Here is a 112,496-nt window from a genome sequence, read left to right on the forward strand (position 1 = left end):
CGTGAACAGGCCCGGCGTGAAGCACAGCGCGACGGCCGCCGCAAAAGCGGACATCACCAGCCGCTGCGCAATAGAGGCGCCTTCACGAAGGCGGATGTCGGTGCTGGTGGTCGCGTCGTCCATCGCGGGCGGCTGATTCCGTTGCGCGCGAAAACTCCACGGACGGGTCCGTGGAGTCAAGCAACAAGGGCGTCACCCGCAGCCGGCCGCGCGATGTCCGTGCGAGCCTAGCTGCTCGCGTTGAGCAGCTTCGCCACGGTGCGGTCGATCTCGTCGTAGCGGCCTTCGCCGGCGTGCTGGAACACGATCTTGCCGGTCTGGTCGATGATGTATTGCGCCGGCCAATACTGGTTGCTGTAGGCGTTCCAGGTCCTGGAATCATTGTCCTGCGCCACCGGATAGGTGATGCCGTGGCGCTTCAGCGCGGCCTGCACGTTGGCGGCCGAGCGCTCGAACGGGAATTCCGGCGTGTGCACGCCGACCACGACGAGGCCCTTGTCCTTGTATTTGGCGTAGAGCTCGGTGACGTGCGGCAGCGTGTTGACGCAGTTGACGCAGCCATAGGTCCAGAAGTCGACCAGCACGACCTTGCCGCGGAGGTCGGCGAGGCTCAGCGGCTTGGAGTTGAACCAAGTGTTGATACCGGTGAAGTCGGGCGCCGACTGCTGGCTTGCGGCGGCGACCTCGATCGGCACTGCGGGGGCGGTGACGACAGGCGTCGCGCGTGCAGCCTCGTCGCAGATGCCGGGGATGACAGCGCCGGTGACGGCCATGCCGATCAGGGCGGTGGAGACGGCGAGCAGTTTGAATGTCACGGTAGCGTCCTCCGGGGAGCTTTGCGGTGATCACAGGCCGATCTGGCCGGTGGGGTAGAAGCCGGTGAGCCACGCCACGATCAGCGTGTCGTATTGGAAATAGGCGGCAACGGCGAAGCCGATCACGACCACGCCAAAGCCCTGCTGCAGCCGCGGCGAGATCCGCGCAATGCTGCGCACGCGCGTGGTCGCGGCCTGTCCGCCATAGGCGATCAGCAGCATCGGGATCGCAGCACCGATCGCGTAGGCGACCAGCAGCGTGCCGGCCCAGGCGGCATTCTTCTGGGTCGCAACCAGCGTCAGGATCGAGCCGAGCACCGGGCCGGCGCAGGGCGTCCAGACCAGGCCCAGCGTGGTGCCGAGCACGAGCCCGCCGAGCGCACCCTCGCGCTGCGTGCCGCCTGCGTTGCCGAGATCGAGCCAGCCATTGAGCCGGATCGACAGCCATTCGAACGGCGCCGGCCACAGCATCAACAGGCCGAAGCCGAGCAGCAGGACCGACGCGGCCTCGCGCAGCACGTTCGGATCGAAGTCGAACAGGCGCGTCAGCGCACCCAGCAGCAGCGCGACCGCCGAGAAGGAAACGACGAAACCGAGCGCGATCATCGCCGGACGCAGATGCCCCGCGCGCCCGATCGATGCGCCGAGCAGGATCGGCAGCATCGGCAGCGTACAGGGCGCGGCGATGGTGAGGATGCCGGCGAGGATAGCGAAGAGAAGGTCGAGCATGGCGCACTCGTGGAGGTCACGAGGGCAGTTCGCGTGTGGCGGGGTGGTCGTTACGCCGCGTCACGCCTTCGTGACGGGCGGCTGTCTGTGAGGCACCGTGTCCGCCGCAGCGGCAGTCCGCTCCCTCCCCCCTTTTGGGGGAGGGCGGGGGAGAGGGGTGGCCCAGCAAATGGTCTACGCGATCGTGTCGCGCGCAAATCGAGAGATTCCCCGTGTGGACCCCCCTCCCTGCCCCTCCCCCACAAGGGGGGAGGGAATGAGAGAGTGTGGCCGCCTCACTCGACGTGGCCACCACACGGCAGGTCGGCAGCTTCGAGCACCCCCAAATACAAAACGACCCGGACGGGGGCATCGTCCGGGTCGCTGGAGGTCTTGGGAGGTTTAACGAAACCGTATGTCAGCTTTATAGGGGGGAAGTTTTTCCGCCTGATGTTGTGGTTTGTTTCAATTGTTTCGTCGGCGGTAACACTTCCGTGTTCCGGGGCAGGGCCCTGTATCAGGCCCTATCCCCTTGAAATCATTGGGTCAGGCGGCGAAACGCTCGACGCCGGCGCCCTTAAGCAACTCGGCCAGCTGCTTGCGGGCGTAGAACATCCGCGTCTTCACGGTGCTCTGGGGGATGCCGATGATCTGCCCGACCTCCTCCACCGACTTCTCGTGATAGTAGACGAGGTTGATGATCTCGCGATGGGCGGGCGACAGCTTCTGCACGCAGGCGCGCAGGATTGCGCTGGTGTCGCTGCGGTCGAGCGAGGTCTCCGGCGTATCGCAATCGTCGGGAATCTGGCGCACGTCCTCCTGGTCGATGTCCTCGAAGCGGCGCTGGCGCATCGCGGTCAGGGCCTTGAAGCGCGCGATCGAGAGCAGCCAGGTCGAGACCTGCGAGCGGCCCTGGAACTGGCCGGCGGTCCGCCAGACGTCCAGAAACACCTGGCTGACGAGGTCTTCGGCCGCGGTGGCGTCACGCACGATGCGCAGGATGAAACGGTACACCCGCACATTGTGCCGGCAATAAAGGATATGCATCGACGTCCGGTTGCCGTCGGCAATGCTTTCGAGAAGCATGTCGTCCGAAGTCGCCTGAGCGGCGATGATGCTCTGGCTGGCCTGGGCGTTGATGGCGATGACGTTCCGCATTGACTTGGCTCCCCGTAGCGCCGCAACCGAGCGGCGTTTCCTTGGACCAAAGTGTTAATGAGCCAACGTTTCGGGACGTCTGCACGAAAAGAGGAAAATGGTTTCGTGCGCCGCCAAATTGTTTCGTCGGAAGGGGCGCGACGAAACATTCGGAGCAAAAAGCTGAGGAATTTCAATGTACGGAAAATACGGGAAGCGCGGTTTGGAGCGCTAGAAGCCGCGGGGAACGTATTGCGGGGGATTGCGTTCGGCCGCGCCAACCCCACCGCCGTCGTCCCGGGGCGCGAAGCGAACCCGGGATCCATAACCACAGGGAGAGGTTTGGCGAAGATTCGGGGTGACCAACTCGGCGCATAACCACTCCCTGTGGTTATGGATCCCGGGCTCGCGCTGTGCGCGCCCCGGGATGACAGCCGTATTTGCCGCCCGCCTACGCCTTGTCGCCCTGCGGCGAGAACAGATAGCCGCCGCCGCGGATGGTGCGGATCACGGCGGGCTTGGCCGGGTCGGGCTCGATCTTGCGCCGGATGCGCATGATGCGCAGATCCACCGCGCGGTCGAAGGCTTCGGCGTCGCGTGCATTGGCCAGCTCGAGCAGGCGCTCGCGCGACAGCACGCGCTTCGGATTGGCCGCGAACACCTTCAAGAGCCCGAACTCGGATGCGGTCAGCGGATGCTCGTTGCCCTCGTCGTCGCGCAAGGCCTGGGCTTCGAGGTCGAGCCACTTGGTGCCGAACCGTACCAACTGCTCCTTGTCCGATTTCGCCGCCGCCGCTTCCGGCGCGGCGGCCTTGGCCGGCACGCTCCGGCGCAGCACCGAGCGGATGCGCGCCATCAGCTCGCGCAGCTCGCAGGGTTTTGCCACGTAATCGTCGGCGCCGAGCTCGAGGCCGACGACGCGATCGATCGGGCTTGCGGTCGCCGTCAGCATGATCACCGGCACGTTGATGCGGCTCTTGAGGTCGCGGATGATCGAGAGGCCGTCTTCCTCGGGCATGTTGAGGTCGAGCACGACGAGATCCGGCATGCCGCCGTCGATCGCCGCGCGCAGCGACTTGCCGCCGTCGCACAGCGTCACGGTGAAGCCGTGCATCTTGAGATAATCGCCGACCATCTCCCGGGCCGGGGCCTCGTCGTCGACGATCATGATGTGCTGGCTTTGGGTCATGGTCTTACATCACGGCATTTCGGTCGCGGGGAGGGTGATGGTGAAGGTCGAGCCCTTGCCGGGCCCGTCGCTGTCGGCGGTCACCTCGCCGCCATGCATGTCGACGATGCGCTTGACGATGGAGAGCCCGAGCCCCGTCGAGCTCTCGCCGGCGGTCGGCTTGGCCGACAGCCGCTGGAAGCGGCCGAACAGGCGGCCGAGATCCTCCGGCGACAGGCCGGCGCCCTCGTCGCTGACGCGGACGATGGTGTCGTTGCCCTCATGGCTGACGGCGACGTCGATCTTGCCGCCGATCGGCGAGTATTTGATGGCGTTGCTGATGAGATTGTCGATCGCCTCGCGGATGCGGTCGGTGTCGCACATGGTGACGATGTTGGGCGGCGCGGTGACGCTGATGGCCTGCTGCTTGTTGACGGCGAGCGGCTGGTTGGCTTCGGCGACCTCCTTGACCAGGGCGGCGACGTCGACCGGCTCGCGGCGGATGGTGATGTCGAAGGCATCGGCCATCGCGTCCGAGATCAGATGGTCGACCATCGTGGTCAGGCGCTTGGTGGCGTCGCGGATGTGGTCGACCTGGGCGACCACGCCGGCTTGCGAGGCGCCGGTCGAGATCAGCTCCTTCAGCATCTCGGTGCGGCCGAGGATGACGCCGAGCGGATTCTTCAGATCGTGCGCGACCGTGCCCAAAATCTCGTTCTTGAAGCCGTTGGCGCGCTGCAGCCGCAGCCATTGCGCGGACAGGCGGCGGTTGGCCTGCATCAGGGCGCGGGTGCGTTGGGCGACACGGTCCTCCAGCTGGGTGTTGGCGTCCTGGAGCTGCTGATAGAGGATGACGTTGTCGAAGGCGATCGAGAGCCGGCTCGAGAAGATCTCGACCAGCGAGCGGTCGGTCTCGGACAGTTCGCGCTCGGCCTGGAGCAGCACCACCACCTCGCGGCCGGATCCGGTGCGCAAGTAGATCACGCTGCGGTGGTCGGCGAACTCGTTCTTGCGGCGCTGGAACGCGGCTTCCACCATCTCGCGCAGTTCGGGGTCGAGCGCCTTCGAGGTCGTGGTGCCGATGAAGCGGCTGTAGCAGCCGCTGCCGGCGAGCACCGAGAGCTCGGGGTCGATCCCGCCATTGTCGCGCAAAACCAGTATACCGGCGCAGTCGACGTTGAGCAGCGAGGCGAGCTGGGTCAGTACGCCCTCGGCGAGCCGCTGCATCGACTTGAAGTCGTACAGCGTGGACGCGGCGTCGATGATGATCTCGAGCCCGCGCCGGGTCTGCACCATGCGCTCGAGCTGCTGATAGGAGCGTAGCGCCGCGGTCAGCGAGGTGAACAGCTTGTCGGCGGTGAGCTCGGTCTTGGCCTTGTAGTCGTTGATGTCGTACTGCACGATCACGCGCCGCTCCGGCGCCTGGCCGGGCTGGCCGGTGCGCAGGATGATGCGCACGGTCTCGTTGCGGATCTCGTTGCGGATGAACTCGACCAGCTCGAGGCCGGCGACGTCGGTCTCCATGATGACGTCGAGCAGCACGGCGGCGATGTCGCCGTGCTCGGCCATCAGCTTGCGGCCTTCCGCCGCGGAATAGGCCGACAGGATCTCCAGGCTCTGGCCGTTGAGGCTGTAGTCGGACAGCGCAAAACGGGTGCCGTCATGCACCGCCGGATCGTCGTCGATGACCGCGATCTTCCATTTCCGGGCGTTGCTATCCTCCGACGCGGTACCGGTATCGTCGATCAGGTGGAGGACATCGTCCTGTTCGGCCATTGAGAAGTCCCGTCACTTTCTGTGCTCTGCGCGCCGCCCTTGGCGACCCGGGGCATGATAATGCGAAAAGTAGTGCCTTGTCCCAGCTTGGATTCCAGCATCATGCGGCCGCCGAGCTGCTGGGAGACGAGGTTATAGACGATATGCAGGCCGAGGCCCGTCCCGCCTTCATTGCGCCGGGTGGTAAAGAAAGGGTCAAAGGCCTGGCGCTGCACGTCGGGGGTCATGCCGGCCCCGTCGTCGGTGAAGATGATCTCGATGTCCTCGGTCCCGCGCGGCCGCGCCGAGATCGTGATGGTGCCGGCCCGCCCGTCGGCGAAGGCGTGGTTGGCGGCGTTGAGGAAGAGATTGGTCAGGATCTGGCCATAGGAGCCCGGATAGCCGTCCAGCAGCAGCCCTTCGGGCACGTCGACCTGCAGCGTGATCGGCGAGCGCTTCAGGACCGGCCTGAGGCTCGCGATGATCTGGTCGGTGGCCTCGCTGAGCGAGAACTGCCGCCGCTCGGCATGGGAGCGGTCGACCGCGACCTGCTTGAACGACTGGATCAGCTCCCCGGCGCGCTGGAGATTGGCGACGAGCTGCTGCGAGGCGTCGCGCGAGGACTGCACGAATTCCTCCAGCTGCGAGCGGCGCAGGCCGCCGTCGCCCTTGAGCTGGGCCTCGAAGATCTCGGTGCGCCGGGCAAAGCTCGAGGCCACCGTCAGGCTGATGCCGATGGGGTTGTTGACCTCGTGGGCGACGCCGGCAACGAGGCCGCCGAGCGCCGCCAGCCGCTCGGCGTCGATCAGATTCTGCTGCGCGGTGTTGAGCTCGAGCAGCGCGCTCTCGGCCTTCTCCTTGGAGGCGCGCAGCTCGTCCTCGGTCTGCCGCTTCGCGATCGCATTCTCGCGGAACACTTCGACCGCGCGCGCCATGGCCCCGACCTCGTCGCGTGCCTTGGTGCCCTGCACCTCGCGGTCGAGATCGCCGAGCGTGATCGCGCGCATCGCGGTCATGATCTGCTGCAGCGGCAGGCGGATCGACAGTGCGATCATCACGCCGGCGGTGAGGATGATGCCGAGGAAGATCACCGCGATCGACAGCACCCGCCGGGAGATGTCCGCCAGCGTGCGGTCGAAGGTCTCCTGCGCCTTCTGCTCGCGCTGGCGCATCTTGGTGGAGAGGTCGTCGATGGCGCCGATCGCCTCGGCCTGGCTGGCGTCGATGGTGTTGCGCAAGAGCTCGGTGCGGCTCGCCAGCTGCTCGGAGAGCTTTGCAAAGCCCTCGCGCAGTGCGGCGGTGCGGGCCCCGAGCCGCTGCAACGCCATGCGCTGGAGGTCGTTGTCGGCGAGATCGATCATGACAGGGATGGTCTTCTCGATCGTCTCGGTGTTGCGGCGGGCGTCGTCGGCCGCGCCCGTCTGCAGCGACAGATAATAGGAATTGGCCGCCACCAGCATCGCGGTGAAGGCCTCGCGGGATTTTCCGAGCGAGGGCCAGATCAGCGCGTCGCGATGGCCGGTGGCGCCCTCGATGATGGAATAGAGGCCGGCCATGTCACGGGCCGGGCCCTGCACCTGGTCCTCATAGGTCTTGGCGATGGTGGCCTGCACGCCGCGCAGCTCGCCGAAACCGTTGAGGAAGCGGTCGGTGGTGCGCTCCAGCTCCTCGACCGAGCCCGCCAGCATCGGGTCCTTGGCGGCGCGGTTGGTCAGCGTGCCCAGCACCGCCTCGCGCAGCAAGAGGATCTCGGCGAACAGGTCCGGGCTCGGCTGGTTGATGTAGCGGTGGATCAGGTTCTGCAGGCGCCCGGTCTCGCTTTCGAGCAGGGCCAGGATCCGGTCGGACTCGCGCACCTGGCGGACGTCGTCCCAGGCCGAGCCCAGCACCTGTGCGCCGTTCCAGATCATGGCGACCAGCACCACCACCACGGCGGAGTTCAGCGCGGCGATGGACAGGATGCGCCAGCGGATCGGCACCGCCCTGAGCAGGCCGACCAGGCGCGCGCGCAGTCGCCCGATCGGGCCGGGCGGCCGGTCCACATGCTCGTGATGTCCAAGTGCAGCCAACGCGGCTCACTCCACCTTGCGAATGCGTTCGATCAGCGCGGCCGCGGCGGGATCGCGCGCGGCCTTGGCGTAGATCGGGACCATCGCATCCTCGAACGGCTTGCGGTCGATCTCCCGGATGATGGTGACGCCGGCTTCCTGCGCCTTGCGCTGCGACTGCTCCTCCAGGTCGCGCCATTTCTCGCGCATGAACCGGCTGGAGCGCTGCGCGGACTCCCGGAAGATCCTCTGGTCGTCCGGCGACAGGCTCTGCCAGGCCTTCAGCGAGATCACCAGCACTTCGGGACTCATCGTGTGCTCGGTGAGCGAGTAGTAGCCGGCATGCTTGTAATGGTCCGTGGTCACGAAGGATGGCCAGTTGTTTTCGGCGCCGTCGATCAAATGGTTGGCGAGCCCGGTGAGCACCTGCCCATAGGGCAGCTCGACCGGCTCGGCCCCGAGCGCGCGGATCATCTGGCTCATCAACTCCGATTGCTGCACCCGGATCCGCAATCCCTTGAGATCCGCGAGGCTCTTCACCGGGCGGACACCGTTGTAGATCGACCGCGCGCCGGAATCGTAGAACGCGAGCCCGACGAAGCCATAGGGCTCGAAACTGTTCAGGATCTCGCCGCCGACGGGCCCGTCCAGCACCTTCTGCATGTGCTCGATGGACCGGAACAGGAACGGCATGGCGAGCACGTTCATCGCCGGAACGAAGTTGCCGATCAGGGCGACATTGGTCCGGTTGATGTCGATCGCGCCGGCCCGGGTCTGCTCGATGGTCTCCTTTTCCTCGCCGAGCTGGCGGGAGTGGAACACCTTGATCTCGTGGCGGCCGCCGCTGCGCTCGGCGATCAGGGCGCCCATGTAGCGCAGCGCCTGGACGGTCGGATAATCCTCGGTCTGGGTGTCGGCGGCGCGAAATTCGCGCGCAACCGCGCCCGTCGCGCGCAAGCTCATCGAGACTGCGGCAAGCAGAAGCGCGACGACAATCACCCCGGTCCGCGAGAGTTCGGCACGGCTTAGCACTGGCACACTCAACCCCTCAGTGGTGGAGTCTATGGCGGGAGCAAAAGGTTCAATGCAATCTAAAGCGTTTTCAAGCGAAGTGGATACCGGTTCGCGTAAAGAAAACGCGTCAGAACAGGAATCGAGAGCCCGTTCCAACCGGAACGGGCTCTAGCAGATGGGTGGGGGAAGGCCATCCCGCTCCGGGCCCGCGGGGTAATTGTGCGGCGCGGCCGGGACTCATTCCGGTTGAAACCGGCAGGGCCGCGCCGTAAGCAGGCGCAGGTCGCCTTTGCCGCGCGAGGTGGGAAGAGCATCGTGACGTCAGCAGTACGCCTTGTGCAAATCGTCGCCGCCGCTCTGGCGGCGCTTTCGTTGGTCGCGCCGGTGCGCGCCGCCACCGACATCGCGTGGTGGCACGCAATGTCCGGCGAACTCGGCAAGCAGCTGGAAAAACTCGCGTCCGATTTCAACGCCTCGCAATCCGATTACCGCATCGTGCCGGCGTACAAGGGCAACTACACCGAGACGGTGACCGCCGCGATCTTCGCCTTCCGCTCGCGCAGCCAGCCTGCGATCGTCCAGGTCAACGAGGTCGCCACCGCCACCATGACCGCGGCCAAGGGCGCGATCTATCCGGTGTTCAGCCTGATGCGGGACCAGGGCGAGCCGTTCTCGCTGGACGACTATTTGCCGGCGATCTCCGGCTATTACACCGATGCGGCCGGCAACCTGCTGTCGTTCCCGTTCAATTCCTCGACGCCGATCCTCTATTACAACAAGACCATGTTCCGCGATGCCGGCCTCGATCCGGAGACGCCGCCGAAGACCTGGCCGGAACTGGGCGCTGCCGCCAAGCGCCTGCGCGACCGCGGTGTTGCGTGCGGTTTCACCACGTCCTGGCCGTCTTGGATCCATGTCGAGAATTTCTCCGCTTTCCATAATCTGCCGCTGGCGACGCGCGGCAACGGCTTTGCCGGGCTGGACGCGGAATTGACCATCAACAATCCGGTCGTGGTCAAGCACATCGCCCAGCTCGCCGAATGGCAAAAGACGAAAACGTTCGACTATGGCGGCCGCGGACAAGCGGCCGAACCGCGCTTCCAGAGCGGCGAATGCGGCATCTTCATCGGCTCCTCGGCGACGCGCGCCGACATCAGGGCGAATTCGAAGTTCGAGATCGGCTACGGCATGATGCCGTATTGGCCCGACGTGAAGGACGCGCCGCAGAACTCGATCATCGGCGGCGCCACACTGTGGGTGCTGCGCGACCGGCCGCGCGAGGAATACAAGGGCGTGGCGCGCTTCTTCGCCTATCTGTCGCAGCCCGGCGTGCAGGCCGCCTGGCACCAGAACACCGGCTATTTGCCGATCACCCGCGCCGCGTCCGAGCTGACGCGCGCGCAAGGTTTTTACGAGCGCAATCCGGGCTCGGCGATCTCGTTCGAGGAGATCACGCTGCATCCGCCGACGGAGAATTCCAAGGGCATCAGGCTCGGCTCCTTCGTGCTGATCCGCGGCGCGATCGAGGACGAGCTGGAGCAGGCCTTCGCCGGCCAGAAGAGCGCGCAGTCCGCGCTGGATTCCGCCGTCGAGCGCGGCAACAAGCTGCTGCGCCAGTTCGAGCGTGCGAGTCCGGACCGGTAGGAGTGATCGGTGCGCACGCCTCGTCCTTCGAGACGCCCGCCTCCGGCGGGCTCCTCAGGATGAGGCTCAGCAGCGCCTGTCAATGCCGCTGCGCAATCAGCTCCTCATCCTGAGGAGCCCGCAAAGCGGGCGTCTCGAAGGATGGCCGCACGGATACTGTTTCAAGAATGTAAGCCGATGACACTGTCAAACTTCACCGACGCCGAAAGCTTCCGCGCCTTCCGTTCCGATCCCGCGCAATGGCTGCCGATCGCGCTCGACATCGCGCGCGGGCACGGCCTCGATACCAGCGCGGCGCAAGTCTTTGCGACCGGCACCAATCTCGTCGTCGGCCTCGGCGACAAGCTGATCCTGAAAATCTTCCCGCCGCTGCTGCGCGCGCAATTCGTCTCCGAGCGCGGCTCGCTGATGCAGCTCAAAGACCATCTCGATCTGCCGATCCCCGAGATCGTCGCCGAGGGCGCGCGCGACGGCTGGCCCTATCTCGTCATCACGCGGCTATCGGGCACGCTCGGCTCGGAAGTGTGGGCGCAATTGCCGGAAGACCAGAAAGAGCGCCTGCTGCGCCAGATCGGCGAGACCATCGCGAGCGTCCAGCGCGTCCCTCTCGGTCCGCTCGCGGAGATCGAGCCGCGCTGGAACGACTTGATGCGTGCCCAGATGCAGGGCTGCAAGGTCCGGCACACGCGTCTCGGCCTCGCGCCGAAATTCCTCAAAGGCCTCGATGAACTCCTGCGCGATGCGGAAAAGCTCATTCCGATGGATGCGCCGCCGGTGTTTCTGGTCGGCGAATACATTCCGGAGAACTTCCTGCTCGCCTGCGAGGACGGCCAGTGGTCGCTCAACGGCCTGTTCGATTTCGGCGACGTGCTGGCGGGATGGCGCGATTACGATCTGCTCGGCCCCGGCGCGTTCATGGCGGCGGGCCGGCCGGGGAGAGTGAGGAGCCTGCTCGAAGGCTTTGGCTACGCGAAGCTCGACTCCACGCTCAAGCGCCGGCTGATGGCCCTGATGCTGCTGCACCGCGCCAGCGACCTCAACGCGCACATCTGCATCGATGGCTGGCAGGACAAGGCAAACGATCTGGTCGAGCTTCAGGAGCTGATCTGGGCGGGGTGAGCGGCGCTCCGCCCCTCTCTGTCATTCCGGGGCGCCGCGGAGCGGCGAGCTTTGGTGCGCAATTGCGCACCTGAGAATCCATTGCCTCGCTTGCCTTGCTACCCGATGGATTCCGGGCTCGATGCTGCGCATCGCCCCGGAATGACGGCGGTGGGCGGGCTGCCGCCCTTCTAATGAGCTTGCGATTTTTATCGCTTAAATATTGAGCATTTTTACGTCTTTGTATGCAAATCAGCAGGCGGTTCCCTCTCGCCGTTCTGCCGTACGGCCTAGAAAATCTTTTTAATACAGTGGCTTAGATCGATCGCAACGCATCATTAAGCCTTGGCACGAACCTTGCGAATCCGGTTCCAACCAAAAACGTTGAGTTGGAGCATTTCGATGAAGCGCCGCGATTTCCTCAAGTCCGTGTCCGGGTTGGCCGCCGGAGCGGCGCTTCCGGCAATGCCGTCCGTGATCTCCACTGCCTATGCCGATGCCCGCTCGGAGACGCTGCTGATCGTCTCCGAGGGCGGCCCCAACAATCTCGACATCCACGGCGTCGGCACCAACGTGCCCGGATATGAAGTGTCGTGGAATTGCTACGACCGCCTGATCAGCCACGAGATGAAGAGCGGCCCGGGCGGGGTGCCTTATTACGACCGCGACAAGTTCAAGGGCGAGCTCGCCGAGGAATTCAAGATCGACGACATGTCGGTCACCTTCAAGCTGCGCAAGAACGCCAAATTCCACGACGGCACGCCGGTGACGGCGAAGGATGTGAAGTGGTCGCTGGACCGCGCCGTCAGCGTCGGCGGCTTCCCGACCTTCCAGATGAGCGCGGGCTCGCTCACCAAGCCCGAGCAGTTCGTCGTGATCGACGACTATACCGTGCGCGTCGACTTCCTGAAAAAGGACAAGCTGACGATCCCCGATCTCGCCGTGATCGTGCCCTGCATCGTCAACTCGGAGCTGGTGAAGAAGAATGCCAGCGAGAAAGATCCCTGGGGTCTGGAATTCACCAAGCAGCAGACCGCGGGCTCCGGCGCCTACAAGGTAGCGAAGTGGACCGCCGGCACCGAAGTCATCATGGAGCGCAACGAGGACTGGGTCTGCGGTCCCTTGCCGAAGATCAAGCGCGTGATCTGGCGCATGGTGCCGCAGGCCGGCAACCGCCGCGCGCTGTTGGAGCGCGGTGACGCCGACATCTCCTACGAGCTGCCGAACAAGGATTTTCAGGAGATGAAGGCCAACGGCAAGCTCAACGTGGTGTCGCTGCCGTTCTCCAACGGCATCCAGTATATCGGCATGAACGTCACCAAGCCGCCCTTCGACAATCCGAAGGTGCGTCAGGCGGTGGCCTATGCGCTGCCCTACCAGAAGATCATGGACGCCGTGATGTTCGGTCTCGCCAACCCGATGTTCGGCGCGCCCAAGGACAAGCCGACCGAAGTCGCCTGGCCGCAGCCGCACAAGTTCAACACCGACATGGACAAGGCGAAAGCGCTGCTGAAGGAAGCCGGCTACGCCGACGGCTTCGAGACCACGATCTCGTTCGACCTGAATTTCGCCGGCGTCAACGAGCCGCTCTGCGTGCTGGTGCAGGAGTCTCTCGCCCAGATCGGCATCAAGACCACCATCAACAAGGTGCCCGGCGCCAACTGGCGCACCGAATTGAACAAGAAGGAGATGCCGCTCTTCACCAACGTGTTCTCGGGCTGGCTCGATTACCCCGAATACTTCTTCTACTGGTGCTATCACGGCAACAATTCCGTCTTCAACACCATGAGCTACAAGTCGGCGGAGATGGACAAGCTGATCGACGGCGCGCGCACCGCAGCCGCGAGTGGCGACAAGGCCGCCTACGACGCCGACGTGAAGGGCTTCGTCGATCTCGCCTTCACCGACATCCCGCGCATCCCGCTGTACCAGCCCTTCGTCAACGTCGCGATGCAGAAGAACATCAGCGGCTATCAATACTGGTTCCACCGCAGGCTCGACTATCGGGCGCTGGTGAAGGGGTGAGGGGACATGGGTGAGGTGAGCACGCTCTTCAGGCTCCCTCCCCCCTTGTGGGGGAGGGTTGGGGAGAGGGGTAGCCACAAGCGCCGACCTCTCCCGGAGCCACCCCCCGCCCTAGCCCTCCCCCACAAGGGGGGAGGGAACGCAGCGAAGTGCACGGTTGGCAGCGTACGCAACAAAATCAGGAGCGTCCCATGCTGACCATGATCGGCAAGCGTCTGATGTTCGCGATCCCCTCGCTGATCGGGGTCGTCATCGTCACTTTTTTGCTGACGCGCGCGCTGCCGGGCGATCCCGCCGCCTACTTCGCAGGTCCCGCCGCGACGAAGGAAGCGGTCGAGCAGATCCGCAAGAAACTCGGCCTCGACAAGCCGCTGATCGAGCAGTTCTTCCGCTACGCGGGCGATCTCGCCCACGGCGATTTCGGCAACTCGCTGACGACAGGTCAGCCGGTCGCTGCCGAAATCCGCAACCGCCTGCCGGCGTCCGCCGAGCTGACATTGCTCGGCCTCGTCGTCTCCGTCGTCATCGCCATCCCGCTCGGCGTGCTCGCGGCAACGCGACCAGGATCATGGATCGACCATTTATGTCGCGTCACGACGACGGCGGGTGTCTCGCTGCCGGTGTTCTTCACGGGCCTCGTGCTGGTCTACCTCTTCTATTTCAGGCTCGGCTGGTCGCCCGCGCCGCTCGGCCGTCTCGACGTGTTCTACAGCGCGCCGCCGACCGTTACCGGCTTCTACCTGATCGACACCCTGATCGCGCGCGATGTCGAGGCGTTCCGCTCGGCGCTGAGCCAGCTGATCCTGCCCGCGACGACGCTTGCGATCTTCTCGCTGGCCCCGATCGCGCGCATCACGCGCGCCTCGATGCTGGCGGTGCTGGCATCCGAATTCGTCCGCACCGCCCGCGCCAGCGGCCTGTCGCCGGCGACCGTGATCGTCACCTACGCGTTTCGCAATGCGATGCTGCCCGTCATCACCACGCTCAGCATGGTGTTCTCCTTCTTGCTCGGCGCCAACGTGCTGGTCGAGAAGGTCTTCGCCTGGCCCGGCATCGGTTCCTATGCGGTGGAAGCGCTGATCTCGTCGGACTTCGCGCCGGTGCAGGGCTTCGTCCTCACCATGGCGGTGATGTACGTGCTTTTGAATCTGGTGATCGACATTCTCTATGGCGTGATCGATCCGCGTGTCAGGTTGGAGGGCTAGATCATGAGCTCCGTTGCGCCTGCTGTTGAGCCCGTCGGTCCTGCTCGCACCTCCGGTCTCGTCGCAATCCTCGAACAGACCCGCTATGTTCTCGGCGAGAACAAGGTCACGGGTTTTGCCTTCGCCCTGCTGATCCTGATCCTGGCCGCTGCGATCTTCGGCCCCTACGTCGTGCCTTATGATCCGCTCGCGTCAGATACTGCTGCTGCGCTGAAGCCGCCGTCGGCGGCGCATTGGTTCGGCACCGACCAGCTCGGCCGCGACATCTTCAGCCGCGTCGTCGTCGCGACACGGCTCGATACCTTCATCGCGATCGCCTCCGTCGTGCTGGTGTTCCTGATGGGCGGCCTCGCCGGCATCGCGGCCGGCTATTTCGGCGGCTGGACCGATCGCATCGTCGGCCGCATCGCCGACACCATCATGGCCTTCCCGCTGTTCGTGCTCGCCATGGGCATCGTCGCCGCGCTCGGCAACACCGTGCAGAACATCATCCTCGCCACCGCCATCGTGAACTTCCCGCTCTACGCTCGCGTCGCCCGTGCCGAGGCCAACGTTCGCCGCAACGCCGGCTTCGTGCAGGCCGCGAGGCTGTCGGGCAACGGCGAATTCCGCATCCTGCTGGTGCACATCCTCCCGAACATCATGCCGATCATGATCGTGCAGATGTCGCTGACCATGGGCTACGCCATCCTCAACGCCGCGGGCCTGTCCTTCATCGGCCTCGGCGTCCGTCCCCCGACGGCGGAATGGGGCATCATGGTCGCCGAAGGCGCGGGCTTCATGGTGTCAGGCGAATGGTGGATCGCGCTGTTTCCCGGCCTTGCCCTGATGATCGCGGTGTTCTGCTTCAACCTCCTCGGCGACGGCCTGCGCGACATCGTCGACCCCCAGCGGAGGACGTGATGATCTTCAGTTTCGGATGTTTGCTGCGCGGATGTGAGGAGGGCGCATCTCTCTCGCTCCCTCCCCCCTTGTGGGGGAGGGTTGGGGAGGGGGGTAGCTCAGGAAACGGTGCTGTTGATGCGCATGTTGTGGCGCTTGTAATTGGAGAGAGTCCCCGTGCGGTACCGCTCTCCCTGCCCCTCCCCCACAAGGGGGGAGGGAATGAGAGGCCGGTGCCCCTCTCACACCCGAATGTCCGTCAAAAATTCCCCAGCGATTCCAATGGCATTCTACTGTGCATGGGGTTGTTTTCGCACTTTTTGAGTGACGGCAGGCCCGCATGACCGCCCAGCCGCTGCTCGACGTCCAGGACCTCACCGTCGAATTCTCCACCCGCCGCGGCATCGTCAAAGCCGTGCAGCACGTCAACATCTCCGTCGCCAAGGGCGAGACGCTCGCCATCGTCGGCGAGTCCGGCTCGGGCAAGTCGGTGACATCCTATGCGGTGATGCGCATCCTCGACCGCGCGGGGCGGATCGCCGAGGGCTCGGTGATGTTCTCCGGCATCGACGTGAAGGCCGCGACTGAAGACCAGATGCGCGATCTGCGCGGCCGCGAAGTCTCGATGATCTTCCAGAACCCGCGCGCGGCACTGAACCCGATCCGGAAAGTCGGCGACCAGATCGAGGACGTCCTGCGCACCCATGTGCAGCAGGCCCAGGTCACGGATCGCGGTGAGAAGGCGATCGAGGCGCTGGAGCAGGTCAAGATCGCCCGCCCGCGCGAGCGCTATCATGCCTATCCGTTCGAGCTCTCGGGCGGCATGTGCCAGCGCGTCGTCATCGCGCTCGCGCTCGCCTGCAATCCGCAGCTCCTGATCGCGGACGAGCCGACCACGGGCCTCGACGTCACCACGCAGAAGGCGGTGATGGACCTGATCGTCGAGCTGACGAAACGCAGGGCGATGTCCACCATCCTGATCACGCATGATCTCGGCCTAGCGGCCGCCTATTGCGATCGCGTCGTGGTGATGGAGAAGGGTCGTGTCGTCGAGACCGCCAAGGCCGCCGACATCTTCGCCAACCCGCAGCACCCCTACACCAGGAAGCTGATGCGCGCGACTCCGCGGCTCGGCGTGTCGTTGCGGGATCTGCTGCCGGAGGAAGAGGCGAGCCCCTCGCCATCCTCTTCCGTCATGGCCGGGCTTGACCCGGCCATCCATCACGCTTCGCAAGATTCATCTCGGTCGTTGGACCCCCGGGTCAAGCCCGGGGGTGACGGGACAAAGCCCCTTCTCCGCATCGAAAAGCTCGTCAAGGAATACCCCCGCCAGGGCGCCACCGCGACGCTCGGAAAGTTGTTCGGCCGCAAGCCGCCGCTGGAGCCGGATGTGTTCCGCGCCGTCGACGGCATCAGCTTCTCGATCGGTCACGGCGAGAGCGTCGGCCTCGTCGGCGAGTCCGGCTGCGGCAAATCGACCACCTCGATGATGGTGATGCGCCTGCTCGACCAGACCTCCGGCCTGATCCAGTTCGACGGCGAGGACATCGGCGGCATCGCGCCCGCCAATTTTGCCCGGCTGCCGCAGCGCAGCCGCATCCAGATGGTGTTCCAGGATCCGACCGACAGCCTCAACCCGCGCTTCACGGCCGCGCGTGCCATCGCCGACCCGATCATGCAATTGGGCGATATCAGGGGCCGCGACGCGCTGCGCGCCCGCTGCGAGGAACTGGCCACCATGGTCGGCCTGCCGCACAATCTGCTGGACCGTTTTCCGCACCAGCTCTCCGGCGGCCAGAAGGCTCGCGTCGGCATCGCCCGCGCCATCGCGCTGCATCCAAAGCTCGTCATCCTGGACGAGCCGACGGCGGCGCTGGACGTCTCGGTGCAGGCCGTGGTCCTCAACCTGCTGCAGGACCTCAAGGCGCGGCTAGGTATGAGCTATCTGTTCGTCTCGCATGATTTGAATGTGGTGCGCTTGCTGTGCGATCGTGTCATTGTGATGCGGACGGGGCGGATCGTCGAGGAAGGCTCTTCCGAGCAGGTCCTCAGCGATCCCAAGGACGACTACACCAAGGAGCTGCTGACGGCGATCCCGCATCCGCCGTTGCCGGTTCACTGAGAGTGCATTGAGATCAGCTTGAGAGAGTGATGGCCGAACCGCTGGACGACTATATCGACGCCGTATCGAAAGCGCTGGCGCTGCCGGTCGAGGAGGCCTGGCGGCCCGCGGTGCGCGCCAATCTCGAGGTCTCGCTGAGGCTCGCCCGCCTCGTCGACGAATTCGCGCTGCCGGACGAGACCGAGCCGGCGCCGATCTTCGCGGCCTGATGCTGCCATGACCAGCAAGCCAGAGATGACGGCCGCCGACATCGCGAGCGCCGTCGCAGGCCGCAGGATGTCCGCGCTCGATGCCACGGAAGCTGCGCTTGCGCGCATCAAGCAGCACGACGGCATCCTCAATTCCTTCACCGACGTCACCGCCGAGCGCGCCCGCGCCAAGGCGCGCGCCGTCGATGCCGACATCGCCGCCGGCAAGGACGTCGGCCCGCTCGCCGGCGTGCCCTTCGCGGTGAAGAACCTGTTCGACGTCGCCGGGCTTCCGACGCGGGCCGGCTCGAAGATCAACCGCGACCTCGCGCCCGCCAAGCGCGACGCAACGCTGATCGAACGCATGGAGGCTGCCGGCGCCGTGCTGGTCGGCGCGCTCAACATGGGCGAATACGCCTATGATTTCACCGGCGAGAACGTCCATGACGGTCCCTCGCGCAATCCGCACGATACCACGCGGATGACCGGCGGCTCCTCGGGCGGCTCGGGCAGCGCCGTCGGCGGCGCGCTGGTGCCGATCGCGCTCGGCTCGGACACCAATGGCTCGATCCGCGTGCCGTCGTCCTTTTGCGGCATCTTCGGCCTGAAGCCGACCTATGGGCGGCTGTCGCGGGCGCGCTCGTTCCCGTTCGTGGTGAGCCTCGATCATCTCGGCCCGTTCGCGCGCTCGGCCACCGATCTCGCGCTCGCCTATGATGTGATGCAGGGCGAGGATGCGGACGATGCGGCCTGCACCACGACGCGCGGCCTCGAGCCGACGCTGCCGCTGCTTGCCAATCCGGTGTCGGATCTGCGCATTGCCATCGCCGGCGGCCACTTCCAGAACAACGTGTTTCCGGAAGCGGTCGAGGCCGTCAGCCGCGTCGCCAAGGCGCTCGGCGCAACGCGCGTGGTCGATGTTCCCGAGGCCGCGCGCGCCCGCGCCGCGGCCTATGTCATCACCACCACCGAAGGCGCCTCGCTGCATCTCGATCGCCTGCGCAAGCGGGCGAACGATTTCGATCCCGCCGTACGCGACCGCCTGATCGCGGGCGCCATGGTGCCGGCTCCCATGGTCGACCGCGCGCAGAAATTCCGCCGCTGGTATCGCGCGCAGCTTGCGGAGATCTTCAGATCGGTCGACGTGCTGCTGGCGCCGGCAACGCCGTGCACCGCGCCAAAGCTCGGCCAGGTCAACTTCAATCTCGACGGCGTCGAGCTGCCGGTGCGCGCCAATATCGGCATCCACACCCAGCCGATCTCGTTCATCGGTCTGCCGGTGGTTGCCGTGCCGGTGCCGCTCGAACCGCTGCCGATCGGCGTGCAGATCATCGCGGCGCCCTGGCGCGAGGACATTGCGCTCCGCGTCGCCTACGCGCTGGAAAAGATGGGCGTGGCCGCCGCGCCCGCCCCGAGAGGACTCTGAAATGGAGATCGATCTCCCCGACGTGATCGCGGAAGTCAAAGCCGCGTTCGATCGCTATGAGCAGGCGCTCGTCAGCAACGATGTCGCCGTGCTCGGCGAACTGTTCCGCAACGATCCCCGCACGCTGCGCTACGGCATCGGCGAGAACCTCTACGGCTACGCGGCGATCTCGGGCTTCCGCGCCGCCCGCTCGCCGGTCGGCCTCAACCGCCGCACCGCCAAGACGGTCATCAGCAGCTATGGCCGCGACACCGCCGTGGCCTCCACCTTGTTCTATCGCGACACGGCGCCCGGCAAGGTCGGCCGGCAGATGCAGACCTGGATCCGCTTTCCCGAGGGCTGGCGCGTCGTCGCCGCCCATGTCAGCATCATCGACGAGCCGAAAGAGGCGTGATCGCATGACGCTCGACGACTTTCCGCAAGGCACGTTGCCGGCCGAGCCGGTGGTGCCGCGCGTCGACCGTCCTACGTCCTCGGTGCAGAAGATCACGCGCGCCGAGGAGCTGCGCCTGCAGCTTGCCGACGAGATCGTGCGCGGCACGCTGGCGCCCGGCTCGCCCCTGGACGAGACCGACATCGCGCGCCGCTTCAACGTCTCGCGGACGCCGGTGCGCGAGGCGCTGCGCCAGCTGGTCGCGAGCGGCCTCGTCGAGGCGCGCGCCCATCGCGGCGCGGTGGTGGCGCAGCCCTCGATCGAGCGTCTGACGAGCATGTTCGAGGCGATGGCGGAGCTGGAAGCGCTGTGCGCCGGCCTTGCCGCCGAGCGCATGTCGGCCGCCGAGCGCCACGGCCTCGAAGCCATCCACGAGGAGCTGCGGGTGCTGAGCTACACCGGCAATCCTGATCGCTTCCACGAGGTCAACGAGCGTTTCCACAACGCGATCTATGCGGGATCGCAGAACGGCTACATCGCCGAGCTCACGCTCGCGACGCGCGTTCGCGTGCAGCCGTTCCGCCGCGCCCAGTTCCGCAATCTCGGTCGTCTCGCCAAGTCGCAAGCCGAGCACGACCGCGTCGTCGTCGCCATCATGCGCGGCGACAAGCAGGGCGCCGCGGCCGCGATGCGCGCGCACATCGAATTGGTGCGCGGCGAATACGAGATCTACGCGGTGTCGGTGTAGGGCGGCATACGCGGTGTCGTAGGGTGGGCAAAGCGAAGCGTGCCCACGATAAGGTAATGGTGGGCACGACGCGCGAAGAGCGCGCCTTTGCCCACCCTACGAGACCTGCTTTGATGCGCCCTCCGCCATGAACTTCCGCCATCCCCCAAACGCGGTGATATCGCGCGCGTCGCCCAGCACCTCGGGCTCGACCAGAAATCCCTTCACGCTGCGGCCATCGGCGAGCCGCAGCGTGCCGATCGCCATTGGCGCGGGAATCGCGTTGACGAACTTGCCGAAGGCGGATGGCGACAGCGACCAGATCTCCAGTTCGATCGAGGTGCCTGTGCCGGCCGCGACGCGCAGCAGGCCCGGCTTCGGCGGCGTGGTCTTGAGGGCATAGAGCTTGTAGTCCGGCGCGGTCTTCGTTGCCTCGATCAGCTTTGCGTCCAGCGCCGTCAACTCGCCGTTCAGCGCCATGCCGGACAGATGCGCGCCGACCACGGCGATCGGGATGTCGTCGCTACCGCTCGCCGGCAGCGGCGCGAGTGGCGCCTGCGCGATGCCCTTTGCGCCGAGGCTCAGCCCGGTGTCCGCATGGAAGACGCGGCCGATGCTCGCCAGCATCGCATCGCGCCCCGCGGGCGCCAGCAGCGTGATGCCGAACGGGATGCCATCTGCGCGCAGCGATGCGGGCAGCGCGAGGCCGCAGAGGTCGAGCAGGTTGACGAAATTGGTGTAGGTGCCGAGCCGGCTGTTGAGCTCGATCGGATTGGCGAGCACCTGCGCGGTGGTGTAGGCGGTCGGCGCCGTCGGCAGCACCAGCGCGTCGATATCGGTAAAGGTGCGCTCCGCGATCTTGCGCAGGCCCTGCAGGCGGTACAGCGCCGAAAAAGTATCGGCGGCCGTCAGCCGCGCGCCGGCCGCGGTGATCTCGCGCGTCACCGGATGAATCGTGTCGGGCGCGGAGGCGAGCAGGTCCTTGATCACGAGATAGCGCTCGGCGACCCAGGGGCCCTCATAGAGCAGCCGCGCCGTCTCGTAGAACGGCTCGAGGTCGAACTCGACCAGCGTTGCGCCAAGTGCAGTCCAGCGCTTCAGCGCGTCGGCGTAGGCGGTCTCCGCTTTCTTGTCGCCGAAGAAGATCAGCTGGCCGTGACGCGGCACGCCCAGGCGCAAGCTTGCGGGAAGCGGCGTGATCGCGCCCAGCGGCCGGTCGCGTGAGAACGGGTCAGTCGGGTCCGGCCCCGCCATCACGGACAGGGCGAGCGCGGCATCATCCACGGTCAAAGCGAACACCGAGATGCAGTCCAGCGTGCGGCAGGCCGGCACCAGGCCCGCATTCGAGATCATGCCGAGGCTCGGCTTCAGCCCGACGATGTTGTTGAGCATCGCCGGCACGCGGCCCGAGCCTGCGGTGTCAGTGCCGAGCGAGAGCGGCACCAGCCCCGCACCTACGGCCACCGCCGAGCCCGAGCTCGAGCCGCCGGGAATGAGATCCTCGCGGACGGAGTTCTTCGGGATGCCGTAGGGCGAGCGCACGCCGACGAGGCCGGTCGCGAACTGGTCGAGATTGGTCTTGCCGATGATGATGGCGCCGGCGGCGCGGAGGCGGGCGACCGCGGTCGAGTCGTGTGCCGGCGTATAGGAAAAGGCCGGGCAGGCCGCCGTGGTCGCAAAGCCCAGCGCGTCGATATTGTCCTTCACCGCAACAGGCACGCCGTAGAGCGGCAGGCTGGCGGCGTCCGCGCGCGCGGCGAGCTTTTCGGCCTCCGCGACTGCATCGGTCTCGTCGCGCAGGCTGATGAAGACGGCGGGATCGTCGTGGTCACGGATGCGCTGATAGGTCCGCGCGATCGTATGTGCCGGCGTCAGCGTGCCCGCGCGATGCGCGGCCACAATCGCGGCGATCGTTTCAGGCTGATCAGCCCCCATTTCAGCCCTCATGGCGACAAAACTCCGGCGAAACTGTCTTGGTCCGGAGTCAAGCAAGCGATGTGCCATTGTGTACAATGACCGGGCAGAACGTATGCTCCGGATGTTATCGTGTAATCAGTGGCTTGGGTGGCATTTTGGCGGGCCAATGGGCGCTGCTGCAAACGCCCTGCGGCGGGCATTTGCCTAAATCCTGAGCAATTCGGATCAGGTGAAGCCAGCGAGGATCCGTATCAGCTGCTCCCGGTTCTCCTTGCCGATCTTCTCCTCGACATGCCGCTCGTGCTCGGCGGCGAGCCGCTTGAACTTTGCCAGCGCCGTCTCGCCTTGTGCGGTGAGATGCAGCGCGTGAGAGCGCCGGTCCGCCTTCGACTTGACCCGCTTCACAAGTTTGCGCTGCTCCAGGCTGTCGAGCAGATGCACCAGCCGGGCACGCTCGATGCCGAGGCGCTTTGCGACCGCCATCTGCGACAGGCCCGGATTGGCGCCGATCACCGTCAGCACCGAATATTGCGTCGGCCGGATGTCGACCGCGCCAAGCGTCCTGATGAAGTCCTGGAAGATCCAGATCTGGAAGCGCCGCACCGCATAGCCGGCGTGCCCGACCAGCGCGTCGAGGCCGATGTCGTCGGCGACGTCGCCGACCGCCGCGCCGTTGCCGGCGCGTTTGCGTGAAGAATCTCCGGTCTCCCGCGCCGTCGTTCTCACCGACATTCTCTCCCTGCAACGGCTGCCTACGCCTCTCCCCGCAAGCGGGGAGATGGCGAAGAGAGTAGCGCTTCGGGAGGCCGAGCGAAAGATTGTTGTTGACGACAACAATTGTCCTGCCCAACATTATGGCCAAGGCGGCCCGCAACGAGGCTGCGGCCGATCCCGGATCCGGGCGGAGGGAGGAAGCAGATGACAGTCGCCCCACGCGACGACGTTGCAGGCCTGTTCGCCAGCCCGCGGACCGTCGCAGAGCATCGCGCCGACGGCAGCATTCTGCTGCGCTCGCCCGAACCGTTAGGCAACAGTGCGCGCTGCGTCGGCGACTGGCTGGAGCATTTTGCGCGGCAGACGCCGGATGCGATCTTCCTTGCGGAGCGGGGCAACATCGATGCGCCCTGGACCACCGTCAGCTATGCGGAGGCGCTGCGGAAAGTGCGTGGCGCAGCGTCCTGGATTCTGGCGCAGGGCCTCAGCGCGGAACGTCCGCTCGCGATCCTCTCCGACAACAGCGTCGATCATGCGCTGCTCGCGCTTGCCGCCCAGCATGTCGGCGTGCCCTCGGCCGCGATCTCGCCGGCCTATTCGCTGATATCGAGGGATTTCGAGAAGCTCAGAAGCATGATCACGCTGCTCGATCCCGGCGCGATCTACGTCTCTGCGACCGGGCCCTTCACGGCCGCGCTGGCGGCCATCGCACCGCTGCACCGGGCGCAGATCATCAGCGGCAAGGAGGACGATGGCGCTGCGCTCCCCTTCCGCGCCGTCGCGGCGACGCCGGAGAGCCCCGAGGTGGCAACGGCGTTCGCGGCGGTGACGCCGGATACGATCGCAAAATTCCTGTTCACGTCGGGCTCGACCGGAACGCCCAAGGCCGTCATCAATACCCAGCGCATGCTGACCTCGAGCCAGCAGGCCAAGGCGCAGACCTGGACTTTCCTGCAGCCGGGACGCGGTGATCTCGTCATCCTCGACTGGCTGCCCTGGAGCCACACGTTTGGCGCCAACCACAATTTCAATCTCGTGCTGCGCAATGGCGGCTCGCTCTATATCGACGGCGGCAAGCCCGCGCCCGGGCTGTTCGCGACCTCGCTCGCCAATCTCAGAAGCGTGATGCCGACGGTCTATTTCAACGTGCCGCGCGGCTTCGACATGCTGATTGCGGCGCTGCGCGGCGACGAGGAGCTCTGCCGCCGCTTCTTCAGCGAGGTGAGGTTCGCCTTCTATGCCGGCGCCGCGCTGCCGCAAAACCTGTGGGATGCCCTCGAAGAGCTGTCGCTCAAAACGGTCGGCCGGGCGCTGCCGATGGTCTCGGCCTGGGGCTCGACCGAAACCTCGCCGCTCGCGACCGATTGCCATTTCCTCGCCGAGCGCTCCGGCAATATCGGCGTGCCGATTCCCGGTACCGAGCTGAAGCTCGTCACCTCGGGCGACAAGCTGGAGGTGCGCGTGCGCGGCCCCAACGTCACGCCGGGCTATTGGAAGGCGCCCGAGTTGACGCGGCAGGCCTTCGACGAGGAGGGCTTCTATCTGATCGGCGATGCCGTGAAGCTTGCCGATAGCGCGCGGCCGGAGCGCGGCCTGTTCTTTGACGGCCGTGTCGCCGAGGATTTCAAGCTCAATTCCGGCACCTGGGTCAGCGTCGGCACGCTGCGGGTCGCCGGCATCGCTGCGCTCGCGCCGCTGGCGCAGGACATCGTCGTCGCCGGCCACGGCGGCGACGAGGTGCGCTTCCTGATATTCCCGAACATCGCGGCTTGCCGCGCCCATGCGGGCCTGCCCGACGCGGCCGATGTGAGCGAGGTGCTCGCACACGACAAGGTCAGGACCGCCATCGCGCAAGGGCTCGCGAGGCTGAAGCAGCAGGGCCCCAATTCCTCCGGCCACGCTACCCGCGCCCTGCTGCTCGCCGAGCCGCCATCGGTCGACGGCGGCGAGATCACCGACAAGGGCTACATCAACCAGCGCGCCGTGCTGACGCGGCGTGCGGATGCGGTGACGCGATTGAACGATGACGCGTCGTCGGAATGGATTGGTCTCTAACTGCAAAATGACCGCACTCGTTGCTCCCGTGCCCCGGACGCAGCGCAGCACGCAGTGATGCGCTGCTGAGCCGGGGCCCATCTCTCGTCGTGCGCGGAGTCGCATGGGTCCCGGCTCTGCGCAGCAGCGTTTTACGCTGCAGCGCGTCCGGTACACGGGAGCGTCGGTCGTCTGGATTGCTTCGCGGAGCCTGTCATCGGGCCGCGCTTTGCGCGGACCCGTTGGCTCGCAATGACGGGGAGAGAGACGAAGTCCCCCAATACGCCAGCCACCCTGCCGCAATATATTTCTGATTCCTTTGTTGCCTAAGCAACTAATTTGTGCGAACCGTTCCGGGAAGCGATGACGGCGGGGAAACCGCCGCGTCCGATCCTGGAGGAAACGATGCTCGGCCCGCGTGGTGCCGCCGGCAAACACCGGCGCATGCCTGGACGTGACGGAGGGGCGCGCTTGGCGCGCGACCCGTCAGGCTTCCGTGCCGCCGGTGACCGCGCCGAGATTCTCGTGCAGCCGGCGCAGCAGGTCGATCAGCACCTCGCGCTCGTTCTTGTCGAGGCACGACAGCAGCCGCCGCTCGCGTTCGAGCGCGGCGACGATCACCTTGTCATGGGTGGCGCGGCCCTTTGCCGTCAGCGAAATCGAATGGGTGCGGCCGTCATTGGGATCGGTGCGGATAGAGACCAGCCCGCGCTTCTCGAGGCCCGCCAGCGTCCGGCTCACCGGCCCCTTGTCGAAGCCGATGACGTGGCAGATGCGCGAGGCCGGAATGCCAGGCTCGATCGCCAGCAGCGACATGATCCGCCATTCCGTGACGTTGACGCCGAACTGCTTCTGATAGAACGCGGTCGCGCTGTTCGAGAGCTTGTTGGCGATGAAGGTGACGAACGCCGGGACGTAACGATCGAGATCGAGCGTCGGTCCCGCCTCGACGGCGGCAGGCTTCTGGCGGGATCGGGTCAAGGACGGCGGCATGGCGGGATTCTGACTCGCGGCGGGCGCAGAGACCTAAGGGCATGCGCCGCCCTTTCACAAGATCAAAATGAGGGAGGTCTCCCATGACCGTATCCGGCACTCCGGCATCGACGGGTCCTGCGTCCGTCCCGCATCTCGATGTCGATCCCTTCGACATGACATTCTTTGCCGATCCCTATCCGACGCATCAGCGGCTGCGCGAGGCGGGGCCGGTGGTCTATCTCGACAAATGGAACGTCTACGGTGTGGCGCGTTACGCCGAGGTCCATGCCGTCCTGAACGATCCCGCCACCTTCTGCTCCAGCCGCGGTGTCGGCCTGTCCGACTTCAAGAAGGAGACGCCGTGGCGGCCGCCGAGCCTGATCCTCGAGGCCGATCCGCCTGCCCACACGCGTACCCGTGCCGTGCTGTCGAAAGTGCTGTCGCCGACCGTGATGAAGCAGGTTCGCGACCGCTTTGCGGCGGCCGCGGAGGAGCGGGTGGACGCGCTGATCGAGAGGCGCAGCTTCGATGCGATCGCCGATCTCGCCGAGGCCTATCCGCTCTCGATCTTCCCCGATGCGCTGGGCCTGAAGGCGGAGGGACGCGAGCATCTCATTCCCTATGCCAGCGTCGTGTTCAACGCGTTCGGTCCGCCGAACGAGCTGCGCCAGCAGGCAATCGCGCGCTCGGCCCCGCACCAGGCCTATGTCGCCGAGCAGTGCCAGCGCGACAACCTTTCGCCCGGCGGTTTCGGCGCCTGCATTCATGCGCAGGCTGACGAGGGCGCCATCACCGCCACCGAGGCACCGCTGCTGGTGCGCTCGCTGCTCTCGGCCGGTCTCGACACGACAGTCAACGGCATCGGTGCCGCCGTCTATTGCCTGGCGCGCTTCCCCGATCAGTGGCAGCGCTTGCGCGACGATCTGACGCTGGCGCGCAACGCCTTCGAGGAGGCCGTGCGCTTCGAAAGCCCGGTGCAGACCTTCTTCCGCACCACCACGCGTGAGGTCGAGCTGTCAGGCGCGACGATCGGCGAGGGCGAGAAGGTGCTGATGTTCCTCGCCGCCGCCAACCGCGATCCGCGGCGCTGGGACCAGCCTGACAGCTACGACATCACCCGGCGGACCTCCGGCCATGTCGGCTTCGGCTCGGGCATCCACATGTGCGTCGGCCAGCTGGTCGCCCGCCTCGAAGGCGAGGTGATGCTGACCGCGCTGGCGCGCCGGATCGCGAAGATCGAGATCACGGGCGAGCCGAAGCGCCGCTTCAACAACACGCTGCGCGGGCTCGACAGCCTGCCCGTGACCATCACCCCGGCCTGACGAGGAGCCTTGATGCCTGCCATCACCTTCATTCATCCCGACGGCAAGTCCGATCGCGTCGAGACTTCTGGCGGCGAGAGCGTCATGCAGGCCGCGACCCGGCACGGCCTCGACGGCATTCTGGCCGAGTGCGGAGGCAACGCCATGTGCGCGACCTGCCACGTCTATGTCGACGAGAGCTGGCTCGCGCGCCTGCCCGCGGTGGCCGGCGACGAGGACGCGCTGCTCGACGGCACCGCTGCGGAGCGGCGGCCGAACAGCCGGCTGTCCTGCCAGATCGCAATCACGCCCGAGCTCGACGGGCTCGTGCTGAAGCTGCCGGAACGGCAGGTCTGAATTTCGATGTGCCGGCACCGACCGGCAACCAACAAACAGGGGAGGGAATCATGAAGCACTTGAAGTGGACGCTGGCGCTGGCTGCGAGCCTGGTCGCCGGCGCGGCGAGCGCGGAGATCTCGGGCAATGTCGTGCGCGTCGGCGTGCTCAACGACATCTCCGGCATCTTCCAGGACACCAACGGCATGGGCTCGGTGGAAGCCGCGCGCATGGCGGCGGAGGATTTCAACGGCGGCGGAAAGGGCATCAAGGTCGAGATCGTCTATGCCGATCACCAGAACAAGGCCGATGTCGGCAACGCCATCGCGCGCAAATGGCTGGATGTCGAGGGCGTCGACGCCATCGTCGACGTGCCGAACTCGGCCGTCGGCCTCTCCATCAACACGCTGCTGCGCGACAGCCGCATGACGTTCCTGGCCTCGTCGACCGCAAGCTCGGATCTCACCGGCAAGGCCTGCTCGCCCAACACGATTCAATGGGTCAACGACACCTGGGCGACCGGCAACACCACGGCGGCGGCCATGGTCTCGCGCGGCGGCAAGGACTGGTACTTCCTCACGGTCGATTTCGCGCTCGGCAAGGGCATCGAGTCGGAGGCGCAGAAATACATCGAGGGACACGGCGGCAAGGTGATCGGCTCCTCCAAGCATCCGCTCGGCACCTCCGACTTCGCGTCCTTCCTGTTGCAGGCGCAGAGCTCGAAGGCACAGGTGATCGGGCTCGCCAATGCCGGCGGCGACACCATCAACGCGGTGAAGCAGGCCGCCGAATTCGGCATCCAGCAGAACGGCCAGAAGCTCGTCGCCTTCCTGCTCTTCATCAACGACGTTCACGGCATGGGCATCAAGGTCGCGCAGGGCCTCCAGCTGATGGAAGCCTTCTACTGGGACATGAACGAGGACACCCGCGCCTTCGCCAAGCGCTTCGCCGCGCGTCCCGGCATGAACGGCAAGATGCCGAGCGGCAACCAGGCCGGCGTCTATGCCTCGACGCTCGCGTATCTCAACGCCGTTGCCGCCACCGGCAGCGACAACGCCAAGGACGCCGTGCCCGAGATGAAGAAGTTCAGGGGTAAGGACAAGCTGTTCGGCGACACCACCATCCGCCAGGACGGCCGCGTCGTGCATCCCATGTATCTGTTCGAAGTGAAGAAGCCGGAGGAGTCGAAGTATCCGTACGACTATTACAAGCTCGTCTCGACGATTCCCGCGGACCAGGCCTTCCGCCCGCTGGCGGAAGGCGGGTGCGAATTGGTGAAGTAGCTCGAGAGAGCGCGGCCTCCTGTCACCCTCCAGGGGAGGGTAAGGGGAGCGCGCGCAGCGCTAGACTAGCCCCCTACACCACCTTGCTGCTTCCCTGCGTGATCAGCCGCGCCGCGCGCTGGTCTCGGGCGTAGATCCAGAGCCAGCTCAGCGCGACGCTGAGGCGGTGGCGCAGGCCGATCAGGAAGTAGATGTGGGCGATGCCCCAGATCCACCACGCGATGGCGCCGCGCAGCTTGAAGCGGCCGAAGTCGATCACCGCAAGCCGCTTGCCGATCTGGGCGAGGCTGCCGGCATGCTTGTAGCGGAACGGGCCGGTCGCAGCGCCGCGCAGCCGCGCTCTGATGGTCTCGGCGACATGACGACCTTGCTGCTTCGCCGCCGGCGCGATGCCGGGCACCGGCTTGCCGTCCCAGGCGTTGATGCTGGTGGTGTCGCCGATCGCAAAGATCTCGGGATGGCCTGGAATGGTGAGGTCGGCTTCCACCTGTACGCGCCCGGCGCGATCGGCGGGTGCACCCAGCCATTCGGCGGCAGGCGAGGCGCGCACGCCGGCGGCCCAGATTCGTGTCTTGGCCTCGAGCAGCTTGCCGCCGAACACCACGCCCTCGCGATTGATTTCGGTGACCGCCTGCCCGAGCACGACCTCGACGCCGATTTTCTCGAGCGAGGCCTGCGCGTAGGCCGACAGATCGTCGGGAAAGCCCGCGAGCACGCGCGGTCCTGCCTCGATCAGCACGACGCGCGCCTTGTGGGTGTCGATGTTGCGGAAGTCGGCGGGCAATGTGTGATGCGCCATCTCGGCGATGGTGCCGGCGAGCTCGACGCCGGTCGGACCGGCGCCGACGATGACGAAGGTCAGCCGCGCCGCGCGCTTGGCCGGATCGGTCTCGCGTTCGGCGCGCTCGAACGCCACCAGGATGTGCCGGCGCAGCGTGGTCGCATCCTCCAGCGTCTTCAGGCCGGGCGCCCATGCCTCCCATTCGTCGTGACCGAAATAGGCGTGGCGTGCGCCGGTCGCGAGCACCAGCGTGTCGTAGGGCACCTCGCTGCCGTCGTCGATCAGCACGCAGCGCCTGTCGGCATCGACGCCGCTCACGGTGGCGAACAGCGTCGTCACCTCGCGGCGGTCGCGCATGAGGTGGCGGATCGGCCAGGCGATCTCGCTGGTGGCGAGCGAGGCGGTCGCGACCTGGTAGAGCAGCGGCTGGAACAGATGATGGTTGCGGCGGTCGATCAGCGTGATCTCGACCGGGGCGCCCGCAAGCCGGTAGGTCGTCTCCAGCCCGCCGAAGCCGGCGCCGACGATGACGACGCGATGGGGATGTGCGGCCATGATACGCCCTCGAATCTCGCTGCTGCTCTTCCCCATTTAAGTGCGGATCGGACGTTGCGGTCCAATAGACGTCATCAATCGCCGCATAGGCATGGTGTATCGATCCGGCGCGAAAAAGCGCCGCAGGCTCGGTCTAAGTAAGTAGAATTATATTTCTTGCCATCCCCGATCAGGGCGAAATATGGTGCAGGGGCAGGCGCTGAGCCATTGGCGGCTCGACAGATTTTGCGTTCAATAGAGAAGGCCCAAGGCGGCGATCACCCCGCTTGCGGGCTCAATCATAAGGAGGGGAGTGATTATGAAAACGGCATTCTGGCTGGCGGGCGCAGCGGCGCTGGTGCTGGCGAGCCCGGCTTTCGCCGGCGACACCATCAAGATCGGCTTCGTTTCGACCTTCAGCGGCCCGACCGCCGTGATCGGCAACGACATGCGCAACTCCTTCGAGCTGGCGCTGGACCACATGGGCCGCAAGATGGACGGCAAGCCGGTCGAGGTGATCTACGAGGACGACGGCCAGAAGCCCGACGTCGGCAAGCAGAAGACCGAGAAGCTGGTGCAGTCCGACAAGGTCGACTTCATCGTCGGCTACATCTGGTCGAACGTGCTGCTGGCTTCGCTGAAAACCGCGGTGGATTCGCAGACCTTCCTGATCTCGGCCAATGCCGGCCCCTCGCAGCTCGCCGGCGAGCTGTGCAGCCCTTACGTGTTCTCGACCTCCTGGCAGAACGACCAGACGCCCGCCGCGATGGGCCTCTACATGAACCAGAAGGGCGTCAAGAGCGTGTTCCTGATCGGCCCGAACTACGCCGCCGGCAAGGACATGCTCGCGGGTGTGAAGAGCACCTTCAAGGGCGAGGTGAAGGGCGAGGAATACACGGTGTGGCCGAGCCAGCTCGACTTCTCCGCCGAGCTCTCCAAGGCGCGCGCCTCGGGCGCGGAATCGATCTTCGTGTTCTATCCGGGTGCAGCCGGCGTGCAGTTCCTCAACCAATATGCGCAAGCGGGCCTCAAGAGCACCATGCCGCTCTACACGGCCTTCACCGTCGACGAGCTGTCGCTGCCGCTGCAGAAGGAGAACGCGCTCGGCGTTCCCGGTGCGCAGGAATGGGTCAACGACCTCCCGAACGAGCAGAACAAGCGCTTCGTCGCCGACTACCGCAAGAAGTACACCGGCCTGCGTCCGACCTATTACGGCGCGCAAGCCTATGACGCCGCGCAGCTCATCAACAGCGCGGTGGTCGCGGTGAAGGGCGACACCAGCAAGAAGGACGCGATGAAGGCCGAGATGGAGAAGGCCAACTTCAAGTCGCTGCGCGGTCCCTTCAAATACGGCAAGAACCACATCCCGGTGCAGAGCTTCTATCTGCAGGACGTGGTCAAGGACGCCGAAGGCCAGCTCTCGCTGAAGACCGTCGCGACCATCGTCGAGAACGACCAGGATCGCTTCCACGACAAGTGCACGATGAAGTGAGCTGATGCTCCTCCCTCTTCCCGCTCGCGGGGAGAGGGCTGGGGTGAGGGGAGCCTCCGCGAGGACGGAGCCAGCGAGTTTTCTCAACCGTCTCCACCGTCATTGCGAGCGCAGCGAAGCAATCCAGAACCCCTCCGCGGAAAGATTCTGGATTGCTTCGTCGCAAGGGCTCCTCGCAATGACGTGTTGAGAGCGTGCTCCCGATTGCGACATGACTCGTGGAGAGGCGAGAGGCGCCTACACCCGCGGCATGCTCGCCGGCCGCACCTCGCGGGACTGTGCTGCGAGCCTGATGCCGGCGTTCGCCGCCCCGAACCCCTGATAGTCCCTGCGCTCGACGATCTCGAAGAAGAACCGCTCGTCGAAGATGTGGGTGTAGACCTGGAAGAACTCGCCGTCGTCCTCGCGGTCGTAGAGGATGTGGTTGGCGCGCAGCTGCGCCATCAGCTCCGGCGCGAGGTCGTATTTGGCTTCGATGTCGTCGTAATAATTGGCGGGGATGTCGAGGAAATCCGCGCCGCGCTGGCGCATCGCCGCGACCGTCGCGAAGATGTCCCGGCACGAGAACGCGACGTGCTGCACGCCCGAGCCGAAAAACTCCGAGATGAAGCGCGCCGGCAGGGTGCGGTTGGCGGAGGAGCCGTTGAGCACGAAGCGCAGGCTCTGGTCGGCATTGACGACGGCCTGGCTCTGGACGAGACCCCGGGGATCGGCGATCTCCATCTGCGGCAGGCGCTTCAGGTCGAGGATGCCGGTGTAGAACAGCAGCCAGGACAGCATCTCGTCATAGGGCATCGACTGCGCGATGTGGTCGACGGCGAGCAGCGCATCCGCGCTCGCATCGCTGGGGACGGGCTCGAAATCGGTGTCCCAGTTCTTGCCGGCCTGATCGAGGAAATAGAGCAGGCTGCCGCCGACGCCATGGATCGCGGGGATCTCCAACTCGCCCGGCCCGACCGGCTGGTAGAAGGTGCGCGCCTTCAGCGTCTCGGCGCGCTGCATGGCCAGGCCGGCATTGTCGACGTCGAGCGCGATGGCGCAGACGCCGGGGCCATGGGTGACGTAGTGGGAATGGGCAAAGCCGTCGGTCTCGCTGTTGATGACGAGCTCGACCTTGCCCTGCGACCAGCGCTCCACCGCCTTGCTGCGATGCGCCCCGGTCTTGCGGAAGCCGAGCTGCGCCAACAGGCGGCCGAGGTCGCCGGCCTTGGTCTCGTTGACGGCGAACTCGACGAAACCGGTGCCGCGGCTCTTCGCCTTCGGCGCCAGCGGTTCGGCGGCAAATCTCGGCCAGTCCGGCGCGAGCTGGTCCTCCAGCAGGATCAGCGAGCGCAATCCGTCGAGCGCGGTCTGTGCGGCCGAGCCGGCGCGGAACTGGTCGTTGAAGATCTCCAGCGACAGCGGTCCGGCATAGCCGGTCGCGGCAATCGCCGCCATGAACGCGCCGACCGGCAGATCGCCCTGGCCGGGGAAGGAGCGGAAGTGCCGGCTCCATGAGAGGATGTCGAGATCGAGCTTCGGCGCGTCCGCAAGCTGCACCAGGAAGATCTTGTCGCCGGGGATCGAGGCCATCGCGCGCACGGGAAAGCCGGGTGCCAGCGCGTGAAAACTGTCGAGGATGATTCCGATCGCCGGATGATCGGCGCGCCGCACGATCTCCCAGGCATCGCGGTAGTCGTTGACGTGGCGGCCCCAGGCCAGCGCCTCGTAGCCGACGCGCAAGGAGCGCTCGGCCGCGCGTTCGCCCAGCTCGCGAAAATCGTCGGCGGCGCGGTCGATGCCGCCGAGCGAGGCGGGCGAGACGTTGGAGCAGATCAGCAAGAGATCGGTGCCGAGCTCCTGCATCAGGTCGAACTTGCGCATCGCGCGGGCAAAATTGCGCGAGCGCTGCGGCTCCGGCATGCCCTCGAAATCGCGGAACGGCTGAAACGCGCAGATCCTGAGGTTAAGGTCTTTGCAGAGCGCCGCGATGTCGCGCGGGCCTGCGCCGAACGACAGCAGATCGTTCTCGAAGATCTCGACCTCGTCGAAGCCGGCGGCGGCGATGGCACGTAGCTTTTCGTCCAGCGTCCCTGAGAGAGAGACGGTCGCGATCGAGCGTTTGCTCATGCTGCATTGTCCTCCATCGCGCCGCCCAGAAACAACTGTCCGATGCGGGGATCATTCAGGATGCGCCTGGCGTCGTCGACCATGCGGGTCTGGCCGAGCTCGAGCACGATGCCGATGTCGGAGATTTCCAGCGCCGAGCGCGCGTTCTGCTCGATCATCAGGATGGTGACGCCGCGATCGCGCAAGGATTTGAGGATGTCGAAGGTCTGCTGCACCATCAGCGGTGACAGGCCGATCGAGGGTTCGTCGATCAGGACGAGCTTCGGCTCGAGCAGCAGCGAGCGCGCGATCTCGAGCTGTTTCTGCTCGCCGCCGGAGAGCGTGGAGGCCTGCTGCGTGGACTTGCGGCGCAGTGCGGGGAACAGGTCCAGCGCGGCCTCGATCCGCTTCGGCAGGTCGAGGCCCTTCCCGGCCGAGACGCCGCCAAGCTCGATGTTGCTGCGGACCGACAGCTCGGGAAAGATGTTGCGGCCCTGCGGCACGTAGCAGATGCCGGCGTTGAGCAAGGCGCGCTGGCTCAAATTGGTGACGTCGCGGCCGGCAAAACCGATCTTGCCCTCGCGCAGCTTCAAGAGGCCGAAGATCGCCTTGAACACGGTGGATTTGCCGGCGCCGTTCGGGCCGATGATGGTGGTGATCGTGGCTGCGGGAACGGCGAAGGTGGTGCCGTTCAAGATCGTCATCTTGCCGTAGCCGCCGACGAGATTGTGAACCGAGAGGATTGGCTCGCTCATGATCGCTTCCTCAATGTCCGAGATAGGCTTCGATCACGGCCGGATTCTTGCGCACCTCATCCGGGCGCCCCATCGCCAGCACCTTGCCTTCCGCCATCACCATCACGCGCGAGCACAGCGACATCACGAACTCCATGTTGTGCTCGATCACGACGAAGGTGGCGTTCTTCTCGCGGTTGATCGCAACCAGCCGGTCCTTGAGGTCCGCCAGCATCGACGGGTTGACGCCGCCGGCGGGTTCGTCGAGCAGCACGAGGCGCGGGCCGCCCATGAAGGCCATGGCGGCGTCGAGCAGCTTCTGCTGGCCATAGGACAATCCACCAGCCGGCTCGTCGGCGAGATGGTCGAGCTTGAAGAAGCCGATCATCTGCTTGGCGGCGTCGGTCAGTCCGGCATCGGAGCGACCGACCAGGCGGGAGGCCATGTTGCCCTGGTGCTCCTGCCCGGCGAGGATCAGGTTCTCGCGCACCGAGAGTTTTGGGAACACCTGCAGCAGCTGGAAGGTGCGGCTGACGCCGAGCTTGTTGAGCTCGGCGGGACGCAGGCCCGTGACGAGCTTGCCGTCGAGCTTCACTTCGCCGCCGGACGGCGTGAGCTGGCCGAGGATGCAGTTGAACAGGGTCGACTTGCCGCAGCCGTTGGGGCCGATTAGCCCGAGGATCTCGCCTTCGCGCACGTCGAACGAGACGCCGTCGACGGCGCTGATGCCGCCAAAGTTCTTCCTGATGCCGGAGACTTCGAGGACCGCGCTCATTGTGCCGTCTCCAGGCGGGATTTTGCGACGGCGCGCAGCGCGGAGGCCGCCTTGGTGCGTCGCGCGGCGAGATAGCGGTCGAGGATCCCCAGAATGCCCGTCGGCGACCAGATCAGAAGCCCCATCACCGCGATCGCGTAGAGCATCAGATAATAGCCTTCGGTGAAGCGGAGCCATTCCGGCAGCAGCACCGCGATCATCGCGCCGAGGAAGGGACCGAAATAGAAGCCGGCGCCGCCGACGATCACCATCATCAGCAGGTCGAGCGAGAGCGAAAGGTTGAAGGGAACGGGGTCGATATATTGCGTCAGCGGCGCATAGAGCGCGCCGGCGACGCCGCCGAGCGCCGAGCCCATCGCGAAGGCCATCAGCGTGTAGCGGCGCGTGTCGATGCCGAGCGATTGCGCGCGCAAGGGGTTCTCGCGCAACGCCATGAAGGCGCGGCCCCAGGGCGAGCGGATCAGCCACCACACCGCGAGCGACACGATCGCGAGCGAGCCGAGGCAGACGTAATAGAACGGCAGCGGCTTGTTGGTCGCGAACCCGAAGACGTTCGGACGCGGGATGTTGGAGATGCCGTAGATGCCGCCCGTGAGCCAGCTCTCGTTGCGGAACACCAGGAAGGCGAGGGTGGAGAAAGCGAGCGTGACGAAGGCGAGGTAATGGTGCTGCACGCGCAACGCGGGATAGCCGAGCACCCAGCCGACCGCGAAGCTCAAGGCGATCGCGACCAGGATCGCCGCCGGCAGCGGCCAGCCATGGGTGGTCATGATCGCCGCCGCATAGGCGCCGATGCCGACGAACGCGCCCTGCGCCAGCGAGACCTGGCCGGCATAGCCGAGCGTGAGGTTGAGGCCCATCGCGGCGATGCTCATCACCGCCCATTGGCTGAGTATGAACAGTCCGTAGCGGTTGAAGTTCATAGGCACGATGATCAGGCCGGCGATGACGGCAAGGCCGAGCGCGATCTTCAGGGGTTTGCCGAAACCGTTCATACCGTGCGCTCCTCGGCGCGGCCGAGCAGGCCTTGCGGCCGCAACAGGATGACGGCGATGAGAAAGATCATCGGCACGGCGGCGCGATACTGCGTCGAGACATAGGCGGCCGCGAGATTGTCGAGCACGCCGATCAGCAGGCCGCCGGCGATCGCGCCGCGCACCTGGTTGAAGCCGCCGACGATCGCCGCGATGAAGGCGGCCTGGCCCAGCACCTCGCCGGAGGAGAATTTTGCGAGATAGATCGGCGTGATCAGCAGCGAGGCGAGGGCGACCAGGAAGGCGTTGATCAGGAAGGTCAGCAGGATCATGCGCTCGACGGGCACGCCGATGATGCGCGCCACCGTCGGGTTCTGCGCGGCGGCCTGCATCTGGTGGCCGAGCGAGGTGCGGTTCAAGAGTGCCGTCAATCCAAGCACGGCCAGAATGGCGACGACGAGCACGCCGATGCTTTGCAGCGAGACGGCATGGCCGAGGATGGAGACGTCGCCGGTCGGCACGATCGAGGGGAAGGGCGAGGCTTCGGCGCTGAAGAACTGCTTGACCGCTTCCTTGATGCCGATCGCGAGCGCCATGGTCGCGATCGCCAGCGGCAGCACGCCGTGCCGCATCATCGGGTCGACCAGCAGCAGCTTGAAGCCGAGTCCGAGCAGGATCATCGACAAGAGGATGCCGAGGATGATCGCGAGCCAGAACGGCGCACCCGCATGCATCGCCGCCAGCATCAGGAAGGCCGGCAGCATCACGAACTCGCCTTGCGCGAAATTGATGGTCTGCGAGGTCTGCCACAGCAGCGTGAAGCCGACCGCGACCAGCGCATAGATCGCGCCCGTGGCGAGCCCTGCGACCAGAAGATCGAATAGGTTGGACATGTTCCCCTCTTTCGGTCCCTCTCCCCGCCCGCGGCAAGCAACCCCATTCGCGACAGCATCCTCGTGACGCATCCTTCGAGACGCCCGCCTTTGGCGGGCATCTCAGGATGAGGGCGGAGTGCGCGGCTGCAGGACCATGCGCTCCGCAGCGAGGTCGGCCTCGTCCTGTGAGACCGCTGCAAGCGGTCGTCTCGAAGGACGAGGGGCTTGCTCCGCTCTATCTCATTGCACCTTCGGCAGCACCTGCTTCACGACCTGCTTGCCCTCGACCACCTCGACCAGAAAGCTCTGGCGGTCGATGTCGCCGGTGTCGCTGAAGGTGACGTCCATCAGGATGCCCGGCTCGTCCGCAGCCTTGATGGTGAGGCCGTGCAGCGTGTCGGCGAACTTCTTCGGGTCGACCTTGCCCATCTTCTCGGTGGTGGCCTTCACCATGTAGACGGCGAGGTAGCCCTTCAGGCCGTTGTGATCAGGCACGTAGTTGTACTTCTTGGAGAACTTTTCGCGGAATTGCTTGACCAGTTCGACCGGCGCGTCGGTGGTGAGGCCGACATGGCCGCGCGCGCCGTTGGCGGCATCGCCGGCGAGCTCGATCACCTTCTGGCCGATCAGCGTGGTCTCGCCCATCAGCGGCGCGTTGACGCCCTGGCGCTTCAGCTCCTTGAGGATGCGCGCGCTCTCCTCTTCGTTCAGGTAGACGAACACGGCGTCGGGATTGGCCGCCTTGATCTTGCCGACGTCGGCGGCGAAGTCCGCCTGGCCGGCTTCGGTCGAGAGATCGGCGACCACCTTGGAGCCGAGCCGTTCGAGCTCCTTGGTCACCATGTCACGTCCGCCGCGGCCGAAATCGTTGTTGACCCAGACCACCGCGACGGTCTTCGCCTTCATCTCGTCGTGAATGTATTTCGCGACCTTCGGCATCGAGGATTGCTGACCGAACGAGGTGCGGAACAGGAACTTGTTGCCTCCTTGCGTCAGCTCGGCGGCTTCGCCGCCCATGATCTGCGCGATGCCGGCTTCGGCGGCGAGCGGCGCCGTCACCTTCACCGAGCCGGAATAGCCAGGTCCGAGCAGCACGTAGGGCTCGGCGTCGAGCGCCTTCTGGACCTGGGCGCGCGCCACGCCCGGATTGGACTGCGAATCGGCATGGGTGACTTCCAGCTTGCGGCCGAGCACCCCGCCCTTGGCGTTGATCTCCTCGATCGCGAGGTCGATGCCGTTCTTCCAATTGGTGCCGACGGTGGCGCCGCCGCCGGACAGTTCGGCGACGTCGGCGAGCTTGATCGCCTGGGCGTGAACGCTGGTTGCAGCTGCGAAGGCAAGCAGGGCGCCTGCCAGAATGGTCGTCTTCATGGTCTCTCCTCCCGTTTTCTCTGATGTGATCCGCGGCCTTGTGTCCGGCCGCTTCGGTTAGGCTGCGTGATCGGCCGAGCTTCGTGCCGCCATCACCTCGTCGAATGCCTCTCCCATGACCTCGGTCGATGGGGCCAGGCCCGTGAACAGTTCGAAAGCGTCGGCCGCCTGGTAGATCGCAAGCTCCCGCCCGGTCATGATCCGCGCGCCCTTGGCCTGCGCCGCCGCCAGCAGCGGCGTGATCAGCGGCGAATAGACGGCATCCGCGACCCAGAGCTCTTCACGGAGCAAGGTGGCGGCAACCGGCATGCCCCGGTTCGGCAGCATGCCGACCGGCGTGCCGTTGATGAGGCCGGTCGCGCCGCTGAGCGCATCCTCGACGCTCGCGGCGATCCTCGCGCCACCCTGCGGCGCCAGCAGGGAGACCAGCGTCGCGGCGCGCGCCGGCTCGCTGTCGAAGATGCGGATGTCGGAAACCTTCAGGCTCGCCAGCGCAAACGCGATCGCCTTGCCGACGCCGCCGGCGCCGATCACGGCCACCGCGTTCCCGGCGGGCGCCAGCAGCGGCGCCACCGCACGGGCAAAGCCGGTCGTGTCGGTGTTGTGGCCGATCAGGCGGTCGTCCCTGACGACGACGGTGTTGACCGCGCCCATCGCAGCCGCGCCGGGCGCCAGCTCGTCGAGCAGCGGGACCACCGCTTCCTTGTAGGGGTAGGTGACATTGACGCCGGCAAAGCCCAGCCGCCGCACGCCTTCCAGCATCAGGCTGAGGCCGGCCGCGTCAGCGCCGGCAACCTCGATGAGCTGATAATGGCCACGCAGGCCGAGCGCCTCGGCGGCGCGCTCATGCATGGCGGGGGAGGCGGAATGCGCGATCGGCGCGCCGATCAGGCCGGTGAGAAGCTTCTTGCTGGCGGCGTATCCGCGCTTGGACATGGTTCGCTATCGTCTCAAAGTGAGCGTTCGGTCCCGGTCATTAGCGGGGAAACCCGCGGAATTCCAAGGGGGGCTTCCAACTCCGACGATAGCCTTTCCCAAGGCTAACACAATTACCCATTTATCCGACAAACCTAACATCATGTTATTTCTTCCGCCCGCGCGCTGGCGCGGCCTTGCCGCTGCCGCCCGGCGCGGCCTTGCCGCTGCCGCGGGACGGCTCCACCGCCCGCATCTCGGTGCGCAGCGCCTCGATATAGGCCTCGGCATGGAGCGACAGCGGCGCGCCGCGCTTGACCGCGATGTAGGTGTCGAACCGGGTCGGCTCGGCGATCTTCAACAGTTCGATTCCGGGATAGCCGCCATGGGCCACGGTGAACTGGTCGATGATGGCGATGCCGAGCCCCGCCTTCACCAGCGCGCAGACCGTGGTGCCGAAGCGGGCGCGGATGGTGATGTTGTAGTCGAGCCGGTGGCGCGCGAAGATCTCGGCCATGATCCGCCCGTAGGGATCGTTGGGATCGATGCCGATCAGCGGATAGCGGGTGATCTCGGCGGCCGAGACCTGCTTGCGCCCGGCGAGCTCGTGGCCCGGCGGCACGATGCAGTACAATTCGCCCGAGGCGAGCGGCATGAAGTCGAGCGCGGAATGCTCCAGCCGGTAGCTCATCGCCACGCATTCGCCGCGGCCGAGCATCAGATAGTCGATGGCTTCCTCGAGTTTCAGGATGTTGATGTCGATGCCCAAATCAGGATAGCGGCGCCGCACCCGCTCGATCGCGCGCGGCACCATCACCTGCGAGATGCTGGGCACCGAGCCGATGCGCAGTTCGGAGAGGCCGCCGCGCCCGATCTTGGAGATGATCTCGGAGAGATCGTCGACCTTCTTGTAGACGCCGTTGATCTGCTCGAAAATGTTCTCGGCTTCCGGCGTCGGGAAGTAGCGGCCGTTCTGGCGCTGGAAGAAGCGGATGCCGAGCGAGCGCTCGGTGTATTTGACGAGCCGGCTGATGCCGGGGGCCGAGACGTTGAGCAGCTTGGCCGCGCCGCCGATCGTGCCCGTCACCATCACGGCGCGGATCACTTCAACCTGGCGCAGCGTCATCATCTCTGGGCGTCCCGAATGTTCTTTCGGGATCATCTCACGGAAGCGGCGCCGCCATCCAGCGACAATATTTCAGGAATGGAAGTGGCCGTATTTCGGAATCAGGATCTGGCAGACGACGCCGGTCGGGCGGAATTCGAGCTTCGTGCCGCCATTGGCGCCGCTGCCAAGGCTGCGCGAGATCAGGGTTTGGCCGAAGCCGGAGGTCGTCGGCGGCGTCACCATAGGGCCGTCGCGCTCTTCCCACTCGATCTGCAGGGCGCCGTCGTCGACCAGGCCGATCCGCCGCACCGACAGCTTGCCGGCACGGGTCGACAGCGCGCCGTATTTCACCGCGTTGGTCGTCAGTTCGTGGAACACCAGCCCGAGGGAGACGGCGGTCTTGGAGTCGACGGAAACATCCAATCCCTCCATCGTGATGCGCCCGCTGGACAAGGTCGCATAGGGCGCCAGCTCGACGCTGAGCACGTCCTTGATCTGCAAATTCTCCCACGAGGCGTTCGACAGCAGCGTGTGGGTGGCGGCCAGGGCCTGGATGCGGCCGGAGAAGGATTTCTGGAAGTCCTCGATCGTGCGCTCGTGGGATGCGGTGCGCGCGGAGATCGCCAGCACCATGGCCAGCGTATTCTTGACGCGGTGATCGAGCTCGCCCATCAACAGCGCCTGGCGACGCTCGGCGGCCTTGCGCTGGGACAGGTTGATCAGCGTCACCACGCAGCCTTGCGTCCGGTCCCCGGACACGACGAGCGGCGCCGCGCTGATCATGACGTCGGTGACGTCGACGGCGGACGTCTTCACGGCCGCTTCGAGACCCTGCACGGGCGTGCCGCCAACGGCCATCGCCACGATATCGCCTCCGGACATGAGCTCGGACGCATCGGCGAAAGTCAGTGCGATCGCCTCCTCGAACCGCTTCCCGATCGGACCCTCGGCACAGATCCTTTCGGCGGCCGCATTGATGTGGGTGACCATGCCGGAGCGGTCGCAGACGATGACGGCCTCGTTGGCGGACGCAAGCACGGACCGCGCCAGCCGCTCGGATTCCCTGGCGGCGGCGGTCTGCTCGCGTTCGCTGATATCGGTGAAGGTAATCGCGACGCCGCTCCCGATGCCGAAATCGATCGGAGCTCCGGTGAGAAGGAAGCTGCGCTCGATGTCGCCGACGCGCACGTGAATTTCGGAGGATTGCCGCTCCTTCAGCGCTTGCGCAAGCAGGCGGCGAAAGGTGGTCTGATTGACGGCGTCGAGCATGCCGTGCAACGCCTGCCCGGAGAGTCCGCCGGCTGGCCGGCCTAGCAAGTTGCACAGGGCCTGGTTGGCATAGAGTAGCTGTCCATCGGCGTCGAACGCGGCGGCGCCGATGTCCATCGCTTCCATGAAGGTGCGGTAGGAGTGGCCGTCGCCTTCGAGGGTGAAGACCTGTTCAGTCGCTCCGCCCTTGATGACGACGGCATCGATCTCGCCCTCGCGAATGGCCCTGAGCGTCTCTTCGGCTTCGTACAGCCGAGCCTCGAGCTCGTCCCGGGTCAACGCAGATGCAAGCGATACCACCGTCATCATTCCTCGACCGACAGATGTACTAGAACCTTCTGGGTGTCGGAAAGGTCCCCGATGATCTTGCGAATCGGGACCGGAAGCTCCTTCACGAGGGTCGGAATGGCGACGATGCCGTGCTCCCGGGCCAGCTGCGGCTGCTTCTTGAGATCGACGACCTCGACCTTGTACTTGCCGGCCAGGTGCTCGGAGCAGATCTTTTCGAGATTGCGGATCGCGGCGAGCGATTTCGGCGTCTCGCCGGCGACATAGAGGACGAGCTTGACGGGCTCTTTGCTGTCTTCGGCCATGGATTAGTCCTGCTTCCTCGTGCCGGTGGAGAGGTTCATTCCCCGTCCGCGCGCCACCGCTGCGGTTTTCTCCCGGCTCTGTTGTTGATAGATTTCCTCGGCTGTGACCAGCCGCCTGAGCTCGGCCTCCTCGGCCTCGATCTCCGCATTGAGAGCTTCGATCTGGGCACGTGCGCGCCGCCGCCGTTGCGTGACCTGGTCCTGGACGCGGGCGACCTCGGCCTGCCGCTCGGTTTCGGCTCGGCGCGCCCGTGCCTCTGCGTTGCGTCGGGCCGAACCCGTCAATGCGCCGTCCTCGCCGAGATAGGGCTCCAGCAGGTGAATGCCACTGTTCGACATGACGAACTCGCGGACCTGGTTGGAATGGGAGATGCCCCGCGCCTTCAGCAGATAGAGCTCTCGGTTGAACTCGCCATTGGCCTCACGGTTGAGCAGAAGAATCCAGCCGTCCATCAGCGACGACAGGCCGGCGTCGGTTTCAGCCTGCTGGACGCTCGCCAAATGGGTAAAAACGGCCGTGATGCCGTTGGACTTGAGGTAATCGACGATGCGCAGCAACATCGTTTGCACCTCGGCGATGTCGGCCGAGCCGGTGAAGGCGGAGATCGGATCGAGCACGACCAGTTGCGGCTTGAACCTGTTGATCTCGCGAAGCATCATCGCAAGGTGCATTTCGAGGGAGTAGAAGGTCGGGCGGGCGGCGATGTAGCGCAACTGTCCCAGCTTCAGCCACTTGGCCAAGTCGGTCCCGATCGATTTCATGTTGCGCACGGTCTGCGCCTCGGACTCCTCGAACGAGAGATAAAGGGCCCGTTCGCCGCGCTTGCAGGCGGCGTCCGCCATCATGCAGGCGAGCGAGCTCTTGCCGGAGCCGGCGACGCCGGTGAGCAGGATGCTGCTGCCGCGGTAGAAGCCGCCGCCGGTCAGCATGGCGTCGAGATCGGGCACACCTGTCGAGATGCGGTCCTCGTACACCTTGTGACCGAGGCCGAGAGAGGAGACCGGCAGCACCGAGAAGCCGTCCTCGTCGATCAGGAACGGATATTCGTTGGTGCCGTGCGCGGTGCCGCGATATTTGACGATGCGCAGGCGCCGCGTCGAGATCTGGTTGTCGACGCGATGGTCGAGCAGGATGACGCAGTCGGAGACGTACTCTTCGAGGCCTTGCCGGGTCAGGCTGCCGTCGCCGCGCTCGCCGGTGATGACCGCGGTCAGGCCCTTTTGCTTGAGCCAGTCGAACAGGCGGCGGATTTCTGCGCGCAGGATCGCGGGATTGGAGAACGCCGAGAACAGGCTCTCGATCGTATCCAGGACAATGCGCTTGGCGCCGATCTGGTCCACCGCGAATTCGAGCCGCAGGAACAGCGCCTCCAGATCGTAGTCGCCGATCTCGGCAACTTCGGACGGATCGATCGCGATGTGCTCGATGTGGATCTGCGACCGGTCGATCAGCCCCTGGAGGTCGAAGCCGAGCGAGTCCACGTTGGCGATGATGTCGACGGGGCGCTCCTCGAAGGTGACGAAGACCCCCGGCTCGTCGTAGAGCTTTGCCCCGTTGAAGAGGAAGGTCGACGCAAACAGCGTCTTGCCGCAGCCGGCCGAACCGCAGACGAGCGTCGGCCGCCCGGTGGGAAGGCCGCCCAACGTCAGATCGTCGAAGCCTTCGATGCCGGTCGCAGATTTGGTGATACCGTCAGTCATGCCCCTGTCCTGGTTCCAGGCAATTTTCTAAGCAAAGATTGGCGGGCCGCCTAGAGGGGGGCTTCTGCAAATTTGTCGCTTCTCCTTCGGAACAAACGCGGGCGATCGTGGTTGGCTCGCCTTTTTTCGAGCCAGCCGCTTGCGACAGTGTTGGCACTATGTGGCCAGCGCTGACAGCTTGCGGACAGTCGATCGCGTCCGCACATGCGTGCTGATCTCTGCCATCGGTATCGTGATCGCGCCTGCGTGCACTTGTGAACATACGATCGTGCCGCGTCTGGGCATAAGCGCAACGACGGGAGCTGCCGCGGGTCGGTGACGAGATGAAAGAGTTCGAAGGCCGCATGCAAACCATACTGGATGCCGCGCTTGATGCGGCCTTCAGTCACGTCAGGCATGGCGGCGATCACGAGAGCAGGAAGTTGATCGCCGCGCGGCTGATGGAAGCCGCGCGCTCCGGGATAACGGCGCTGGATGAATTGACGTCCGTCGGCCGCCGTGCGCTCACCGATCTCGGGGCTGGATCGTCGGGTTGAAATCGGGTCGTCCGCCCATTCGTCCGGTGGACGCGTGCCCGGTGAAGATGACTGACGGCTTCCGTTGAAATCGATGAGCTATGGTCGCCCGGGCGGACATGGCATGCGGAGTGGCTCGCGCTGACGGCACTCACGCATCACGCGACACAAATTAGCTCGCCGGACCTTCGGGCAAGAGGCTGTCAACCAGCTCCGCGCGCTCGCTTTGCAGCACCTGGCGCGCGAACTCGATGATCTTCTGCTTGTTTGCCGTGTCGCGGACGGCGAAAAACACGCGGTTCAATTCCAGGCCGAGCACGCTGTTGAGGGCGATGTCCTCGTCTTGCATTTGGGTTTCCCGCTGCGGACGCGTTCAGGTGTATCGTGACGTCAATTCTGCCACAAGTAGTTTAATTCTTCAGGCCAGAAGATCACCGGGAAACTACGGTCGCAGCGAATTGAGGCAGTCCCCAAATACGTGCTATACGGAACGGCGAGGGTCAGGAAACGCACTGATGTCCGCAGTGGATTATGGCCGGGAAGCGCTCGACTTCATTGAAGGCCTGGGGACCTATCGCAAGGTGCCCGACGCAATGAATGCGCTCGAGACGGTGTTCGGTCGCTTCGGCTTCGAAACCATCATCGTGACGGGATTGCCCAATCCCGACCAGCGGTTTGCGCAGATGGTGCTTGCCAAGCGCTGGCCGGCGGGCTGGTTCAGCCTCTACACCCAGAACAATTACGACCGCTTCGATCCGGTGGTGCGGCTGTGCCGGCAATCGGTCAATCCGTTCGAATGGTCGGAAGCGCCTTATGACGCCGAACACGAGCCGAACGCGGCCGAGGTGATGAACCGCGCCTCCGATTTTCGCATGTCGCGGGGCTTCATCGTGCCGATCCACGGGCTCACCGGCTATGAAGCGGCGGTCTCGCTTGGCGGCGTTCATCTCGACCTCAATCCGCGGAGCAAGCCGGCGCTGCACCTGATGGCGATGTATGGCTTCGACCACATTCGCCGTCTGCTCGAGCCGACGCCTTATCCCCCGGCGCGCCTCACCCCGCGCGAGCGCGAGGTGATCTCCTGGGCTTCGCAGGGCAAGTCGGCCTGGGAGATCGGTGAGATCCTGCACATCACGCAGCGTACCGCGGAAGAGCATCTTGCAACTGCCGCGCGCAAGCTCGGCGCCGTCAACCGCACGCATGCGGTGGCGCTGGCGATTCGGAACAAGATCATCAATCCGTAAGCGCCGTACTGGGAAATTTCCCAATATCGAACCCGGCTCTTTTCGCCGACTCTGCTCCCATTGAGGATGAATGGGGGCTTTCATGATTCACGCTATTTCTGCAGTCAATCGCCACCTTTATGAAGACGTGATCGAGCAGCATTTCCGGTTGCGCCACGACATCTTCGTCGAGGAGCGGCGCTGGGAGACGCTACGCAGGCCGGATTGCCGCGAAATCGATTCCTATGACGACGAGGATACGGTCTATCTGCTTGCGCTGGAGGGGCGACGGGTCATCGGTGGTCACCGGCTCTACCCGACGACCAAGCCCTCGATGATGAGCGAGGTGTTCCCGCATCTGGCGTCGGTACGCGGCTGCCCCGCGGATCCCTTGATCTGGGAATGGTCGCGCTACTTCGTCGTGCGCGATCGCCGCGACGGCGCGCTCAATCTGCAACTGATGGCCGCGGTGCAGGAGTTCTGCCTCGACCAGGGCATCGCACAGGTCAGTGCGATCATGGAAACCTGGTGGTTGCCGCGCTTCCACGAGGCCGGTTTCGTCGTGACCCCGCTCGGTCTGCCGGCGCTGATCGAGAACGCCTGGACCATGGCTGCCACCATCGACATTCGTCGCGAGACGGTCGACGCCTTGCACGATCGTATCGGCATGGCTTCGGTCGTGCGTCAGGACGGCCCGCATCTGGACGCCGTCGCCCGTGCCAACCTTTGCGGCGCCACTGCCGCGCAACGGAAGAGTGCCTGAGATGTCGAACATGATGCGGGACAGCCAGATCATGGCGCAGACCAGGGACGAGAATCTCGGCTACATGTCCGACATGGCGCTCGAGCTGGCGCAGATGGCGGAAGACTCGGGGTTGGCGACGCTCGCCTATCTGTTCCGGATGGCGGCGCTGGAGGCCTCGACGGCCAACAGCGTGCTCACCGAACCGGGCGACCTGCCCGAGCAGATGACGTCGCACTAGTCGTCGCTCTTCGCTCCAACACATTGCGGCACCCTCTCCCCGGCAACGGGGGGAGGGTGATCGTTTGGGTGCGGCAGGTTGCCCCAGCCGGCACGGCAGCCTTCTTGCAAGGGCGTTTCGACCGCATGCACCCGCATGCAACAAAGTGCATGTTTGGTGTCGAATCGCTCTTGCCTCGGAACGATACTGCCATTACCCATTTTTCCGCCTTGAAGAGGCAGGGGGAGCTCTTTCACTGATGGCGACTGTGTCCGAACATCGGCGCGCGTCCGCATGCGCCTGAAAGAGTCTTGATGCTGCTCGTCGTCGAACAGTTCCTGAACGGATTGCAGTTCGGCCTGCTGCTGTTCCTGCTCGCCGCCGGCCTGACGCTGGTGTTCGGGATCATGGATCTCGTCAACCTCGCGCACGGCTCGCTCTACATGATGGGCGCCTATTTCGCAGCGACCTTCGCCGCGTGGACCGGCAGCTTCCTGCTCGGTGCGCTGATGGCGCTCGGGGCGACGCTCGTGCTCGGCATCGTGCTGGAGATGAGTGCGCTGCGGCATCTCTATGGCCGCGACCATCTCGACCACGTGCTCGCGACCTTCGGCCTGATCCTGTTCTTCAACGAGGCCGTGCGGCTGATCTGGGGGCCGGCCGGCCTTGCGCTGCCGCTGCCGGCCTGGCTCACGGTGCCGGTGCCGATCCTGCCCGGCATTCACTATCCCGCCTATCGGCTCGCCATCATCGTGGTGGCGTTGCTGGTGGCGCTGCTGCTCTATCTCGGCGTGATGCGCACCCGGATCGGCATGCTGATCCGCGCCGGCGCCTCCAACCGCGAGATGATCGGCGCGCTCGGCATCAACATCAAGCTGCTCTACACGCTGGTGTTCGGCCTCGGCGCCGCGCTCGCCGGCCTTGCCGGGCTGATGCAGGCGCCGATCCTCACCGTGCAGATCGGCATGGGCGAGAACATTTTGATCCTTGCCTTCGTCATCATCGTGATCGGCGGCATCGGCTCGATCCGCGGCGCCTTCCTCGCCGCGATCTTCGTCGGCATGATCGACACGCTCGGCCGCGCCTTCCTGCCCAATTTGCTCCGGCAGGTGCTGAGCGGCGCCGCTGCCTCCACCGCCGCGCCTGCATTGTCGTCCATGCTGATCTACCTCTTGATGGCGATCGTGCTGGTGGTGCGGCCGGAGGGGCTGTTTCCGGCCAACCGTCGATGAAGAGTTTCACCGTGAGCAAGGCCGTCACGGCCCTGATGCTGGCCGGCCTCGTGCTGCTGCCGCTCTATTCGCAGGTTTCCGGCAACATCTTCATCCTGACGCTGTTCACCCGCATCGTCATCCTGGCGCTGGCGGCGGCGAGCCTGAACCTCATCATGGGGTTTGGCGGCATGATGAGCTTTGGCCACGCCGCCTATCTCGGCATCGGCGGCTACGCCGTCGGCATGCTGGCGCAGGAAGGCGTCGGAAGCGGCTGGATTCAGTTTCCGGTCGCGCTGGCGGCCTCCGCGACTTACGCCCTCGTGATCGGCGCGCTCTCCTTGCGCACGCGCGGCGTCTATTTCATCATGATCACGCTCGCCTTCGCGCAGATGGCCTATTACGTCGCCTCGGGGCTCGCGCGTTACGGCGGCGATGACGGCCTCACCGTCTACAAGCGCAGCGACTTCTCCGGGCTGATCAACCTCGGTAACCGCACGCAGTTCTACTATCTCTGCCTCGCCTGCCTGCTCGGCGTGATCTTCCTGATCTGGCGCATCGTCAATTCGCGCTTCGGTCTCGTGGTGCAGGGCCTGCGCTCCAACGAGCAGCGCATGCAGGCGATCGGCTTTCCCGCCAAGCGCTACCAGCTGGTCTGCTTCGTCATATCCGGCACCATGTGCGGCCTCGCCGGCGCGCTGCTCGCCAACAACACCGACTTCGTCAGCCCGGCCGTGATGTACTGGACCCGCTCCGGCGATCTCATGGTGATGGTCATCCTCGGCGGCATGGGCACGCTGTTCGGCCCGATCATGGGCGCGGTGGTGTTCCTGCTGCTGGAAGAATTCCTGTCGCAGATCACCGAATATTGGGCGCTGATCATGGGGCCGCTGTTGCTGCTGATCGTGCTGTTCGGCCGCGGCGGCATCATGGGCATGCTGGGGAGGGCTGGCCGTGGCTGAACCCCTGCTCCGCGTCGAGAAGCTGGTGCGCCGCTTCGGCGGCATCATCGCAACCGACAACGTCTCGCTCGACGTCGCGGCCGGCGAGCTGCACGCCATCATCGGCCCGAACGGCGCCGGCAAGACCACGCTGATCAGCCAGCTCACCGGGCATCTGGCGCCGCATGCCGGCAGCGTCTCGCTGGCGGGGCGCGACATCACCTATTTGCCGGCCTATCGCCGCTGCGCGCTCGGCCTTGCGCGGTCGTTCCAGATCACCTCGCTGCTGCTCGACTTCACCGCGGCGGACAATGTCGCGCTGGCGGCGCAGGCCCATGCCGGCACCTCGTTCCGTTTCTTCGCCGATGCGCGCAAGGAGAAGGGGCTGCGCGATGCCGCCCACGCCGCACTCGACCGCGTCGGCCTCGCCCATCGCGCCGATGTCCTGGTGTCGAAGCTCAGCCATGGCGAGCGGCGCCAGATCGAGCTGGCGGTCGCGCTCGCCAGCAAGCCGAAGCTGCTGCTGCTCGACGAGCCCATGGCCGGTCTCGGCGTCACCGAATCCCAGGGCATGGTGAAGCTGCTTCAGGAGTTGCGGAAAGAGGTCTCGATCGTGCTGGTCGAGCACGACATGCCCGCGGTGTTCGCGCTCGCCGACCGCATCTCGGTGCTGGTCTATGGCCGCGTCATCGCCTCCGGCGATCCCGCCGCGATCCGCGCCAATGAAGACGTCAAGCGCGCCTATCTCGGCGATCAGCATGTGGTGACGCATCATGGCTGACACGTTGCTCGACGTTGACGGCATCGAGACCTGCTATGGCCTCTCCCAGGTGCTGTTCGGCCTGTCCCTGTCGATCAAGCCCGGCGAGATGGTCTCGCTGATGGGCCGCAACGGCATGGGCAAGACCACGACCATCCGCTCGATCATGGGCCTGACGCCGGCGCGCGCGGGCGCGATCCGGTTTGCGGGCGCCGAGGTCAGGCAGCTTCCGTCCTACCGGATCGCAAAGCTCGGTGTCGGCCTCGTCCCCGAGGGACGCCAGATCTTCCCGAACCTCACCGTGCGCGAAAACCTGGTCGCGGCGGCCGCAGATCGCTTCGGCAGCCCCAATCCCTGGACGCTGGCCGCGATCTACGTGATGTTCCCGCGCCTCGCCGAACGCGCGGCCAACATGGGCAACCAGCTCTCCGGCGGCGAGCAGCAGATGCTCGCGATCGGCCGCGCACTGATGACCAACCCGAAGCTGTTGATCCTGGACGAGGCGACCGAGGGCCTCGCGCCGCTGATCCGCGAAGAGATCTGGCACTGCCTGTCGCTGCTCAAGAGCCGGGGCCAGTCGATCCTCGTCGTCGACAAGAACGTCGATCATCTCGCCCGCATCTGCGACCGCCATTTCATCATCGAGCGCGGCAAGACGGTGTGGAGCGGCACCTCGGACGAACTGATGGCCGAGCCGGACCTGCAGCATAAGTATCTGGGGATTTAGCCCCCGCTCTTACCTCGTCATTGCGAGGAGCGAAGCGACGAAGCAATCCAGACTGTCTCCGCAGAAACAGTCTGGATTGCTTCGCTTCGCTCGCAATGACCGGGAGAAAGCCGCGGATCAGCTCAGAACGCCTCGAAATATTCCCGGTGCTCCCAGTCGGTCACCTCGGACAGGAAGCGGTCGATCTCGGCGTTCTTGATGTGAGTGTAATAGTCCACGAACTCCGCACCCAACTTCTCGCGGAAAAACGGATCGTCCTTCAGCGCGCTCACGGCATCGCGCAGGCTCTTGGGCAGCAGCGGCGCCTTGGTCTCGTAGGGCGTGTCGGCGGACGGGCCGGGATCCAGCTTGCGGTCGACGCCGTCGAGGCCCGAGAGAATCTGCGAGGCCATGTAGAGATAGGGATTGGCGGCGGGCTCGCCGATGCGGTTTTCCAGGCGCGTTGCGGCATCATTGGCGCCGCCGAGCACGCGGATCATCACGCCGCGATTGTCACGGCCCCAGATCGCGCGGTCCGGCGCCAGCGAATACGAACGGTAGCGCTTGTAGCCGTTGATGGTCGGCGTCGTGAACACGGTGGAGGCGCGGGCATGGTCGAGCAGGCCGGCGAGGTAGGACTTGCCGAACGCGCTGAGCGGCCCGCCATTCTCTTTGGTCATGAACTGGTTTTCGCCGGTGGCACGCGAGACGATCGACTGGTGCAGATGCCAGCCGCTGGCGAATACGTTCGGCAGTTTCGGCCGGCACATGAAGGTGGCGTGATAGCCGTGGCGCCGCGCGATCTGCTTCACGGCAGAACGAAACAGCACCATGTTGTCGGCGGGCTCGAGTCCCTTCCTCGGCGCGAAGGTGAACTCGCACTGGCTCGGCCCGAACTCGACCTCGACGGAGCGCAGGGGCAGGCCGAGCGCGACGATGTCGCGGCGCAGGATCTCCAGCACCGGCTCCATCTGGTCGAAACGCTGCTCGGTGAGATATTGATAGCCATGGCTGAGCAGGCTCACCGAGGGCGGCGTGCCCGGCTGTCCCGCGTCCTCGGGCCGCATATGCGCATCGTCGAGCCTGAAGATGTGGAATTCGACCTCGAGGCCCGCGACGAAATCGTGGCCGCGCGCGCCGAGCTCATCAAGCACGCGCTTGTACAGCCCGCGCGTTGCAAACGGCACCGGGCGGCCGTCGCCGAAATAGAGATCGCACAGCACCCAGCCCGTCGCCGGCGCCCAGGGCAGCACGCGGAAGGTGGTGGGATCAGGCACCATCAGCACGTCGGCCGCGCCCTCCATCTCCTTCATGCCGAAGCCGCCGCCTGCGGTGAACACCGGAAACACCGTGCGGTGCGAGGTGTCCTTGGCCAGCATGGTGGTGGTGATGGAGCAGCCGCTCTCCAGCGACGCCATCGCCTCGGAGGCGATGATGGTCTTGCCGCGCAAAATACCGTGCTGGTCGGGGAAGGCGAGGCGGATGACCTCGAGATTCTTTTCCTCGACGATGCGGCGCATGCGCGCCGCGGCGTCCCTCTGCTCATCCGACCACAGCGCATGACGCGCGACGAAAGTCACTTGGCTGCTCCTTGATCAAGCTGTCATCGCCCGCCTTGTGCGCGCTGCGCACTGGGGCGGGCGATCCAGTATTCCAGAGACGGTGATGTGTCCACGAGAGGCTGCGGCGTACTGGATGCCCCGCCTTCGCGGGGCATGACAGTGGAGGCTGTGGAGCCGCCATCCCCACACGCCTGCAAGAACGTCACTCCGCCGCCGTCAGCCGGTGCACGTTGTCGGCGATCTCCTTCGGCACCGGCGGGGCCCAGGGGGCGCCGCGGCGGCGCTTGACGTCGACCTCCATCCAGTAGAGCTCCCAGCCTTGGGTCGGCCCGATGCCGTCCATCGTGGCCGGCCCCTGGATGCTGCGTGCTTTGCTCTCGTCGAGGAACAGCATCGGCTTCTCGCCGCCCTGCACCTTCTCGATCTCCTGCCGCAGCAGGCGGCGATATTGCACGATCGCCTTGTCGCTCGAACCGAGATGCTCCTTGGTGCGGTCCTGGATCGCGCCCATCGATTCCACCGCCCATTGGTCGTGGACGTTGATGTCGTTGCCCATGCCGGTATAGGTCGCGGTCTGCTGCTCGTGCGGGTCGAAGCCGTAATCGTTGGCTCTGTTCTTGCGCGACTTGTAATCCGGCAGCTCATAGAGCTCGAGCCGCTGGTCGCGCATCTTCTGCTTGTCGACCGGGTTCGAATAGCTGGTGAAGATCGCGTACCAGTAGCAGTTCTCGTCGTCGACCGGCACGTGCCACTGCGTGATCGTCATCTCCGTGCTCATGGGAATGACGAAGGCATGCGGGAAGAGCTGGTTGGTGACGCGCACATGGGTGCGCTCCTCGTCGATCTCGCGCAGCGCGATCAGGCGCATGCCGTATTCGGTGTGCTCGACATTGATGATCGGGCGATCGTATTCGCGCAGGATCTTCGTCATCGGCAGGTCGCTTCCCGCCGAGGCGCCGCGAAACTGCTTGCCGTAGGCGGTGGAGGTGTCCTCGTCCTCGAAGAAGCGATGCAGGTAGGAGGCGTGCGCGGGATCGATGCCGACCTCCAGCGCCTGCAGCCAGTTGCAGGCCATGTGGCCCTTGAAGGCGAATGTGTGCGTGCCAGGCGCGACGAAGCAATCGAGCTCCGGAAAGGCCGGCGGCTCGCCTTCGCCGAGATAGGCCCAGAGGATGCCGCTCTTCTCGACCACGGGATAGGAGCGCTGCCGGATGTTCTGGCAGAGTTTTGAATCCTTCGGCTCGGCCGGCGTCTCGATGCACTGGCCGGTGGCGTCGAACAGCCAGCCATGGAAGGCGCAGCGCAATCCGCCATGCTCGAGCCGCCCGAAGGCGAGGTCGGCGCCGCGATGCGCGCAATGGCGATCCATCAGGCCGTAGCGCCCGGTCTCGTCGCGAAACAGCACGAGGTTCTCGCCGAGCAGTCGCACCGGGCGGATCGGCCGCGCGCCCTCCAGCTCGTCCACCAGCGCCGCCGGCTGCCAGTAGCTCCGCATCAGCTTGCCGCAGGGATCCCTGGGCCCGGTGCGGGTGATCAGGTCGTTCTGCTCCTGGCTCATCATGGCGAGTACATCCTTCGTGGAGAGCGTTTGTTCGCCTATTGAACGAATGGGCGAATTATGACATGCCGTGGAAAGGCGGCAAGCACTATTTTGCAGGATTGGCCCGAGGGGATGCCCAAGCTGAAACGGAGCGAGACCGATGAACGCGCGACGGATTTCGTCGAGGCGCTCGATCGTGGCCTGCGGCTGCTGCAGTGCTTCGGCACCAACACCGGGCCGATGACACTGAGCGATCTTGCCCGGGCCGCCGATCTGCCGCGCGCCACCGCGCGGCGCATGCTGTTCACCCTCCAGCGCGGCGGCTACGTCGCCGGCGATGGCAGACTGTTCTCGCTGACGCCGCATGTGCTGACGCTGGCGGCGTCCTACTTGCGCTCCAATCAGCTCGTCGCGGTGCTTCAGCCCGTGCTCGACCGCGTCGCGACCGCGGCCAACGAAATCTCCTCGCTCGCAGTGCTCGACGGCGGCGAGGTCGTGTTCGTCGCACGCAGCAGCCCGGCGCGGATGTTCTCCGGCGGACTCGAGATCGGCTACCGCCTGCCGGCGTTCTGCACCTCGGTCGGCCGCGCCATGCTCGGCCAGCTCGACGATGCCGATCTCGCCGTGCGCCTGAAGGCGATGACGCGCGAGGCGCTGACACCGCAGACGATGACGGATCCCAAGGCGCTGCTCGCCCGCATCGTCGCCGACCGCGCGCAGGGCTATTCACTGGTCGACCGCGAGGCCGAGCCACATTTCCGCTCGATCTCGGTTCCCGTGCGCCGTTACGACAATGTGATCGTCGCCGCCATCAACATGGGCGCGCATGTCGATCGCGTGCCAGCCCGGGAATTGATCGACCGTTTCCTGCCATTGCTGCGTGAAGGCGCGGACTCCGTGCACTCGCAATTGCTGTGAGCGACTGCCCGCGCGCACAGGTCGCGGTGCACACCCGCGCATGCTGTGTCAAAAGGCAAAAATGCCGCATGACACACCTCTCATCGCCACCATCGTCGTTGGACTCGGACTGGCTTTCGTGTTCGGAACCATCGCGCAGCGGTTCCGCATTCCGCCGCTGGTTGGATACCTCCTCGCCGGTGTCGCGGTGGGCCCGTTCACGCCGGGCTTCGTCGCCGACCAGGCGCTCGCCATCGAGCTCTCGGAACTCGGTATCATCCTGCTGATGTTCGGCGTCGGCCTGCATTTCTCGCTGCAGGATCTGCTCAGCGTCCGCAACATCGCCGTGCCCGGCGCCGTCGTGCAGATCGCGGCTGCGACATTGATGGGGCTCGGCCTCGGATGGCTGATGGGTTGGGGTGTCGGCGCCGGCCTCGTGTTCGGCCTTGCATTGTCGGTCGCGAGCACGGTCGTGTTGCTGCGCGCGCTGCAGGAGCGGCGCTTGATGGAGACCGACCGCGGCCGCATCGCCGTTGGCTGGCTGATCGTCGAGGACCTTGCGATGGTGCTCGTGCTGGTGCTGTTTCCGGCCGTTGCCAGCCTTCAGGCTGGCGCCGATGGCAAGCCGGCCTTCGAACCCTTGGCCGCGCAGGCCGGCTTCGGGCTTGCCGGCATCGTGTTGCTGACCTTCGTCAAGATCGCGGTGTTCATCGGCCTGATGCTCGTGGTCGGGCGCCGGGTCATCCCCTGGATCCTGCATTACATTGCCCATACCGGCTCGCGCGAGCTGTTCCGTCTCGCCGTGTTGGCCATCGCGCTCTGCGTCGCCTTCGGGGCGACCAAGCTGTTCGACGTGTCGCTGGCGCTGGGTGCTTTCTTCGCGGGCATGATGCTGCGGGAATCTCCGCTCAGCGCGCGTGCTGCGCAGGAATCGCTGCCGTTGCGCGATGCCTTCGCCGTGCTGTTCTTCGTCTCTGTCGGTATGATGTTCGATCCGATGAGCGTGGTTCGCGAGCCCTGGCCGCTGCTGGCGACGCTCATCATCATCATGATCGGCAAATCTCTCGCGGCGTTCCTGATCGTCGTGCTGTTCCGGCATCCGGTCGCGACCGCGCTGACGATCTCGGCGAGCCTGTCGCAGATCGGCGAGTTCTCCTTCATCCTGGCCGAGCTCGGCGTCGCCTCGCAGATCCTGCCGCGCGAGGGCCGCGACCTGATCATGGCCGGTGCGATCCTCTCCATCATGCTCAACCCGCTGATGTTCGCGGCCGCCACCTGGCTCGCACCGCGCCTCGATCCCCGGCGGGATTCGCCGCAAGCCAAGGCCGCCGTGCCCGAGCCGATCCGCACCACCGATCTCACCGACCATACGATCGTGATCGGCTATGGCCGCGTCGGCGCGCTGGTCGGCGATGCCCTGCAGCAGCGCCAATGGCCGTTCCTCGTCGCCGAGACCGGCGAGAGCGCGCTGGCGAAGCTGAAGCAGGGCGGCATCGAGACCGTTACGGGCAATGCCGCACAGCCCGAGATTCTCGGCGCCACCAATCCGTCGCGGGCGCGGCATCTGGTGATCGCGATCCCGGAAGCGTTCGAGGCGGGGCAGATCGTGCAGCAGGCGCGCGCGGCCAATCCGGATATCCGCATCATCGCGCGGGCGCATGCGGATGCCGAGGTCGATCATTTGAAGGGGCTGGGAGCGGACGTCGTCATCATGGGCGAGCGGGAAATCGCGCGCGGCATGATCGAGGAGCTGGAAAGGAGAGTTCCGGATGCTGCCCAGCAAGATCCCCGCCCCCTCGCGGTCGGTTCGGTCGTTTGAGCTGATCACGCCCGATGGGCGCACCTACCGCTTCCCGCCGCCGTCCCTGTGGCAGCGGCTGCTGCGCTGGGGGCTTCAGCATGCGGAGACGGCGGCGATCTCCGCGGCAATCCTGGTGTTGATCTATGTGGCGGGCTTCGTCGGCGAGGCGTTCGATCGCTCCGTGTTCGACGCGTGCAATGATCGGGTCGGGATGCGCAGGGTGGGTTAGCCCTGCGACTGCGCAAAGCGCAGTTCGCACGGCGTAACTCACCTTACGGCAGCGCGCATGTCGCTACCGCCCCTCCGCCTCGCGCTCCATGTCGCGGCCCGAAAGGTCCTCGCCCTGCATGTTGGCGTAATCGCGCGCCATCTCGCGCATCAGGAATTTTGCGGGGACGTCGTGATAGGTGCCGCGGTCGTTGACATATTGCATGTAGGCGCGGCCCTCGCCGTCGAAGGGATGTAGCAGCGCGTCGCTGTGGCCGTCGAAATCGAGCGGTGCCACGCCGACCTTGGCGCAGAGCGTGTCGTTGAAGGTCGGCGTCGCCTTGCGCCAGGCGCCGTCGACATGCACCTCGGTGAAGCCGTGCCAGGTGAAGATGTCGGTGCCCATGCTGGCGCGCAGCTTCTGCGTGGTGAGATGGTTCTTCACGTCGGCAAAGCCGATCCGCGCGGGAATGTCGTGGACGCGGCAGGCGGCGGCATAGAGCGCGGCCTTGCCGACGCAATAGCCTTGCCCGGCGGCGAGCACGCTCGAAGCGCGAAACGTCTCGGCGACGCGCATGCTGACATAGGGGTTATAGCGGATGCCGTCGCGCACCGCCTTGTAGAGCACGCTCGCCTTCTCCCGCGCGCTCGCATCCGCGCGCACGGCGTTGTTCGCGAATTTCTGCACGGCGGGATGATCGCTGTCGATGTATTCGCCGGGATCGGTGTAGAGGCGGCGGATCGTGTCGGGGAGGATGTCGGTCATATCTAGAGCTTAGCAGGCGATCGCCGCGGAACTCAAATCATGCGATGCGGGTGCGCACCCTCGAATTGCGTCGAGGCGCTGCCGCCAACTCACTGCCGGTTGCGCATCCAGTCGGCGAGCCCCGATATCGCCTTGTCCAGCTCCTGCCGTGCGGCGCTATCTGTGATCGTCTCCTCCATCGCGCCGCGCATGCACAGCATCCACGCGTCGCGCTCGGCATCGCCGATGGCAAAGCCGATATGGCGCTGGCGCAGCCGGGGGTGGCCCTTCTCGGGAGTATAGAGTTTGGGGCCGCCGGTCCATTCGGTGAGATAGCGTTTCAGCACGTCCCTGATCAGTCCGAGGTCGTCGGCATGCATCGCGCGGATCACCTTCGCCTCCGGCAGCGAATCCATGCGGTCGTAGAAGCGGTCGACCAGAAGGTCGATCGTGGCACTGCCGCCGATCCGCTCGAACATGGAGGTGGTGACGTCGGTGGAGGTCATGGGTGGTCCGGATGTGTGTTGCCGGGCTTGCATATAGGATCAGCCGAGCTCGCGCACAAACCTCCGCTGTCGTCCCTGCGCACGCAGGGACCCATAACCACAGGGAGAAGTTTTGCGAAAGCTAGTCGTTCGGGATTGGTCGCGTACATAATCGATGGATCACGCGGTATGGGTCCCTGCGTGCGCAGGGACGACTGCGGGGCGTGAGGTGATAGCGAGGCCCTACAGCGCCACGCTGCGCAGCCCGAAATTGCGGGCTTCGTTCTGCAGCACCGGGCGCACGGCATCGATCAGCCGCGCGGCGGCCGCATCGACCGAAAGGCCTGCCGTATCCACCACCGCCGTCGCGCGCGAATACAGCGGCTCGCGGCTCAGCAGGATGTTGCGCAGCTCGGCCATGGCGGAGCGATCATCCGCCATCGGGCGCAGATCGCCCTGGCGGCGCACGCGCGCCATGTGCTCCTCGGGCTCGGCCTTCAGCCAGATCGTGTAGAACGAGGTCAGGATCTGGTCGAAGGTCAAGGGCTCCGAGACGATGCCGCCGCCGGTCGCGAGCACCATCAGCTCGTTGCGCGCGAGCAGCTGCTGCAGCGCCGCCTGCTCCATGCGGCGAAAACCTTCCTGGCCGTACAGCGCGATGATCTCGGCGACCGAGAGCCCGTTCTGCTGCTCGACCTCCTTGTTGAGCTCGACAAAACTCCAGCCGATTTTTTTCGCCAGCATCCGCCCGAGCGTCGACTTGCCGGCACCGCGCAGGCCAATCAGCGCGATGCCGCAGAACGGGGCGCGCCGCGGCGCATTGGCGCTGCCGCCTGCGAGCAGGTCCTTGGCCTGCGCGATCTGCGCCGGCGTCGCCTTGCGCAGGAGGTCGCGAAACATCTGCCAGTCCGGCGTCGGCTCGGTCGAGGGCAGCAGATCCTCGAGATGCGCGCCCATCGCGTCGGAGACGCGCCGCAGCAGCACGATGGAGACATTGCCCTTGCCGCTTTCGAGCTGCGCGATGTAGCGCTCCGAAATCCCGGAGACCTTGGCGAGCACCTTGCGTGACATGCCGCGCAACGCGCGCATGGTGCGCACGCGTTGGCCGAGCTGTTCGAGGAAGCGGGATTCGGCGTCGGGACTGTCGGTCATGAGCCTTCTTTAAAAGATGTCCTGCGGCGCATTTTAATGAAACATAATGCCTGCTAGCATTGACAGCAAGCCGCCGCAGTGTCTTTCTATGAATTATAATTCTAAATTCGGGGGAGAAGTCCGTGAGCGAGGGATCCTACAACGCGGTGACCTGGCTGCTCGACCGTAACGTCGGGGAGGGCCGGGGCAACAAGCTCGCCTTCGACGACACCGTCTCGCGGCTGACCTATGGCGAACTCCAGCAACAGACCTGCCGCGCCGCCAACATGCTGCGCCGGCTCGGCGTCCGCCGCGAGGAGCGCGTGGCGATGATCATGCTGGATACGATCGACTTCCCGGTCGTGTTCCTGGGCGCGATCCGCGCCGGCATCGTGCCGGTGCCGCTGAACACGCTGCTGACGGCGGATCAATACGCCTACATCCTCGCCGACTGCCGCGCGCGCGTGCTGTTCGTCTCCGAGGCGCTCTATCCCGTCATCAGGGACGTGGTCGGCCGCATGCCGGATCTCGAACACGTCGTGGTCTCCGGGGCCAAGCAGAATGGCCACAAGCAGCTCGGCGAAGAGATCGCCGGCGAGAGCGACCAGTTCACCACCGCCGCGACCCATCCGGACGAGCCGGCGTTCTGGCTGTATTCGTCCGGTTCGACCGGCATGCCCAAGGGCGTGCGCCATATCCATTCGAACTTGCAGGCGACCGCCGACACCTACGCAAAACAGGTGCTCGGCATCCGTGAGAGCGATGTGTGCCTGTCCGCGGCCAAGCTGTTCTTCGCCTATGGGCTCGGCAATGCACTGACCTTCCCGATGTCGGTCGGCGCCAGCGTGATCCTGAACAGCGAACGCCCGACGCCGGCGCGCATGTTCGACCTGATGAACCGCTACAATCCCTCGATCTTCTACGGCGTGCCGACCCTGTTCGCGGCCATGCTCAACGACGAGACCATGAAGAGCGAGCGCGGCGGCAAAGCACTGCGCATCTGCACCTCCGCCGGCGAGGCGCTCCCCGAGTCCGTCGGCAACAGCTGGAAGGCGCGCTTCGGCGTCGACATCCTCGACGGCGTCGGCTCGACCGAGCTGTTGCACATCTTCCTGTCGAACGCGCCCGGCGACATCAAATACGGCTCGTCCGGCAAGCCGGTGCCCGGCTATGCGGTGCGGCTGGTCAACGAGGCCGGCCAGGATGTCGCCGACGGCGAGGTCGGCGAGCTCCTGGTCGATGCACCCTCGGCCGGCGAGGGCTACTGGAATCAGCGTCACAAGAGCCGCCGCACCTTTGAAGGACCGTGGACCCGCACCGGAGACAAATATGTCCGCGACGGCGACGGCCGCTACACCTTCTGCGGCCGCGCCGACGACATGTTCAAGGTCTCAGGCATCTGGGTCTCGCCCTTTGAGGTCGAGAGCGCGCTGATCACCCATCCCGCCGTGCTCGAAGCCGCCGTCGTGCCGGAGGCCGATCCGGAAGGCTTGCTGAAGCCGAAAGCCTTCGTCGTGCTGCGCCCCGGCGCGACCACGACGGAGTTGCAGGAGAGGCTCAAGGAGCACGTCAAGCACAAGATCGGCCCTTGGAAATATCCGCGCTGGATCGACGTGGTGGAGTCCTTGCCGAAGACGGCGACGGGCAAGATCCAGCGGTTCAAGCTGCGGGAAGGGGCGCATTGATTCCTCGTCATTCCGGGGCGATGCGCAGCATCGAACCCGGAATCTCGAGCCGCAAAACAATCTCGAGATTCCGGATCAGCTCGCGCTGCGAGCTGTCCGGAATGACGGAATGAACAGGAACAACCCCATGACCAATCTCACCCCCACCGGCTTCCTCGGCATCGCCGGCGCCAGCCTCGAATACAAATGGCTCGCGCCGCAATCGGCCGATGCGCCCACCATCGTCATGCTGCATGAAGGGCTCGGCTCGGTCGGGCTCTGGGGCGATCTTCCCGAGAAGCTGCAGCAAGCCACCGGCGCCGGCATCTTTGCCTATTCGCGTGCGGGCTACGGCCAATCGAGCCCGGTGAGCTTGCCGCGGCCGCTCGACTACATGCAGCGCGAAGCGCTCGACGTGCTGCCGAAGATCCTCGACGCGATTCCGTTCAAGCGCGGCCTGCTGCTCGGCCATTCCGACGGCGCCTCGATCGCAACCATTTATGCCGGTTCACACCAGGATCACCGTCTGCAGGGCATTGCGCTGATCGCGCCGCATTTCATCGTCGAGGACGTCTCGGTGACATCCATCGCGGAGATCAGGACGGCGTTCGAGACCACCGACCTCAAGGCCAGGCTGGCGCGCTGGCACAAGGACGTCGACAACGCCTTCTACGGCTGGAACGGCGCCTGGCTCGATCCGAAATTCCGCGACTGGGACATCTCCGAATACCTCGCCTATATCCGCGTTCCCGTCCTGATCCTGCAGGGCGAGAATGATCAATATGGGACATTGCGTCAGGTCGAAATTGCCAGGGAAGAGTGCTACTGTCCGGTAGATTTTAAATTCATTTCAGAGGCGGGCCATTCCCCGCATCGTGAAGCGCCGGGGGCGACGCTTGACGCTATCGAGCAATTTGCAAGCGCGGCCCTGCGCGCCGATCAGGGACTCCAGGTGCACGCCGCATGACCATGCGGAGGCACATCCATGAATGTGCCTTCACATCTGACCGGCCCATTGCCGTGGCCGCAATGGGCCTATGTGCCCGGCGAGACCGGCGCGGTGGAAGCCGATTCCGAGACGCTGGACATGGCCAAGGCGCTGGTGCCGTCGGTCTTCCGCGGCCATGTGCCGGCGCGCCATCCGGCGCTGCGCTACGGGCTTGCGCTCAACGACCGCGGCTATTTCTGGGAGTCGCAGGAGGTGCTCGAGGCGGTGTGGGCGGCTGCGCCCCAGGGCGGCCGCGAGCGTGTGCTGCTGCGCGCCTGCATCTACATCGCGAACGCGAATTTGCGGCTGCGCATGCAAAGATCGCATTCGGCCGCGCGCTTGTTCGGCGATGCGCTGACGGAGCTGAGAGCGCTGATCTCGCGCAAGGCGGTGGCGGGCGGCGACGGCTTTGTCGAGAGCTTTCCGGCCCCGGCCCTGGTCGCGCTGCTGCAGGCCAAGCTCGGCCGCCCCGAACTCACCAAGGCCGACTGGATCGCGCTCGGGGCGACCTCACGGTCCTGACGCCTCATGAAACAAAATGCATGTGATGACGGTTAAGGGCTAGACGCGTTCAAAAAGATGCACTATTGTGCATCTAACGCTAAGGCGAAAATGCATAATCAAGCTCAGGGATGACCCATGGCCGGGGAAGATCGGCGCCTCGCAGGCGGCGCGACATTCATCGATTTCCAGACCGAACCGTCCCGCTACAAGCACTGGAAGCTTGCGGTCGACGGCGACGTCGCGACGCTGACCATGGACGTCGACGAGAATGGCGGCCTGTTCGAGGGCTACCTGCTCAAGCTCAACTCCTACGATCTCGGCGTCGACATCGAGCTGGCGGATGCGGTCCAGCGCCTGCGCTTCGAGCATCCCGAGGTCAAGGTCGTGCTGATGCGCTCGGCCAAGAACCGTGTGTTCTGCGCCGGCGCCAACATCCGCATGCTCGCGGGCTCCACCCACGCCCACAAGGTCAATTTCTGCAAGTTCACCAACGAGACCCGCAACGGCATGGAGGACTCCTCGGAGAATTCCGGCCAGCGCTTCATCACCGTGGTGAACGGCTCGGCCGCGGGCGGCGGCTATGAGCTCGCGCTCGCCACCGACCACATCATCCTCGCCGACGACGGATCGTCTGCGGTGGCGCTGCCCGAAGTGCCGCTGCTCGCGGTGCTGCCGGGCACCGGCGGCCTGACCCGCGTCGTCGACAAGCGCAAGGTGCGCCGCGACCATGCCGATTTCTTCTGCACCATCGAGGAGGGCGTGAAGGGCAAGCGCGCCGTGCAGTGGCGCCTCGTCGACGAGATCGCGCCGAACTCCAAGCTCGAGGCCAAGATCGCCGAGCGCGCCAGGGAGTTCGCAGGTCAATCGAAGCGCAAGGGCAGCGGCAAGGGGATCGCGCTGACACCACTGAAGCGCGTGATCGACGAGAACAGCATCCGTTACGGCTTCGTCACCGTCGACATCGACCGCGCCGCCCGCATCGCCACAATCTCGATCAAGGCCCCCGAAGCCGCGCCGCCCGCCGACATCGACGGCATGATGGCGCAGGGCGCCGCGTTCTGGCCGCTGCAGGTCGCGCGCGAGCTCGACGATGCCATCCTGCATCTGCGCATCAACGAGCTCGAGATCGCCATGCTGGTGTTCAAGAGCCATGGCGACCGCGCCCATGTGCTCGCGCATGACGCCTTCCTCGAAGCCAACAAGACGCATTGGCTGGTCAACGAGATCCGCCATTACTGGAAGCGCGTGCTCAAGCGCATCGACGTCACCTCGCGCACGCTGGTGACGCTGGTCGAGCCCGGCTCCTGCTTTGCCGGCACGCTCGCCGAGCTCGTCTTCGCCGCCGACCGCTCCTACATGCTGATCGGCACGCGCCAGGGCGACAACCGCCCGCCGCCCGCGATCGAGCTCTCCGCCATGAACTTCGGCCCGTATCCGATGAGCCATGGCCTGACGCGGCTGCAGTCGCGCTTCCAGGCCGATCCTGCCGATGTGGAGCGCGCCGAAGCCACGCTCGGCACCAGCCTCGACGCCGAGCAGGCCGAGGAGCTCGGCCTCGTCACCTTCGCGCTCGACGACATCGATTGGGACGACGAAGTCCGCGTGTTCCTGGAGGAGCGCGCCAGTTTCTCGCCCGACAGCCTCACCGGCATGGAGGCGAGCCTGCGCTTCGTCGGCCCCGAGACCATGGAATCAAAGATCTTCGCGCGCCTCACGGCCTGGCAGAACTGGATCTTCCAGCGCCCCAACGCCGTCGGCGAGGAAGGCGCGCTGCGCCGCTACGGCAGCGGCCAGAAGCCGAAATTCGATATGACGCGGGTGTAGCTATCGTGTCCCGGGCGCGCTGCGGCACGAAGTGACGCTGCGCAGAACCGGGACCCACAAAGACCGAGCAATGGGTCCCGGCTCTGCAGCGCACCGCTTCGCGGCTCGCGCAGCGTCCGGGACAAGAGACAGACCAAGGAGAGCACGGCCATGAACATGAACATCATGAACGTCGACTACTCGACCAAGATTCCCAACAACGTCAATCTCGCCGAAGACCGCCAGGTGCTCAAGGCGCTGGAAGGCTGGCATCCCGGCTACATGGACTGGTGGAGCGACATGGGGCCGGAAGGCTTCCAGGAATCGCTGGTGTATTTGCGCACCGCTTACTCCGTCGATCCGCGCGGCTGGGCCAAGTTCGACTACGTCCGCATGCCCGAATATCGCTGGGGCATCCTGCTTGCGCCGCAGGAAGAGAACCGCGTCGTTCCGTTCGGCGAGCATTATGGCGAGCCGGCCTGGCAGGAAGTGCCGGGCGAGCATCGTGCCATGCTGCGCCGCCTGATCGTGATCCAGGGCGACACCGAGCCGGCCTCGGTCGAGCAGCAGCGCCATCTCGGCAAGACCGCGCCCTCGCTCTACGACATGCGCAACCTGTTCCAGGTCAATGTCGAGGAAGGCCGCCATCTCTGGGCGATGGTCTACCTGCTGCAGAAATATTTTGGCCGCGACGGCCGCGAGGAAGCCGATGATTTGCTGCGCCGCCGCTCCGGCGATGCCGACGCGCCGCGCATGCTGGGTGCCTTCAACGAGGCGACGCCGGACTGGCTGTCGTTCTTCATGTTCACCTATTTCACCGACCGTGACGGCAAGATGCAGCTGCACTCGCTGGCGCAGTCCGGCTTCGATCCCTTGTCGCGCACCTGCCGCTTCATGCTGACGGAAGAAGCGCACCACATGTTCGTCGGCGAGACCGGCATCACCCGCGTCGTGCAGCGCACCTGCGATGCGATGCGCGAAGCCGGCATCACCGATCCCACCGACATCGCCAAGGTCCGCGCGCTCGGCGTGATCGACCTTCCGACCATCCAGAAGAAGCTGAATCTGCACTACACGCTGTCGCTCGATCTGTTCGGCTCGGAAGTCTCGACCAACGCGGCCAACGCCTTCAACGCCGGCATCAAGGGCCGCTATCACGAGACCCAGATCGAGGACGACCACCAGCTCAAGAACTCCACCTATCCGGTGCTCAAGCTGATCAACGGCGAGATCAAGCTGGTCGACGAGCCGGCGCTGACCGCGCTCAACATGCGCCTGCGCGACGATTACAGCCAGGACTGCGTCAAGGGCATGCTGCGCTGGAACAAGGTGATCACGACCGCGGGCTACGATTTCCAGCTCAAGCTGCCGAACGTCGCCTTCCACCGCCACATCGGCGAGTTCAAGGACGTGCATGCGACGCCCGACGGCATTCTGATCGACAATGCCACCTGGGCCAAGCGCAAGGACGAGTGGCTGCCCTCGACCGCCGACGGCGACTTCATCACCTCGCTGATGCAGCCCGTCACCGAGCAAGGCAAGTTCGCCTCCTGGATCTCGCCGCCGAAGGTCGGCATCGACAACAAGCCCGGCGATTTCGAGTACGTGAAGATCGAGTCGTAGGCTTTGCCAGCGCGGCGCGACGTCCGCGCCATACGAAGACTGTCATCACCCGCGAAAGCGGGTGATCCAGTATTCCAGAGACAGCAGAGATAAATCGAGAAGCCGCGGCGTACTGGATGCCCCGGTCAAGCCGGGGCATGACAGCGGTGTGTGTCGCGAAGGCGGAGCGTAAGCGGTTCGCCTATCCCGCGATCTCCAGCCCGGCATTGGCGTAGACCACACCGCCGTCCACCGCGATGGTGTTGCCGACCACGTAGTCGCCCGCGCGCGAGGCGAGGTAGATCGCAACGCCGGCCATATCCTCGTCGCTTCCGATCCGCCGCGCCGGAATGCGCTTGGCGACCTCGTCCGCGTGGTCCCGCGCGGCGCGGTTCATGTCGGATTTGAACGCGCCCGGTGCGATCGCGGTGACGTTGATGTTGTCCTTGATCAGCTTGGTCGCCATGCGCCGCGTCAGGTGGATCACCGCGGCCTTGCTGGCGGCGTAGGAATAGGTCTCGCTCGGGTTGACGAAGATGCCGTCGACCGAGGCGATGTTGATGACCTTGGCGGGCCGCTCGTGCGAGGCTGCGGCGCGGAGCGGCTTGGCCAGCGCCTTGGTCAGGAAGAACAGCGACTTGACGTTGAGGTCCATCACCTTGTCCCAGCCGCTTTCGGGGAATTCGTCGAACTCCGCGCCCCAGGCCGCGCCCGCGTTGTTGACGAGGATGTCGAGCTTCGGCTCCAGCTTGATGATCTCGGACGCGAGCCGGTCGCAGCCTTCAATGGTGGAGATGTCGATCGGCAGCGCGATGCACTCGCCGCCATACTGCGCGCTGAGCTCCTTGGCCGTGGCCTCGCACGGTCCGGCCTTGCGCGCGGTGATGTAGACCTTCGCGGCGCCGGCGCTGAGAAATCCCGCCGCGATCATCTTGCCGATGCCGCGCGACCCGCCGGTCACCAGCGCGACGCGGCCGTTGAGCGAAAACATATCCTTGAACATGGTGCCTCCCTGGGTTGGCGCTGTTTTGGGCGGGGAGGGCAGGGGAGTCAAGGAAGGGTGGGATCAGATAGGAATGGAGCGCGGCGGCGGCTCCACCAAGCCAGTGTCGTCCCTGCGAACGCAGGGACCCATAACCCCAGGGAGGAGTTTGGCGAAGACTGGTTGTTCGGTACGGCTACTCACATCAATCGATAGATCACGCGGTATGGGTCCCTGCGTTCGCAGGGACGACAGCGGAGATTGGAGTGCCTACGCCGCCGCAATCCGGCGAAAGCCGTTCCACATCGCGGTTGCGGCGCCCGAGGTCAGCACCGGCAGGATACGCGCGTCCTGGTAATTGCCGTTGAGCGAGACGCGCGGCAGCGCCGTCATGTGATCGGCATTCTCGGCGAACAGCATGCCCGGCCGCGTCGTCACCGCGGTCTTGAAGCCGGCCGTCGCGGCCAGGCCGAATTCGCGCGTGGCTGCGGCCTCGCGGTCGCCATAGGGATAGGCGAGATGCAGCACGGGGCGCTCCAGCGCCTGCTCGATCCGTGCCCGGCTCGCGGTCAGCTCCTGCGCGGCGACGTCTTCGGCCAGCTTGGCGAGGTTGCAATGACTGACGCTATGCGCGCCGATCGTCACCAGCGGATCGGCGGCAAAGCTCTTCAGCTCGTCCCAGGACAGGCAGAGGCTGCGGCACAGCGCGGCCATGTCGACGTCATGGGTGGTGCAGAGCGTCTCGATCTCGCGCGCCAGATCGTACTCGCCCGGCAGCGCGCGCAGCCAGTCGTGCAGGCGATCATAGGCGGCCTGTTTGGCCGCAGGCGTCGTCGCATCGAGCCGCAGCGCCGAATGGCCGATCGTGACGTCGATCTGCTCGGCCTTGGCGATCACGGCTTCCAGCGCCGCCCACCATATCCGTCCAGTGCCTTCGGCAAAATCGCTCGCGACATAGACCGTCAGCGGTGCGTCGAATTCGCGCAACACCGGCAGCGCATGGTCCAGATTGTCGCGATAGCCGTCGTCGAAGGTAAAGGCGGCGAAGCGGCGCTCGAACCGGCCCTGCACCAGCCGCTCATGCAGCTCGTCCATGGTGACGATGTCGATGTCGCGCGAGCGCAGATGGCGCAGCGTCTCGCGCAGGAATTCGGGGGTGACTTCGAGGTGCCGGTTCGGCTGGAACGCCGCCTCGCGGGCCGGCCGGACGTGGTGCAGCATGAAAATGGCGCCGACGCCCGACAGAAGCGGGCGCAGCAAATGATGTGCCCCGCTGAAATAGAGTGCTCCCAGCCCGGCGCGGATGACGTTGTTACGTAGTTGTTTCATGACCGGCTGGCGGACTTTGGCATTCCGCCTTCAACTTACGGAAGAACCCTTGAAGAAAAAGTTATTCCGATTGTTCAGCCGGTGCCTTCGGAACGGCGCCATTTCCGGTTTGACAGCCTGCCAAGGGTTTGTTTTGTCTCCGGTTCCAGAGTTCGGGTCGTCGAATGCAAAAGCTTTTCAGGTGGGCCAGCAAATGGTGGCCGGGGTTAATTCCCCTGGCCGTCATGTGGGGATTTGCGGCCTGGAATAATACCTTACCGGTCGAGGCCGACCTGTCGGCCCGCAGCTCGGCCGCGCTGAAGGGGACCGTCCTGGACAAGACCCGGATCGCCGTGGACGGCCGCGACGTCGGTCTGGTGGCCGACGCCTTCTCCGAGGAGGGCCGCCGCGACGCCGTGATGGCGGTCGAGAGCGTCCCGGGCGTGCGCCTGGTCGACGACCGGACCCGCCTTGTTCCCGAGGCCAAACCGTTCGTCTGGAACGCCGAACGCGACGTGGTGCGGGTGACGTTGTCGGGCTCGGCGCCCTTGCCGTCGATCAAGGGCCGGCTGGCCGAGGCGGCCCGCAAGGAGGTCGGCGGCGCCGAGGTGGCCGACCAGATGGGCCTGGCGCGGGGCGCGCCGCCGCGGTTCGAGGCCGCCGCGATGCTGCTGCTGGACCAGATCGGCAAGCTGAAGGACGGCAAGATCACGATATCAGACACCCAGGTCAATCTGTCGGGCATGGCGCGCGATCTCGGCGGTCGCGAGGCGATCGCGGCGGCGCTGAAGAACCTGCCCGAGGGCTTCTCGATCGCCGCCAACGACGTCAAGGCGCCGCCCTACATCTTCCAGGCCTACAAGGATCCGGTCGCCGCGACCGTGACGCTGACCGGCTATGTCCCCGACAATGCCATCCACGCGGCGATCGCCACCAGCGCGTCGCGAAAGTTCTTCACCGAGAAGGTCGTCGACAATCTCAAGGCCAGCATCGGTGCGCCCGGCTCCTTCAACACGGCCGTGATCGCCGCGCTCGGCGCGCTGTCGCGGCTGTCGACCGGCACGCTCGTCGTCTCCGACCGCGAGGTGAAGCTGTCGGGCGATGCGCTCTACGAAGGCGCCGCCAACGACATCCGCGCCGGGCTCGGCAAGGACTTCCCGAAGAACTGGCAATACAAGCCGGAGATCACGGTGAAGCCCGCGGCGGGCCCGGTCGACGGCACCGTGTGCCAGCAATTGTTCACGGACCTGCTGGCCAAGGGCAAGATCCGCTTCGCGGCCAAGCGCGCCGACATCGATCCGGATTCCGCCGCCATTCTCGATCATCTGATCGAGACGGCGCTGCGCTGCCCCAATACCAATGTCGAGGTGGCCGGGCATACCGACGCCGACGGCGAGGGCGGCTTCAACCAGGCGCTCTCGGAGAAGCGCGCACAGGCGGTGATCGACTATCTGGTCAAGGCCGGCCTGCCCGCCAGCCGCTTCACCGCGGTCGGCCATGGCAGCACGCAGCCCATCGCCGGCAACGACACCGACGAAGGCAAGGCGCAAAACCGCCGCATCGAATTTCTGGTGAGGTGACGATGCCCTATCTCCTCTCGTTCCATATGGGCTGGCTGATCGGCTCGGGGCTGCTCGGCTTTTGCATGGGCTGGATCTCGGTGGTCCAGCGCGGCAACGGCACCTCGAAGGTGACCGCGCGCTGGCTCGCCGCGCTTGCCGCCGCCCTGGTCGCGGCCTCGTTCGCCCATGTCGTCCCCGGCCGCTTCGGCTACTGGCTCGATCTCGGCCTCGTCATGTTCGCCTGTTACCTCGTCGGCTGCACCATCGGCGCCTGGCTGCGCGACCGTGTGGTCGCACGCAGCATGCGGGCCGGCTGAGCCGGCGGCTGTCTGCGAGGATCGGACTGCCGCCTGCCGGCCTTGCGATCTGGCCGCGTCCGGCCGGCTTTTGGTGGCCGCGACGTTCCGGCGCAGCGGAGATTCGGTGAACGATGCCCGAAATGCCCCCTCTTTCAACAGGCGGTCGTCGCTCCTAGATTGATTTCGACTTAAGGCGTGACGGAACATTGTGCGGCTGAAATCATCAAAACTTCATGGCGCCTGCGCAGGATCGCCATGGAGATTCGCCCCGAGCCTTGCCGCCGAAGGCGCCAAACCGTGCATCAGGAGCCCATAACCCTGCCTAAAATATTGAAGGCACGTGTTTTTGTTCGAATTGGCGAATTCCACTCCGCCCCAAAACGCGCTAGTGGAGGGGCAGGGGGCATGCGCGATGCCGGAGCCGGCGGCGAGGGGTCGTCGCGGGCCTGCGCGTCGTCCGCCTGTCCGCCGGCCATTCTGGCCGCTGAAGCGTTGTTCGAGGTCTAGATGCTGGAAGCCATACGCAGGGCGACGTCGTTTCTGCGCGAGAAGCAAATCCTGCATAAGCTTGGCGTTGTGATCAGCGTCGCGGTCATCGGCATCGCTTGCTATGTGCTCTACCACATGCTGCGAGGCATCGATTTCAACGAGGTCCTCGAAGCGATCAAGAGCACCGAGCCGAGCCAGATCGCGATGGCCGCGCTGTTCGTCGCCGCGGGCTATTTCACGCTGACCTTCTACGACCTGTTCGCGGTGCGAGCGATCGGCCATGCCCATGTGCCCTATCGCATCAACGCGCTCGCGGCCTTCACCTCCTATTCGATCGGCCACAATGTCGGCGCGTCCGTCTTCACCGGCGGCGCGGTGCGCTATCGCATTTATTCGGCCTATGGGCTGAACGCGATCGACGTCGCGAAGATCTGCTTTCTCGCCGGCCTGACCTTCTGGCTCGGCAATGCCGCCGTGCTCGGCCTCGGCATCTCCTATCACCCCGAGGCCGCCGCCTCGATCGACCAGCTTCCGCCGTGGCTGAACCGGACGCTGGCGCTGATGATCATCGTCTGCCTCGTCGGTTACGTGGTCTGGGTCTGGACCCAGCCGCGCGTCGTCGGCCGCGGGCCCTGGACCGTGGTGCTGCCGGGCGGCCCGCTGACGCTGCTCCAGATCGCGATCGGCATCATCGATCTCGGTTTCTGTGCGCTGGCGATGTACGTGCTGGTCCCGGACGAGCCCAATCTCGGTTTCGTGGTGGTCGCGGTGATCTTCGTCTCGGCGACGCTGCTCGGCTTCGCCAGCCATTCGCCGGGCGGGCTCGGGGTGTTCGACGCCGCCATGCTGGTCGGCCTTTGGCAGATGGACCGCGAGGAGCTGCTCGGCGGCATGCTGCTGTTCCGCGTCCTCTATTATTTGTCCCCTTTCGTCATCTCTGTAATCTTGCTGACGTTTCGCGAAGTTATCATCGGCGCACGATCGAAGCGGCTGCAGCAGGCGGCGCTCAAGCTCGACCCCGGTCCGGCGCCTGAAGCCGTCTACGTGAGAGAGCGCAGCGACGGCGCCAAATCCTAGGACGAGTGTCTTAGGACAAGCCCCCCAGGAGAAGTCCGCCCGATGGCGATCGACGCCCCTTCTTCTCCCGCCGCCCAGCCCTGGTCCGACCGGCTGCGGCACTCGACCGTCATCCTGATCGCCGCAGCGCTGGCGCTGTCCGTCGTGGTCTCGCTCGGCGAATTGGCGGCGCTGCATGCCGCGATCGTGTTCCTCTGCATCGCGGCGGCGGCACTGATCCCGTGGCGCCTGCACGATGCCGCGGCCTCGCGCGAGGACACCCGCCGCATCAACCCGGTCGAGAGCGCCGCGGTGGCCGCCGTCGTCGCCGGCATGCCCGATCCGGCGGTGCTGCTCGACCGCGCCGGCCGCGTCATCCACCTCAATGCCGCCGCGGCCCAGCTCGCGCCGGCGTTGCGCCGGAACGAGCTTGCCCAGTTCGCGCTGCGCTCGCCGGAGATCATCACGGCGCTGCGCGAGGCCATCGCCACCACCGAGCCGCGGCGCGCGACCTACCTCGATCACGTCCCGGTCGATCGCTGGATGGAGCTCATGATCACGCCGGTGCCGGTGCCGACCAGTTTCGGCGGCGCCGACAAATGCATGCTGATGACCTTCCACGACCAGACGCCGCTGCGCCGGGTCGAGGAGATGCGTGCCGACTTCGTCGCCAATGCCAGCCACGAGCTGCGCACGCCGCTGGCCGCGCTGTCGGGCTTCATCGACACGCTGCAGGGCCAGGCCAAGGACGATCCCAAGGCGCGCGAGCGCTTCCTCGGCATCATGCACAACCAGGCCACCCGCATGGCGCGCCTGATCGACGATCTGCTGTCGCTGTCGCGGGTCGAGTTGTCGGCCCATGTCCGGCCCGACACCCTGGTCGACCTGCTGCCGATCATCCGCCAGGTCGCCGACGGGCTGGAGCCGCTGGCACGCGAGCGGCAGGTCGAGGTCGAGATCCATCTGCCCGAGGGGCCGGTGATGATCGCCGGCGACCGCGAGGAGCTGCTCCGCCTGTTCGAGAATTTGATCGAGAACGCGCTCAAATACGGCGCCTCGGGCGGACGCGTCATCGTGTCGCTGACCTCAGCCGCAGCCACTGACGGAACTCAGGAAATCCGGATCACGGTGCGCGATTTCGGCCCCGGCATCGCGCCCGAGCACCTGCCGCGGCTGACCGAGCGGTTCTACCGGGTGGACGTCGGCGACAGCCGCTCCCAGGGCGGAACCGGGCTCGGATTATCGCTGGTGAAACATATTCTTAACCGCCATCGCGGCCGGCTCTTGATCGAGAGCGTGCCCAAGCAGGGCGCCACTTTCACCGCCTGTTTCCCCCAGGCGAGAGGACCGGTGACGACCTGAAAAATAAGCGATTACAATCGCTTAGGTGTGTCATCCAACTGTCACCAAACCTTCGTAAAAGCACAGCCGACCGCTCCTAAAGGGGCGGCGTGGGGAGCGCGATCGGGCGCTGATGGCGCTTCGCTCCCCTGTATGGAGACCAGCATGAATTTCCTCAAAACGATCGTCGCTGCAGGCCTGGTTGCCGCAACGACGACGGCGGCCTTTGCTGCCGACATCACCGGCGCCGGTGCGACCTTCCCGTTCCCGATCTATTCGAAGTGGGCTGACGCCTACAAGAAGGAGACCGGCAACGGTCTGAACTACCAGTCGATCGGTTCCGGCGGCGGCATCAAGCAGATCCAGGCCAAGACCGTGACCTTCGGTGCGACCGATGCTCCGCTCAAGGCCGAGCAGCTCGAGAAGGACGGCCTCGTCCAGTGGCCGATGGTGATGGGTGCCATCGTTCCCGTCGTCAATCTCGAGGGTGTGAAGCCGGGCGAGCTGGTGTTCGACGGCGAGACGCTTGCCAACATCTATCTCGGCAAGATCACGAAGTGGGACGATGCTGCCATCAAGAAGCTCAATCCGAACGTGAAGCTGCCGTCGGATGCGATCACGGTCGTTCGCCGTTCGGACGGCTCGGGCACCACCTTCAACTTCACCAACTACCTCTCCAAGGCCAGCGCGGACTGGAAGAGCAAGGTCGGTGAGGGCACCGCGGTCGAGTGGCCGGTCGGCGTCGGCGCCAAGGGCAACGAAGGCGTGTCGGGCAACATCGGCCAGACCAAGAACTCGATCGGCTATGTCGAGTACGCCTACGCCAAGCAGAACAAGCTGACCTATACCGGCCTCGTCAACAAGGCTGGCAAGACGGTGCAGCCGACGGTCGAAGCCTTCCAGGCGGCCGCGTCCAACGCCGACTGGGCCAAGGCTCCCGGCTACTATGTCATCCTGACCGACCAGCCCGGCGAGAAGTCCTGGCCGATCACGGCGGCGACCTTCATCCTCATGCACAAGGACGCCACCGACAAGGCGGCCTCCAAGGAAGCCATCAAGTTCTTCACCTGGGCGTTCAAGAGCGGCGACAAGATGGCCGAGGAACTCGACTACATCCCGATGCCCGACAGCGTCGTGAAGCTGATTGAGAAGACCTGGTCCGCCGACATCAAGAGCTAAGCGCTCCTGTCCCGGACATCGCTCCGGGAGGTCGAAAAAACTCCGCTCCGGATCGGCCTTGCGCCGCGTCCGGAGCGCAAGACCACAACAACCGGCAACAAGCGTATATAACGGGTACAGGGGATCGGCGTGGCAGAGATGGCCGTTCAGAGCGACGTAATCGACGATGCCGGACCGTATGACCGCGCAAAGGCCTTGGGCGCGTTCAAGCTCGGTGACGTCACCTTCTACTGGATCACGCGGTTGTCCGCGATCTCGGTGCTCCTCATTCTCGGCGGCATCATCGTCTCGCTGATCGTCGGCGCGTTCCCGGCGATGAAGGAATACGGCTTCTCCTTCCTGTGGACGCAGCGCTGGGCGCCGTCGGCCGATCCGCCCGTGCTGGGCGCACTCGGGCCGATGTACGGCACGCTCGTCACCTCCTTCATTGCGATGCTGATCGCCATTCCGGTCGGTCTGGGCATTGCGATCTTCCTCACCGAGCTCTGTCCGCAATGGCTGCGCCGCCCGATCGGCATGGCGATCGAGCTGCTCGCCGGCATTCCCTCGATCATCTACGGCATGTGGGGCTTCTTCGTGCTGGGCCCGTTCCTGGCCAACACCTTCCAGCCCCTCATGATCAGGATCTTCGACGGGGTCCCGGTGCTGGGCGCGATCTTCGCGGGTCCGCCGTCCTATCTCAGCACGTTCAACGCCGCGCTGATCCTCGCCATCATGGTGCTGCCCTTCATCACCTCGATCTCGGTCGACGTGTTCAAGACGGTGCCGCCGGTGTTGAAGGAGGCCGCCTACGGCGTCGGCTGCACCACCTGGGAAGTCGTCCGCAGCGTGGTGATCCCCTACACCCGCGTCGGCATCATCGGCGGCGTCATGCTGGCGCTCGGCCGCGCGCTCGGCGAGACCATGGCGGTGACCTTCATCATCGGCAACTCGTTCCGCATCTCCTCGTCGATCTTCGCGCCGGGCACCACGATCTCGGCGGCGATCGCATCCGAGTTCGCCGAGAGCGACGGCCTGCACCAGTCCGGCCTGATCCTGCTCGGCCTCCTGCTGTTCGTGCTGACGTTCTTCGTGCTGGCCGCCGCGCGGCTGATGCTGATGCGGCTGGACCAGAAGGCGGGGAAATAACGTCATGGCGCTCAATCCGATCTATTCGCGTCGTCGGCGCAAGGACATCGTCATCCGCGGGCTCTGCTTCGCCGCGGCCGCCTTCGGCGTCACCTGGCTCGCGCTGATCCTGATCACGCTGCTCTTCAACGGCCTGGCCGGCCTCAACTTCCAGATCTTCGCCGCGGATACGCCGCCTCCGGGCTCGACCGAAGGCGGCCTGCGCAACGCCATCGTCGGTTCGATCATCATGACGGTGATCGGCGTCGGCATCGGCGCGCCGCTCGGCCTGTTCGCCGGCACCTATCTTGCCGAATACGGCCGCAACGACCGCCTGACCTCGGTGATCCGCTTCATCAACGACATCCTGCTCTCGGCGCCCTCGATCATCATCGGCCTGTTCATCTATGGCGCGGTGGTGGTGCCGATGCGCGGCTTCTCGGCGATCGCAGGCGCGCTCGCGCTCGCCGTCATCGTGATCCCGGTCGTGCTGCGCACGACCGAGGACATGCTGCTGCTGGTGCCGAATCCCTTGCGCGAGGCGGCCTCGGCGCTCGGCCTGCCGCGCTCGCTGGTGATCAAGCGGATCGCCTATCGCGCCGCGCGCTCGGGCCTCATCACCGGCGTGCTGCTCGCCACCGCCCGCGTCGCGGGCGAGACCGCGCCGCTGCTCTTCACCGCGCTGTCGAACCAGTTCTTCAGCCTCGGCCTGGACAAGACGATGGCCAACCTGCCGGTCACCATCAACAACTTCGTCCAGAGCCCCTACGCCTATTGGAAGCAGCTCGCCTGGAGCGGCGCGCTGCTCATCACCCTGACCGTTCTTGCCCTGAATATTGGCGCGCGCATCCTTGGCGCCGAGAGGACCGCAAAATGAGTGATCTTTCCGTATCGATGAGCGCGGCCGGCGGACTGCCCCAGGCGCCGGTGCTGCCCGAGGCGCCCGCCAAGGTGACGGTGCGCAACCTCAACTTCTATTACGGCGAGCACCACGCGCTGAAGAACATCAACCTGACGCTCGGCGCCAACCGCGTCACGGCGTTCATCGGCCCGTCGGGTTGCGGCAAGTCCACCCTGCTGCGCATCTTCAACCGGATGTACGACCTCTATCCGGGCCAGCGCGCCACCGGCCAGCTCATGCTGGACCAGACCAACATCCTCGACCCCAAGCTCGACCTCAACCTGCTGCGCGCCCGCGTCGGCATGGTGTTCCAGAAGCCGACCCCGTTTCCGATGACGATCTACGAGAACATCGCCTTCGGCATCCGTCTCTACGAGAAGATCTCGAAATCCGAGATGGACGACCGCGTCGAGAAGGCGCTGCGCGGCGGCGCGCTGTGGAACGAGGTCAAGGACAAGCTCAACGCCTCCGGCCTGTCGCTCTCCGGCGGCCAGCAGCAGCGCCTGTGCATCGCCCGCACCGTGGCGGTGCGGCCCGAGGTGATCCTGTTCGACGAGCCCTGCTCGGCGCTCGATCCGATCTCGACCGCCAAGGTCGAGGAGCTGATCCAGGAACTGTCGGAGAACTACACGATCGCGATCGTCACCCACAACATGCAGCAGGCGGCGCGCGTCTCCGACAAGACCGCCTTCATGTATCTCGGTGAGCTGATCGAGTTCGACGACACCAGCAGGATCTTCACGTCGCCGACCGACCGGCGCACGCAGGATTACATCACCGGCCGGTTCGGCTGAGGAGACGCAATATGGGTTCTGAACATACCGCAAAGGCCTTCGACACCGACCTCCAGGAGCTCACCCGACTGGTCGCCGAGATGGGCGGCATCGCCGAGCGCATGATCGTCGATTCCGTCGACGCGCTGATCCGCCGCGACGTCGCGCTCGGCCAGCGCGTCGTCACCATCGATGCCGATCTCGACGCGTTGCAGAAGAAGATCGAGGAACGCGCCGTGCTCACCATCGCCCGCCGCCAGCCGATGGCGGTGGATCTGCGCGAGATCGTCGGCGCCATGCGCGTCGCCACCGATCTCGAGCGCATCGGCGACCTCGCCAAGAACATGGGCAAGCGCGTCGCGGCGCTGGAAACCGATTTCCATCCGCTCAAGCTGTTCCGCGGCCTCGAGCACATGACCGACCTCGTGCAGCAGCAGGTCAAGAGCGTGCTCGACGCCTACGCCGCGCACGATCTGCCGGCGGCGATGGCGGTGTGGAAGGGCGACGAGGAGGTCGACGCGATCTGCACCTCGCTGTTCCGCGAGCTCCTCACCTACATGATGGAGGATCCGCGCAACATCTCGTTCTGCATCCATCTGATGTTCTGCGCCAAGAACATCGAGCGGATCGGCGACCACGCCACCAACATCGCCGAGACCGTGTTCTACATGATCGAGGGCCAGGCGATCACCGACAAGCGGCCGAAGGGCGACATGACGACCTTCGCCACGACGGTCCCGAACACCTGAAGACTTAAGGAGCGACGACACCATGGGCGCACGCATTATGGTGGTTGAGGACGAGGAAGCTCTCACCGAGCTTCTCCGCTACAACCTCGAAGGCGACGGCTATGACGTCGAGACGGTGATGCGCGGCGACGACGCCGACACCCGCCTCAAGGAACACATCCCCGACCTGATCGTGCTCGACTGGATGCTGCCGGGCCTGTCCGGCATCGAGCTGTGCCGGCGCCTGCGTACCCGGCCCGAGACCAAGCAGCTGCCCATCATCATGCTCACCGCGCGCGGCGAGGAGAGCGAGCGGGTGCGCGGCCTTGCGACCGGCGCCGACGACTACATCGTCAAGCCGTTTTCGGTGCCGGAGCTTTTGGCGCGCGTGAAGGGTCTGCTCAGGCGCGCCAGCCCCGAGCGGCTCGCCACCGTGCTCGCCTTTGGCGACATCGAGCTCGACCGCGACAAGCGCCGCGTGGCGCGCTCGGGCCGGCCGATCGACCTCGGCCCGACCGAATATCGCCTGCTGGAGTTCTTCCTGGAGCATCCCGGCCGCGTGTTCTCGCGCGAGCAGCTGCTCGACAGCGTCTGGGGCCGCGACATCTACATCGACGAGCGCACCGTCGACGTCCATATCGGCCGCCTGCGCAAGCTGCTCAATCTCGGCCGCGAGCAGGACCCGATCCGCACCGTCCGCGGCGCCGGCTATGCGCTGGATGATCGCTTCGCGAAGGCCGAGCAGGCCTGAGTTTTTGGATCTCGGATTAGCGAACCGCGGCAACAATCTCAGTCGTCATCCCGGGGCGCGCGCAGCGCGAGCCCGGGATCCATAACCATAGGACGTTGTTTGGCGGGGACTCGCAGTAACCATCTCGCGCAATCATCGCGCCCTGTGGTTATGGATCCCCGCCTTCGCGGGGATGACACCGAACAATTGGAGCCGCCATCGTTTGACGGCCGCAGTCCTGGCAATCAATGAAATCGCAAACTTACCGCGGGCCCGGCTTGGCCGGTGCACGCCGGCGATCCGCCGCCGGCTGATACGCCACGCGCGAGTGCTGGGCGCAGTAGGGCAGGCCGGACAGCGCCTTGCCGCCGCAGAAGAAGAAATCCGGGCTCGAAGGATCGCCGACCGGCCAGTGGCAGGTCGCCTCGTTCAATTCCAGCAGCGACAGCCGCTGGCTCATCGGCACCACGTTGTCGTAGGTAACGGGTTCGGCCTCGACTTCGACCTCGAAGGCCTGCGCCAGTGCGGTGTTGCCGCGCGCAATGGGGCGGGTCACCCGCATCATGTGCTGCGCGGGACGCGCCTTGCGCGGCCGCGGCGCTGCCGATGAAGGGCTCTTGGCGCGGCCGGACAAACCGAGCCTGTGCACTTTGCCGATCACGGCATTGCGGGTCACATTGCCGAGCTCAGCTGCGATCTGGCTGGCCGACAAACCGGCCTCCCAGAGCTTTTTCAGCTGCTCGACGCGATCATCGGACCAGGTCAAAACCGTCATTGCACCCTTTCCCTCGCCGCGCGGCTGCCGTCCTGGCGCCTATGCGGCGAATGCCTAAGCCTCGAAAAACCCGTGCCGCCGGAATCCCTTAAGGCTCGCCGGGCGCTCAACTGACGCCCGAACGTTTACGCCGGTACATGAGGACTCTTGGGATCAGAACCGCTGCACGAGATGTCGTATCTGACAGTCCAAACGCTACAATATGGCGTGACTCACGCGCAAGAGTCCGCCGACTCGCTTCCACATGTTCCGTGGTGAAAAACCCGCAAAATCGCCACCGCAAGACTACGGAATCAGCGTTTCCCGAGGCTTTCCGGGTGGCATTGACACCCGTTTCACGGGGCATAAGATAGTGTCACGTGCCGCCCTTAAAAGGCGGCACGTTTCGTTTTCCGGGCCGGTCAATGGTGCGTTGCGCAATGCACGCCTCACACCGTCCGCAACATTCAAGTGACCGTCATGACTAACAGCGCAGCCCCGCATTTGCTCCCCGTTTTTGCCAGGGCCGACCTCGGTTTCGAGCGCGGCGAAGGCTGCTGGCTGATCGCGACCAATGGCGATCGCTATCTCGATTTCACCTCGGGCGTCGCGGTGAACGCGCTCGGCCATTGCCATCCGCATCTGATCCAGGCGTTGCAGGAGCAGGCGACGAAGCTCTGGCACATGTCGAACCTGTTCCAGAGCCCGGACGGCGAGAAGCTCGCGAGCCGCCTGTGCAACGAGAGCTTTGCGGACTTCGTGTTCTTCTGCAATTCCGGCGCCGAGGCGCTGGAGGGCGTGATCAAGCTGGTCCGCCATCATCACTTCTCCAAGGGCCATCCGGAGCGTTATCGCCTCATCACTTTCGAAGGCGCTTTCCACGGCCGCACGCTGGCGACGCTCGCCGCGACCGGCTCTGCAAAATATCTCGAAGGGTTCGGCCCGCCGATGGACGGCTTCGACCAGGTGCCGCATGGCGACATCGAGGCCGTGAAGAAGGCGATCGGTCCGAACACCGCCGGCATCCTGATCGAGCCGATCCAGGGCGAGGGCGGTGTGCGTTCGGCGCCGCCGACCTTCCTCAAGGCGCTGCGCCAGCTCTGCGACGACAAGGGCCTGCTGCTCGCCTTCGACGAGGTGCAGACCGGCATGGGCCGCAGCGGCGACCTGTTCGCGTATCGTCGCACCGGCGTCACGCCCGACGTGATGTCGCTGGCGAAGGCCCTTGGCGGCGGCTTTCCGATCGGTGCTGTGCTGGCGACCGCCGATGCGGCGGCCGGCATGGGCCCCGGCTCGCACGGCTCCACCTTCGGCGGCAATCCGCTGGCGATCTCGGCGGCCAATGCGGTGCTCGACGTCATGCTCAAGCCCGGCTTCTTCGACCACGTGCAGAAGATGTCGCTGCTGCTGAAGCAGAAGCTCGCCTCCGTGATCGACCGTCACCCCGATGTCGTCAGCGAGGTGCGCGGCGAGGGCCTTCTGATCGGCATCAAGGCCGTGGTGCCCTCCGGCGATCTCGTCGCCGCCTTGCGCAGCGAAAAGCTGCTCACGGTCGGCGCCGGCGACAATGTCGTGCGTTTCCTGCCGCCTTTGATCGTCACCGAGGCCGAGATCGAGGACAGCGTCACCAGGCTCGAACGTGCCTGCGCTGCGATCTCCTCCAGTCAGACCAAGCGGGCGGCAAGCTGATGAGCAAGTCACCCACCAAGACGCCGAAGCACTTCCTCGACATCAACGAGCTGCCGCTGTCGGAGCTCAAGCGCATGCTCGCCGCGTCCTCCGCCATGAAGGCGAAGCAGAAGGCGCATCAGCCGGTGCGGCCGCTCGAAGGCAAGACGCTGGCGATGATCTTCGAGCGTCCCTCGACCCGCACCCGCGTCTCGTTCGACGTCGCCATGCGGCAGCTCGGCGGCGAGCCCATCATGCTCACCGGCGCCGAGATGCAGCTCGGCCGCGGCGAGACCATCGCCGACACTGCGCGCGTTCTGTCGCGCTATGTCGACGCCATCATGATCCGCATCCTCAATCACGACGCGCTGCTCGAGCTTGCGGAATATGCGACGGTGCCCGTCATCAACGGCCTGACGCGGCGCTCGCATCCGTGCCAGGTGATGGCCGACCTCATGACCTATGAGGAGCATCGCGGCTCGATCGAGGGCAAGACGGTGGCCTGGACCGGCGACGACAACAACGTCCTGGCGTCCTGGGCGCATGCCGCCGAGCGCTTCAAATTCCAGCTCAACGTCGCCACCCCTCCGGAGCTCGCGCCGAAAAAGGCGATGCGCGACTGGGTCAAGGCCACGGGCGCGCCGATCATGCTCGGCACCGATCCGGAAGCCGCCGTGCGCGGCGCCGATTGCGTCGTCACCGACACCTGGGTGTCGATGGGCGACAAGGAGGGCGAGCATCGCCACAACGTGCTCAAGCCCTATCAGGTCAACAGCAAGCTGATGTCGCTCGCCAAGCCCGATGCGCTGTTCATGCACTGCCTGCCCGCCCATCGCGGCGAGGAGGTCACCGACGAGGTGATCGACGGCCCGCAATCGGTCGTGTTCGACGAGGCCGAAAACCGCCTGCACGCGCAGAAGGGCATTTTGGCCTGGTGCTTTGACGCGGTGAAGTAGCCTTTGACTTGTAGCCCGGATGGAGCGCAGCGAAATCCGGGGGGCTCGACGCGTGGAAAGACTCCCGGATTGCGCTGCGCTCCATCCCGCCTACGCAGTCCGACGTCGTTCCGAGGGCGGCGGAACGTGGGCGCGCCCCTTCCATTTCCGCCCTCCGACCCCAGATAACGCCCCATGGTTTCCCAATCCCCTGACATGAAAACCGGGTCCGAAGGCCCGGTTCGCGCGCCATCCGCGGTTCCGATCGACGATGCCGTGCTGCCCTACGAGGTCGACGCGCTCGACGTGCGCGGGCGCCTGGTGCGCCTTGGCCCTGCGCTCGACGACATCCTGACCAAGCACGATTACCCGGCGCCGGTCGGCAAGCTGCTCGGCGAGGCCATCGTGCTGACGACGCTGCTCGGCTCGGCGCTGAAATTCGAGGGCCGCTTCATCCTGCAGGCCCAGACCGATGGTCCGGTGTCGTTCCTGGTGGTGGACTACCAGGCGCCGGATCGCCTGCGCGCCTATGCGCGCTTCGATGCCGCACGCCTCGGCGATACCAAGGATTCCGGCACGCTGCTCGGCCGCGGCCATCTCGCCATGACCATCGACCAGGGCCCCGACATGAGCCGCTACCAGGGCCTGGTCGCGCTCGACGGCGGCAGCCTGGAAGACGCCGCCCACGAATATTTCCTGCGCTCCGAGCAGATCCCGACCAAGGTGCGTCTGGCGGTCGGCGAGGAGTGGCGCAGTCACGACGGCGGCAAGCACCGCTGGCGCGCCGGCGGCATGCTGATGCAGTTTCTGCCCAAGGCGCCGGAGCGCGCGCGGCAGGCGGACCTGCATCCCGGCGATGCGCCCGAAGGTGCCGAGGTGCACGCTGTTGCCGAGGACGATGCCTGGGTCGAGGCGCGCTCGCTGATCGAGACCGTCGAGGACGTCGAGCTGATCGATCCCGAGCTCTCCGGCGAGCGGCTGCTGTTCCGCCTGTTCCACGAGCGCGGCGTGCGCGTGTTCAATCCGCTGTCCTTGAAGGCGCAATGCTCCTGCTCGCGCGATGCGGTCGCCTCGATGCTCAAGAGCTTCTCGCCCGACGATCGCGCCGCCATGGTCAAGGACGACAAGGTGGTGGTGACCTGCGAGTTCTGCTCGTCGGTCTACCAGTTCACCCCGCACGAGGCGGGCGTGGAAGACGCGTAAGTCTGTTTGTCATCATCCTCCGCTCTCGTGCCCCGGACGCAGCTCTCGTAGGGTGGGCAAAGGCGCAAAGCGCCTTGCCCACGTTCTGGCTGTGAACCGAGAGAGATCGTGGGCACGTCGCGCAAGCGCGCGCCTTTGCCCACCCTACGGCACCGGCCCTGTGGTCGGCCCCGTGTCAATCCATCCGCTCAAAAATATTCCACTTTACCGAAATTCGGTTTTGACGTATGTGTCGCCCATCCCGGCTCACTCAAGAGGGGCGATCATGGTGTCGTCATTTTCGCGAGCCGGGCTTGCGGTGGACGCGGCAGCGTCGGCACGAGATGGGGCGGGCAGGGCGGGTAGTCCCTGTGAGCCCGATCCCCGCGTGCGGACGAACGGCGCTGTCAGGCTTCGTCTCGCTCGTAAGTTTCCGGCTTCGTCGACGGAGCCGGAAAAACTGCGGCGATAGGGGGGCCGCGCGTACGGCAAAACCGTGTGGTCCTGGCCGTCGTTGCCACGGTCAAGCCTGTCGCGAAGATGTGCGCGAGCCCAATCGGGCAGACGGCATCGTCAATTCGCGGGGCGAGGGAGGCCAGAGGAAAGTTCGGCTCCCGGGAGATCACGGCATAAGCCGTCCGACCACCGCGCAGGGAAGGCCGCGTGATCGGCACCACCTGTATGCTGCTGCGCGGGTCCTTCTGCGTGCGCATTTCGCGCAGCGGACCGCGGGTGCGAGCCGGCACCCGGCCTTCCCTGTGCCCTCTTGGCTAAGAGGGCGATCAGATCAAGCAAAGCTCGGGCGAAACAAGCCGCGAGGCCGCGAAGCCATGCCCTCAGCCCTACACTCGGTGTCGTCGCCCGCGAAGGCGGGCGATCCAGTATTCCAGAGGCCGCAGTGATTGAGCCGATAAGCCGCGGCAAACTGGATTCCCCGCCTTCGCGGGGAATGACAGTGTCAGGTGGAGGAGCAGATCGCCGCCCCATGCTCCGTCATTGCGAGGAGCGCTTGCGACGAAGTCTGTAAGCCGAGCTGCGTGCCACAAGCTCGATGTCGTAGGGTGGGCAAAGCGCAAGCGTGCCCACGCCTCTGTTGTTATCGATGGAGATCGTGGGCACGGCGCTTTGCGCCTTTGCCCACCCTACGGCGCTGCGGCCCCATGCTCCGTCATTGCGAGGAGCCTGCGACAATATTGCGAAGCAATTTTGCCCTTGCGACGAAGCAATCCAGAAACCCGCAGCGGAAAGACTCTGAATTGCTTCCGCCTTCGCCAAGGCTTCGGCGGACAAGTCGCTCCGCTCGCAATGACGAGGAGGAACGAGACCCTAATTCAACACCCGCTTGTTGTCGGGGCTATCGAGCGAGAACGTCGGCACGTCGATCTCGAAACGCTCGCCGCTTTCGGTGACCATCTGGTAGCGGCCGGTCATGAAGCCGGAGGCGGTGGAGAGCGGCACGCCCGAGGTGTATTCGAAGCGTTCGCCGGGGGCCAGGATCGGCTGCTCGCCGACCACGCCCTCGCCCTTCACCTCCTGCTGGCGGCCGGAGGCGTCGGTGATGATCCAGTGCCGCGTCTTGAGCTGCACGGTCTCCTCGCCGGAGTTGGTGATGACGATGGTGTAGGACCAGAAATAGCGGGAACGGTCGGGCGACGACTGCTCCGGAACAAAGTTCGGCTCGACGGTCACTTCGATGTGGCGGGTCACGGCGCGGTACATGGCTGCTACCATACCGAAATCCGGCGCCGGAACCAAACGCCGCGGCCGGCTTTGGCGACATCGTCCCGCCAGATTTCAAAGAGAAGGACACCCCGGAGGGAAACACCCGCAAAGGGATATCCCATCTGGTCCGGCCGCTTTGCGAGTTCGGAAGCGGACCGGTACACTCCTCGAGACGTCGCGATTTGCGGAAGGGTTTTTGGCCCCCGATGACCATTGCCGACCAAGTGACGGGAACGACGATCGCGGGAACCGCCAAGCCCGCCGACAGCAAGCCGGCGGGGGCGAAGCCGCGTGCGCGGGCGCCGGCCATCACGCTGCCTGCGATCGGCGAGCGCGAGCTCCGGCTCGACTTGTTCCGCGGGCTCGCGCTGTGGCTGATCTTCATCGACCACCTGCCGCCGAGCCTGCTCACCTGGTTCACGATCCGCAATTACGGCTTCAGTGACGCCACCGAGATTTTCATCTTCATCTCCGGCTACACCGCCGCCTTCGTCTACGGAAGGGCGATGCTGGAGAGCGGCGTCGTCATCGCCACCGCGCGCATCCTGCGCCGGGTCTGGCAGATCTACGTCGCCCATGTCTTCCTGTTCACGATCTTCCTCGCCGAAATCTCCTACGTGGCGACCCGCTTCGAGAACCCGCTCTACACCGAAGAGATGGGCATCATGGATTTTCTCAAGCAGCCCGACGTCACCATCGTGCAGGCGCTGCTGCTGCGTTTCCGGCCCGTCAACATGGACGTGCTGCCGCTCTACATCGTACTGATGCTCGCGCTGCCCTTGATCCTGTGGTCGATGAAGTGGCGACCCGACGTCACGCTCGGGCTCTCGGTCCTGCTCTACGCGGTCACCTGGGAATACGACCTTTACCTCTCGGCCTATCCGAACGGCTTCTGGGCCTTCAATCCCTTCGCCTGGCAATTGCTGTTCGTGTTCGGTGCGTGGTGCGCGCTGGGAGGTGCGCGACGCATGTCGCGCATCCTGGCCTCGCCCGTGACGATGTGGATCTCGATCGCCTATCTGGTCGCGGCGTTCTACGTGACGCTGACCTGGTACGTGCCGCAGCTCTCCCAGTTCATGCCGAAGCGGGTCGAGCAGTGGATGTATCCGATCGACAAGACCGATCTCGACGTGCTGCGCTTCACGCATTTCCTGGCGCTGGCCGCGCTCACCGTGCGCTTCCTGCCCCGGGATTGGCCGGGGTTGAAATCGCGCTGGCTGCGCCCATTGATTCTATGTGGCCAGCATTCCCTCGAGATCTTCTGTCTCGGCGTCTTCCTGGCCTTCGCCGGGCATTTCATTCTCGCCGAAGTCTCCGGCGGCGCAGCCATGCATGCGCTGATTAGTCTCTCCGGGGTCCTGATCATGTGGGGCGTGGCCTGGGTGATTTCGTGGTACAAGCGCGTGGCTGACAAGAGCGGTGCGAAAACCAAAAACGCCGTCGGCAACGCCGATCTGGCGGGAGGGGGCTGATGAAGGCGAAGGTTCTCCTGAGCCTGATCCTGCTATGCGGTAGCCTCGCCGCGCCTGTGGCGCGCGCGGGCGATGCTGCGCCTGCCGTGCCCGCGGCGTGCGAATTGCCGCCCTATCTGCTTACCAGCGAAAGCCAGCTTCCCAAGGTCGCCGATGCCATCAAGGCCGGCAAGCCGCTCGAAATCCTGGTCATCGGCAGCCGCTCGACCACGATTCCGTCCGCCGAGGACGCCTCCTATCCGGCGCGTATGCAGGCCATCCTGAAGGACAAGCTGCCCCCCTCGGAGGCCGTGCACGTCTCCGTAGAAATACAGAGCAAGAAGACCGCCGAGGAGGCGGCGAGCAGCTTCGTTAAGCTGATGGAAGCAAAAAAGCCTACTTTGGTGATCTGGCAGACCGGGACCGTGGACGCTATCCGAGCCATCGATCCCGACGAGTTTCGCGGCGCGGTGACGGAAGGGGTTTCCGCGCTGCAAAATGCGGGGGCTGACGTCGTCTTGATGAACTTGCAATACAGCCCGCGTACGGAGACCATGATCTCGGCGCCGCCTTATCTCGATAATATGAAGGTGGTGGCGCAGGAGCACGATATTCCGCTGTTCGATCGTTTCGCGATCATGCGGCAGTGGAATGATCAGGGTCAGTTCGACCTGTTCAGCCCGTCCCGCGGGCCCGAACTGGCGAAGCAGGTTCATGATTGCCTTGGCCGGGCGTTGGCACAGTTCGTGATCGACGCAGCTCATCTGGAGCCGGTCCAGCAGCAAAATTGAGGTCTAGCGTTAATGAGTTCTCTCCGCCCTTTTCGCCTGACGGCATGGTTGGCCGCGCCTGCAGCCGCAGCGCTGTTGTTGCTGGCGCCGGCCGGGCAGTCGCATGCGCAGACGCAAGCTGCACAGGCAACGCCCGCGCCCGCGCAGTCGGCTGATCCGGCTCCCGCTTCGCCCTCCCAGACCACCGTTGCCGCGACCTCGTCCGAGCAGCGCGGCGTCACGACGCGCGCCATCGACAAGGTGAAGCAGGTCGCAAGATCCGCCGCCGATATTTTCAGCCGCGTGCCATGCCTGCCGCCGAAGGGCGGCTCGAAGGCGATGGGCTCGCTGCCGCATGTCGCGGGCAAGCTGGTTGCCGGCAAGCCCGTCGTCATCGTCGCGTTCGGCTCGTCATCGACGGCCGGCTTCGGCGCGAGCTCGCCTGAGTTCAATTATCCGAATCGTCTCGCCGCGCAGCTGCGCCGGCACTATCCGACCGCCGACATCACCGTCATCAATGCCGGCGTCGGCGGCGAGGACGCACCCGAGATGATGAAGCGCCTGCAGACCGAGGTGATCGACGTGCATCCGGACATGGTGATCTGGCAGGTCGGCACCAACGCCGTGCTGCGCAACCTCGATCCCGGCGACACCGCCAAGCTGGTCGAGGACGGCATCGGCCGCATCCAGGCCGCCGGCGGCGCCGACATCGTGCTGGTCGATCCGCAATATTCGCCCGCCGTCAACCAGCGCAAGGAGAGCGCCGGCAAGATGGTGCACCTGCTCGGCAGGGTCGCCGAGCTTCGTCACGTCGGCATCTTCCCGCGTTTCGAGGTGATGCGCGACTGGCACGAGAACCAGTCGATCCCGGTCGAGAGCTTCGTGATCGCCGACGGCCTGCACATGAACGATTGGGGCTATGCCTGCTTCGCCCAGCTGCTCGGCGACGACATCATCCGCTCGGTCGGCCAGATCAAGCTCGGCGTGAACGTGCCGGCGGATGTGCGGACGTATCGGCCGATGTAGGCTTTGCTTACCCTCCCCCTCCAGGGGAGGGTAAGAAAGATCACGCCTTCTCCAGCGCCGCCGTGAGATCCTCGATCAGATCGTCGGCATGCTCGAGCCCCGCCGAGAAGCGGATGAACCCTTCGCTGATGCCGAGCGCGGCGCGGTCCTCCGGCTTCAGGCGCTGATGCGTCGTGGTCGCCGGATGCGTGACGAGAGACTTGGCGTCGCCGAGATTGTTCGAGATCTTGGCGAGCTTCAGTTCGTTGAGCACGCGGAACGCGCCCTGCTTGCCGCCCTTGACCTCGAAGCCGACCAGCGTCGAGCCGCCGCGCATCTGCTTTTTCACCAAGGCGGCCTGCGGATGATCGGCGCGGCCGGGATAGACCAGCCGCGAAATCTTCGGATGGCTCGCCAGCACGTCGGCAATGCGCGAGGCGGTATCGGTCTGCGCGCGCACGCGCACGCCCAGCGTCTCCAGGCCCTTGAGCAGGACCCAGGCGTTGAATGGCGAGATCGACGGGCCGGTCTGGCGCATGAAATTGTGAATGTGCTCGGCGATGAAGGCTTCCGACGACAGGATGATGCCGCCGAGACAGCGGCCCTGGCCGTCGATATGCTTGGTCGCGGAGTAGACGACGACGTCGGCGCCGAGCGCGAGCGGGCTCTGCCAGATCGGGGTCGCGAACACGTTGTCGACGACGAGCCGCGCGCCGCCCTTGTGCGCGATCTCGGCGATGCCGGGAATGTCGAGCACGTCCAGCGTCGGGTTGGTCGGGCTCTCCAGGAAGAACGTCTTGGTGTTGGGCTTCACCGCGCGTTGCCATTCGTCGAGATTGGCTCCGTCGACCAGCGTGGTCTCGATGCCATAGCGCGGCAGCAGGTCCTGGATGACGTAGAGGCACGAGCCGAACAGCGCGCGCGAGGCCACGACGTGATCGCCGGCCTTGAGCGGCGCCAGGATCGCGGTCGTCACCGCGGCCATGCCTGTTGCCGCCGAGCGGGCGGCCTCGGCGCCCTCGAGCTCGATCATGCGGCGCTCGAACATCGCAATCGTCGGGTTGGAGTAGCGCGAATAGATGAAGCCGGGGTCCTCGCCCTTGAACCGGGCCTCGCATTGCTCGGCGGTGTCGTAGACGTAGCCCTGGGTCAGGAACAGCGCCTCCGACGTCTCGCCATATTGCGAGCGCAGGGTGCCGGAATGGACCAGGCGGGTTTCGGGACGGTAGTTGGCAGACGACTTCGACATAGGTACCTCCGACGCGACCGCTTCGTCGAAAGCGGGCACAAAAAAACCGGCCTGGACATGTCCACGGGCCGGGATCTCAGAGGTCCCCGGCCTGTTTAGCGACTTATTTAACGTGGCTGCAAGCCGGCCGGCTCAAATCACCACGGGATAAGTGATGCTCATATTCCGCAATGCCCTTTCCGTCAAGGCGTCCATCGGATAGCCGTAAAAGGCCTGTATTTCCGGCATGTCCGGATGCATTTGACCCCTGATGAGGACCCCCGGTTGACGTTCACGGTCGCGCCCGACGCCAATGGTATCCTGCCCGACCGCATGATCGCGGCGATGGCGGAGGCAGGCCTCATCCTGCCCGCCTATGACTTCGTGGAAAGCCAGATCCAGCCGGCCAGCCTCGATCTGCGCCTCGGCGACATCGCCTATCGCGTCCGCGCCAGCTTCCTGCCCGGTCCCGGCGCCACCGTTGCCGAGCGCATCGACGAATTGAAGCTGCACGAGTTCAGCCTCGCCGACGGCGCGGTGCTGGAGACCAACTGCGTCTACATCGTGCCGCTGCTGGAGAGCCTCGCGCTGCCGCCGGAGATCGTCGCGGCCGCCAATCCGAAGAGCTCCACCGGCCGGCTCGACGTCTTCACCCGCGTGATCGCCGACGGCACCCGCCGCTTCGACATGATCGGCGCCGGCTATCACGGCCCGCTCTATGCCGAAATCAGCCCGAAGACGTTTCCGGTGCTGGTGCGCGAGGGCTCGCGTCTCAGCCAGGTGCGCTTCCGCACCGGCGATGCCATTCTCAACGCCGACGAGCTCGAAGCCCTGCACGCCACCGAGCGCCTCGTCGACATCGACGATGCCGATCTCGCCGGCGGCGTTGCCGTCTCGGTCGATCTCTCCGGCGAGAAAGCCAGCGGCTTCGTCGGCTACCGCGCCAAGCGCCACACCGGCGTCGTCGACGTCGACCGCCGCTCCGGCTATGCCGTGGAAGATTTCTGGGAGCCGATCTCGGCCCGTCCCGACGGCAGCCTGATCCTCGATCCCGGCGAGTTCTACATCCTCGCCTCCAAGGAAGCCGTGCAGGTGCCGCCCGACTACGCCGCGGAGATGGTGCCGTTCGATCCCTTGGTCGGCGAATTCCGCGTGCACTATGCCGGATTCTTCGATCCCGGCTTCGGCTATGCCGGCGCCGGCGGGCTGGGATCGCGCGCCGTGCTGGAAGTGCGCTCGCGCGAAGTGCCGTTCATCCTCGAGCACGGCCAGATCGTCGGCCGTCTGGTCTACGAGAAGATGCTGGCCCGCCCCGACGCGATGTACGGCCAGCGCATAGGTTCGAACTACCAGGCGCAGGGCCTCAAACTATCGAAGCATTTCCGGGTGTAGCGCGATCCTGTAGCCCGGATGGAGCGCAAGCGTAATCCGGGCCAGTCTCACTCGTGGTCCGATCCCGGATTGCGCTCCGCTCCATCCCGGCTACGAGGTGTTGACATGAGCAATCCATCCGAACTCGACGCAAAGATCGCCGAAAACGTCGCGGATGCGCTGATCTATTCGGATCGCTCCGGCACGATCATGCGATGGAACGGTGGGGCGACGACGCTGTTCGGCTTCTCCGCGGCAGAAGCGCTCGGCCAGAATCTCGATCTGATCATTCCCGAGCATCTGCGCGCCGCGCACTGGAAGGGTTTTGAGGCCGCACTCGCCAGCGGCGCGATGAAGCTTTCGGGCAAGCCGACGCTGACCCGCGCGCTGCACAAGAGCGGACGCAAGCTCTACATCGAGATGACCTTCGCGCTGGTGCGGGATTCCGGCGGCAACGTGCTCGGATCGGTTGCGATGGCGCGCGATGTCACCGAGCGGGTCGAGCGCGAGCGCGCAGCCAGGACGCCGCCGGAAACTTCGTGATGCGGAATTGGCAGGCGATCGCGCAGGGCGCCCTGCACGGGCGTCATGTTGCCTGCCGGAAGGTGCAGTGACACACTCGATCAAAATCAACGATCGGGAGCGAACATGACCGCCGCCTCAGACGCCGCGCAGGAAGCCCAATGGAAGCGCTGGCGCGCGGTTGCCGACCTCTATCACGCCTACTTCACCGGCCTCATCCTCACCGTCGTCTCGCGCCGTGGCACCGCCGATGCGGCGGAATTCGTCTTCCGCGTGTTTCGCCGCCAGCAGCAGGAGCGCTTCCTGCCCGGCCTCAAGAAGCTCGGGATCGATCATCTGCCGCCGGCGGTGGCGGCTGCGCAATATCACTACCTCTCCAACTGGATCGGCGGCGTGCATGTCGAGTACATGTATGAGAGCGATACCAAGGCCTGGATCCGCTATCCGCCGCCGCGCTGGATCTGGAAGGGCACCGCGATCTGCGGCGTGCCGGGCGAGGTGAGCCGCGCGATGCTGCGCGGCTGGCACGCCAACAACGGCGTCGCGCTCGGAGATACGAGGCTCGGCTTCGTCTGCACCAAGCAGAGCGTCGACGGCCAGGACGGGCTGGAAGGTTATTACCACCAATACGATCATCCGCTCGAGCTGGACCAGCGACTCGTGTTCGCACGCCACCTCGAAGCGCCGCTGTTCGATGCGAAGACCGCGCCGTCACTTCCCGTTGCGAGCTGGCCGAAGCCCCGCCTGGAGAAAGCCTATCGCAATTATGCGATGGAATATGTCCGCACCGCCGCGCCCGTGATGGTGCAGCTGTTCGGCCCGGAAGACGCCGGCTATCTGCTGCGCCTCACCGGCAAGCTGATCGGCATGCAATATTTCGACGAGGTTGCAGCGGCGCTGGCGGTGGGGCGCGGTGGGATAAGCGAATTCGCATCGTTCCTGAGCGCGCTGTTCGCCGCGCAGGACGATGCGGCGGAGATGACGCAGTCCGAAGGCGCATTCGAACTCCGCCAGCAGAGCTGGAAGCTGATGGACGACGTCGCCGACGATCATCCCGCCTGCGCCAAGGTGCTGGAGGGACTGTTCGAAGGCCTTGCTGCCGGATGCGGCCGGCACATCGGCGTGCATGTGCGTCCCGCCGCTGGCGGCCGACTGCCGTTGGTCTGGACGATCGAATAGCCTTCATCCGTTGAAATGCGCTGCCGCAGGGCACGCCTGCATCTGGCGCAGGAGGAATCGCTCCGCCCCGTGCTAACAAGCCTCGCTGCGCCCTGCGCGCGAACAAGATTATTGGCACACCTATGCATTGCCGCGCCGCAAATGGCGCCTGTTCCCGGAGAGGACATGTCCGACATCGCCGAAATCCCGGTCGATGAACAAGACCGCCCGCTGCCGCCGCCCCCGCGGCCGGTGCGCAGCGCGCTTGTCGACGGACCGATCTTGCGCACGCTGCTGTCGCTCGCCTGGCCCAACGTGATCGCGCTGTCGGCCGGCACCTGCACGGTGATCGCCGAGACCTCCTATATCGGCCGGCTCGGCGTCGAGGCGCTGGCGGCGATGGCGCTGGTGTTTCCGACCATCATCCTGACCATGACGATGTCGGGCGGCGCCATGGGCGGCGCGGTGGCATCCGCCATTGCACGCGCGCTCGGCGCCGGGAACCGCGAGCGCGCGGCCACGCTCGCCATGCATGCGATTCTGATCGGGATCACCTTCGGCCTCGTCTTCATGCTGGGCATGCTGATCTTCGGACCAAGAGTGCTGGAGATGCTCGGCGGCCGCGGCGACGTGCTGACCCATGCGATCGCCTATACGCAGGTGTTTTTCGGCGGCGCCGTGCTGCCCTGGCTGCTCAACACCATGGCCGGCGTGCTGCGCGGCACCGGCAACATGAAGCTGCCGTCGTTCCTCATCCTCAACTCGGCGGCCTGGCAGATCGTGCTCGGCGGCACGCTCGGCCTCGGGCTCGGCCCGGTGCCGCAATTCGGCATGCGCGGTGTCGCGGCCGGCGCGCTGATCGCCTACACCATGAACATCTGCATCATGGGCTGGTACCTGTTCTCCGGGCGCGCACGCATTACGCCGAAGCTGCGCGGCCTGCGCATCCAATGGGCGATGTTTTTCGACATCCTGAAGGTCGGCGCCATCGCCTGCTTCTCGCCGCTGCAATCGGTGCTGACGATCTCGATCTTCACCCACATGCTGGCGCAGTTCGGCACCGCGATCCTCGCCGGTTACGGCATCGGCGCGCGGCTCGAATTCCTGCTGACCTCGATCGCGTTCTCGTTCGGCATCGCCTGCGTGCCGATGGTCGGGATGGCGATCGGCGCCGGCAACATCGCGCGCGCCCGCCGCGTCGCCTGGATCGCCGCCGCTGCTGCCTTCGCCGCCGTCGGTGCGCCGGCCTGCGTCGTCGCGATGTTCCCCGATCTCTGGATCAACATCTTCACCGACAGCGCGGCCGTGCGCGCGGCGAGCCATCAATATCTCTCGACGGTCGGGCCGTTCTACGCCTTTTTCGGCATCGCCACGACGATGTACTTCTCGTCGCAAGGCGCCGCCAAGGTGATCGGGCCGGTGCTGGCGCAGACGGCGCGGCTGATCTACATCTCCGGCGCAGGCTGGTGGCTGTCGACCCACGGGGCCAGCGCGCAGAGCTTTTTCTGGCTGGCCGCAAGCTCGATGGTCCTGCTCGGCCTGCTCTCATCTTCCAGCGTCCTGCTGACACGCTGGGGACCGCGCACGAAAGAGCCCGCGATCAGGCCGGCACTATCGGGCGCCGACTAAAGCGCGATGATCGCGCTTCAGGTTGTTGTTCGAGCATGATCCTTTCGGAAAACAGCTGCACATTTTTCCGGATCATGCTCTAGCGATGCCTGTGGCGGCGATGGCCGCCGCCGCCGACATTGGCGAGGCGCATCAATTGCGGGATCATCGCCATCATGTCACCGCCACCGGCGCCGCCGAGCATGCCCATGATGTCGCCGCCGCTACCACCGAAGCCGGCCGGAATGGTGCCGCCGCTCATCGGCGCGTAGCCGCCGTAATTCGGCGCGCCGAAGCCGCCGCCGAGATTGCCGGCGGAGAGGCCATTCAGGCCGCCGCCGCCCATCATGCCACCGAGGCCACCGAGCCCGCCGCCGCCATTCTCCATCATGCGGCTCATCATCGGCCCCATGGTCTGCATCATCATGGCGAAGCGGCGCTTGCCCATCTTCGCCTTCATCATCTCCAGCATCGGGGCCATCTGGGTCATCATGTCCTCGCCGCCGGCGCCGCCTCCGCCGAATCCGGCGAGCTGCGCCTTCGCCGGCGTGCTTGCGACCGAAAACAGCAGCAGCACGGCGGCTGCCTGGCAGATCACCTTGTCCGCACCTCTCATGGCATGCTCCTCGCGTGCGCAGCCCCGCCGGGAGAGCGGAGCCAACCGGACGCACGCCGCCATGGTTACGGCTGGCGAGGGCGCCGCTCTGTGAGAAAACTCACGGAGCGGCAGGGCGTGGAGGGCAGCTCACGCCGCAGCGGGCGGGAAGGCCTTGTGCAAGGCGGTCTCGGCCTCCCGGGTCTGCGCCTCGACATAGCTCGCAAGCTCGTTCGGCAGCATGTCGATGATCCAGACCAGGCGGCTTTTCCGCTCGCCGTCGGCGATTACCTGCACCGAGGCGCTGTAATGCTTCAGCCGCTCGTTGCTGATGGCATAGACGAGACGCTGCCGCGTCTCGTCGCAAGCGACCAGCACCTCGCGCGCCACCGAACCGTTGGCGAAGGTGACGATGCGCGCATCGCCGTCGAGCGTGCAGGCGGTGACGAAGCCCGGCACCAGCCGCTCATGCAGCGCGCCGAAATCGCGCACGGCGTCCCAGACGTCGCGTACGGGGGCGTTGAGGGAGATGTCGTTGTGGATGGTGGCCATGGGAGTGTCCTTGATGAAGTTGGAACTTGGCCGGAAACTCCGTCATTGCGAGGAGCGAAGCGGCGAAGCAGTCCAGGCCATCTCCGCGGAGACATTCCTGGATTGCTTCGCTTCGCAGCGACGGCACTAGCAGCCCGGGCTTACGTGCAAACCGCCTCGACATTGTTGCCGTCGGGATCGATCAGGAACGCCGCATAATAAGTCGGGCTGTAATCCTTGCGCGGCCCGGCGCCGCCATTGTCGCGGCCGCCGCTCTTCAAGCCCTCGCTGTGGAACGCCTTGACCGCGTCGTGATTTCCGGCGCGGAACGCAATATGCGCGCCGTCGGCCTTGCGGCCCTTGTTCAGGTGCAGCCACAGCGCCGGCTCGCCCTTCGGCCCGAAGCCGGCATAGCCGTCGCCGCTGGAGCACAGCACGTAGCCGAGCGGTGCCAGCACCGCGGTGTAGAAGCGCGTCGCGGCGTCGAGGTCGGCAACGCGAAGTCCGATGTGGTCGTACATGGTCGTCTCCGTTTGCAAAGCGCGCCGAAAATGGCGCGCGCCGGAGACGAAGCTAGTCGGGGAGAGGCGGGCAGCTCTTGGAGAATCTTGCGCATTCCTCGAACCGTCGGAACACGATGCTAGATCGGATAGCGCCATTTCAAGGCGCGGCGTAGCAGCAGGATGATGGCGGTCAGGATGCCTACGATCGGCCAGAAAGGCCATGGGATCGGCCCCTGATGGCTGACATGGACCATGTACAGGACGAGGCCTAGCAACGCCATCGTGAGCGCTACGGCCGACCAGTAGAGCGGCGAGCGCTGCATGCCGGTCGCGGCGTACTCGGCGGCCCGTTCACGAGTGCGCCGCGCAATCCAGTAGAAAAATGCGAATACGCCGATCGTGACAACCAATCCCATGGCGTTGCCCGGCTAGCTCGCCGGCGCCTCCGATTGCCAGCGGATCACCCGCCTGAGGTGATAGACCTGAACCCACATGTTCGTTCCGATCAGGCTGACCGTTGCCACGATCAGCGCCGTGAGCTTTTGCGGGTCGTGAAGGGCGAGAGCGAGCAGGAACGCGGAGAGGGCCGCCGTGACGCCGAAGCTGAACCAGAGCCCGATGAGACGTGGGGCAAACCAGGCCGGCTGACCGTCGACACCCCACTGCATCGGAATCCGGCGCGAGGTGATCCGGCGGCCATAATAGATGGCGCAGCCGGCGATGAAGGCGAGGCCGACGGCAAGCGCGACCAACGTGGCCGCAATCACGTCGTTCGGGGCACTGTTCATCTTCCGGGTCGCCGCACTGACGAAGCGTGGATTCGCTCTTTGGTTGTAATATCGCGCGGCGCGCCGTAAGCCCAGTGCGACGCGCCCGTCTGGTCAACAGACGGTTACCTGCAGCAAGGGCCAACCTGTCTCAGTTGAGGACGATGCGTTCGGCGAAGATGCTGCGCTCGCCGCGCGAGGCCTGGCGGAATTTTGTCGGCGATACGCCGGCGGCGCGGTGGAACGTACGGACGAAATTGGAGAGATCGCCGAAGCCGACGTCATAGGCGATATCGGTGACCGCGATGTCGTCGTCCGCGAGCAGCCGTGCCGCGTGGCGCAGCCGCGAGCGCACGAGATATTGATGCGGGGTGACGCCGAGCACGCTGGAGAACAACCGGACGAAATGGAACGGGCTGAGGCCGGCCTGCTTCGCGGCCTGTTCGAGATCGACCTCGGCATGCGAATTGTCGTCGATCCATAGCGCGGCCTCCACCGCGCGGCGGCGGTCGCGCGTGGTGGGTGTGGCCGGCTTGCGCGCCTTGCCCGAAACGACATCGACGAAGCGGCCGGCCAGGATCTGGCCGACCTCGTCGAGGCCGATGTCGCTGTTGTCATCTGCCGCCGTCTGGGCGAGCTCGCCCAGGACCATCAATTCCGGCAGCGGCGGCGTGGCGCCGACCCGCCAGATCTCGCGCCGTCCACCGAGGGCATCGACCATGTCCTCGCTGAAGAAGAATCCCAGGCAGACATCGCCGCTGACGTGTTCATGCGTGCAGGTGTATTCCTCGCCGGGCGCGCCAACCAGCATCGAGCCCGCCACCAGCTCGAAGAATCCGGCGCGGCACCGGCAGCCGAAGCTGCCCGCGCGGACATAGGCGATGGAATGCCCGGTGCGGCATTCTGCAAATGGCGTATCGTCCGGTCCCGCGTCGCAGCGGAACTCGCAGACCGTGATCGATTGTGTCGTCAGCAGCGTGGTCGCGTCCATGCCGTCTTATCTAGGTGGACGGCCTCGGCGGGGCAACGGGCAGCAGCACCTCGAACAGCGTCTTGCTGGCGAGAGGCTGGGCGCCCTCCAGCGCCAGCAGCCGCCGCTTGGAGATCACCCCGCCATAGGGCGAGAGCCGGTCGGCGTAGTTGCCGGCCTCGAGCACCCGGTGGCAGGGCACGATCAGCATGTAGGGATTCCTGGCGATCGCCTGCGCCACCGAATGCGCGGCGCCGGAGGCGCCCAGCGCCTTGGCGATCTCGTGATAGGTTCGCGTCTCCCCGCGCGGAATCGAGCAGGCGAACTCATAGACGCGCCGATTGAAGCCGGGCACGCCGCCGGCGTCGAGGCTGACCTCGGAAAAGTCAGGGTCGCCGCCCTGCAACAGGCCTGTGATGCCCTCGATCGCCAGCTCGGCATTCTCGGACGGCCGCTGCTCGCGCGCCTCGGGATGGGCCTGGAAAATCCGGCGGCGGGTGTCGATCTCGCGCGCCTCCGGCAATTGCACGGCAACGACGCCGGTCGCACTCCAGATGATGCCGCAACGACCGATGGCCGTGTCGAATATCGAATAGCCGCGCCCCACCATGCACACGCCCCACTCAGTGCACGTCTCTCCCCAGACATCCGATCATAACACCGCCACAATCCGGCGCACCCAAAATCTTGCCAAAACGTTAAGAAGCGTTCTGCCCGGCGCGCCAAACCGCTTGGCGGCAGGCGCCGTCTCGGCTAATCAGGTCAGGCGTGAGCAGCGCATCCGCGGGCGTAGTTCAATGGTAGAACGGCAGCTTCCCAAGCTGCATACGAGGGTTCGATTCCCTTCGCCCGCTCCAAGTTTTTGGCCGGCCGGTCAGCGGAATGTGGTAGGCTGAACCCATGGTCAGGACGCTCGAACAAGCCATCGCGCAAATTTCCCAGCTGCCGGCCGCCGATCAGGAAGAGATCGGCCGGAAATTGCTTTCGCATGTCGAAAAGCTCAACGCTCTTCGGTCTGAAATAGACCGCGGGATCCATTCGCTCGATGCCGGCAAGGGCGAACCCCTGAATATGGAAGAGTTTTTGCGCGCGAAGAATTCACGGCATGGTGGGGCGTAAGCTGCCGGCTATTTGGTCGCCGGAAGCGCTAGCCGATATTGATCGGCTTTGGGACTACTATGTCGATGCCGCAGGAAGCCGGACTGCCGACGGAATCCTGCGCGAGGTCGGGAAAGCCGTCGCGCTGATTGAGGATTTCCCCTTCGCGGGACGGGCGCGCGATGAAATTCGCGTCGGCCTGCGTTCGCGGGCAGTTGCTCCGCAAGTCGTGTTCTATCGCTCGAGGGATGACCGAGCCGAGATCGTGCGCGTGCTCGACGGCAGGCAGGACATCGAGGCCATCTTTTCCAAGGACGAGAATGGGTAGCAGAGCGAGCACGTCGAAAGTGGTCGCTCGTCCATTGAGACCGTACATTCCCGCCGTGAGCCGCCGGCAAATATTCTAATATGTTAGCCTCGCACGCCCCGCACGTATGCCTCGTCCGCCTTAAGCTCCTACTGCCCGGCGGATGCGGTCCCTGCGCCGGGCGACGATGTCTGGATGAAACCCATGGACCAGCAGAAACTCGACCGTGCGATCGGTCGTCGCTTGAAGACGGTGAGGACGCAGGCCGGCATGACGTTGAACGAACTCGCTGCCCGCTCCGGTGTCAGCCGGGCCATGATCGGGCGGGTGGAACGGGCGCAGAGCAGTGCCACCGCCGCGCTGCTCAACAAGCTCTGCGCGGCGCTCGATGTCACGCTGAGCGACGTGGTCGCGCTTGCGGAAAAGCCGCCGGAGCGGCTGGTGCGGCTGGCCGACCAGCCGCATTGGCGCGATCCCGACAGCGGCTATCGAAGGCGGCATGCTTCGCCGACGGATGCGGCGAGCGGCATTGAGATCATCGTGGTCGATTTGCCGGCCGGCGCGCGGGTGCCCTACAGCCCCTGGGGCCGCAACGCCTTCACCCAGCAGCTCTTGATGCTGGAGGGCGCGATCGCCGTGCATATCGACGCCAAGGCGGTCCGCTTGCGCGAAGGCGACTGTCTGGATTTCGACGTGATGCGCGCGGTGATCTTCGAGAACGAAACCAAGCAGGACGCGCGTTACGTCATCATCACGCGGCGCGGCGCTTCATACGGGAAAATGTGATGTCGCTGATCGTGCGGGATGCCACGCTGGAGGATGCTGCCGATATCCTCACCATCTACAACTACGCCGCGCTCAACACCACGGCGGTCTGGACCGACGGCCCGTCGGATCTCGACTCGCGGCGTCAATGGATTCTCGCGCGGCAGCAGGCCGGCTATCCCGTGCTGGTCGCGATGAAGGGCGGGGACGTCGTCGGCTTCGCCTCATTCGGCGATTTCCGTCCCTTTCCCGGCTATCGCCACACCGTGGAGAACTCGGTCTATGTCGACGAGCGGCATCACAGGGCGGGCATCGGGCGCAGCCTTGTCGCCGCGCTTATCGAGCGCGCCACCGCCATGAACAAGCACGCCATGATCGCCGGCATCGACGGCACCAATACGGCTTCGATCGCACTGCACGGCTCGCTCGGTTTCGTCGAGGTTGCGCGCATGCCGGAGGTCGGCTGCAAGTTCGGCCGCTGGCTCGACCTCGTCTTCATGCAGAAGCGGCTTGCCAGCGACGTGAGGCCCTGACCATGCAGATCCGCACCGGCGACACTTTCGATCCCCGGGTCATCGCGCTGCTCGATCATCATGTCACGGCGGCGCGGGCGCAGACCGCGCCCGGCAGCGCGCATGCGCTCGATCTGGCGGGCCTTCGCGCCAGCGACGTCGCATTCTGGACCGGCTGGGACGGCGACACACTGGTTGCGACCGGCGCGCTGAAGACGCTTCCCGCCACCCATGGCGAGGTGAAGTCGATGCACACGCTTCAGGCCGCGCGGCGGCGCGGTTTCGGCGGCCAGATGCTGCGTCACATCATCACCGAGGCCCGCGCGCGCGGCCTGACGCGGCTCAGTCTCGAGACCGGCTCATGGGACTATTTCAAGCCGGCGCACGCGCTTTACCGGGCGCACGGCTTTGTCCTCTGCGGCCCGTTCGAGGGCTATGCCGAAGATCCCAACAGCCTGTTCCTGACCCTCGACCTGAGCCGCTGAGCGGCACCGCCGTACGGCGGCTCCGATCGAACCAATGCTCAGGCCAATTGCGGCAGCGGCTGGACGCGCTCGCCGACCCAGGAGCTCAGCATCTGGTGATACAGCGTCGCGGACTGCCACAGCACGCGTCGATAGAGCCTGCCCTTGTCCGAGTCCCGGGAGACGTCGCCGCAAATATCGAGGCCCATGGTCAGATGGTGGGCGTCGACGTCGGTGTGGATCTTCCAATAGCGCCCGCTCAGGATGCTGAGCCGGTCCAGCACGGGGATCACCGTGGAATAGAAGTCGAGCGCGACCCCTTCGCTGAGCAGGTTCAGCGCCACCACCTGCACGTCGTGCGGATCGCGCATCGCGCTGCGCCAGCAATATGAGATCGCGTTCAGCGTTTCCATCGTCGGCGGGACCTCGCCGGGTTCGGCGTTGCGGAGAAACCCGTGCTCGGTCATCCAGGCGATGAGTTGATCCGGATGGTCAGCCTCCTCCATGGCGTGCTCGGCAAAGATGGGCTGATAACGCTTGTCCTGGCACAGCGAAGACCGCAGACAAAGCGCCTGGGTGAATTCGCGCGACTGGTGAATGAGCTGGTGAACCCATTCCAGATCCCCAGGCAGGGACGCGTCGACGACCTGCCGGAAGAACGGGCCCTCGCGCAACTGCGACCGGTATTGCTCGGAAATATCAAATAGCCATTGCATCCCATTCTCTTTCGTCTGGCCGGACGCAGACCCTGCGCCGGACGGTCAATAAAATTTGAGGATACGGACGAGCGTGATCCCTCGCGTCCTGCGTTCGACCGAGACCCGCCGCGCGCCGGGCTCGAGCGTGAGAGGGCGCACACTGGCCGCCGGCACGCGAAAACCCCGAGTTCCCCTCAAAATGAGTTGCGTACCTCAAAACACCTCTGCTAGCCTTCAGTCATGGCCGAGACCCTGACCGCGACCGCGCTGACGCTAAAGGACATCGCCCGCGAGGCGGGCGTCAGCCTGGCGACGGTCGACCGCGTGCTGCACAACCGGCCGGGGGTGCGGCCGGACACGGTGCGGCGCGTCCAGGCGGCGATCGAGCGCCATTCGTTCCAGCCTCATGTCGCCGCTGCCGAGCTCGCCCGCGGCCGCGCCCGCCGCTTTGCCTTCGTGATGCCGTCGGGGCCGAACCCCTTCATGCAGCAGATCGAGGCTTATCTCGGCGAGATGTCGGCCTGGCTCTCGGCCCGCCGTCTCGGCGTCGAGACTGTTACAACCGACGTCTTCGATCCGTCGGTGCTTGCGGCCTCGCTCGAGGCGCTGTCGGGCGATTACGACGGCGTCGCCGTGGTGGCGCTGGATCATCCGAGCGTCCGCGCCGCCATCAACGATCTCGTCGATGCCGGCACCAAGGTGGTGACCCTGGTGTCGGACGTGCCCTCGTCGCGCCGCCACCATTATGTCGGCATCGACAACATCGCGGCAGGGCGTACCGCCGGCGCGCTGGTCGGGCGGCTGGTCGGCCAAAAGTCCGGCAAGGTCGCGATCGTCGCGGGCTCGCAGGGCCTGCGCGACCACGCCGAGCGCATCTTCGGCTTCAACCAGGTGATGGCGTCGGAATTCCCTGACCTCAGCGTGCTGCCGGTGCTGGAGGGGCGCGATGAGGACGCCCGTTCGGAACAGCTGTTGGCGCGGCTGCTCGGCAGGCATGCCGACATTGTCGGCCTTTACAACGTCGGCGCCGGCACCCAGGGCGTCGCCAAAGCGTTGAGCGATGCCGGCCGCGACGAGGTGGTGTTCGTCGGCCACGACGTCACCGTGCTGACGCGCCGGCTGCTGTTGCAGGGCGTCATGGATGCCGCGATCTCGCAGAACCCCGGACACGAGGCGCGCGCGGCCGTACGCGTGCTGCTCGCGCTCGCCCGCGGCGAGCCGATCTTGCGCGAACAGGAGAAGATCAGGATCGACATCGTGATGCGGGACAATCTGCCCTAGCGGCAGGTGGATATCGAGCGGGCCGTGGCGGAAAGCGCGACGTCAAGATCGCGCCTCGCAAAGGGCAAAGAGGAGGACGATTTGTATCTCGGACTGGACATCGGCACGTCCGGCGTCAAGGCGGTGCTCGTGAGCGAAGCCGGCGCGATCCTCGCGACGGCAACGCGCGAGCTCGCCCTGTCGCATCCGGCGCCGTTGTGGTCCGAGCAGGACCCCGAGTCCTGGGTCGATGCGGCGATCGGCGCGGTCGACGATCTCGCACGCCGCCATCCGCGCGAGGTGGCGCAGGTTCGTGGCATCGGCCTCTCGGGCCAGATGCATGGCGCGACACTGCTGGACGAGGATGGCAAGCCGCTGCGCCCCGCGATCCTGTGGAACGACGGCCGCTCGCAGGCCGAATGCGCCATGCTTGAGCGGCGCTGTCCCTCGCTGCACGCGATCGCCGGCAATCTGGCGATGCCTGGTTTCACCGCGCCGAAGCTGCTCTGGGTGGCGCGGCACGAACACGACATCTTCGCGCGCGTCGCCAAGGTGCTGCTGCCCAAGGCCTATGTCCGCTATCGCCTGACCGGCGAGATGGTCGAGGACATGTCCGACGCCGCCGGCACGCTGTGGCTCGATGTCGGCGAGCGGCGCTGGTCGGCGCTGCTGCTGCATGCCACCGGGCTCGATCTCCACCACATGCCGCGCCTCGTCGAGGGCAGCGAGGTCAGCGCGGTGCTCGCGCCGGACTACGCGCAGCGCTGGGGCATGGCAAACAATGTCGTCGTCGCGGGCGGCGCCGGCGACAATGCCGCAAGCGCGATCGGGCTCGGCGCCATCGCGCCCGGCGATGCGTTCCTGTCGCTGGGGACATCAGGCGTCCTGTTCCGTGTCACCGATCGCTTCGCGCCGGCGCCGGCTTCCGCCGTGCATGCCTTCTGCCACGCGCTGCCCGGCCTCTGGCACCAGATGGGCGTGATGTTGTCGGCCGCGGCCTCGCTCGCCTGGCTCGCCGATGTGATGGAGACGCCGGCCGCGGCGCTCCTGGCGCCGCTCGGCGAGCGCGTCGACGGGCCGAGCCCGATCACGTTCCTGCCCTATCTCGATGGCGAGCGGACGCCGCACAACGATGCCGCCGCAAGCGGCGCCCTCATCGGCTTGCGCGGCGCGACCGGGCGCAGCCAGATCGTGCAGGCCGTGCTCGAAGGCGTCGCCTTTGCCGCGCGCGACAATCTGGCGGCGCTGAGTGCGGCGAGCGGGCCCATCACCGAAGTGGATCTCGTCGGCGGCGGCTCGCGCTCGCCGCTCTGGGCGCAGATCTGCGCCGATGTGCTCGGCATTCCCGTCCACCGCGTCGAGGAAGGCGAGGTGGGCGCCGCGCTCGGTGCCGCCAGGCTCGGCCGGCTCGCGGCGACCGGCGAAGCGCCGGCCGACGTCTGCACCCGCCCGCGGCGGCTTGCGAGCTTCACGCCCCGCGCAACCGTGACTGCCGCCTATGACGAGGCCTATCGGCACTGGCGTGCGCTTTATCCTGCACTGAAGGAGACGACTTAAGTGAACGCGTCAGCCAAATTCTTCGATGCAAGCGCACCGGTCGCCTTTGCCGGCGAGGACGCCGCCTCTACGCTTGCGTTCCGCTGGTACGACAAGGACCGCATGGTCCACGGCCGCCGGCTGGAGGACCACTTACGCTTTGCGGTCTGCTACTGGCATTCGCTGTGCTGGCCGGGCGGCGATCCGTTCGGCGGCGAGACGTTCTTGCGGCCATGGCACCACGGCTCCGACGCGATGGCGCAGGCGCGGGCCAAGGCCGACGTCGCGTTCGAGCTGTTCCGCCTGCTCGATGTACCCTATTTCACCTTCCACGACGTCGATGCCGCGCCGGAGGGCGCTTCGCTCGCCGAGTCCGTCGCCAATCTCAACGCGATCGCCGATCTGTTCGAAGCGAAGATGGCTTCGGCTAAGGTCCGCCTGCTCTGGGGCACCGCAAACCTGTTCACGCATCGCCGCTACATGGCGGGTGCGGCGACCAATCCCGACCCCGAGATCTTCACCTATGCCGCCGGCCAGGTCCGCGCCGCGCTGGAGGTGACGCACCGGCTCGGCGGCCAGAACTACGTGCTGTGGGGCGGCCGCGAGGGCTACGAGACGCTGCTCAACACCGATCTCAAGCGCGAGCTCGACCAGCTCGGCCGCTTCGTCTCGCTGGTCGTCGAGCACAAGCACAAGATAGGCTTCAAGGGCCCGATCCTGATCGAGCCGAAGCCGAAGGAGCCGACCAAGCATCAATATGATTTCGACGTCGCCACCTGCTACGGCTTCCTCGAACGCTACGACCTGCTCAAGGACGTCAAGCTCAACATCGAGCAGAACCACGCCATCCTCGCCGGCCATTCCTTCCATCACGAGGTCGCGCTCGCCGAGGCGCTCGGCGTGTTCGGCTCGCTCGACATCAATCGCGGCGACGACCTGCTCGGCTGGGATACCGACCAGTTCGCGATGAACGTGCCGGAGCTGGCGCTGGTGTTCCACGAAATCCTGAATCGCGGCGGCTTCACCTCGGGCGGGCTCAATTTCGACGCAAAAATCCGGCGGCAGTCGATCGATCCCGATGATCTCATTCACGCCCATGTCGGCTCGATGGATGCCTGCGCGCGGGCGTTCCTCGCCGCCGCCGACATGCTGGATGCCGGCGTGCTCACCACCCCGCTCGCGAAGCGCTATGACGGATGGTTCGGCTCTGAGGGCCGCGCCATTCTCGGCGGCCAGCGTTCGCTCGCCGATCTCGCCGACCGCGCGCTTCAACCCGGCTTCGACCCGCAGCCGCGCTCGGGCCGGCAGGAATATCTGGAATCCCTGGTCAACCGTCATGTCTGAGGAAGTCCGCTGATGGCACATGCTGACGCGACCCCGGTCCTCGAACTCCGAGGCATCGGCAAGGAGTTCGGCGCCATCCGCGCGCTGCACGATGTCGACATGCAGGTCCTGCCGGGCGAGGTGGTCGGCCTGATGGGCGACAACGGCGCGGGCAAGTCGACGCTGGTCAAGATCATCGCCGGCAATTTCCGCCCGAGCCACGGCGAGATCCGCTTCGCCGGCAATGCGGTCCATTTCAGCCGGCCCGTCGATGCCCGCGGCGTCGGCATCGAAGTCGTCTATCAGGACCTTGCGCTCGCCGACAATCTGACGGCTGCGGCGAACGTGTTCCTCGGCCGCGAGCTGAAACGCAAATACGGACCCATCGCCTTGCTCGACCACAAGGCGATGGCGGCGCGCGCGTTGGAGCTGTTCGGCGAGCTGCGCTCGGAAACGCGCCCCGACGATCTCGTCAAGCAGATGTCGGGCGGCCAGCGCCAGGCGGTCGCGATCGCGCGGACGCGGCTCTCCAATGCGCGGCTGGTGATGATGGACGAGCCGACCGCCGCGATCTCGGTGCGCCAGGTCGAGCAGGTGCTCGGCCTGATCCATCGGCTGAAGGAGCAGGGCGTTGCCGTGATGCTGATCTCGCACCGCATGCCCGACGTGTTCGCGGTGTGCGACCGCGTCATCGTCATGCGTCGCGGCGAGAAGCGCGCCGACAAGCCGATCCACGAGACGAGCCCGGAGGAAATCACCGCTCTCATCACCGGCGCGAAGGAGGCGGCGTGATGGCCATGCCCATGGAATCTCCGATCAGCTTCACCAATGTCGGCAAGATCAGATGGTGGCAGCGCGGCATCTTCGCCTCCCAGACCGGCTATGTGCTGCTGGCGCTCGCCGTGCTGCTGGTGATCATGCATTTCGCCAGCCCCTATTTCTTCACCGAAGGCAACATGCAGAACGTGGCGAAGAACTTTTCCTTCATCGCCATTGCGACGCTCGGCGTCACTTTCGTCATCATCACCGGCGGCATCGACCTGTCGGTGGGATCGATGATGTGCTTCTCGGCCATGATCACCTCGATGGTGATGACCGAGCTGTCGGCGCCCGGCTCGCCGCTGGTGCACATGGCGGCGGACGGCAAGACCGTGCTGGCCAACGTGCCGGGGCTCATCCTGCTGATCTCGATCCTCGCCGGCCTCGGCGTTGCGCTGATCGCGGGGCTCGTCAACGGCTTCTGCATCGCGGTGCTCGGCCTGTCGCCCTTCGTCACCACGCTCGGCATGCTCTCGATCGTGCGCGGGCTCGGCTATGTCGTCTCCAACGGCCGCGGCAGCTTTCCGGGCGGGCCTGATGCCGACTATTTCTACGCGCTCACCTCGGGTGATGTGCTCGGCGTGCCCGTGCCTTTCATCTATCTCGTGATCCTCGCGCTGGCGATGGCGGTGGTGCTGCACCACAGCGCGTTCGGCCGCCACGTCTTCGCCCTCGGCGGCAACGAGAAGGCGGCCGAGCTCACCGGCATCCCGGTGGTGCGGGTGAAGATCGAGGTCTATGTGATCTGTGCGCTCGCCGCGGGCCTGCAGGGCATCATCATCTCCGGCTGGCTCGGCTCGGCGCCCGCCAACATGGCGACGTCCTACGAGCTCAACGTGATCGCGGCGGCCGTGATCGGCGGTGCCAACCTCGCCGGCGGCATCGGCGGGCCGCTCGGGGCCATCGTCGGCTGCGTGCTGCTGGAGGTGATCCGCAACGGTCTCGTGCTGGCGCAGGTCTCGTCCTACTGGCAGCAGACGCTGGTGGGCGTGATCATCATCCTGGCCGTTCTGGTCGATCGTATCCGCTCGCGGATGAGCTGACGTCACGTCGTTTCGGGAAGCCAAGTAAAATGCGGCCTGTCCGCTTCCCGAGCGCTTTCGAGAGGATGGGCACCAAACAAGGGTGGAGGAGACAATGAGGAAATTTCTTCTTGCTGGCATCGCCGTCGCAATGATGGCAACGCCGGCATTCGCTGCGAACTATCGCTTCGTGATCGTGCCCAAGGCGATGAACAATCCGTTCTTCGACTTCGCACGCGACGGCTGCCTCAAGCGGGCCAAGGAGCTCGGCAACATCGAGTGCATCTACAAGGGCCCGGTCGAGCACGAGCCTGCGACGCAGGCGCAGATCATCCAGGACTTCGTCACCCAGAAGGTCGACGGCCTCGCCATCTCGGTGGCCGACGTCGCGGCCATGACCAAGTCGATCGAGGCGGCGACCGCGGCCGGCATCCCCGTCATCACCTTCGATGCCGATGCGCCCGGTTCCAAGCGCATCGCCTATATCGGCACCAACAACAAGGAGTTCGGCGTCGCGCTCGGCAAGCAATTGCTGAAGATGCGCCCCGATGGCGGCAAGTATGCCATGGTCTCGGGGGGTCCCGGCGCCAAGAACCTTGCCGAGCGCGTCGACGGCGTGCGCGAGGCGCTGAAGGGCTCGAAATGGGCCGAGGTCGCGGGCTCCCCGACCTTCTGCAACGACGATCCCGCGCTCGCGGTGCAGCAGATGACGGACATGCGCACCGCAACGCCCGATCTCGCCGCCATCGTTCCCATCGGCGGCTGGCCGATGTTCGCGCCGGAAGGCTTCAAGGCCTTCGCCTCCCGGAACAAGAAGGACATCGATTCCGGCAAGTTCACGCTTGTCGTCGCCGATACGCTGAAGATGCAGCTCGAGCTGCTGCGCGACGGCTATGCCAACGCGCTGGTCGGCCAGCGTCCGTTCGAGATGGGCGAGAAGGCGATGGACACGCTGCTCGCTATCAAGAAGGGCGAGAAGGTGCCGGAGATCGTCTACACCGGCCTCGACCTCGTCACCAAGGACAACGTCGCGCAGATGCTGAAGTAGGAGCGTCCGCCAGCCCCGCGCTCCTGCATGCCTCCCCCGCTTGCGGTTTTCGCAAGCGGGGGAGATGATCTCAACTCTTGGAAGATCGTTGGAAGGCAATGGGAATGAAGCGCTCGCGGCTCGGCTCGCTCGACGTCACCTCAATCGGGCTCGGTTCCGCCCCGCTCGGCGGATTGTTCAGCCCCGTGAGCGAGGCCGATGCGGAGGCGACGATCGCACGCGCCTGGTCGGCCGGGGTGCGATTTTTCGATACCGCGCCGCTCTATGGCTTTGGCCTTGCCGAGCGACGAGTCGGGGCCTTCCTGCGCCAGCAGCCACGCGACTCCTACGCCATCTCGACCAAGGTCGGCCGCCTGCTGCGCGCGCCCGATGGCGGCGCCGCCGAGGACGATCACTACAAGGGCACGCCGCGCGAGCGGCCGGTGTTCGATTTCAGCCATGACGGTGTGATGCGATCGGTCGAGGAAAGCCTTGCCCGTCTCGGGCTCGACCGCGTCGACGTGCTGCTCGTGCACGACCCTGATGACCACTATGACGAGGCTGTCGCAGGTGCCTTCCGCGCGCTGCAGCGCCTGCGCACCGATGGCACGGTCAAGGCGATCGGCGCGGGCATGAACCAGTCGGAGATGCTCGCGCGCTTCGCCGAGGCCGTGCCGGTCGATTGCTTCCTGCTCGCCGGGCGCTACACGCTGCTCGACCAGGGTGCGCTCGATGTCCTGTTTCCGCTCTGCACGGCGAAGAACATCGGCATCCTGCTGGGCGGCATCTACAACAGCGGTATCCTGGCCAATCCGCATGCCGGCGCAAAGTTCAACTATCGGGACGCCGATGCGTCGCTGGTGGCGCGGGCGCTCGAGCTCGACGCGCTCTGCCGCAAGCATGGGACTGAGCTGAAAGCCGCGGCACTTCAGTTCTGCATGGCGCATCCCGCCGTCACCGTGGCCGTGATGGGCGCGCGCAACGCAGGCGAAGTTGCCGACAACATCGTGATGTCGGAGACGGCGGTGCCGGCGGCGTTCTGGCAGGAGCTGCACGCACGAAACCTCGTCGATGCCCGGGCGCCGCTGCCGACGGGAGCGTAAGCCATGATCATCGACGCCCACCAGCATTTCTGGGATCCCGCGCGTGCCGACTATCCCTGGATGGCGGCGGAGGAGCTCGCGCCGATCCGCCGCGCCTTCGGGCCGGCCGATCTCGCGCCACTGCTGACGGCGAGCCGCATTGATGCCAGCATCGTGGTGCAATGCCGCTCCTCGCTCGAAGAGACCGAGGAGTTCTTGGCGATTGCGCATGTTACACCGTCGGTGATCGGCGTCGTCGGCTGGGCCGACCTGACGGACGGCGCGCTCGGCGACACGCTCGACCGGCTACGCGGCCTACCGGGCGGGCAAAAACTCGTCGGCATCCGTCACCAGGTGCATGACGAGACCGATCCCGACTGGCTGCTGCGCGAGGACGTCCAGCGCGGCCTCACCGCTGTGTTCGCGCGCGATCTCGCCTATGATTTCCTCGTCCGCAGCCGCGAGCTGCCCGCGGCGATCGCGACCGCGCAGGCCTTTCCGCAAGCGCGCTTCGTGCTCGACCATGCGGCCAAGCCGCCGATCGCCGGCGGCGGCAGCGCCGAATGGTCCGATCGCATCAGGGCATTCGGGGCGTGCGGCAACGTTTGGTGCAAGATCTCCGGGCTTGCGACCGAAGCGATCTGGAACGAATGGGATGCGGAACGCCTGTTTCCGTTCGTCGCGCATGCCGCAAGCTGCTTCGGCGAGGACAGGCTGATCTTCGGCTCGGACTGGCCGGTATGCCTGCTTGCGGGGAGCTATGGCGAGATCAAGTGCGCGCTGGAAACCTGCCTGACGAATCTTGGTCCACAGGTGCGGGACAAGGCGTTTGGGGTGAATGCCGCGCAGGCGTATCGGCTGGCTGTCACAAGTTAGCGCCTGAGCGCGCGCCTCGTCCTGCGAGACGACCGCTTGCAGCGGTCTCCTCAGCATGAGGCTAAGCGGCATCGGCGCCTGCCGAAGCAGCCGCCGCGCACGCCGTTCCTCATCCTGGGGAGTGCGCACTTGCGCGCGTCTCGAAGGATGGCTGCAGGGGTATCTGTCTCGAAAACGATCGCCCTGCCGCCCGTGGGGAGTGGAGAAGCAATAATCGGCTCCGTCTACTCCGACATCGGCTTGTCGGAGATGTCCCAGTCCTTGCCGGTGAAGGTGGAGATGAACAGCGTCTTCATCGGCGTGTAGTCCTCGGGCGTGTAGTCGTAGGTCACGCCGTCGAGGAAATAGGGCGAGTGGAAGCCCTTGAGGTTGGAGGCCTGCTTCAGCACGTTGGCGCGGGTGAGGTCGTCGCCGCAGCGCCGCAGGATCTCGCCCATGGTCACGGCCTGGCCGTAGCCGGCGAAGGCGATGGTGTTGTCGGGGTCGATGGCCGGGGTGTACTTCTTGCGCAATTCCTCGAACGCCATCACGTCGGGGTCCTTCTCCCATTTGGGCAGGCCGACCTCCTTGTTATAGCGGATGGCGACGATGCCGGCGGCGTTCTCGAGGCCCGCGGCATTGAGGATCGAGCGGCCGGTCGAGCCCGCAGAAAGAAGCTGCAGCGGCTTCCAGCCGAGCTCGGCGACCTTGCGGATCGACTGCGACGACGCCTTGCCGGTGGAGATGTTGTAGAAGACGTCGGCGCCGGACTTCGAGAGGTTGATGAGCTGGGAATCGACGGTCGGCTCGGTCAGATCATAGGTCTGCTCCATGATCACCTTTGCGGTGCCGCCGGCGTCTTCCAGAACCTTCTTGAAGGGTCCGAGGAAGTCGCGACCAAAGTCGTCGTTCTGGTAGAGGATGCCGATCTTGGCGTTCGGCTTCACACTGACGACGTGGCGGGCCAGGATGCGCGCCTCGGTCGGGTAGAGCGGCAGGCCCGCCATCGTCCATTTGAACTCTTTCGGGTTATTCCACTTCGACGCGCCGGTGTTGAGCAAGAGCTGCGGCACACCCTTGGAATTCAGGTATTTGTGCACGGCGGTCTGCGGCGCGGTGCCGAGCGAGCCGTACAGCGCGAGCACTTCCTCCTGCTCGACCAGACGCCGCGTCGCCTCGACGCATTTCGGCGCGCTGTAGGCGTCGTCCATGGTGAGAAACTTGATCTTGCGTCCATTGATGCCGCCCTTCTCGTTCAGCATCTGGAAATAGGCCTCGCCGATGCGCCCCAGCACGCCATAGAGCGAGCCGGGACCGGAATGCGGCACGGTCTGCCCGATCTTGATCTCGGTGTCGCTGGCGCCCGCATCGTATTTCTTCTCTGCGGCCCAGACGTAGGGCGCGGGCAGGGTGGATGCGGCGATGGTGGCGAGCGCGGCGGCGCTGAAATCGCGCCGCGATGGATTCTTGGTCATTTTTGTTTCTCCCTAATGCGCGCATTGTGCTGGCAGGGAAGCACGGCTCGCAAGTGGCAAGTCGCAACTTTGCGACGCAATGACACTTAAATCCCAGTGTGTTAGCGCCTAGACTCAAGTTTTCTCGGCGACCACGACGAGGCCGCGCACCGGCTCGTTGTTCTCGATGCGCGGCGAGGCCGCCTGCAATGTCAGAAGCTTCAGTCCGGCCCTGACGAGCGCGCTCCGCACATATTCCGCTGCATGGGCATAGCGCAGGCCTTCGCCGAGAATGATGCCGTTGCCATCGTGGGTCTCGAGCGTGAAGGCGAGCACGCCGCCCGCTGCAAGCACGCGCCTTGCTTCCGTCAGCACCGGTGCGAGATCCGACAGATACACGAACGCGTCCGCCGCAATCATCAGGTTCGCGCTTGCTTTGGGCTTGCCGCGCAAGCCATCGATCATGTCGGCGACTTCGAGCTCGGCGTACAGACCCGTCGCGCGCGCCTCCTTGATCATGCCGGACGACAGGTCGATGCCGGTGAAATGATCGACCTGCTTGGCGAAGGCGGCTGCCGCGAGGCCGGTGCCGCAGCCGAGATCGATGGCGCGCTTGAACAGAGCCGGCTTCCTGGCGGCGACGCGTGCGGCGATCACCGCCTTGAAGATCAGGGACGGCGCGCGGTATTCGAGATCGTTGACCAGAACATCCTCGAAATGCGGCGCATATTGATCGAACAAGGCCTGCACATAGGCCTTCGGCATCTCCGAGAGTTGCTCGTCGCCCAGCCGGATCAAACGCAAGCCGGCGCCGTGCTGGTCGTCCGGGTCGGACTCGCACGCTTTCCGGAAGGCGGCGATGGCCTTGTCGCGCTCGCCCAGCTCATCGCGGATTTCGCCCAGCGTGAACCAGGCCGAGGTGAAGTTCGGCGCGAGCTCGAGCGCTTGTTCCAGCAGGTCGGCGGCGGCGGGCAGGTCACCCTTGAGCTGGAGATCGCGGGCGAATTCGAAGCGGCGGTCGGCGATGAGATCGCCCGAGGACAGGAACAGGCGCAGAGGCATTGAGGAACCGAAGGAGCGAAGCGGGCGGGGCGACTCGAAGATGCGGCGACCCCACCTATATATCAGGCATGCGTCCGCAAGACATCCTGTTGCCAGCTGCTGCCGGCCTGTGCTGCAAGCCCGGCGGCTTCCATATCGATCCTGTCCGCCCCGTGGAGCGGGCCGTGATCACCCACGGCCATTCCGACCATGCCCGCGCCGGCCATGGTGCGGTGCTGGCGACGCAGGAAACGCTGGACATGATGCGGCTGCGCTATGGTGAGAATTTCGCCGGCTCGACGCAAGCCATCCGCTACGGCGAGGAGATCCGGCTCGGCGAGACCTGCGTGAAGTTTCATCCCGCCGGCCACGTGCTCGGCTCGGCGCAGATCGCGGTCACGTGCAAGGATACCTGCATCGTCGCCTCCGGCGACTACAAGGATGCGCCCGACCCCACCTGCACGCCGTTCGAGCTCGTTCCCTGCGACGTCTTCATCACCGAAGCCACGTTTGGCCTGCCGGTATTCCGGCATGGCGATGCGGCTGACGAGGTCGAGAAGCTGCTCGCCTCCGTCGTGCTGTTTCCCGAGCGCGCGCATCTCGTTGGCGCCTATTCGCTCGGCAAGGCGCAGCGCGTGATCAAGCTGCTGCGGCAGGCCGGCTATGACGCGCCGATCTATTTGCAT

At 65.6% G+C, this 112,496-nt stretch carries 108 protein-coding genes, 1 tRNA gene and 1 riboswitch (1 of these 110 running past the window's edge); of the genes, 66 read left to right on the forward strand and 43 right to left on the reverse strand.

The features are described 5' to 3' along the window. Positions 1-227: 227 nt before the first annotated feature. The 7 genes from CO669_RS19925 to CO669_RS19955 form a co-directional block, all read right to left on the reverse strand. Entirely contained in the window at positions 228-815 is a 588-nt protein-coding gene (locus CO669_RS19925) for a thioredoxin family protein (protein ID WP_097661650.1), read from the reverse strand. A gap of 30 nt (positions 816-845) precedes the next feature. Beyond that, entirely contained in the window at positions 846-1,544 is a 699-nt protein-coding gene (locus CO669_RS19930) for a cytochrome c biogenesis CcdA family protein (RefSeq protein WP_097661651.1), read from the reverse strand. Positions 1,545-2,069: 525 nt separating this feature from the next. Continuing rightward, entirely contained in the window at positions 2,070-2,681 is a 612-nt protein-coding gene (locus tag CO669_RS19935) for a sigma-70 family RNA polymerase sigma factor (RefSeq protein ID WP_097661652.1), read from the reverse strand. 430 nt (positions 2,682-3,111) lie between these two features. Further along, positions 3,112-3,849 carry a response regulator gene (locus CO669_RS19940; protein WP_097661653.1) on the reverse strand — a complete coding sequence of 246 codons (738 nt, stop codon included), beginning with the start codon at positions 3,847-3,849 and terminating at the stop codon, positions 3,112-3,114. A 9-nt stretch (positions 3,850-3,858) separates the two neighbouring features. Further along, on the reverse strand, positions 3,859-5,604 hold the full coding sequence (locus tag CO669_RS19945; RefSeq protein WP_097661654.1) for an ATP-binding response regulator: 1,746 nt from the start codon (positions 5,602-5,604) through the stop codon (positions 3,859-3,861). Further along, on the reverse strand, positions 5,574-7,652 hold the full coding sequence (locus tag CO669_RS19950; RefSeq protein WP_245444397.1) for a sensor histidine kinase: 2,079 nt from the start codon (positions 7,650-7,652) through the stop codon (positions 5,574-5,576). The genes CO669_RS19945 and CO669_RS19950 overlap by 31 nt, the downstream gene beginning before the upstream one ends. Positions 7,653-7,658: 6 nt before the next feature. Further along, a complete protein-coding gene (locus CO669_RS19955) occupies positions 7,659-8,669 on the reverse strand; it encodes a TRAP transporter substrate-binding protein (RefSeq protein WP_097661826.1) in 1,011 nt (336 codons plus the stop codon). A gap of 291 nt (positions 8,670-8,960) precedes the next feature. Between CO669_RS19955 and ugpB the strand changes: the two genes are divergently transcribed. From ugpB to CO669_RS20005, 10 genes are all read left to right on the forward strand, one after another. After that, the gene (gene ugpB, locus CO669_RS19960; protein WP_245444399.1) at positions 8,961-10,289 is read left to right on the forward strand and encodes a sn-glycerol-3-phosphate ABC transporter substrate-binding protein UgpB; all 1,329 of its coding nucleotides are present in this window, start codon (positions 8,961-8,963) and stop codon (positions 10,287-10,289) included. Between the two features lie 177 nt (positions 10,290-10,466). Beyond that, complete coding sequence (locus CO669_RS19965; RefSeq protein ID WP_198964122.1) at positions 10,467-11,408, forward strand: aminoglycoside phosphotransferase family protein; 942 nt, start codon at positions 10,467-10,469, stop codon at positions 11,406-11,408. A 381-nt stretch (positions 11,409-11,789) separates the two neighbouring features. Then, positions 11,790-13,412 carry an ABC transporter substrate-binding protein gene (locus CO669_RS19970; protein WP_097661657.1) on the forward strand — a complete coding sequence of 541 codons (1,623 nt, stop codon included), beginning with the start codon at positions 11,790-11,792 and terminating at the stop codon, positions 13,410-13,412. A gap of 191 nt (positions 13,413-13,603) precedes the next feature. Then, positions 13,604-14,617: an ABC transporter permease gene (locus CO669_RS19975; protein WP_097661658.1), complete on the forward strand. Its 1,014-nt coding sequence runs from the start codon at positions 13,604-13,606 to the stop codon at positions 14,615-14,617. Between the two features lie 3 nt (positions 14,618-14,620). After that, positions 14,621-15,520, forward strand: coding sequence for an ABC transporter permease (locus CO669_RS19980; protein WP_097661659.1), 900 nt, complete (start codon positions 14,621-14,623; stop codon positions 15,518-15,520). A gap of 319 nt (positions 15,521-15,839) precedes the next feature. After that, the gene (locus CO669_RS19985) at positions 15,840-17,621 is read left to right on the forward strand and encodes a dipeptide ABC transporter ATP-binding protein (RefSeq protein WP_097661660.1); all 1,782 of its coding nucleotides are present in this window, start codon (positions 15,840-15,842) and stop codon (positions 17,619-17,621) included. Positions 17,622-17,650: 29 nt separating this feature from the next. After that, on the forward strand, positions 17,651-17,830 hold the full coding sequence (locus CO669_RS19990; protein WP_198964123.1) for a DUF4089 domain-containing protein: 180 nt from the start codon (positions 17,651-17,653) through the stop codon (positions 17,828-17,830). 7 nt (positions 17,831-17,837) lie between these two features. Next, positions 17,838-19,235, forward strand: a complete 1,398-nt coding sequence (locus tag CO669_RS19995; protein ID WP_198964124.1) for an AtzE family amidohydrolase — start codon at positions 17,838-17,840, stop codon at positions 19,233-19,235. A 1-nt stretch (position 19,236) separates the two neighbouring features. Further along, on the forward strand, positions 19,237-19,629 hold the full coding sequence (gene hpxZ, locus CO669_RS20000) for an oxalurate catabolism protein HpxZ (RefSeq protein WP_097661662.1): 393 nt from the start codon (positions 19,237-19,239) through the stop codon (positions 19,627-19,629). Between the two features lie 4 nt (positions 19,630-19,633). Further along, positions 19,634-20,356: a GntR family transcriptional regulator gene (locus CO669_RS20005; RefSeq protein WP_198964125.1), complete on the forward strand. Its 723-nt coding sequence runs from the start codon at positions 19,634-19,636 to the stop codon at positions 20,354-20,356. A gap of 96 nt (positions 20,357-20,452) precedes the next feature. Here the strand turns inward: CO669_RS20005 and atzF are convergent, their stop codons facing one another. Both atzF and CO669_RS20015 read right to left on the reverse strand, forming a co-directional pair. Then, complete coding sequence (atzF, locus tag CO669_RS20010) at positions 20,453-22,270, reverse strand: allophanate hydrolase (protein WP_097661664.1); 1,818 nt, start codon at positions 22,268-22,270, stop codon at positions 20,453-20,455. Between the two features lie 207 nt (positions 22,271-22,477). Further along, positions 22,478-22,984, reverse strand: coding sequence for a MarR family winged helix-turn-helix transcriptional regulator (locus CO669_RS20015; protein WP_097661665.1), 507 nt, complete (start codon positions 22,982-22,984; stop codon positions 22,478-22,480). 186 nt (positions 22,985-23,170) lie between these two features. Between CO669_RS20015 and CO669_RS20020 the strand changes: the two genes are divergently transcribed. Continuing rightward, complete coding sequence (locus CO669_RS20020) at positions 23,171-25,021, forward strand: feruloyl-CoA synthase (protein ID WP_198964126.1); 1,851 nt, start codon at positions 23,171-23,173, stop codon at positions 25,019-25,021. A 465-nt stretch (positions 25,022-25,486) separates the two neighbouring features. On the opposite strand, the gene CO669_RS20025 is transcribed toward CO669_RS20020, so the two are convergent. Beyond that, positions 25,487-25,993, reverse strand: a complete 507-nt coding sequence (locus CO669_RS20025; protein WP_097661667.1) for a MarR family winged helix-turn-helix transcriptional regulator — start codon at positions 25,991-25,993, stop codon at positions 25,487-25,489. 83 nt (positions 25,994-26,076) lie between these two features. Here CO669_RS20025 and CO669_RS20030 point away from each other — a divergent pair, with 83 nt between their 5' ends. The 3 genes from CO669_RS20030 to CO669_RS20040 are packed head-to-tail and all read left to right on the forward strand — an operon-like array spanning position 26,077 to position 28,895. After that, a complete protein-coding gene (locus tag CO669_RS20030; RefSeq protein ID WP_097661668.1) occupies positions 26,077-27,297 on the forward strand; it encodes a cytochrome P450 in 1,221 nt (406 codons plus the stop codon). A gap of 12 nt (positions 27,298-27,309) precedes the next feature. Then, positions 27,310-27,633, forward strand: coding sequence for a 2Fe-2S iron-sulfur cluster-binding protein (locus CO669_RS20035; protein WP_097661669.1), 324 nt, complete (start codon positions 27,310-27,312; stop codon positions 27,631-27,633). 50 nt (positions 27,634-27,683) lie between these two features. Beyond that, a complete protein-coding gene (locus CO669_RS20040) occupies positions 27,684-28,895 on the forward strand; it encodes an ABC transporter substrate-binding protein (protein WP_097661670.1) in 1,212 nt (403 codons plus the stop codon). 73 nt (positions 28,896-28,968) lie between these two features. Here CO669_RS20040 and CO669_RS20045 read toward each other — a convergent pair whose 3' ends face one another. Continuing rightward, positions 28,969-30,231, reverse strand: coding sequence for an NAD(P)/FAD-dependent oxidoreductase (locus tag CO669_RS20045; protein WP_198964127.1), 1,263 nt, complete (start codon positions 30,229-30,231; stop codon positions 28,969-28,971). Positions 30,232-30,529: 298 nt separating this feature from the next. Here CO669_RS20045 and CO669_RS20050 point away from each other — a divergent pair, with 298 nt between their 5' ends. Next, positions 30,530-31,702, forward strand: a complete 1,173-nt coding sequence (locus CO669_RS20050) for an ABC transporter substrate-binding protein (protein ID WP_097661672.1) — start codon at positions 30,530-30,532, stop codon at positions 31,700-31,702. Between the two features lie 237 nt (positions 31,703-31,939). On the opposite strand, the gene CO669_RS20055 is transcribed toward CO669_RS20050, so the two are convergent. The 11 genes from CO669_RS20055 to kaiC form a co-directional block, all read right to left on the reverse strand. Further along, on the reverse strand, positions 31,940-33,811 hold the full coding sequence (locus CO669_RS20055; RefSeq protein ID WP_097661673.1) for a bifunctional sugar phosphate isomerase/epimerase/4-hydroxyphenylpyruvate dioxygenase family protein: 1,872 nt from the start codon (positions 33,809-33,811) through the stop codon (positions 31,940-31,942). Then, positions 33,808-34,545, reverse strand: coding sequence for an ABC transporter ATP-binding protein (locus CO669_RS20060; protein WP_097661674.1), 738 nt, complete (start codon positions 34,543-34,545; stop codon positions 33,808-33,810). The genes CO669_RS20055 and CO669_RS20060 overlap by 4 nt, the downstream gene beginning before the upstream one ends. Positions 34,546-34,555: 10 nt before the next feature. After that, positions 34,556-35,299, reverse strand: a complete 744-nt coding sequence (locus tag CO669_RS20065; RefSeq protein WP_097661675.1) for an ABC transporter ATP-binding protein — start codon at positions 35,297-35,299, stop codon at positions 34,556-34,558. Beyond that, on the reverse strand, positions 35,296-36,294 hold the full coding sequence (locus CO669_RS20070) for a branched-chain amino acid ABC transporter permease (protein WP_097661676.1): 999 nt from the start codon (positions 36,292-36,294) through the stop codon (positions 35,296-35,298). Before CO669_RS20070 ends, CO669_RS20065 begins: the two co-directional genes overlap by 4 nt. Continuing rightward, complete coding sequence (locus CO669_RS20075; RefSeq protein ID WP_097661677.1) at positions 36,291-37,166, reverse strand: branched-chain amino acid ABC transporter permease; 876 nt, start codon at positions 37,164-37,166, stop codon at positions 36,291-36,293. Before CO669_RS20075 ends, CO669_RS20070 begins: the two co-directional genes overlap by 4 nt. A gap of 222 nt (positions 37,167-37,388) precedes the next feature. Then, a complete protein-coding gene (locus CO669_RS20080) occupies positions 37,389-38,519 on the reverse strand; it encodes an ABC transporter substrate-binding protein (RefSeq protein ID WP_097661678.1) in 1,131 nt (376 codons plus the stop codon). 57 nt (positions 38,520-38,576) lie between these two features. Then, the gene (locus CO669_RS20085; RefSeq protein WP_097661679.1) at positions 38,577-39,455 is read right to left on the reverse strand and encodes a shikimate dehydrogenase; all 879 of its coding nucleotides are present in this window, start codon (positions 39,453-39,455) and stop codon (positions 38,577-38,579) included. Between the two features lie 145 nt (positions 39,456-39,600). Continuing rightward, positions 39,601-40,563: a LysR family transcriptional regulator gene (locus tag CO669_RS20090; protein ID WP_097661680.1), complete on the reverse strand. Its 963-nt coding sequence runs from the start codon at positions 40,561-40,563 to the stop codon at positions 39,601-39,603. Between the two features lie 69 nt (positions 40,564-40,632). After that, positions 40,633-42,111 carry a sensor histidine kinase gene (locus CO669_RS20095; RefSeq protein WP_097661828.1) on the reverse strand — a complete coding sequence of 493 codons (1,479 nt, stop codon included), beginning with the start codon at positions 42,109-42,111 and terminating at the stop codon, positions 40,633-40,635. Positions 42,112-42,116: 5 nt separating this feature from the next. After that, complete coding sequence (locus CO669_RS20100; RefSeq protein WP_097661681.1) at positions 42,117-42,404, reverse strand: circadian clock KaiB family protein; 288 nt, start codon at positions 42,402-42,404, stop codon at positions 42,117-42,119. A 3-nt stretch (positions 42,405-42,407) separates the two neighbouring features. Beyond that, a complete protein-coding gene (gene kaiC / locus CO669_RS20105) occupies positions 42,408-44,105 on the reverse strand; it encodes a circadian clock protein KaiC (protein WP_097661682.1) in 1,698 nt (565 codons plus the stop codon). A 344-nt stretch (positions 44,106-44,449) separates the two neighbouring features. On the opposite strand from kaiC, the gene CO669_RS20110 reads away from it, so the two are divergent. Continuing rightward, entirely contained in the window at positions 44,450-44,641 is a 192-nt protein-coding gene (locus tag CO669_RS20110; RefSeq protein ID WP_143278698.1) for a hypothetical protein, read from the forward strand. A gap of 151 nt (positions 44,642-44,792) precedes the next feature. On the opposite strand, the gene CO669_RS20115 is transcribed toward CO669_RS20110, so the two are convergent. Beyond that, positions 44,793-44,969, reverse strand: coding sequence for a hypothetical protein (locus CO669_RS20115; protein WP_097661684.1), 177 nt, complete (start codon positions 44,967-44,969; stop codon positions 44,793-44,795). 166 nt (positions 44,970-45,135) lie between these two features. Here CO669_RS20115 and CO669_RS20120 point away from each other — a divergent pair, with 166 nt between their 5' ends. The 7 genes from CO669_RS20120 to CO669_RS20150 all read left to right on the forward strand — a co-directional run bounded on the left by CO669_RS20120 (position 45,136) and on the right by CO669_RS20150 (position 50,444). After that, positions 45,136-45,864 carry a LuxR family transcriptional regulator gene (locus CO669_RS20120; protein ID WP_097661685.1) on the forward strand — a complete coding sequence of 243 codons (729 nt, stop codon included), beginning with the start codon at positions 45,136-45,138 and terminating at the stop codon, positions 45,862-45,864. Between the two features lie 82 nt (positions 45,865-45,946). Continuing rightward, the gene (locus CO669_RS20125; RefSeq protein WP_198964128.1) at positions 45,947-46,606 is read left to right on the forward strand and encodes an acyl-homoserine-lactone synthase; all 660 of its coding nucleotides are present in this window, start codon (positions 45,947-45,949) and stop codon (positions 46,604-46,606) included. Position 46,607: 1 nt separating this feature from the next. Then, positions 46,608-46,826, forward strand: a complete 219-nt coding sequence (locus tag CO669_RS20130; protein ID WP_097661687.1) for a hypothetical protein — start codon at positions 46,608-46,610, stop codon at positions 46,824-46,826. 293 nt (positions 46,827-47,119) lie between these two features. Next, complete coding sequence (locus CO669_RS20135; protein ID WP_028139755.1) at positions 47,120-48,037, forward strand: branched-chain amino acid ABC transporter permease; 918 nt, start codon at positions 47,120-47,122, stop codon at positions 48,035-48,037. Then, the gene (locus CO669_RS20140; RefSeq protein ID WP_097661688.1) at positions 48,034-48,978 is read left to right on the forward strand and encodes a branched-chain amino acid ABC transporter permease; all 945 of its coding nucleotides are present in this window, start codon (positions 48,034-48,036) and stop codon (positions 48,976-48,978) included. The genes CO669_RS20135 and CO669_RS20140 overlap by 4 nt, the downstream gene beginning before the upstream one ends. Beyond that, positions 48,971-49,738 (forward strand): ABC transporter ATP-binding protein, encoded by a 768-nt coding sequence (locus CO669_RS20145; RefSeq protein WP_097661689.1) that lies wholly within the window; start codon positions 48,971-48,973, stop codon positions 49,736-49,738. Before CO669_RS20140 ends, CO669_RS20145 begins: the two co-directional genes overlap by 8 nt. After that, complete coding sequence (locus CO669_RS20150; RefSeq protein ID WP_097661690.1) at positions 49,731-50,444, forward strand: ABC transporter ATP-binding protein; 714 nt, start codon at positions 49,731-49,733, stop codon at positions 50,442-50,444. The genes CO669_RS20145 and CO669_RS20150 overlap by 8 nt, the downstream gene beginning before the upstream one ends. Before the next feature lie 122 nt (positions 50,445-50,566). Here CO669_RS20150 and CO669_RS20155 read toward each other — a convergent pair whose 3' ends face one another. Both CO669_RS20155 and CO669_RS20160 read right to left on the reverse strand, forming a co-directional pair. After that, positions 50,567-52,003, reverse strand: coding sequence for a glutamine synthetase family protein (locus CO669_RS20155; protein ID WP_097661691.1), 1,437 nt, complete (start codon positions 52,001-52,003; stop codon positions 50,567-50,569). Positions 52,004-52,187: 184 nt separating this feature from the next. Further along, on the reverse strand, positions 52,188-53,546 hold the full coding sequence (locus CO669_RS20160) for an aromatic ring-hydroxylating dioxygenase subunit alpha (RefSeq protein ID WP_097661692.1): 1,359 nt from the start codon (positions 53,544-53,546) through the stop codon (positions 52,188-52,190). A 111-nt stretch (positions 53,547-53,657) separates the two neighbouring features. Between CO669_RS20160 and CO669_RS20165 the strand changes: the two genes are divergently transcribed. The 3 genes from CO669_RS20165 to CO669_RS20175 all read left to right on the forward strand — a co-directional run bounded on the left by CO669_RS20165 (position 53,658) and on the right by CO669_RS20175 (position 56,452). Then, positions 53,658-54,443 carry an IclR family transcriptional regulator domain-containing protein gene (locus CO669_RS20165; RefSeq protein WP_097661693.1) on the forward strand — a complete coding sequence of 262 codons (786 nt, stop codon included), beginning with the start codon at positions 53,658-53,660 and terminating at the stop codon, positions 54,441-54,443. 61 nt (positions 54,444-54,504) lie between these two features. Next, positions 54,505-56,241 carry a YbaL family putative K(+) efflux transporter gene (gene ybaL / locus CO669_RS20170; RefSeq protein ID WP_097661694.1) on the forward strand — a complete coding sequence of 579 codons (1,737 nt, stop codon included), beginning with the start codon at positions 54,505-54,507 and terminating at the stop codon, positions 56,239-56,241. Then, positions 56,192-56,452, forward strand: coding sequence for a hypothetical protein (locus CO669_RS20175; protein ID WP_097661695.1), 261 nt, complete (start codon positions 56,192-56,194; stop codon positions 56,450-56,452). The genes ybaL and CO669_RS20175 overlap by 50 nt, the downstream gene beginning before the upstream one ends. Positions 56,453-56,515: 63 nt before the next feature. On the opposite strand, the gene CO669_RS20180 is transcribed toward CO669_RS20175, so the two are convergent. From CO669_RS20180 to CO669_RS20190, 3 genes are all read right to left on the reverse strand, one after another. Then, the gene (locus CO669_RS20180; protein WP_097661696.1) at positions 56,516-57,196 is read right to left on the reverse strand and encodes a transglutaminase-like domain-containing protein; all 681 of its coding nucleotides are present in this window, start codon (positions 57,194-57,196) and stop codon (positions 56,516-56,518) included. Positions 57,197-57,285: 89 nt separating this feature from the next. After that, positions 57,286-57,681, reverse strand: a complete 396-nt coding sequence (locus CO669_RS20185) for a group II truncated hemoglobin (protein WP_097661697.1) — start codon at positions 57,679-57,681, stop codon at positions 57,286-57,288. 222 nt (positions 57,682-57,903) lie between these two features. Beyond that, complete coding sequence (locus tag CO669_RS20190; protein WP_097661698.1) at positions 57,904-58,812, reverse strand: helix-turn-helix transcriptional regulator; 909 nt, start codon at positions 58,810-58,812, stop codon at positions 57,904-57,906. Between the two features lie 122 nt (positions 58,813-58,934). Between CO669_RS20190 and CO669_RS20195 the strand changes: the two genes are divergently transcribed. The 5 genes from CO669_RS20195 (at position 58,935) to boxB (ending at position 65,373) form a co-directional block, all read left to right on the forward strand. Next, positions 58,935-60,476, forward strand: a complete 1,542-nt coding sequence (locus CO669_RS20195; RefSeq protein WP_097661699.1) for a benzoate-CoA ligase family protein — start codon at positions 58,935-58,937, stop codon at positions 60,474-60,476. A gap of 127 nt (positions 60,477-60,603) precedes the next feature. Next, complete coding sequence (locus CO669_RS20200; RefSeq protein WP_198964129.1) at positions 60,604-61,422, forward strand: alpha/beta fold hydrolase; 819 nt, start codon at positions 60,604-60,606, stop codon at positions 61,420-61,422. Positions 61,423-61,440: 18 nt separating this feature from the next. After that, entirely contained in the window at positions 61,441-61,965 is a 525-nt protein-coding gene (locus tag CO669_RS20205) for a DUF309 domain-containing protein (protein ID WP_097661701.1), read from the forward strand. Positions 61,966-62,082: 117 nt separating this feature from the next. After that, a complete protein-coding gene (gene boxC, locus CO669_RS20210) occupies positions 62,083-63,771 on the forward strand; it encodes a 2,3-epoxybenzoyl-CoA dihydrolase (protein ID WP_097661702.1) in 1,689 nt (562 codons plus the stop codon). Between the two features lie 150 nt (positions 63,772-63,921). Further along, positions 63,922-65,373 (forward strand): benzoyl-CoA 2,3-epoxidase subunit BoxB, encoded by a 1,452-nt coding sequence (gene boxB, locus CO669_RS20215; RefSeq protein ID WP_097661703.1) that lies wholly within the window; start codon positions 63,922-63,924, stop codon positions 65,371-65,373. Between the two features lie 181 nt (positions 65,374-65,554). On the opposite strand, the gene CO669_RS20220 is transcribed toward boxB, so the two are convergent. Both CO669_RS20220 and CO669_RS20225 read right to left on the reverse strand, forming a co-directional pair. Then, the gene (locus tag CO669_RS20220) at positions 65,555-66,355 is read right to left on the reverse strand and encodes an SDR family NAD(P)-dependent oxidoreductase (RefSeq protein WP_097661704.1); all 801 of its coding nucleotides are present in this window, start codon (positions 66,353-66,355) and stop codon (positions 65,555-65,557) included. 249 nt (positions 66,356-66,604) lie between these two features. Then, on the reverse strand, positions 66,605-67,663 hold the full coding sequence (locus CO669_RS20225; protein WP_097661705.1) for a polysaccharide deacetylase family protein: 1,059 nt from the start codon (positions 67,661-67,663) through the stop codon (positions 66,605-66,607). Between the two features lie 164 nt (positions 67,664-67,827). Between CO669_RS20225 and CO669_RS20230 the strand changes: the two genes are divergently transcribed. The 10 genes from CO669_RS20230 to phoB all read left to right on the forward strand — a co-directional run bounded on the left by CO669_RS20230 (position 67,828) and on the right by phoB (position 77,828). Next, the gene (locus CO669_RS20230) at positions 67,828-69,222 is read left to right on the forward strand and encodes an OmpA family protein (protein ID WP_097661706.1); all 1,395 of its coding nucleotides are present in this window, start codon (positions 67,828-67,830) and stop codon (positions 69,220-69,222) included. A gap of 2 nt (positions 69,223-69,224) precedes the next feature. After that, positions 69,225-69,521, forward strand: coding sequence for a hypothetical protein (locus CO669_RS20235; RefSeq protein ID WP_198964130.1), 297 nt, complete (start codon positions 69,225-69,227; stop codon positions 69,519-69,521). Positions 69,522-70,010: 489 nt separating this feature from the next. Further along, positions 70,011-71,069: a lysylphosphatidylglycerol synthase domain-containing protein gene (locus CO669_RS20240; RefSeq protein ID WP_097661708.1), complete on the forward strand. Its 1,059-nt coding sequence runs from the start codon at positions 70,011-70,013 to the stop codon at positions 71,067-71,069. Between the two features lie 42 nt (positions 71,070-71,111). After that, entirely contained in the window at positions 71,112-72,410 is a 1,299-nt protein-coding gene (locus CO669_RS20245) for an ATP-binding protein (RefSeq protein WP_097661709.1), read from the forward strand. Positions 72,411-72,554: 144 nt separating this feature from the next. After that, positions 72,555-73,568 (forward strand): phosphate ABC transporter substrate-binding protein PstS, encoded by a 1,014-nt coding sequence (pstS, locus tag CO669_RS20250; protein WP_097661829.1) that lies wholly within the window; start codon positions 72,555-72,557, stop codon positions 73,566-73,568. Positions 73,569-73,706: 138 nt separating this feature from the next. Next, entirely contained in the window at positions 73,707-74,696 is a 990-nt protein-coding gene (gene pstC, locus CO669_RS20255) for a phosphate ABC transporter permease subunit PstC (protein WP_198964151.1), read from the forward strand. Positions 74,697-74,700: 4 nt separating this feature from the next. Further along, complete coding sequence (pstA, locus tag CO669_RS20260) at positions 74,701-75,552, forward strand: phosphate ABC transporter permease PstA (protein ID WP_097661711.1); 852 nt, start codon at positions 74,701-74,703, stop codon at positions 75,550-75,552. Then, on the forward strand, positions 75,549-76,370 hold the full coding sequence (gene pstB / locus CO669_RS20265) for a phosphate ABC transporter ATP-binding protein PstB (protein ID WP_097661712.1): 822 nt from the start codon (positions 75,549-75,551) through the stop codon (positions 76,368-76,370). Before pstA ends, pstB begins: the two co-directional genes overlap by 4 nt. Before the next feature lie 11 nt (positions 76,371-76,381). After that, on the forward strand, positions 76,382-77,098 hold the full coding sequence (gene phoU / locus CO669_RS20270; protein ID WP_014491299.1) for a phosphate signaling complex protein PhoU: 717 nt from the start codon (positions 76,382-76,384) through the stop codon (positions 77,096-77,098). Between the two features lie 22 nt (positions 77,099-77,120). Beyond that, complete coding sequence (gene phoB, locus CO669_RS20275; RefSeq protein WP_097661713.1) at positions 77,121-77,828, forward strand: phosphate regulon transcriptional regulator PhoB; 708 nt, start codon at positions 77,121-77,123, stop codon at positions 77,826-77,828. Between the two features lie 241 nt (positions 77,829-78,069). On the opposite strand, the gene CO669_RS20280 is transcribed toward phoB, so the two are convergent. Further along, on the reverse strand, positions 78,070-78,582 hold the full coding sequence (locus CO669_RS20280) for a GcrA family cell cycle regulator (protein ID WP_014491301.1): 513 nt from the start codon (positions 78,580-78,582) through the stop codon (positions 78,070-78,072). A gap of 459 nt (positions 78,583-79,041) precedes the next feature. Here CO669_RS20280 and CO669_RS20285 point away from each other — a divergent pair, with 459 nt between their 5' ends. The 3 genes from CO669_RS20285 to CO669_RS20295 all read left to right on the forward strand — a co-directional run bounded on the left by CO669_RS20285 (position 79,042) and on the right by CO669_RS20295 (position 82,367). Next, on the forward strand, positions 79,042-80,250 hold the full coding sequence (locus CO669_RS20285; RefSeq protein ID WP_198964131.1) for an aspartate aminotransferase family protein: 1,209 nt from the start codon (positions 79,042-79,044) through the stop codon (positions 80,248-80,250). Next, positions 80,250-81,185 carry an ornithine carbamoyltransferase gene (gene argF, locus CO669_RS20290; protein WP_097661715.1) on the forward strand — a complete coding sequence of 312 codons (936 nt, stop codon included), beginning with the start codon at positions 80,250-80,252 and terminating at the stop codon, positions 81,183-81,185. The genes CO669_RS20285 and argF overlap by 1 nt, the downstream gene beginning before the upstream one ends. 174 nt (positions 81,186-81,359) lie before the next feature. Then, a complete protein-coding gene (locus CO669_RS20295) occupies positions 81,360-82,367 on the forward strand; it encodes an Hsp33 family molecular chaperone (protein ID WP_097661716.1) in 1,008 nt (335 codons plus the stop codon). A gap of 1,305 nt (positions 82,368-83,672) precedes the next feature. Here CO669_RS20295 and apaG read toward each other — a convergent pair. Continuing rightward, a complete protein-coding gene (gene apaG / locus CO669_RS20305) occupies positions 83,673-84,065 on the reverse strand; it encodes a Co2+/Mg2+ efflux facilitator ApaG/CorD (RefSeq protein WP_198964152.1) in 393 nt (130 codons plus the stop codon). Between the two features lie 209 nt (positions 84,066-84,274). Here apaG and CO669_RS20310 point away from each other — a divergent pair, with 209 nt between their 5' ends. From CO669_RS20310 to CO669_RS20320, 3 genes are read left to right on the forward strand one after another with little or no spacing between them, the layout of a single operon-like run. Next, positions 84,275-85,540, forward strand: a complete 1,266-nt coding sequence (locus CO669_RS20310) for an OpgC domain-containing protein (RefSeq protein WP_097661718.1) — start codon at positions 84,275-84,277, stop codon at positions 85,538-85,540. After that, a complete protein-coding gene (locus CO669_RS20315) occupies positions 85,540-86,310 on the forward strand; it encodes an SGNH/GDSL hydrolase family protein (protein ID WP_097661719.1) in 771 nt (256 codons plus the stop codon). Before CO669_RS20310 ends, CO669_RS20315 begins: the two co-directional genes overlap by 1 nt. Before the next feature lie 12 nt (positions 86,311-86,322). After that, positions 86,323-87,315, forward strand: coding sequence for an SGNH/GDSL hydrolase family protein (locus tag CO669_RS20320; RefSeq protein WP_097661720.1), 993 nt, complete (start codon positions 86,323-86,325; stop codon positions 87,313-87,315). A 40-nt stretch (positions 87,316-87,355) separates the two neighbouring features. On the opposite strand, the gene CO669_RS20325 is transcribed toward CO669_RS20320, so the two are convergent. After that, complete coding sequence (locus CO669_RS20325; protein ID WP_097661721.1) at positions 87,356-88,543, reverse strand: O-succinylhomoserine sulfhydrylase; 1,188 nt, start codon at positions 88,541-88,543, stop codon at positions 87,356-87,358. 74 nt (positions 88,544-88,617) lie between these two features. Further along, positions 88,618-88,697, reverse strand: a riboswitch (SAM riboswitch). 80 nt (positions 88,698-88,777) lie between these two features. Here CO669_RS20325 and CO669_RS20330 point away from each other — a divergent pair. The 4 genes from CO669_RS20330 (at position 88,778) to CO669_RS20345 (ending at position 93,202) form a co-directional block, all read left to right on the forward strand. After that, positions 88,778-89,914 (forward strand): 2'-deoxycytidine 5'-triphosphate deaminase, encoded by a 1,137-nt coding sequence (locus CO669_RS20330; RefSeq protein WP_097661722.1) that lies wholly within the window; start codon positions 88,778-88,780, stop codon positions 89,912-89,914. A 105-nt stretch (positions 89,915-90,019) separates the two neighbouring features. Next, positions 90,020-90,436, forward strand: coding sequence for a PAS domain-containing protein (locus CO669_RS20335; RefSeq protein ID WP_097661723.1), 417 nt, complete (start codon positions 90,020-90,022; stop codon positions 90,434-90,436). 105 nt (positions 90,437-90,541) lie between these two features. Then, the gene (locus tag CO669_RS20340; protein ID WP_097661724.1) at positions 90,542-91,594 is read left to right on the forward strand and encodes a hypothetical protein; all 1,053 of its coding nucleotides are present in this window, start codon (positions 90,542-90,544) and stop codon (positions 91,592-91,594) included. Positions 91,595-91,759: 165 nt separating this feature from the next. Beyond that, complete coding sequence (locus CO669_RS20345; protein ID WP_097661725.1) at positions 91,760-93,202, forward strand: MATE family efflux transporter; 1,443 nt, start codon at positions 91,760-91,762, stop codon at positions 93,200-93,202. Between the two features lie 79 nt (positions 93,203-93,281). On the opposite strand, the gene CO669_RS20350 is transcribed toward CO669_RS20345, so the two are convergent. The 7 genes from CO669_RS20350 to CO669_RS20380 all read right to left on the reverse strand — a co-directional run bounded on the left by CO669_RS20350 (position 93,282) and on the right by CO669_RS20380 (position 97,157). Next, positions 93,282-93,797: a hypothetical protein gene (locus CO669_RS20350; RefSeq protein WP_198964133.1), complete on the reverse strand. Its 516-nt coding sequence runs from the start codon at positions 93,795-93,797 to the stop codon at positions 93,282-93,284. A gap of 129 nt (positions 93,798-93,926) precedes the next feature. Further along, entirely contained in the window at positions 93,927-94,328 is a 402-nt protein-coding gene (locus CO669_RS20355) for an SRPBCC family protein (protein WP_097661727.1), read from the reverse strand. A gap of 140 nt (positions 94,329-94,468) precedes the next feature. Then, positions 94,469-94,828 carry a VOC family protein gene (locus CO669_RS20360; RefSeq protein WP_097661728.1) on the reverse strand — a complete coding sequence of 120 codons (360 nt, stop codon included), beginning with the start codon at positions 94,826-94,828 and terminating at the stop codon, positions 94,469-94,471. Between the two features lie 119 nt (positions 94,829-94,947). After that, positions 94,948-95,226: a hypothetical protein gene (locus CO669_RS20365; RefSeq protein WP_097661729.1), complete on the reverse strand. Its 279-nt coding sequence runs from the start codon at positions 95,224-95,226 to the stop codon at positions 94,948-94,950. A gap of 12 nt (positions 95,227-95,238) precedes the next feature. Then, on the reverse strand, positions 95,239-95,598 hold the full coding sequence (locus tag CO669_RS20370) for a hypothetical protein (protein ID WP_097661730.1): 360 nt from the start codon (positions 95,596-95,598) through the stop codon (positions 95,239-95,241). Between the two features lie 130 nt (positions 95,599-95,728). Continuing rightward, entirely contained in the window at positions 95,729-96,568 is an 840-nt protein-coding gene (locus CO669_RS20375; RefSeq protein WP_097661731.1) for a helix-turn-helix transcriptional regulator, read from the reverse strand. A gap of 10 nt (positions 96,569-96,578) precedes the next feature. Further along, positions 96,579-97,157, reverse strand: a complete 579-nt coding sequence (locus CO669_RS20380) for a methylated-DNA--[protein]-cysteine S-methyltransferase (protein WP_097661732.1) — start codon at positions 97,155-97,157, stop codon at positions 96,579-96,581. Between the two features lie 173 nt (positions 97,158-97,330). On the opposite strand from CO669_RS20380, the gene CO669_RS20385 reads away from it, so the two are divergent. From CO669_RS20385 to CO669_RS20410, 6 genes are all read left to right on the forward strand, one after another. Beyond that, positions 97,331-97,404 (forward strand) — tRNA-Gly (locus tag CO669_RS20385). Positions 97,405-97,447: 43 nt separating this feature from the next. Next, positions 97,448-97,666, forward strand: a complete 219-nt coding sequence (locus CO669_RS20390; protein ID WP_097661733.1) for a hypothetical protein — start codon at positions 97,448-97,450, stop codon at positions 97,664-97,666. Continuing rightward, positions 97,653-97,973, forward strand: coding sequence for a type II toxin-antitoxin system RelE/ParE family toxin (locus CO669_RS20395; protein WP_097661734.1), 321 nt, complete (start codon positions 97,653-97,655; stop codon positions 97,971-97,973). Before CO669_RS20390 ends, CO669_RS20395 begins: the two co-directional genes overlap by 14 nt. Before the next feature lie 183 nt (positions 97,974-98,156). Continuing rightward, entirely contained in the window at positions 98,157-98,738 is a 582-nt protein-coding gene (locus tag CO669_RS20400; RefSeq protein WP_198964134.1) for a helix-turn-helix domain-containing protein, read from the forward strand. Beyond that, a complete protein-coding gene (locus CO669_RS20405; protein WP_198964135.1) occupies positions 98,738-99,250 on the forward strand; it encodes a GNAT family N-acetyltransferase in 513 nt (170 codons plus the stop codon). Before CO669_RS20400 ends, CO669_RS20405 begins: the two co-directional genes overlap by 1 nt. 2 nt (positions 99,251-99,252) lie before the next feature. Beyond that, positions 99,253-99,714 (forward strand): GNAT family N-acetyltransferase, encoded by a 462-nt coding sequence (locus CO669_RS20410; RefSeq protein ID WP_198964136.1) that lies wholly within the window; start codon positions 99,253-99,255, stop codon positions 99,712-99,714. Between the two features lie 38 nt (positions 99,715-99,752). Here the strand turns inward: CO669_RS20410 and CO669_RS20415 are convergent, their stop codons facing one another. Next, on the reverse strand, positions 99,753-100,409 hold the full coding sequence (locus CO669_RS20415; RefSeq protein WP_097661737.1) for an iron-containing redox enzyme family protein: 657 nt from the start codon (positions 100,407-100,409) through the stop codon (positions 99,753-99,755). Positions 100,410-100,631: 222 nt separating this feature from the next. On the opposite strand from CO669_RS20415, the gene CO669_RS20420 reads away from it, so the two are divergent. The 8 genes from CO669_RS20420 to CO669_RS20455 all read left to right on the forward strand — a co-directional run bounded on the left by CO669_RS20420 (position 100,632) and on the right by CO669_RS20455 (position 109,336). Continuing rightward, positions 100,632-101,672, forward strand: coding sequence for a LacI family DNA-binding transcriptional regulator (locus tag CO669_RS20420; RefSeq protein WP_097661738.1), 1,041 nt, complete (start codon positions 100,632-100,634; stop codon positions 101,670-101,672). Positions 101,673-101,753: 81 nt separating this feature from the next. Continuing rightward, entirely contained in the window at positions 101,754-103,208 is a 1,455-nt protein-coding gene (gene xylB, locus CO669_RS20425; protein ID WP_097661831.1) for a xylulokinase, read from the forward strand. Beyond that, positions 103,209-104,531 carry a xylose isomerase gene (gene xylA, locus CO669_RS20430; protein ID WP_097661739.1) on the forward strand — a complete coding sequence of 441 codons (1,323 nt, stop codon included), beginning with the start codon at positions 103,209-103,211 and terminating at the stop codon, positions 104,529-104,531. A gap of 12 nt (positions 104,532-104,543) precedes the next feature. After that, on the forward strand, positions 104,544-105,302 hold the full coding sequence (locus tag CO669_RS20435; RefSeq protein WP_097661740.1) for an ATP-binding cassette domain-containing protein: 759 nt from the start codon (positions 104,544-104,546) through the stop codon (positions 105,300-105,302). Continuing rightward, entirely contained in the window at positions 105,302-106,372 is a 1,071-nt protein-coding gene (locus tag CO669_RS20440; protein ID WP_198964137.1) for an ABC transporter permease, read from the forward strand. The genes CO669_RS20435 and CO669_RS20440 overlap by 1 nt, the downstream gene beginning before the upstream one ends. A gap of 94 nt (positions 106,373-106,466) precedes the next feature. After that, the gene (locus CO669_RS20445) at positions 106,467-107,399 is read left to right on the forward strand and encodes a sugar-binding protein (protein ID WP_174718705.1); all 933 of its coding nucleotides are present in this window, start codon (positions 106,467-106,469) and stop codon (positions 107,397-107,399) included. A gap of 104 nt (positions 107,400-107,503) precedes the next feature. Beyond that, positions 107,504-108,481 carry an aldo/keto reductase gene (locus CO669_RS20450; protein ID WP_097661743.1) on the forward strand — a complete coding sequence of 326 codons (978 nt, stop codon included), beginning with the start codon at positions 107,504-107,506 and terminating at the stop codon, positions 108,479-108,481. A gap of 3 nt (positions 108,482-108,484) precedes the next feature. Continuing rightward, entirely contained in the window at positions 108,485-109,336 is an 852-nt protein-coding gene (locus CO669_RS20455) for an amidohydrolase family protein (RefSeq protein WP_097661744.1), read from the forward strand. Positions 109,337-109,560: 224 nt separating this feature from the next. On the opposite strand, the gene CO669_RS20460 is transcribed toward CO669_RS20455, so the two are convergent. Continuing rightward, positions 109,561-110,790 carry an ABC transporter substrate-binding protein gene (locus tag CO669_RS20460; protein ID WP_097661745.1) on the reverse strand — a complete coding sequence of 410 codons (1,230 nt, stop codon included), beginning with the start codon at positions 110,788-110,790 and terminating at the stop codon, positions 109,561-109,563. Positions 110,791-110,904: 114 nt separating this feature from the next. After that, positions 110,905-111,831: a class I SAM-dependent DNA methyltransferase gene (locus tag CO669_RS20465; protein WP_097661746.1), complete on the reverse strand. Its 927-nt coding sequence runs from the start codon at positions 111,829-111,831 to the stop codon at positions 110,905-110,907. Between the two features lie 68 nt (positions 111,832-111,899). Here CO669_RS20465 and CO669_RS20470 point away from each other — a divergent pair, with 68 nt between their 5' ends. After that, positions 111,900-112,496, forward strand: partial view of a ligase-associated DNA damage response exonuclease gene (locus tag CO669_RS20470; protein WP_097661747.1) — the 5' portion only. The gene runs 441 nt beyond the window's last position; only the first 597 of its 1,038 coding nucleotides appear in the window; its start codon is at positions 111,900-111,902; the stop codon falls past the right edge of the window.

Source organism: Bradyrhizobium sp. Y36 (genome assembly GCF_002531575.1).
GTDB lineage: Bacteria > Pseudomonadota > Alphaproteobacteria > Rhizobiales > Xanthobacteraceae > Bradyrhizobium.

Excerpts from the sequence above, each read along its gene's own strand:
- CO669_RS19930 (WP_097661651.1), bottom strand. The coding sequence starts at position 1,544 with ATGCTCGACCTTCTCTTCGCTATCCTCGCCGGCATCCTCACCATCGCC.
- CO669_RS19935 (WP_097661652.1), bottom strand. The coding sequence starts at position 2,681 with ATGCGGAACGTCATCGCCATCAACGCCCAGGCCAGCCAGAGCATCATC.
- CO669_RS19940 (WP_097661653.1), bottom strand. The coding sequence starts at position 3,849 with ATGACCCAAAGCCAGCACATCATGATCGTCGACGACGAGGCCCCGGCC.
- CO669_RS19945 (WP_097661654.1), bottom strand. The coding sequence starts at position 5,604 with ATGGCCGAACAGGACGATGTCCTCCACCTGATCGACGATACCGGTACC.
- CO669_RS19965 (WP_198964122.1), top strand. The coding sequence starts at position 10,467 with ATGACACTGTCAAACTTCACCGACGCCGAAAGCTTCCGCGCCTTCCGT.
- CO669_RS19970 (WP_097661657.1), top strand. The coding sequence starts at position 11,790 with ATGAAGCGCCGCGATTTCCTCAAGTCCGTGTCCGGGTTGGCCGCCGGA.
- CO669_RS19975 (WP_097661658.1), top strand. The coding sequence starts at position 13,604 with ATGCTGACCATGATCGGCAAGCGTCTGATGTTCGCGATCCCCTCGCTG.
- CO669_RS19980 (WP_097661659.1), top strand. The coding sequence starts at position 14,621 with ATGAGCTCCGTTGCGCCTGCTGTTGAGCCCGTCGGTCCTGCTCGCACC.
- CO669_RS19985 (WP_097661660.1), top strand. The coding sequence starts at position 15,840 with ATGACCGCCCAGCCGCTGCTCGACGTCCAGGACCTCACCGTCGAATTC.
- CO669_RS19990 (WP_198964123.1), top strand. The coding sequence starts at position 17,651 with ATGGCCGAACCGCTGGACGACTATATCGACGCCGTATCGAAAGCGCTG.
- CO669_RS19995 (WP_198964124.1), top strand. The coding sequence starts at position 17,838 with ATGACCAGCAAGCCAGAGATGACGGCCGCCGACATCGCGAGCGCCGTC.
- hpxZ (WP_097661662.1), top strand. The coding sequence starts at position 19,237 with ATGGAGATCGATCTCCCCGACGTGATCGCGGAAGTCAAAGCCGCGTTC.
- CO669_RS20005 (WP_198964125.1), top strand. The coding sequence starts at position 19,634 with ATGACGCTCGACGACTTTCCGCAAGGCACGTTGCCGGCCGAGCCGGTG.
- atzF (WP_097661664.1), bottom strand. The coding sequence starts at position 22,270 with ATGGGGGCTGATCAGCCTGAAACGATCGCCGCGATTGTGGCCGCGCAT.
- CO669_RS20015 (WP_097661665.1), bottom strand. The coding sequence starts at position 22,984 with ATGTCGGTGAGAACGACGGCGCGGGAGACCGGAGATTCTTCACGCAAA.
- CO669_RS20020 (WP_198964126.1), top strand. The coding sequence starts at position 23,171 with ATGACAGTCGCCCCACGCGACGACGTTGCAGGCCTGTTCGCCAGCCCG.
- CO669_RS20025 (WP_097661667.1), bottom strand. The coding sequence starts at position 25,993 with ATGCCGCCGTCCTTGACCCGATCCCGCCAGAAGCCTGCCGCCGTCGAG.
- CO669_RS20030 (WP_097661668.1), top strand. The coding sequence starts at position 26,077 with ATGACCGTATCCGGCACTCCGGCATCGACGGGTCCTGCGTCCGTCCCG.
- CO669_RS20035 (WP_097661669.1), top strand. The coding sequence starts at position 27,310 with ATGCCTGCCATCACCTTCATTCATCCCGACGGCAAGTCCGATCGCGTC.
- CO669_RS20040 (WP_097661670.1), top strand. The coding sequence starts at position 27,684 with ATGAAGCACTTGAAGTGGACGCTGGCGCTGGCTGCGAGCCTGGTCGCC.
- CO669_RS20045 (WP_198964127.1), bottom strand. The coding sequence starts at position 30,231 with ATGGCCGCACATCCCCATCGCGTCGTCATCGTCGGCGCCGGCTTCGGC.
- CO669_RS20050 (WP_097661672.1), top strand. The coding sequence starts at position 30,530 with ATGAAAACGGCATTCTGGCTGGCGGGCGCAGCGGCGCTGGTGCTGGCG.
- CO669_RS20055 (WP_097661673.1), bottom strand. The coding sequence starts at position 33,811 with ATGAGCAAACGCTCGATCGCGACCGTCTCTCTCTCAGGGACGCTGGAC.
- CO669_RS20060 (WP_097661674.1), bottom strand. The coding sequence starts at position 34,545 with ATGAGCGAGCCAATCCTCTCGGTTCACAATCTCGTCGGCGGCTACGGC.
- CO669_RS20065 (WP_097661675.1), bottom strand. The coding sequence starts at position 35,299 with ATGAGCGCGGTCCTCGAAGTCTCCGGCATCAGGAAGAACTTTGGCGGC.
- CO669_RS20070 (WP_097661676.1), bottom strand. The coding sequence starts at position 36,294 with ATGAACGGTTTCGGCAAACCCCTGAAGATCGCGCTCGGCCTTGCCGTC.
- CO669_RS20075 (WP_097661677.1), bottom strand. The coding sequence starts at position 37,166 with ATGTCCAACCTATTCGATCTTCTGGTCGCAGGGCTCGCCACGGGCGCG.
- CO669_RS20080 (WP_097661678.1), bottom strand. The coding sequence starts at position 38,519 with ATGAAGACGACCATTCTGGCAGGCGCCCTGCTTGCCTTCGCAGCTGCA.
- CO669_RS20085 (WP_097661679.1), bottom strand. The coding sequence starts at position 39,455 with ATGTCCAAGCGCGGATACGCCGCCAGCAAGAAGCTTCTCACCGGCCTG.
- CO669_RS20090 (WP_097661680.1), bottom strand. The coding sequence starts at position 40,563 with ATGATGACGCTGCGCCAGGTTGAAGTGATCCGCGCCGTGATGGTGACG.
- CO669_RS20100 (WP_097661681.1), bottom strand. The coding sequence starts at position 42,404 with ATGGCCGAAGACAGCAAAGAGCCCGTCAAGCTCGTCCTCTATGTCGCC.
- kaiC (WP_097661682.1), bottom strand. The coding sequence starts at position 44,105 with ATGACTGACGGTATCACCAAATCTGCGACCGGCATCGAAGGCTTCGAC.
- CO669_RS20110 (WP_143278698.1), top strand. The coding sequence starts at position 44,450 with ATGCAAACCATACTGGATGCCGCGCTTGATGCGGCCTTCAGTCACGTC.
- CO669_RS20115 (WP_097661684.1), bottom strand. The coding sequence starts at position 44,969 with ATGCAAGACGAGGACATCGCCCTCAACAGCGTGCTCGGCCTGGAATTG.
- CO669_RS20120 (WP_097661685.1), top strand. The coding sequence starts at position 45,136 with ATGTCCGCAGTGGATTATGGCCGGGAAGCGCTCGACTTCATTGAAGGC.
- CO669_RS20125 (WP_198964128.1), top strand. The coding sequence starts at position 45,947 with ATGATTCACGCTATTTCTGCAGTCAATCGCCACCTTTATGAAGACGTG.
- CO669_RS20130 (WP_097661687.1), top strand. The coding sequence starts at position 46,608 with ATGTCGAACATGATGCGGGACAGCCAGATCATGGCGCAGACCAGGGAC.
- CO669_RS20135 (WP_028139755.1), top strand. The coding sequence starts at position 47,120 with ATGCTGCTCGTCGTCGAACAGTTCCTGAACGGATTGCAGTTCGGCCTG.
- CO669_RS20140 (WP_097661688.1), top strand. The coding sequence starts at position 48,034 with ATGAAGAGTTTCACCGTGAGCAAGGCCGTCACGGCCCTGATGCTGGCC.
- CO669_RS20150 (WP_097661690.1), top strand. The coding sequence starts at position 49,731 with ATGGCTGACACGTTGCTCGACGTTGACGGCATCGAGACCTGCTATGGC.
- CO669_RS20160 (WP_097661692.1), bottom strand. The coding sequence starts at position 53,546 with ATGATGAGCCAGGAGCAGAACGACCTGATCACCCGCACCGGGCCCAGG.
- CO669_RS20165 (WP_097661693.1), top strand. The coding sequence starts at position 53,658 with ATGCCCAAGCTGAAACGGAGCGAGACCGATGAACGCGCGACGGATTTC.
- ybaL (WP_097661694.1), top strand. The coding sequence starts at position 54,505 with ATGCCGCATGACACACCTCTCATCGCCACCATCGTCGTTGGACTCGGA.
- CO669_RS20175 (WP_097661695.1), top strand. The coding sequence starts at position 56,192 with ATGCTGCCCAGCAAGATCCCCGCCCCCTCGCGGTCGGTTCGGTCGTTT.
- CO669_RS20180 (WP_097661696.1), bottom strand. The coding sequence starts at position 57,196 with ATGACCGACATCCTCCCCGACACGATCCGCCGCCTCTACACCGATCCC.
- CO669_RS20185 (WP_097661697.1), bottom strand. The coding sequence starts at position 57,681 with ATGACCTCCACCGACGTCACCACCTCCATGTTCGAGCGGATCGGCGGC.
- CO669_RS20190 (WP_097661698.1), bottom strand. The coding sequence starts at position 58,812 with ATGACCGACAGTCCCGACGCCGAATCCCGCTTCCTCGAACAGCTCGGC.
- CO669_RS20200 (WP_198964129.1), top strand. The coding sequence starts at position 60,604 with ATGACCAATCTCACCCCCACCGGCTTCCTCGGCATCGCCGGCGCCAGC.
- CO669_RS20205 (WP_097661701.1), top strand. The coding sequence starts at position 61,441 with ATGAATGTGCCTTCACATCTGACCGGCCCATTGCCGTGGCCGCAATGG.
- boxC (WP_097661702.1), top strand. The coding sequence starts at position 62,083 with ATGGCCGGGGAAGATCGGCGCCTCGCAGGCGGCGCGACATTCATCGAT.
- boxB (WP_097661703.1), top strand. The coding sequence starts at position 63,922 with ATGAACATGAACATCATGAACGTCGACTACTCGACCAAGATTCCCAAC.
- CO669_RS20220 (WP_097661704.1), bottom strand. The coding sequence starts at position 66,355 with ATGTTCAAGGATATGTTTTCGCTCAACGGCCGCGTCGCGCTGGTGACC.
- CO669_RS20225 (WP_097661705.1), bottom strand. The coding sequence starts at position 67,663 with ATGAAACAACTACGTAACAACGTCATCCGCGCCGGGCTGGGAGCACTC.
- CO669_RS20230 (WP_097661706.1), top strand. The coding sequence starts at position 67,828 with ATGCAAAAGCTTTTCAGGTGGGCCAGCAAATGGTGGCCGGGGTTAATT.
- CO669_RS20235 (WP_198964130.1), top strand. The coding sequence starts at position 69,225 with ATGCCCTATCTCCTCTCGTTCCATATGGGCTGGCTGATCGGCTCGGGG.
- CO669_RS20240 (WP_097661708.1), top strand. The coding sequence starts at position 70,011 with ATGCTGGAAGCCATACGCAGGGCGACGTCGTTTCTGCGCGAGAAGCAA.
- CO669_RS20245 (WP_097661709.1), top strand. The coding sequence starts at position 71,112 with ATGGCGATCGACGCCCCTTCTTCTCCCGCCGCCCAGCCCTGGTCCGAC.
- pstS (WP_097661829.1), top strand. The coding sequence starts at position 72,555 with ATGAATTTCCTCAAAACGATCGTCGCTGCAGGCCTGGTTGCCGCAACG.
- pstC (WP_198964151.1), top strand. The coding sequence starts at position 73,707 with ATGGCCGTTCAGAGCGACGTAATCGACGATGCCGGACCGTATGACCGC.
- pstA (WP_097661711.1), top strand. The coding sequence starts at position 74,701 with ATGGCGCTCAATCCGATCTATTCGCGTCGTCGGCGCAAGGACATCGTC.
- pstB (WP_097661712.1), top strand. The coding sequence starts at position 75,549 with ATGAGTGATCTTTCCGTATCGATGAGCGCGGCCGGCGGACTGCCCCAG.
- phoU (WP_014491299.1), top strand. The coding sequence starts at position 76,382 with ATGGGTTCTGAACATACCGCAAAGGCCTTCGACACCGACCTCCAGGAG.
- phoB (WP_097661713.1), top strand. The coding sequence starts at position 77,121 with ATGGGCGCACGCATTATGGTGGTTGAGGACGAGGAAGCTCTCACCGAG.
- CO669_RS20280 (WP_014491301.1), bottom strand. The coding sequence starts at position 78,582 with ATGACGGTTTTGACCTGGTCCGATGATCGCGTCGAGCAGCTGAAAAAG.
- CO669_RS20285 (WP_198964131.1), top strand. The coding sequence starts at position 79,042 with ATGACTAACAGCGCAGCCCCGCATTTGCTCCCCGTTTTTGCCAGGGCC.
- argF (WP_097661715.1), top strand. The coding sequence starts at position 80,250 with ATGAGCAAGTCACCCACCAAGACGCCGAAGCACTTCCTCGACATCAAC.
- CO669_RS20295 (WP_097661716.1), top strand. The coding sequence starts at position 81,360 with ATGGTTTCCCAATCCCCTGACATGAAAACCGGGTCCGAAGGCCCGGTT.
- apaG (WP_198964152.1), bottom strand. The coding sequence starts at position 84,065 with ATGTACCGCGCCGTGACCCGCCACATCGAAGTGACCGTCGAGCCGAAC.
- CO669_RS20310 (WP_097661718.1), top strand. The coding sequence starts at position 84,275 with ATGACCATTGCCGACCAAGTGACGGGAACGACGATCGCGGGAACCGCC.
- CO669_RS20315 (WP_097661719.1), top strand. The coding sequence starts at position 85,540 with ATGAAGGCGAAGGTTCTCCTGAGCCTGATCCTGCTATGCGGTAGCCTC.
- CO669_RS20320 (WP_097661720.1), top strand. The coding sequence starts at position 86,323 with ATGAGTTCTCTCCGCCCTTTTCGCCTGACGGCATGGTTGGCCGCGCCT.
- CO669_RS20325 (WP_097661721.1), bottom strand. The coding sequence starts at position 88,543 with ATGTCGAAGTCGTCTGCCAACTACCGTCCCGAAACCCGCCTGGTCCAT.
- CO669_RS20330 (WP_097661722.1), top strand. The coding sequence starts at position 88,778 with ATGCATTTGACCCCTGATGAGGACCCCCGGTTGACGTTCACGGTCGCG.
- CO669_RS20335 (WP_097661723.1), top strand. The coding sequence starts at position 90,020 with ATGAGCAATCCATCCGAACTCGACGCAAAGATCGCCGAAAACGTCGCG.
- CO669_RS20340 (WP_097661724.1), top strand. The coding sequence starts at position 90,542 with ATGACCGCCGCCTCAGACGCCGCGCAGGAAGCCCAATGGAAGCGCTGG.
- CO669_RS20345 (WP_097661725.1), top strand. The coding sequence starts at position 91,760 with ATGTCCGACATCGCCGAAATCCCGGTCGATGAACAAGACCGCCCGCTG.
- CO669_RS20350 (WP_198964133.1), bottom strand. The coding sequence starts at position 93,797 with ATGAGAGGTGCGGACAAGGTGATCTGCCAGGCAGCCGCCGTGCTGCTG.
- CO669_RS20355 (WP_097661727.1), bottom strand. The coding sequence starts at position 94,328 with ATGGCCACCATCCACAACGACATCTCCCTCAACGCCCCCGTACGCGAC.
- CO669_RS20360 (WP_097661728.1), bottom strand. The coding sequence starts at position 94,828 with ATGTACGACCACATCGGACTTCGCGTTGCCGACCTCGACGCCGCGACG.
- CO669_RS20365 (WP_097661729.1), bottom strand. The coding sequence starts at position 95,226 with ATGGGATTGGTTGTCACGATCGGCGTATTCGCATTTTTCTACTGGATT.
- CO669_RS20370 (WP_097661730.1), bottom strand. The coding sequence starts at position 95,598 with ATGAACAGTGCCCCGAACGACGTGATTGCGGCCACGTTGGTCGCGCTT.
- CO669_RS20375 (WP_097661731.1), bottom strand. The coding sequence starts at position 96,568 with ATGGACGCGACCACGCTGCTGACGACACAATCGATCACGGTCTGCGAG.
- CO669_RS20380 (WP_097661732.1), bottom strand. The coding sequence starts at position 97,157 with ATGGTGGGGCGCGGCTATTCGATATTCGACACGGCCATCGGTCGTTGC.
- CO669_RS20390 (WP_097661733.1), top strand. The coding sequence starts at position 97,448 with ATGGTCAGGACGCTCGAACAAGCCATCGCGCAAATTTCCCAGCTGCCG.
- CO669_RS20395 (WP_097661734.1), top strand. The coding sequence starts at position 97,653 with ATGGTGGGGCGTAAGCTGCCGGCTATTTGGTCGCCGGAAGCGCTAGCC.
- CO669_RS20400 (WP_198964134.1), top strand. The coding sequence starts at position 98,157 with ATGGACCAGCAGAAACTCGACCGTGCGATCGGTCGTCGCTTGAAGACG.
- CO669_RS20405 (WP_198964135.1), top strand. The coding sequence starts at position 98,738 with ATGTCGCTGATCGTGCGGGATGCCACGCTGGAGGATGCTGCCGATATC.
- CO669_RS20410 (WP_198964136.1), top strand. The coding sequence starts at position 99,253 with ATGCAGATCCGCACCGGCGACACTTTCGATCCCCGGGTCATCGCGCTG.
- CO669_RS20415 (WP_097661737.1), bottom strand. The coding sequence starts at position 100,409 with ATGCAATGGCTATTTGATATTTCCGAGCAATACCGGTCGCAGTTGCGC.
- CO669_RS20420 (WP_097661738.1), top strand. The coding sequence starts at position 100,632 with ATGGCCGAGACCCTGACCGCGACCGCGCTGACGCTAAAGGACATCGCC.
- CO669_RS20435 (WP_097661740.1), top strand. The coding sequence starts at position 104,544 with ATGGCACATGCTGACGCGACCCCGGTCCTCGAACTCCGAGGCATCGGC.
- CO669_RS20440 (WP_198964137.1), top strand. The coding sequence starts at position 105,302 with ATGGCCATGCCCATGGAATCTCCGATCAGCTTCACCAATGTCGGCAAG.
- CO669_RS20445 (WP_174718705.1), top strand. The coding sequence starts at position 106,467 with ATGAGGAAATTTCTTCTTGCTGGCATCGCCGTCGCAATGATGGCAACG.
- CO669_RS20450 (WP_097661743.1), top strand. The coding sequence starts at position 107,504 with ATGAAGCGCTCGCGGCTCGGCTCGCTCGACGTCACCTCAATCGGGCTC.
- CO669_RS20455 (WP_097661744.1), top strand. The coding sequence starts at position 108,485 with ATGATCATCGACGCCCACCAGCATTTCTGGGATCCCGCGCGTGCCGAC.
- CO669_RS20460 (WP_097661745.1), bottom strand. The coding sequence starts at position 110,790 with ATGACCAAGAATCCATCGCGGCGCGATTTCAGCGCCGCCGCGCTCGCC.
- CO669_RS20465 (WP_097661746.1), bottom strand. The coding sequence starts at position 111,831 with ATGCCTCTGCGCCTGTTCCTGTCCTCGGGCGATCTCATCGCCGACCGC.